Annotated in this window: 105 protein-coding genes, 1 tRNA gene and 2 pseudogenes (2 of these 108 cut by a window edge); 62 read left to right on the top strand and 46 right to left on the bottom strand. The window is 70.5% G+C overall.

What is annotated here, in order from left to right:
• The 3 genes from OG329_RS27045 to OG329_RS27035 all read right to left on the bottom strand — a co-directional run.
• Positions 1-506: the 5' end (the start) of a phosphomannomutase/phosphoglucomutase gene (locus OG329_RS27045; protein ID WP_405798809.1), read on the bottom strand. Its footprint begins 853 nt before the window's first position; the window shows 506 of its 1,359 coding nt (coding positions 1-506); it begins with the start codon at positions 504-506; its stop codon lies off the left edge, out of view.
• A 75-nt stretch (positions 507-581) separates the two neighbouring features.
• Complete coding sequence (locus OG329_RS27040) at positions 582-2,198, bottom strand: L-lactate permease (RefSeq protein WP_405798807.1); 1,617 nt, start codon at positions 2,196-2,198, stop codon at positions 582-584.
• Between the two features lie 204 nt (positions 2,199-2,402).
• The gene (locus OG329_RS27035) at positions 2,403-2,831 is read right to left on the bottom strand and encodes a DUF3499 domain-containing protein (RefSeq protein WP_405798806.1); all 429 of its coding nucleotides are present in this window, start codon (positions 2,829-2,831) and stop codon (positions 2,403-2,405) included.
• A 270-nt stretch (positions 2,832-3,101) separates the two neighbouring features.
• On the opposite strand from OG329_RS27035, the gene OG329_RS27030 reads away from it, so the two are divergent.
• Positions 3,102-3,530 (top strand): metallopeptidase family protein, encoded by a 429-nt coding sequence (locus OG329_RS27030; protein ID WP_405798804.1) that lies wholly within the window; start codon positions 3,102-3,104, stop codon positions 3,528-3,530.
• A 28-nt stretch (positions 3,531-3,558) separates the two neighbouring features.
• Here the strand turns inward: OG329_RS27030 and OG329_RS27025 are convergent, their stop codons facing one another.
• The 3 genes from OG329_RS27025 to OG329_RS27015 form a co-directional block, all read right to left on the bottom strand.
• Complete coding sequence (locus OG329_RS27025; RefSeq protein ID WP_405798802.1) at positions 3,559-5,148, bottom strand: DUF5719 family protein; 1,590 nt, start codon at positions 5,146-5,148, stop codon at positions 3,559-3,561.
• Positions 5,145-8,948, bottom strand: a complete 3,804-nt coding sequence (locus OG329_RS27020) for a glycosyltransferase (protein ID WP_405798801.1) — start codon at positions 8,946-8,948, stop codon at positions 5,145-5,147. Before OG329_RS27020 ends, OG329_RS27025 begins: the two co-directional genes overlap by 4 nt.
• 278 nt (positions 8,949-9,226) lie before the next feature.
• Positions 9,227-9,490: a WhiB family transcriptional regulator gene (locus OG329_RS27015; RefSeq protein WP_023541320.1), complete on the bottom strand. Its 264-nt coding sequence runs from the start codon at positions 9,488-9,490 to the stop codon at positions 9,227-9,229.
• Between the two features lie 657 nt (positions 9,491-10,147).
• On the opposite strand from OG329_RS27015, the gene OG329_RS27010 reads away from it, so the two are divergent.
• The 3 genes from OG329_RS27010 to OG329_RS27000 are packed head-to-tail and all read left to right on the top strand — an operon-like array spanning position 10,148 to position 12,961.
• Positions 10,148-10,648, top strand: a complete 501-nt coding sequence (locus OG329_RS27010; protein ID WP_405798800.1) for a cysteine dioxygenase — start codon at positions 10,148-10,150, stop codon at positions 10,646-10,648.
• A 13-nt stretch (positions 10,649-10,661) separates the two neighbouring features.
• Complete coding sequence (cofD, locus tag OG329_RS27005) at positions 10,662-11,630, top strand: 2-phospho-L-lactate transferase (RefSeq protein ID WP_405798799.1); 969 nt, start codon at positions 10,662-10,664, stop codon at positions 11,628-11,630.
• A complete protein-coding gene (locus OG329_RS27000; RefSeq protein WP_405798798.1) occupies positions 11,627-12,961 on the top strand; it encodes a coenzyme F420-0:L-glutamate ligase in 1,335 nt (444 codons plus the stop codon). Before cofD ends, OG329_RS27000 begins: the two co-directional genes overlap by 4 nt.
• 94 nt (positions 12,962-13,055) lie before the next feature.
• Here OG329_RS27000 and OG329_RS26995 read toward each other — a convergent pair whose 3' ends face one another.
• The 3 genes from OG329_RS26995 to OG329_RS26985 form a co-directional block, all read right to left on the bottom strand.
• Positions 13,056-14,066 carry a DNA-3-methyladenine glycosylase family protein gene (locus tag OG329_RS26995; protein WP_405798797.1) on the bottom strand — a complete coding sequence of 337 codons (1,011 nt, stop codon included), beginning with the start codon at positions 14,064-14,066 and terminating at the stop codon, positions 13,056-13,058.
• A 313-nt stretch (positions 14,067-14,379) separates the two neighbouring features.
• Positions 14,380-15,462, bottom strand: coding sequence for a sugar phosphate nucleotidyltransferase (locus OG329_RS26990; protein ID WP_405798795.1), 1,083 nt, complete (start codon positions 15,460-15,462; stop codon positions 14,380-14,382).
• Positions 15,463-15,587: 125 nt separating this feature from the next.
• A complete protein-coding gene (locus OG329_RS26985) occupies positions 15,588-16,862 on the bottom strand; it encodes a peptidoglycan recognition protein (RefSeq protein WP_405798794.1) in 1,275 nt (424 codons plus the stop codon).
• Positions 16,863-16,999: 137 nt separating this feature from the next.
• On the opposite strand from OG329_RS26985, the gene OG329_RS26980 reads away from it, so the two are divergent.
• From OG329_RS26980 to OG329_RS26965, 4 genes are all read left to right on the top strand, one after another.
• Positions 17,000-17,794, top strand: a complete 795-nt coding sequence (locus tag OG329_RS26980; RefSeq protein ID WP_405798792.1) for a TIGR03089 family protein — start codon at positions 17,000-17,002, stop codon at positions 17,792-17,794.
• A 139-nt stretch (positions 17,795-17,933) separates the two neighbouring features.
• On the top strand, positions 17,934-19,307 hold the full coding sequence (locus OG329_RS26975; protein WP_405798790.1) for an LCP family protein: 1,374 nt from the start codon (positions 17,934-17,936) through the stop codon (positions 19,305-19,307).
• A gap of 226 nt (positions 19,308-19,533) precedes the next feature.
• Positions 19,534-21,426 (top strand): LCP family protein, encoded by a 1,893-nt coding sequence (locus tag OG329_RS26970; protein ID WP_405798788.1) that lies wholly within the window; start codon positions 19,534-19,536, stop codon positions 21,424-21,426.
• A gap of 83 nt (positions 21,427-21,509) precedes the next feature.
• Positions 21,510-23,270, top strand: a complete 1,761-nt coding sequence (locus OG329_RS26965) for an LCP family protein (protein WP_405798786.1) — start codon at positions 21,510-21,512, stop codon at positions 23,268-23,270.
• 97 nt (positions 23,271-23,367) lie between these two features.
• Here the strand turns inward: OG329_RS26965 and OG329_RS26960 are convergent, their stop codons facing one another.
• The gene (locus OG329_RS26960; protein ID WP_405798785.1) at positions 23,368-24,399 is read right to left on the bottom strand and encodes a glycosyltransferase family 2 protein; all 1,032 of its coding nucleotides are present in this window, start codon (positions 24,397-24,399) and stop codon (positions 23,368-23,370) included.
• Positions 24,400-24,754: 355 nt separating this feature from the next.
• On the opposite strand from OG329_RS26960, the gene OG329_RS26955 reads away from it, so the two are divergent.
• Positions 24,755-26,155 (top strand): LCP family protein, encoded by a 1,401-nt coding sequence (locus OG329_RS26955; protein WP_405802037.1) that lies wholly within the window; start codon positions 24,755-24,757, stop codon positions 26,153-26,155.
• A gap of 88 nt (positions 26,156-26,243) precedes the next feature.
• Here OG329_RS26955 and OG329_RS26950 read toward each other — a convergent pair whose 3' ends face one another.
• The gene (locus OG329_RS26950) at positions 26,244-26,792 is read right to left on the bottom strand and encodes an acyl-CoA thioesterase (RefSeq protein ID WP_405798783.1); all 549 of its coding nucleotides are present in this window, start codon (positions 26,790-26,792) and stop codon (positions 26,244-26,246) included.
• A gap of 119 nt (positions 26,793-26,911) precedes the next feature.
• Here OG329_RS26950 and OG329_RS26945 point away from each other — a divergent pair, with 119 nt between their 5' ends.
• Entirely contained in the window at positions 26,912-28,192 is a 1,281-nt protein-coding gene (locus OG329_RS26945) for an LCP family protein (protein WP_405798781.1), read from the top strand.
• Positions 28,193-28,232: 40 nt separating this feature from the next.
• Here OG329_RS26945 and OG329_RS26940 read toward each other — a convergent pair whose 3' ends face one another.
• The gene (locus tag OG329_RS26940) at positions 28,233-28,736 is read right to left on the bottom strand and encodes a DinB family protein (RefSeq protein ID WP_405798779.1); all 504 of its coding nucleotides are present in this window, start codon (positions 28,734-28,736) and stop codon (positions 28,233-28,235) included.
• Positions 28,737-29,172: 436 nt separating this feature from the next.
• Between OG329_RS26940 and OG329_RS26935 the strand changes: the two are divergent.
• The 8 genes and pseudogenes from OG329_RS26935 to OG329_RS26900 all read left to right on the top strand — a co-directional run.
• A pseudogene (locus tag OG329_RS26935) lies at positions 29,173-29,538 on the top strand (DUF6879 family protein); the annotation flags it as partial.
• A 62-nt stretch (positions 29,539-29,600) separates the two neighbouring features.
• A complete protein-coding gene (locus tag OG329_RS26930; RefSeq protein ID WP_405798778.1) occupies positions 29,601-30,026 on the top strand; it encodes a Scr1 family TA system antitoxin-like transcriptional regulator in 426 nt (141 codons plus the stop codon).
• Positions 30,027-30,414: 388 nt separating this feature from the next.
• Positions 30,415-30,606, top strand: a complete 192-nt coding sequence (locus OG329_RS26925) for a hypothetical protein (protein ID WP_352150189.1) — start codon at positions 30,415-30,417, stop codon at positions 30,604-30,606.
• Positions 30,590-31,114, top strand: a complete 525-nt coding sequence (locus OG329_RS26920) for a DUF6879 family protein (RefSeq protein ID WP_405798777.1) — start codon at positions 30,590-30,592, stop codon at positions 31,112-31,114. Before OG329_RS26925 ends, OG329_RS26920 begins: the two co-directional genes overlap by 17 nt.
• Positions 31,111-31,941, top strand: a complete 831-nt coding sequence (locus OG329_RS26915) for a helix-turn-helix domain-containing protein (protein WP_405798775.1) — start codon at positions 31,111-31,113, stop codon at positions 31,939-31,941. The genes OG329_RS26920 and OG329_RS26915 overlap by 4 nt, the downstream gene beginning before the upstream one ends.
• Before the next feature lie 244 nt (positions 31,942-32,185).
• Positions 32,186-32,440, top strand: coding sequence for a hypothetical protein (locus OG329_RS26910; protein ID WP_405798774.1), 255 nt, complete (start codon positions 32,186-32,188; stop codon positions 32,438-32,440).
• A 101-nt stretch (positions 32,441-32,541) separates the two neighbouring features.
• Positions 32,542-32,766, top strand: coding sequence for a DUF397 domain-containing protein (locus OG329_RS26905; RefSeq protein ID WP_405798773.1), 225 nt, complete (start codon positions 32,542-32,544; stop codon positions 32,764-32,766).
• 90 nt (positions 32,767-32,856) lie between these two features.
• The gene (locus tag OG329_RS26900) at positions 32,857-33,324 is read left to right on the top strand and encodes a hypothetical protein (protein ID WP_405798771.1); all 468 of its coding nucleotides are present in this window, start codon (positions 32,857-32,859) and stop codon (positions 33,322-33,324) included.
• 457 nt (positions 33,325-33,781) lie between these two features.
• Here OG329_RS26900 and OG329_RS26895 read toward each other — a convergent pair whose 3' ends face one another.
• Positions 33,782-34,954, bottom strand: coding sequence for an acyl-CoA dehydrogenase family protein (locus OG329_RS26895; RefSeq protein ID WP_405798769.1), 1,173 nt, complete (start codon positions 34,952-34,954; stop codon positions 33,782-33,784).
• A 218-nt stretch (positions 34,955-35,172) separates the two neighbouring features.
• Here OG329_RS26895 and OG329_RS26890 point away from each other — a divergent pair, with 218 nt between their 5' ends.
• On the top strand, positions 35,173-36,519 hold the full coding sequence (locus OG329_RS26890; RefSeq protein WP_405798768.1) for a UDP-glucose dehydrogenase family protein: 1,347 nt from the start codon (positions 35,173-35,175) through the stop codon (positions 36,517-36,519).
• A 201-nt stretch (positions 36,520-36,720) separates the two neighbouring features.
• Here OG329_RS26890 and OG329_RS26885 read toward each other — a convergent pair whose 3' ends face one another.
• The 4 genes from OG329_RS26885 to OG329_RS26870 form a co-directional block, all read right to left on the bottom strand.
• A complete protein-coding gene (locus OG329_RS26885; RefSeq protein ID WP_405798767.1) occupies positions 36,721-37,827 on the bottom strand; it encodes a membrane dipeptidase in 1,107 nt (368 codons plus the stop codon).
• Positions 37,828-37,959: 132 nt separating this feature from the next.
• Complete coding sequence (locus OG329_RS26880; protein WP_405798765.1) at positions 37,960-39,153, bottom strand: dipeptidase; 1,194 nt, start codon at positions 39,151-39,153, stop codon at positions 37,960-37,962.
• Between the two features lie 8 nt (positions 39,154-39,161).
• Complete coding sequence (gene purE / locus OG329_RS26875) at positions 39,162-39,686, bottom strand: 5-(carboxyamino)imidazole ribonucleotide mutase (protein ID WP_405798763.1); 525 nt, start codon at positions 39,684-39,686, stop codon at positions 39,162-39,164.
• Positions 39,683-40,801 (bottom strand): 5-(carboxyamino)imidazole ribonucleotide synthase, encoded by a 1,119-nt coding sequence (locus OG329_RS26870; RefSeq protein WP_405802035.1) that lies wholly within the window; start codon positions 40,799-40,801, stop codon positions 39,683-39,685. Before OG329_RS26870 ends, purE begins: the two co-directional genes overlap by 4 nt.
• A 256-nt stretch (positions 40,802-41,057) precedes the next feature.
• On the opposite strand from OG329_RS26870, the gene OG329_RS26865 reads away from it, so the two are divergent.
• Positions 41,058-41,555 (top strand): GtrA family protein, encoded by a 498-nt coding sequence (locus OG329_RS26865; protein ID WP_405798761.1) that lies wholly within the window; start codon positions 41,058-41,060, stop codon positions 41,553-41,555.
• A 5-nt stretch (positions 41,556-41,560) separates the two neighbouring features.
• Here OG329_RS26865 and OG329_RS26860 read toward each other — a convergent pair whose 3' ends face one another.
• Positions 41,561-42,826 carry an ATP-binding protein gene (locus OG329_RS26860; RefSeq protein WP_405798759.1) on the bottom strand — a complete coding sequence of 422 codons (1,266 nt, stop codon included), beginning with the start codon at positions 42,824-42,826 and terminating at the stop codon, positions 41,561-41,563.
• 91 nt (positions 42,827-42,917) lie between these two features.
• Complete coding sequence (locus OG329_RS26855; protein WP_405798757.1) at positions 42,918-43,595, bottom strand: response regulator transcription factor; 678 nt, start codon at positions 43,593-43,595, stop codon at positions 42,918-42,920.
• Positions 43,596-43,916: 321 nt separating this feature from the next.
• On the opposite strand from OG329_RS26855, the gene OG329_RS26850 reads away from it, so the two are divergent.
• A complete protein-coding gene (locus OG329_RS26850) occupies positions 43,917-45,473 on the top strand; it encodes a peptide MFS transporter (protein ID WP_405798756.1) in 1,557 nt (518 codons plus the stop codon).
• Positions 45,474-45,664: 191 nt separating this feature from the next.
• On the opposite strand, the gene OG329_RS26845 is transcribed toward OG329_RS26850, so the two are convergent.
• Positions 45,665-46,153, bottom strand: a complete 489-nt coding sequence (locus OG329_RS26845; RefSeq protein ID WP_405798754.1) for an ATP-binding protein — start codon at positions 46,151-46,153, stop codon at positions 45,665-45,667.
• 243 nt (positions 46,154-46,396) lie between these two features.
• Positions 46,397-46,765, bottom strand: coding sequence for an STAS domain-containing protein (locus OG329_RS26840; RefSeq protein ID WP_405798752.1), 369 nt, complete (start codon positions 46,763-46,765; stop codon positions 46,397-46,399).
• 353 nt (positions 46,766-47,118) lie between these two features.
• Here OG329_RS26840 and OG329_RS26835 point away from each other — a divergent pair, with 353 nt between their 5' ends.
• Complete coding sequence (locus OG329_RS26835; protein ID WP_405798751.1) at positions 47,119-48,024, top strand: RNA polymerase sigma factor SigF; 906 nt, start codon at positions 47,119-47,121, stop codon at positions 48,022-48,024.
• Here the strand turns inward: OG329_RS26835 and OG329_RS26830 are convergent.
• A complete protein-coding gene (locus OG329_RS26830) occupies positions 47,977-48,336 on the bottom strand; it encodes an ATP-binding protein (RefSeq protein ID WP_405798750.1) in 360 nt (119 codons plus the stop codon). The genes OG329_RS26835 and OG329_RS26830 overlap by 48 nt on opposite strands.
• 3 nt (positions 48,337-48,339) lie before the next feature.
• Between OG329_RS26830 and OG329_RS26825 the strand changes: the two genes are divergently transcribed.
• Entirely contained in the window at positions 48,340-48,552 is a 213-nt protein-coding gene (locus tag OG329_RS26825) for a Scr1 family TA system antitoxin-like transcriptional regulator (RefSeq protein WP_405798749.1), read from the top strand.
• 92 nt (positions 48,553-48,644) lie between these two features.
• Positions 48,645-48,755: pseudogene (locus OG329_RS26820) on the top strand (DUF397 domain-containing protein); the annotation flags it as partial.
• Between the two features lie 18 nt (positions 48,756-48,773).
• On the opposite strand, the gene OG329_RS26815 reads toward OG329_RS26820, so the two are convergent.
• Positions 48,774-50,090 carry an XRE family transcriptional regulator gene (locus OG329_RS26815; protein ID WP_405798748.1) on the bottom strand — a complete coding sequence of 439 codons (1,317 nt, stop codon included), beginning with the start codon at positions 50,088-50,090 and terminating at the stop codon, positions 48,774-48,776.
• A 164-nt stretch (positions 50,091-50,254) separates the two neighbouring features.
• On the opposite strand from OG329_RS26815, the gene OG329_RS26810 reads away from it, so the two are divergent.
• From OG329_RS26810 to OG329_RS26780, 7 genes are all read left to right on the top strand, one after another.
• Entirely contained in the window at positions 50,255-52,153 is a 1,899-nt protein-coding gene (locus OG329_RS26810) for a nucleotidyltransferase domain-containing protein (protein ID WP_405798747.1), read from the top strand.
• On the top strand, positions 52,150-53,265 hold the full coding sequence (locus OG329_RS26805) for a hypothetical protein (RefSeq protein WP_405798745.1): 1,116 nt from the start codon (positions 52,150-52,152) through the stop codon (positions 53,263-53,265). Before OG329_RS26810 ends, OG329_RS26805 begins: the two co-directional genes overlap by 4 nt.
• A complete protein-coding gene (locus tag OG329_RS26800; protein ID WP_405798743.1) occupies positions 53,262-54,053 on the top strand; it encodes an SDR family NAD(P)-dependent oxidoreductase in 792 nt (263 codons plus the stop codon). Before OG329_RS26805 ends, OG329_RS26800 begins: the two co-directional genes overlap by 4 nt.
• A 39-nt stretch (positions 54,054-54,092) precedes the next feature.
• Positions 54,093-54,536 carry an NUDIX domain-containing protein gene (locus OG329_RS26795; protein WP_405798742.1) on the top strand — a complete coding sequence of 148 codons (444 nt, stop codon included), beginning with the start codon at positions 54,093-54,095 and terminating at the stop codon, positions 54,534-54,536.
• 139 nt (positions 54,537-54,675) lie between these two features.
• Entirely contained in the window at positions 54,676-55,587 is a 912-nt protein-coding gene (locus tag OG329_RS26790; protein ID WP_405798741.1) for a MerR family transcriptional regulator, read from the top strand.
• A gap of 75 nt (positions 55,588-55,662) precedes the next feature.
• Entirely contained in the window at positions 55,663-56,637 is a 975-nt protein-coding gene (locus tag OG329_RS26785) for a phosphotransferase family protein (RefSeq protein ID WP_405802034.1), read from the top strand.
• 83 nt (positions 56,638-56,720) lie between these two features.
• The gene (locus tag OG329_RS26780; RefSeq protein ID WP_405798739.1) at positions 56,721-57,431 is read left to right on the top strand and encodes a hypothetical protein; all 711 of its coding nucleotides are present in this window, start codon (positions 56,721-56,723) and stop codon (positions 57,429-57,431) included.
• Between the two features lie 261 nt (positions 57,432-57,692).
• On the opposite strand, the gene OG329_RS26775 is transcribed toward OG329_RS26780, so the two are convergent.
• Positions 57,693-58,445 carry a DUF4097 family beta strand repeat-containing protein gene (locus tag OG329_RS26775; protein ID WP_405798737.1) on the bottom strand — a complete coding sequence of 251 codons (753 nt, stop codon included), beginning with the start codon at positions 58,443-58,445 and terminating at the stop codon, positions 57,693-57,695.
• A 156-nt stretch (positions 58,446-58,601) separates the two neighbouring features.
• Between OG329_RS26775 and OG329_RS26770 the strand changes: the two genes are divergently transcribed.
• Positions 58,602-59,336, top strand: coding sequence for a helix-turn-helix domain-containing protein (locus OG329_RS26770; RefSeq protein WP_405802033.1), 735 nt, complete (start codon positions 58,602-58,604; stop codon positions 59,334-59,336).
• Positions 59,337-59,357: 21 nt separating this feature from the next.
• Positions 59,358-60,305, top strand: coding sequence for a tetratricopeptide repeat protein (locus OG329_RS26765; RefSeq protein ID WP_405798736.1), 948 nt, complete (start codon positions 59,358-59,360; stop codon positions 60,303-60,305).
• A gap of 16 nt (positions 60,306-60,321) precedes the next feature.
• Here the strand turns inward: OG329_RS26765 and OG329_RS26760 are convergent, their stop codons facing one another.
• On the bottom strand, positions 60,322-61,239 hold the full coding sequence (locus tag OG329_RS26760) for an NAD(P)-dependent oxidoreductase (RefSeq protein ID WP_405798734.1): 918 nt from the start codon (positions 61,237-61,239) through the stop codon (positions 60,322-60,324).
• Positions 61,240-61,496: 257 nt separating this feature from the next.
• Here OG329_RS26760 and OG329_RS26755 point away from each other — a divergent pair, with 257 nt between their 5' ends.
• The 4 genes from OG329_RS26755 to OG329_RS26740 all read left to right on the top strand — a co-directional run bounded on the left by OG329_RS26755 (position 61,497) and on the right by OG329_RS26740 (position 64,877).
• Complete coding sequence (locus tag OG329_RS26755) at positions 61,497-62,015, top strand: hypothetical protein (RefSeq protein WP_405798732.1); 519 nt, start codon at positions 61,497-61,499, stop codon at positions 62,013-62,015.
• Between the two features lie 110 nt (positions 62,016-62,125).
• Positions 62,126-62,974 carry a DUF4097 family beta strand repeat-containing protein gene (locus tag OG329_RS26750; protein ID WP_405798731.1) on the top strand — a complete coding sequence of 283 codons (849 nt, stop codon included), beginning with the start codon at positions 62,126-62,128 and terminating at the stop codon, positions 62,972-62,974.
• Between the two features lie 113 nt (positions 62,975-63,087).
• A complete protein-coding gene (locus OG329_RS26745) occupies positions 63,088-64,089 on the top strand; it encodes an ATP-binding cassette domain-containing protein (RefSeq protein WP_405798730.1) in 1,002 nt (333 codons plus the stop codon).
• A complete protein-coding gene (locus OG329_RS26740; protein WP_405798728.1) occupies positions 64,086-64,877 on the top strand; it encodes an ABC transporter permease in 792 nt (263 codons plus the stop codon). The genes OG329_RS26745 and OG329_RS26740 overlap by 4 nt, the downstream gene beginning before the upstream one ends.
• An 83-nt stretch (positions 64,878-64,960) precedes the next feature.
• On the opposite strand, the gene OG329_RS26735 is transcribed toward OG329_RS26740, so the two are convergent.
• Together OG329_RS26735 and OG329_RS26730 are read right to left on the bottom strand one after the other, a co-directional pair.
• Entirely contained in the window at positions 64,961-65,818 is an 858-nt protein-coding gene (locus OG329_RS26735) for an ABC transporter permease (protein WP_405798726.1), read from the bottom strand.
• Positions 65,815-66,717 carry an ABC transporter ATP-binding protein gene (locus OG329_RS26730; protein ID WP_405798724.1) on the bottom strand — a complete coding sequence of 301 codons (903 nt, stop codon included), beginning with the start codon at positions 66,715-66,717 and terminating at the stop codon, positions 65,815-65,817. The genes OG329_RS26735 and OG329_RS26730 overlap by 4 nt, the downstream gene beginning before the upstream one ends.
• A 132-nt stretch (positions 66,718-66,849) precedes the next feature.
• On the opposite strand from OG329_RS26730, the gene OG329_RS26725 reads away from it, so the two are divergent.
• The 8 genes from OG329_RS26725 (at position 66,850) to OG329_RS26690 (ending at position 75,291) form a co-directional block, all read left to right on the top strand.
• The gene (locus OG329_RS26725; RefSeq protein ID WP_405798723.1) at positions 66,850-67,686 is read left to right on the top strand and encodes a helix-turn-helix domain-containing protein; all 837 of its coding nucleotides are present in this window, start codon (positions 66,850-66,852) and stop codon (positions 67,684-67,686) included.
• 229 nt (positions 67,687-67,915) lie between these two features.
• Positions 67,916-69,061, top strand: coding sequence for a DegT/DnrJ/EryC1/StrS family aminotransferase (locus OG329_RS26720; RefSeq protein ID WP_405802032.1), 1,146 nt, complete (start codon positions 67,916-67,918; stop codon positions 69,059-69,061).
• 85 nt (positions 69,062-69,146) lie between these two features.
• A complete protein-coding gene (locus tag OG329_RS26715; protein ID WP_405802030.1) occupies positions 69,147-71,228 on the top strand; it encodes a lipopolysaccharide biosynthesis protein in 2,082 nt (693 codons plus the stop codon).
• 87 nt (positions 71,229-71,315) lie between these two features.
• Complete coding sequence (locus OG329_RS26710; RefSeq protein WP_405798721.1) at positions 71,316-71,504, top strand: hypothetical protein; 189 nt, start codon at positions 71,316-71,318, stop codon at positions 71,502-71,504.
• A 10-nt stretch (positions 71,505-71,514) separates the two neighbouring features.
• Positions 71,515-72,240, top strand: a complete 726-nt coding sequence (locus OG329_RS26705) for a hypothetical protein (protein WP_405798720.1) — start codon at positions 71,515-71,517, stop codon at positions 72,238-72,240.
• Positions 72,237-73,199: a DUF6895 family protein gene (locus OG329_RS26700; protein WP_405798718.1), complete on the top strand. Its 963-nt coding sequence runs from the start codon at positions 72,237-72,239 to the stop codon at positions 73,197-73,199. Before OG329_RS26705 ends, OG329_RS26700 begins: the two co-directional genes overlap by 4 nt.
• Positions 73,196-74,161 (top strand): DUF6895 family protein, encoded by a 966-nt coding sequence (locus OG329_RS26695; protein ID WP_405798717.1) that lies wholly within the window; start codon positions 73,196-73,198, stop codon positions 74,159-74,161. The genes OG329_RS26700 and OG329_RS26695 overlap by 4 nt, the downstream gene beginning before the upstream one ends.
• Positions 74,158-75,291 (top strand): serine hydrolase domain-containing protein, encoded by a 1,134-nt coding sequence (locus OG329_RS26690; RefSeq protein ID WP_405798715.1) that lies wholly within the window; start codon positions 74,158-74,160, stop codon positions 75,289-75,291. Before OG329_RS26695 ends, OG329_RS26690 begins: the two co-directional genes overlap by 4 nt.
• Before the next feature lie 12 nt (positions 75,292-75,303).
• Here OG329_RS26690 and OG329_RS26685 read toward each other — a convergent pair whose 3' ends face one another.
• The 6 genes from OG329_RS26685 to OG329_RS26660 all read right to left on the bottom strand — a co-directional run bounded on the left by OG329_RS26685 (position 75,304) and on the right by OG329_RS26660 (position 82,027).
• Positions 75,304-76,389, bottom strand: a complete 1,086-nt coding sequence (locus tag OG329_RS26685) for a glycoside hydrolase family 26 protein (RefSeq protein WP_405798714.1) — start codon at positions 76,387-76,389, stop codon at positions 75,304-75,306.
• On the bottom strand, positions 76,389-76,766 hold the full coding sequence (locus OG329_RS26680; RefSeq protein ID WP_405798713.1) for a hypothetical protein: 378 nt from the start codon (positions 76,764-76,766) through the stop codon (positions 76,389-76,391). The genes OG329_RS26685 and OG329_RS26680 overlap by 1 nt, the downstream gene beginning before the upstream one ends.
• Positions 76,763-78,667, bottom strand: a complete 1,905-nt coding sequence (locus tag OG329_RS26675) for a hypothetical protein (protein WP_405798711.1) — start codon at positions 78,665-78,667, stop codon at positions 76,763-76,765. Before OG329_RS26675 ends, OG329_RS26680 begins: the two co-directional genes overlap by 4 nt.
• 169 nt (positions 78,668-78,836) lie before the next feature.
• Positions 78,837-79,628 (bottom strand): polysaccharide deacetylase family protein, encoded by a 792-nt coding sequence (locus tag OG329_RS26670; RefSeq protein WP_405798709.1) that lies wholly within the window; start codon positions 79,626-79,628, stop codon positions 78,837-78,839.
• Entirely contained in the window at positions 79,625-80,914 is a 1,290-nt protein-coding gene (locus OG329_RS26665) for a glycosyltransferase (protein ID WP_405798705.1), read from the bottom strand. The genes OG329_RS26670 and OG329_RS26665 overlap by 4 nt, the downstream gene beginning before the upstream one ends.
• A 27-nt stretch (positions 80,915-80,941) precedes the next feature.
• Positions 80,942-82,027, bottom strand: coding sequence for a GNAT family N-acetyltransferase (locus OG329_RS26660; RefSeq protein WP_405802029.1), 1,086 nt, complete (start codon positions 82,025-82,027; stop codon positions 80,942-80,944).
• A 263-nt stretch (positions 82,028-82,290) separates the two neighbouring features.
• Here OG329_RS26660 and OG329_RS26655 point away from each other — a divergent pair, with 263 nt between their 5' ends.
• Together OG329_RS26655 and OG329_RS26650 are read left to right on the top strand one after the other, a co-directional pair.
• The gene (locus tag OG329_RS26655) at positions 82,291-83,583 is read left to right on the top strand and encodes a cytochrome P450 (RefSeq protein ID WP_405798694.1); all 1,293 of its coding nucleotides are present in this window, start codon (positions 82,291-82,293) and stop codon (positions 83,581-83,583) included.
• Between the two features lie 89 nt (positions 83,584-83,672).
• Positions 83,673-84,941 carry a family 16 glycosylhydrolase gene (locus tag OG329_RS26650; RefSeq protein ID WP_405798692.1) on the top strand — a complete coding sequence of 423 codons (1,269 nt, stop codon included), beginning with the start codon at positions 83,673-83,675 and terminating at the stop codon, positions 84,939-84,941.
• Positions 84,942-84,993: 52 nt separating this feature from the next.
• Here OG329_RS26650 and hutI read toward each other — a convergent pair whose 3' ends face one another.
• The 4 genes from hutI to hutU form a co-directional block, all read right to left on the bottom strand.
• Positions 84,994-86,226 (bottom strand): imidazolonepropionase, encoded by a 1,233-nt coding sequence (gene hutI / locus OG329_RS26645; RefSeq protein ID WP_405798691.1) that lies wholly within the window; start codon positions 86,224-86,226, stop codon positions 84,994-84,996.
• A 17-nt stretch (positions 86,227-86,243) separates the two neighbouring features.
• On the bottom strand, positions 86,244-87,611 hold the full coding sequence (locus OG329_RS26640) for a formimidoylglutamate deiminase (RefSeq protein ID WP_405798690.1): 1,368 nt from the start codon (positions 87,609-87,611) through the stop codon (positions 86,244-86,246).
• Positions 87,602-88,792 carry an allantoate amidohydrolase gene (locus tag OG329_RS26635; protein ID WP_405802027.1) on the bottom strand — a complete coding sequence of 397 codons (1,191 nt, stop codon included), beginning with the start codon at positions 88,790-88,792 and terminating at the stop codon, positions 87,602-87,604. Before OG329_RS26635 ends, OG329_RS26640 begins: the two co-directional genes overlap by 10 nt.
• 509 nt (positions 88,793-89,301) lie before the next feature.
• Positions 89,302-90,975, bottom strand: coding sequence for a urocanate hydratase (gene hutU / locus OG329_RS26630; protein WP_405798688.1), 1,674 nt, complete (start codon positions 90,973-90,975; stop codon positions 89,302-89,304).
• Positions 90,976-91,091: 116 nt separating this feature from the next.
• Between hutU and OG329_RS26625 the strand changes: the two genes are divergently transcribed.
• The 5 genes from OG329_RS26625 (at position 91,092) to OG329_RS26605 (ending at position 95,797) form a co-directional block, all read left to right on the top strand.
• On the top strand, positions 91,092-92,459 hold the full coding sequence (locus OG329_RS26625) for a diaminopimelate decarboxylase (protein WP_405798687.1): 1,368 nt from the start codon (positions 91,092-91,094) through the stop codon (positions 92,457-92,459).
• A gap of 103 nt (positions 92,460-92,562) precedes the next feature.
• A complete protein-coding gene (locus tag OG329_RS26620; protein ID WP_405798685.1) occupies positions 92,563-93,915 on the top strand; it encodes an APC family permease in 1,353 nt (450 codons plus the stop codon).
• 178 nt (positions 93,916-94,093) lie between these two features.
• Positions 94,094-94,480 (top strand): hypothetical protein, encoded by a 387-nt coding sequence (locus OG329_RS26615; RefSeq protein WP_405798684.1) that lies wholly within the window; start codon positions 94,094-94,096, stop codon positions 94,478-94,480.
• A 50-nt stretch (positions 94,481-94,530) separates the two neighbouring features.
• Positions 94,531-95,319 (top strand): transcriptional regulator, encoded by a 789-nt coding sequence (locus tag OG329_RS26610; protein WP_405802026.1) that lies wholly within the window; start codon positions 94,531-94,533, stop codon positions 95,317-95,319.
• Between the two features lie 103 nt (positions 95,320-95,422).
• Positions 95,423-95,797, top strand: a complete 375-nt coding sequence (locus OG329_RS26605; RefSeq protein WP_405798682.1) for a hypothetical protein — start codon at positions 95,423-95,425, stop codon at positions 95,795-95,797.
• Here OG329_RS26605 and OG329_RS26600 read toward each other — a convergent pair.
• From OG329_RS26600 to OG329_RS26590, 3 genes are all read right to left on the bottom strand, one after another.
• A complete protein-coding gene (locus tag OG329_RS26600; protein WP_405798680.1) occupies positions 95,766-96,398 on the bottom strand; it encodes a hypothetical protein in 633 nt (210 codons plus the stop codon). The two genes, OG329_RS26605 and OG329_RS26600, sit on opposite strands and share 32 nt — an antisense overlap.
• A gap of 123 nt (positions 96,399-96,521) precedes the next feature.
• Positions 96,522-97,358, bottom strand: a complete 837-nt coding sequence (locus tag OG329_RS26595; RefSeq protein ID WP_405798679.1) for a MurR/RpiR family transcriptional regulator — start codon at positions 97,356-97,358, stop codon at positions 96,522-96,524.
• Positions 97,355-98,959, bottom strand: coding sequence for an aromatic amino acid ammonia-lyase (locus OG329_RS26590; RefSeq protein ID WP_405798677.1), 1,605 nt, complete (start codon positions 98,957-98,959; stop codon positions 97,355-97,357). The genes OG329_RS26595 and OG329_RS26590 overlap by 4 nt, the downstream gene beginning before the upstream one ends.
• 216 nt (positions 98,960-99,175) lie before the next feature.
• Here OG329_RS26590 and OG329_RS26585 point away from each other — a divergent pair, with 216 nt between their 5' ends.
• The 4 genes from OG329_RS26585 (at position 99,176) to OG329_RS26570 (ending at position 101,508) form a co-directional block, all read left to right on the top strand.
• The gene (locus OG329_RS26585; protein WP_405798675.1) at positions 99,176-99,808 is read left to right on the top strand and encodes a hypothetical protein; all 633 of its coding nucleotides are present in this window, start codon (positions 99,176-99,178) and stop codon (positions 99,806-99,808) included.
• A 125-nt stretch (positions 99,809-99,933) separates the two neighbouring features.
• On the top strand, positions 99,934-100,353 hold the full coding sequence (locus tag OG329_RS26580) for a hypothetical protein (protein ID WP_405798673.1): 420 nt from the start codon (positions 99,934-99,936) through the stop codon (positions 100,351-100,353).
• Position 100,354: 1 nt separating this feature from the next.
• Positions 100,355-100,930 (top strand): hypothetical protein, encoded by a 576-nt coding sequence (locus tag OG329_RS26575; RefSeq protein ID WP_405798672.1) that lies wholly within the window; start codon positions 100,355-100,357, stop codon positions 100,928-100,930.
• A gap of 152 nt (positions 100,931-101,082) precedes the next feature.
• The gene (locus tag OG329_RS26570; protein WP_405798670.1) at positions 101,083-101,508 is read left to right on the top strand and encodes a hypothetical protein; all 426 of its coding nucleotides are present in this window, start codon (positions 101,083-101,085) and stop codon (positions 101,506-101,508) included.
• 320 nt (positions 101,509-101,828) lie between these two features.
• On the opposite strand, the gene OG329_RS26565 is transcribed toward OG329_RS26570, so the two are convergent.
• Positions 101,829-103,241, bottom strand: a complete 1,413-nt coding sequence (locus tag OG329_RS26565; RefSeq protein ID WP_405802025.1) for a cystathionine beta-synthase — start codon at positions 103,239-103,241, stop codon at positions 101,829-101,831.
• A gap of 171 nt (positions 103,242-103,412) precedes the next feature.
• Here OG329_RS26565 and OG329_RS26560 point away from each other — a divergent pair, with 171 nt between their 5' ends.
• From OG329_RS26560 to OG329_RS26550, 3 genes are all read left to right on the top strand, one after another.
• Complete coding sequence (locus OG329_RS26560) at positions 103,413-104,426, top strand: SGNH/GDSL hydrolase family protein (RefSeq protein ID WP_405802023.1); 1,014 nt, start codon at positions 103,413-103,415, stop codon at positions 104,424-104,426.
• Positions 104,427-104,680: 254 nt separating this feature from the next.
• The gene (locus OG329_RS26555) at positions 104,681-105,901 is read left to right on the top strand and encodes an acetyl-CoA C-acetyltransferase (protein WP_405798668.1); all 1,221 of its coding nucleotides are present in this window, start codon (positions 104,681-104,683) and stop codon (positions 105,899-105,901) included.
• 431 nt (positions 105,902-106,332) lie between these two features.
• Positions 106,333-107,472 (top strand): hypothetical protein, encoded by a 1,140-nt coding sequence (locus tag OG329_RS26550; RefSeq protein WP_405802022.1) that lies wholly within the window; start codon positions 106,333-106,335, stop codon positions 107,470-107,472.
• On the opposite strand, the gene OG329_RS26545 is transcribed toward OG329_RS26550, so the two are convergent.
• Positions 107,456-107,788, bottom strand: a complete 333-nt coding sequence (locus OG329_RS26545; RefSeq protein WP_405798666.1) for a hypothetical protein — start codon at positions 107,786-107,788, stop codon at positions 107,456-107,458. The genes OG329_RS26550 and OG329_RS26545 overlap by 17 nt on opposite strands.
• A gap of 121 nt (positions 107,789-107,909) precedes the next feature.
• On the opposite strand from OG329_RS26545, the gene OG329_RS26540 reads away from it, so the two are divergent.
• Positions 107,910-108,140 carry a DUF4287 domain-containing protein gene (locus OG329_RS26540; RefSeq protein WP_405802021.1) on the top strand — a complete coding sequence of 77 codons (231 nt, stop codon included), beginning with the start codon at positions 107,910-107,912 and terminating at the stop codon, positions 108,138-108,140.
• Between the two features lie 117 nt (positions 108,141-108,257).
• Here OG329_RS26540 and OG329_RS26535 read toward each other — a convergent pair whose 3' ends face one another.
• From OG329_RS26535 to OG329_RS26520, 4 genes are all read right to left on the bottom strand, one after another.
• Complete coding sequence (locus OG329_RS26535; protein WP_405798664.1) at positions 108,258-109,163, bottom strand: Bax inhibitor-1/YccA family protein; 906 nt, start codon at positions 109,161-109,163, stop codon at positions 108,258-108,260.
• A gap of 177 nt (positions 109,164-109,340) precedes the next feature.
• The gene (locus tag OG329_RS26530) at positions 109,341-110,336 is read right to left on the bottom strand and encodes a CU044_5270 family protein (protein WP_405798663.1); all 996 of its coding nucleotides are present in this window, start codon (positions 110,334-110,336) and stop codon (positions 109,341-109,343) included.
• The gene (locus OG329_RS26525; protein ID WP_405798661.1) at positions 110,333-110,899 is read right to left on the bottom strand and encodes an RNA polymerase sigma factor; all 567 of its coding nucleotides are present in this window, start codon (positions 110,897-110,899) and stop codon (positions 110,333-110,335) included. Before OG329_RS26525 ends, OG329_RS26530 begins: the two co-directional genes overlap by 4 nt.
• Before the next feature lie 442 nt (positions 110,900-111,341).
• Positions 111,342-111,425 (bottom strand) — tRNA-Leu (locus tag OG329_RS26520).
• 521 nt (positions 111,426-111,946) lie between these two features.
• Between OG329_RS26520 and OG329_RS26515 the strand changes: the two genes are divergently transcribed.
• Together OG329_RS26515 and OG329_RS26510 are read left to right on the top strand one after the other, a co-directional pair.
• The gene (locus OG329_RS26515; RefSeq protein WP_405802020.1) at positions 111,947-112,705 is read left to right on the top strand and encodes an ABC transporter ATP-binding protein; all 759 of its coding nucleotides are present in this window, start codon (positions 111,947-111,949) and stop codon (positions 112,703-112,705) included.
• A 194-nt stretch (positions 112,706-112,899) separates the two neighbouring features.
• On the top strand, positions 112,900-114,744 hold the 5' portion of the coding sequence (locus tag OG329_RS26510; protein ID WP_405798660.1) for an ABC transporter permease. Its footprint extends 696 nt past the window's final position; the window shows 1,845 of its 2,541 coding nt (coding positions 1-1,845); its start codon is at positions 112,900-112,902; the stop codon falls past the right edge of the window.

The following is a 114,744-nucleotide window of genomic DNA, read 5'->3' as shown; positions in this document are numbered from 1 at the left end:
GCCGACAGCTCGACGAGGGACAGCAGATGTGCCGCGTAATCACTCAACGTGTCACGCTGTGTGATCGTTCCCGGCTTCGCGGCCGGCTCCGGGGGCCCCTCGGCCAGCCAGCTCTCGACCAGCGCGCGGATCTGGGCCAGACCGGTGTCCTGCCCCACCGGTGACGCCCCCGCGCGGCACATCTTGATGCCGTTGTACTGCGCGGGGTTGTGCGACGCGGTGAACATGGCGCCCGGCAGATCGAGCGCCCCGCTCGCGTAGTACAACTGGTCGGTCGAGCAGAGCCCGATCAGCGTGGCGTTCGCCCCGCGCCGGACCGCGCCCTTGGCGAAGCTCGCCGACAGGTGGGGCGAAGAAGGCCGCATGTCGTGACCGACGACGATCGCCGTGGCACCCGTGACTTCCACGAAGGCCGCTCCGAAGAGTTCGACGAGCCGGTCGTCGAGCTGGTCCGGATATACGCCACGTACGTCGTACGCCTTCACGATCTGGCCCAAGTCGGCCACGGCACCCCTCCTGAGGTTTCTGCGGACAGTCAGCACAAACTACCCGCGAGCCCGCCAAGACCCGAAGGGCAGGGCCTACGGCAGCATCCACCCGAGTACGAACGTGCTCTGCCCCACCACAATCAGGCACATCACCAGCAACAGCCCGAGGCTCCACGGCAGGACCTTCCTCAGGAGGTCCCCTTCCTTGCCCGCGAGACCGACCGCCGCGCACGCGATCGTCAGATTCTGCGGGGAGATCATCTTGCCGAGCACACCTCCGGAGCTGTTCGCCGCCGCCAACAGCTCGGGCGACAGCCCGGATTCACGTGCCGCCGTCACCTGGAGCGCCCCGAAGAGGGCGTTGGCCGAGGTGTCGGAGCCCGTGACGGCGACTCCGAACCAGCCCAGCACGGGCGACAGGAACGCCAGCCCCGCGCCCGCCGCGGCGACGAAGTGGCCGATGGTGGCCGCCTGTCCGGAGAGGTTCATGACGTACGCGAGGGCCAGCACGGACACGACGGTGAGGATCGCGTAGCGCAGCTCGTGCACCGTGGCCACCCATTCCTTCAGCGCGTCCTTCGCCTTGAGCCCGATCACCACGGCCGTAAGGAAGCCCGCGACCAGGACGAGCGTGCCGCCGGTCGAGATGAGCGGCAGCGAGAAGACGTTGGCCCCGACCGGCTTCCCCTCGGAGTCGGCGACGTCGAGGAACGGCCAGTCGAAGGACCGGGTCGCCTTGACCAACAGGTCCTTGACCGGCGGGATCTGAGCGAGGGAGAAGATCACCACGATCAGGCCGTACGGGGCGTAGGCGCGGACGATTTCGGGGCGGTCGTCCGCGACGTCCAGGTCCTGACTGCGCACGCCTGTCAGTACGGAGGTGCGCACGGCCTCGGCGGCCGGCTTGCGCGCCCCCGGCACGGCGAGCAGCGCCGCGGCGCCCACCAGCGCGGCCCCGATGTCGGCGAGTTGGGCGGAAACGAAGTTGGACGCGACGAACTGCGCGACACCGAAGGCGAATCCGCACGCCAGGGCGGGCGCCCACGTCTCGCGCAGGCCCCGCTTGCCGTCGACGAGCCCGACGAGCACCAGGGGTACGACAACGGCCAGCAGCGGCGTCTGACGGCCTACTACGGAGGCCACGGTGTCCAGCGGCAGTCCGGTCACCTGCGCCAGCGTGACCACCGGCGTACCCATCGCGCCGAAGGCCACGGGCGCGGTGTTGGCCACGAGGGCGACGACCGCCGCCTTGACCGGGTCGAAGCCGAGCGCCACGAGCATCACCGCGGAGATGGCGACCGGTGCGCCGAAGCCCGCGAGCGCTTCGAGGAGCGCGCCGAAACAGAAGGCGACGACGAGCGCCTGGATGCGCGGGTCGTCGGAGAATCGCCCGAACGAGCGGCGCAGGATGTCGAAATGCTGGGTACGGACCGTCATCCGGTACACCCAGAGGGCGTTGACGACGATCCACATGATCGGGAAGAGACCGAAGACGACGCCCTGCGCTCCGGCGGAGACGGTCTGGCCGATCGGCATCCCGAAGGCGAGCCAGCCGACCAGTACGGCGACGGCCAGACCGATCAGTCCGGCGCGATGAGCCTTCATACGGACGCCGCCGAGCAGTACCAGCACGGTGACCAGGGGAAGCGCGGCGACCAGGGCGGACACGCCGAGTGAATCGGCGACGGGTTCCAGTTGCTGTTCGAACACGACGGGGCCTCCGAATTCCGCGATGCGGAAAGTGATCTCTCACGACTGGGAGGCATGATCGTGTCCACGACAAACAAGGTCAATGGCCCGAGCGAGATCCGTCACGGAAAAGCCCGAGGGGAAGGAAAACCCCGAGAAGCCCGACCACGGAGGCCGGACGAAGAGAAGTCGAACGAACAGAAGCCGGACGAACAACAGCCGGGCTCAGGAATCGGGGGAACGCAGCACCCGCAGATGCCCGCGGCGCCCGACCTCCGTCGGATCCGCGTCGCGCGGCCCGTTCCCGCCGGGTCCGCCCCTGCGCTCCGGAGGGCGCGCCGCCTCACGCACGGCGTTCGCCAGAGCCTCGAGATCGTCGCCACTGGGCCGGGCCGGCGCCGAGCCGTCGGTGAGACGGACGACCTCCCACCCGCGCGGCGCGGTCAGCCTCTCGCTGTGTTCGGCGCACAGGTCATAGCAGTGGGGCTCGGCATACGTGGCGAGCGGGCCGAGGACCGCGGTCGAATCGGCATAGACGTACGTCAGTGTCGCGACAGCGGAACGGCCGCACGCGGTGCGCGAACAGCGACGTACAGGGCTCACGATGTTGGACGGTACCGCACTCTTGAGCGGGCCGCGACGACACTCCCGCACGTCACTCCACCGTGTCGTGAGACGCGATTCAGCTCGCCCCGCGCCCGCACAACTGCCCTGACCTGCACGGGAGGAGGGGTAACCGGACGATGACCGTCAGTGATTCGATCATCACTTGGGGCAAATACCGCCAATGAAGGCGAGCTCGACGATCCGGCCGACATAGCGAAACGAGCCCAAGCTTGGCCGGAATGCTCAATTTGCGACATGCCGTCCGGTGGCCTCGGCGGGCCGTCGCGGCACCCCCCGGAGAGCTACCCTGCGTGAGTGATGGACAGTCCCGTACCGCCGCACCCGACCGAGCCGAAACCGCGCCGCCGTGACCGCCACGGACGCGGGATGCGCGGGCCCGTCGCCCCTCCACAGGTCCCGCTGTCGGCGAGCCGATCGGATTCGTTCCGTGATCTTGTACGGGACTCCGTGGAGCGGTTGGAGCGGCGCTGGCCCCAGTTGGCGGAGATCGACTTCCTGGTGCTCGACGTGCCCGGCGCGGAGGACGATTCTGTACCGCTCGGCCGGTCGGTCCCCGAGGGCAAGGACCGGCCCGCGCGGATCGTCGTCTACCGGCGGCCCGTCGAGATCCGTACGAAGAACCGCGAGGAGCGCGCCATGCTCGTCCACGAGGTCGTGGTCGAGCAGGTCGCCGAACTGCTGGGGCTCGCGCCGGAATCCGTCGATCCGCGGTACGGCCAGGACTGACCGCGCGGGCGGCACTATTGGCCCGGCCTCACTTCAGTACGGAGAGGTCTTCCTTGGTCGCGGGTACGGACACCATGCCCCGGTCGTCCGGCAGCGTCTGCACCGTGAACATCGGTACACCGTCCTGTGTCACCGCCAGCGTGCGCGCCGCGTAGACCGGACCGCCCGACTCCGGCTCGACCGTCAGCGCGTACGAACCCTTGAGGCCGGCCGGCACCGGCGGCGTGACGGCCTGCGTCGTACCGGCCTTGACCGTGTACGTCTTGACGGCCTGCTCACCGCCCCCGCTGCCCGCCGAGGCCGTGACCTTCACCTTCCCGGTCCCGCCCGGCGCGGCCAGTGACAGGGTCGAGCCCTTGGCGCGGTTGTCGGCGGCCGTCGAGCGCTCCGTCACGGGGCCGGCCGCCGGGATGAAGGCGACCTCCTGGTCGGCTCCCTTGCCCCGTACGACGCGCAGCGCGGCGACCACCGGGGTCGCCCCGGCGCCCTCCGCCGGGTCCAGGAGCACCGAGCCGGCCTCGCCCTTGGTGACGTCCCCCAGGTCGAGCGAGGCGGTCATGCCGGACTTCACGTTGAGTGGTTCGGAGGCGGTGGCCGGGACGATCGTGCCGCTCTCGCCCGCCAGCCGCACCTTCAGCTCGGCGTCGTCCTCGCCGGGCGCGAAGACCACCAGTCGTACGGAGGTGGCGTCGGCCGGGATTCCGGGGAGCACCAGGCTGGGCGCGGGATCGGTGGAGGCGGTCAGCCAGTCGCCGCCGGCCTTCTCGTCGGCGGCGTTCACGACGGCGCCCACGCGGCCCGTGCGGGTGCTGACATGGACGGTGACGTCCGGCGCGGCCTCCGTGGTGAGGGTCGACAGCAGGACGGGGACGCTGGAACGCGCCGGGACCGGAATGCCTTCTCCCGTATCGGACTTGAGCGTGCCGTCCTTGCCGTACAGCGCCACGTCGGCGACGGCCGCCGTGTCGTCCGGGTTGGTGAGGTGGACGTAGTCCTGGCGGGCCTTGTCCGTGGACGCGCCGGGGAACCAGAAGTCGGTGTCGGGCGCGGTGCAGGTCATACCGAACAGAGCGCGTGCGTCTCCGGCCGTGACCGTGGTGGTCTGCTGAGTGGTCCAGCCGGGCGCGAGACGGCCTGTGGCGGTGCCGACGAGCGCGGGGGCGTCCGCGGCGTTCTTCGTCCCGGAGACGGGCTTGCCGGGCTCCTTGAGGGCCAGGAACGGCTTGGCCTTCGCGTCCGCTCCGTCCGTCGCGGGATCCTTCGCCCCGTCGTCCTCGGCCTTGTCGCCCGTCTTCTCCTCGTCCTTCTTGTCGTCCTTCTTCTCGTCGTCGGTGGTGGTCGCGTCGTCCAAAGGCGCGACGGACGGCGCCAGTTCGGCCGCGCCGCCCGTACCCGCGCCCTGCGTGCCGGCCGGGGTGAAGGACGTGTACACCGTCTCGGCCAGCTCCGACGTGCTGGGCGCGGGACACAGCAGGCTGGTGCGCTCCACGGGCAGCCGCGCGGGCGTCTTCGTCGTCGCCGTCGTGTCACCGGTGCCGGGCGCGCTGACCGCGGCGAACCCGGTGACCGCGGCGAGTGCGGTGGCCGCCGCGAGGAGGGAGAGGGTCGAGCGGTTCACTGGTTGCTGCTCCCGTCGGGACGCTGCTCGTTCTCGTTGCCGTCGGTGTACGGCTGTTGGGGATCGGTGTAGGGCTGCTGCCCCTCGACGTACGGCTGTTGGACGACGTATCCGTACTGGTCGTACTGGACCGGCACTTGCTGCTGGTACTGGTCCGCCGGGTACTGCGGGTACTGCTGATATCCGTCGGCGTCGTACTGGGGAGCGCCTTCGTACTGCGGTGCACCGTCGTACTGCTGCGCGCCCTGATAGGGGGCGCCTTCGTACTGCTGCTGTTCGTTCTGCCCGCCTTGGTACTGCTGTTCATTCGTGTACGAGCCGTAGTCCGCGCCCTGGTAGGACGTCTGACCGTCCCACTCTCCGTACGACTGCTGCTGCGGAATGGCCGCGGCGGCGGCGTACGGGGCCTCCGCCGGAGCCGGCGGCACGGCAGCCTCGGCACTGTCCGTGCCCCCCGCCGCCGTCTCGGTGTCCGTGTCCGTCTCCGTCTGCCCCTCGGCCTCCGCCTGTGCCGCGGCCCGCAGCCTGCGCGCCCGGCGGCCCTCGCCCGACACGGGCTGCGCGGGCACCTCGGCCCGCTCCTCGGGCAGGTCGTCGTCGATCTCCTTGCGCCGCCCCGGCAGCGCGAGCACGAGCAGTACGACGCCGAGCGCGCCCTGCGCCCAGACCCACGCGGTGTGGGTGAACGAGTCCTCGTACGTGAGGTCGAGCCTGCCGCCCTCGGCGGGGAGTTCGAATCCCTGTGCCCAGCCGTCGACGGTCTTCTTCTCGAGGAGGCGGCCGTCGAGCGTGGCCTGCCAGCCCTCGGCGGCCCGGTCGGCGATCCGCAGCACGCGCCCGGCCTTGCCCGCCGGGATGTCGGTGTGGGCCTCGACCGTGGACGATCCGACGGGCAGCGGTTCCGCGTCGCTCCCGCCCTCAGTCCCGCTCTCGCCGTCACTCCCGCCGTCGATGATCGTGACCCGCGAGATCTGCCGGTCGACGCGCCACAGCGCGCTGCCGTCGAGCTGGCTGAGCCGGCTGAGGCCGGGGGTGGCGTCGAGCACGCGCGACGTCTGCGCCGGGACGCCGTCCCGGACGAGGACGTAGCGGATCGCGAAGCCGCTGAGCTGGTCGGTCTGGTCGGCGCCGGAGCCCGCGACCAGGCGTCCGACGACCTTGTCGAGCCCGGGGTCGCTGCCGCCGGACTCGGTCAGCTCGGCGTCGCCGAGCCGGCCGCCGGAGCCGCGTACGAGCGAGTACGAGACCTCCGCCGCCGACGTTCCACCGAGGATGAGCGTGCGCGGCTGGTCACGGGTGATGCTCTCCTCGGCGACGAACGCCGGTACCTGCACCGGATCGCGCCGCTCCAGCGGACCCGCGGCGCCGCTGAGCATCCAGCCGCCCGCCGCGAGCAGCGGGGCCGCCCCGGCGGCGACCGCGATGAGCGCGGCTACGGGCTGGCGCCAGCCGAAGCTCTGGCTCGCGACGCGTTCCTTGGCGCCGTCGGCGCCGAGCACGGCCGCCGCGATGAGCGCGAGACCGTAGACGAGTGTGGCGGGGCCGGCCCAGCCGGAGTTGTTCGTGAGGACGGCGAAGACCAGCGCCACGAGCGCGGTCACCCAGGCCGCCCGTACGGCGAACTGCCGCTCGCCGCGCAGCAGCGCGGCCAGGGCCGCCAGGACGACGCCGATCAGCAGCAGCCCGCCCACGGCCTTGGGGCCGCCGGGGCTCATGCCGAGCAGATCGAGGGCGGTGGCCTCTCCCGTACCGAACTCCAGTCCCGCCTCTTCGAAGAGGTCGGACGGCGACGTCAGCAGCGACAGCGACCAGGGGGCGAGGACGAGCAGCGGGGTGCCTGTCACGGCCAGCAGGCGCAGCCCGTACGCCACGATGTCGTCACGGCGCAGGGCCAGGACGGCGAGGCCGAGGACGACCGCCATCGGCCACACGACGGGCGTGAACGCCATCGCGAAGGTGAGCAGGAAGGTGTACGCCCAGGTGGCGCGCCAACTCCCCCGCGCGGAGCTGTCGCTGCCCTCCGCGCGGAACCCGTACGCCGCGACGGCCGCCCGCGCGATCAGCGGCAGCAGGATCGCCAGTACGGCCGTGCCGAGCCGGCCGGTGGCCAGGGCGCCGGTGGCGGCGGGCAGGAAGGCGTACGCGACGCTCGCCCAGGCCCGCAGCAGCTTCGACTCGATGAGCGGCCGGGAGGCGAAGTACGCGGCGACTCCGGCCAGCGGTACGGAGCAGACGAGCAGCAGGGTCAGCGCGAAGCCGGTCGACCCGAGGAACAGCGCCGACAGGGCCGCGAGGACCGCGAGGTAGGGCGGCGCGGTCTGGGTGCCGCCCGTGCCGATGGGGTGCCAGCCGTCGGCGTAGCGGGACCACAGGCCCGCGACGTCCGGCGGCGCGGGCAGCAGTGCGCCGCCCGCGAGCGCGCCGCCGCCGAGCAGCGCGCGGCAGGCGACGAGTGAGACGACGAGCAGGATGGCGAACAGGACGGGGCCGGGCTTGTGCGCGAGGCGCTTGAGCCGGGCGAACTGCTCGATCTCCAGGAAGTCCGCGTCGTCCCCGCCGGGGCCCGACTCCACCGCGCCGTGGCGTGAGCCACCGGCCTCGGTCTCAGAGCCGCCACCGAGGCTTCCAGCTACTTGCTCGACCGTTGCCCGGACGGTGGCGCCGGGTGGCGGGAAAAGCGCGCGCAGTTCACTTGCCTCGACGGCGCCTTTGCCGCGCCGTTTTCGCCCGCCGATGATGCGGCCGGGCCGCAGGAGCGTGCCAAACAGGCCCATGACCTCGTCGACGGCCTGTCCGGGGGCTTTGCCTACCAAGTAGGCGACGGTGCGCAGGAGTGTGCCGACGACGAGCCGCAGTAGTACGTAGGGCAGCACGGCGCCGCGCGAGTTGACGAGCATCGTGTAGACGGCGCCGGCCTTGTCGACCCGGTGCGGGTTGACGACGGAGCGGCCCGCGCAGTCGACGGTGCGGCGCTCGCGCGCGGCGGCCTCGGCGTGCCTGAGGACGGCGTCGGGGGCGACGAGCACCCGGTGTCCCGCGGAGTGCGCGCGCCAGCACAGGTCCACGTCGTCGCGCATCAGGGGCAGTCGGCGGTCGAAGCCGCCGAGTTCTTCCCACACGTCCCGGCGGATGAGCATGCCCGCGCTGGAGACGGACAGGACGGTGCGGACCTGGTCGTGCTGCCCCTGGTCCTGTTCGCGCCGGTCGAGCCCGGTCCAGCGGCGTCCGCTGTTGGCGATGGAGACGCCGACCTCCAGGAGCTGCTTGCGGTCGTACCAGCCGCGCAGCTTGGGGCCGACGATCGCGGCGTGCGAGTCGCTGTCCACGACGCGCAGCAGTTCGGCGAGGGCGTCGGGGTCGGGCGCGCAGTCGTCGTGCAGCAGCCACAGCCACTGGACGGGCTCGCCGTGGGGCAGGTCGGGCATGTCGTACGCCTCGTCGCGCCAGGTCCGCGTGACGGGGTCCCAGCCGCTCGGCCGTCTCAGATACGGCAGGTCGTCGGGCGTGAGCACGCCGGCGGTGCGCACCGCCTCCTCGACGGCCGTGCCGAAGCTGGTGCGGCGGGCGAGATGCACGACGCGGTCGGGGCCGAGCGATTCGGTGAGCAGCGTGGCCGATTCGTCGGCGCTGCCGGTGTCGGCGGCGATGACGTTCTGTACGGGGCGTTCCTGGCCGATCAGCCCGGTGAGGGCGTCGGGGAGCCAGCGGGCACCGTCGTGGGAGACGAGTACGGCGGTCACGACGTGGCGCGGGTACTGCGGTGCGGTGGCTGAGTCGAACGCGGCTGTGGTGGCGGACATCGAGGTAGGGGCCCTCCGGCCGGGGGGTCGCCCCGACGGGGCGTTGGGGCGTCTCGGACGGGGCCCCACACTAACGGTACGAACAAGCGCCGGATCGCCGAGCGCGTGGACAAAGCGGACGACCGGGGAGACAGTGCCGGGCCGGGCCGCCCCCACCGGTCACGACAACGGCCCGCCGCCTGCGCGGAGGACGCAGATGACGGACCGTTCGGATAACGCGTTGCGAGGTGTCACGCGGGCTATCGCGCAGGGTGCGCGCCGAGATTGGCCGGAAGTGTTCAAACCGCGGCCTTCTTGAGACGGCGGCGTTCACGCTCGGACAGACCGCCCCAGATACCGAATCTCTCGTCGTTCGCGAGGGCATACTCCAGGCATTCGGAGCGGACCTCACAGGCGAGACAGACCTTCTTCGCCTCTCGGGTGGAGCCGCCCTTCTCGGGGAAGAAGGACTCGGGATCGGTCTGGGCGCACAACGCGCGCTCCTGCCAGCCGAGTTCCTCGTCCGCGTCCTCGACCAGCAGTTGTTCGAACAGCTCGGTCATGTGCGCCCCTCGTCTGTCTTTACGTCCCCGTGCTTGCGGCCGCTACCGTTTTCGGCCGAACGACACGAGTGAAATTACAAGTGTGCGGATACGAGCCAGTCAAGCCGAGATCTGCTATTGGTCCCGGTATTCACTCTGCGGAACCAAGGCTATGCGGAAAGTGTTCAAATCACCAAAAACCTGACACATGCCACTGGCCTGCCCACATCCACTCCTCCCTGAGGGAGACGCCAGGAGCCTCGGGGAGGATGCGATCCAGCCAAGGAAGCGATCCGAATCACAGCCCGATCACGAGACCTCGACGGTGTTTGCGAGCCCGACTGCTGCGCCATGTCTCCACGTCAGCGACTGAACAAACCTTTCTCCGGACGCAGTAACCGGATGAGGTGAAACATTGCCGCCAAATCGGTCATTGAGTTGACAAGCGGGAACCGTTCCCGCCACCTTTGAACGCATGCCGGTCACCTCAGCGTCGTACGCGACCCACACCCGTGGATTCCGCAGCGCTGCCCGGACGACCCGCTGTCGCATTTCCTGTTGTCCGTGCTGTTGAGCCACTGAAGCTCCAGCCGTACACGTAGCTACGAAATTCACCCGGATTCACCCCGCGTTACCCACGTTCACCCAGCAGCCTTCTGCCGAGGAACCCCCACCCCCATGAACAGCGACAGCGACCTTCAGATCGCGGGCGACCTCCTCGAGGTCCCGCACCTTCTCCAGCCCGCCCGCGAGCACCCGGCCACCGTGGCCGAATTCGCCGGTCTGGCCCGTGCCATCGCAGCCGACCGCGCGCGGTGGGCCACGCTCGTCCAGTACGACGCCGCCAGCCGCTGGTACCACCGGCTGAGCACCGGCCCCGGCTACGAGGTGTGGCTGTTGTCCTGGGTGCCCGGCCAGCGCAGCGGACTGCACGACCACGGCCGCTCGTCCGGCGTCCTGACCGTCCTGGACGGCGAACTGACGGAGCGTACGCAGACGGCGAGCCGCACACTCGGCGGCGGCGCGCAGCGCGTCTTCGCGCCCGGATACGTCCACGAGGTGGTCAACGACTCGCTCGAACCGGCCGTGAGTCTGCACATCTACTACCCGGGTCTGACCGAGATGCCGATGCACTCCGCCCGCTGCGCCCCGGCGGCCCAGGATGTCGTACCCGCCTGACAAACTGCACAGCATGCGCATTGTGGTTCTGGCCGGCGGTATCGGTGGTGCCCGTTTCCTGCGTGGCCTCAAGCAGGCCGCGCCGGACGCGGACATCACGGTGATCGGCAACACCGGTGACGACATCCATCTGTTCGGGCTGAAGGTCTGTCCGGACCTCGACACGGTGATGTACACCCTCGGGGGTGGCATCAATGAGGAGCAGGGCTGGGGGCGGGCGGACGAGACGTTCCAGGTCAAGGCGGAGCTGGCGGCGTACGGGGTGGGGCCCGAGTGGTTCGGCCTCGGCGACCGCGACTTCGCCACCCACATCGTCCGCACACAGATGCTGAGCGCCGGTTATCCGCTGAGCGCGGTCACCGAGGCGCTGTGCGCGCGCTGGAAGCCCGGGGTGCGGCTGCTGCCGATGTCCGACGACCGCGTCGAGACACATGTCGCCGTCGATGTGCCGGACAGCCCCACCGGCGAGCGCAAGGCCGTGCATTTCCAGGAGTACTGGGTGAGGATGCGGGCCTCCGTGGAGGCCCACGCGGTCGTGCCCGTCGGCGCCGACCAGGCCAAGCCCGCGCCCGGGGTGCTGGAGGCCATCGCCCAGGCCGACGTCGTCCTCTTCCCGCCGTCCAACCCCGTCGTCAGCATCGGCACGATCCTGGCCGTGCCGGGGATCCGTGAGGCGATCGCCGACGCCGGGGTGCCCGTCGTCGGGCTCTCGCCCATCGTCGGGGACGCGCCGGTGCGCGGCATGGCCGACAAGGTCCTCGCGGCGATCGGCGTCGAGTCGACGGCCACCGCCGTCGCCCAGCACTACGGCTCGGGGCTGCTGGACGGCTGGCTGGTCGACACGGTGGACGCGGCGGCCGTGGGGGAGATCGAGGGCGCGGGGATCCGCAGCAGGGCCGTACCACTGATGATGACCGATCTGGACACGACGACCGCGATGGCGCGTGAGGCGCTGGCGCTGGCCGAGGAGGTGCGGGCGTGACGACGTCCTACGTAGAGGGGCCCGAGGCGCTCTCGTACAGCGTGCGGGCGCTCACCGGGCTGCCCGAGGTCCGCGCGGGCGACGATCTCGCGAAGCTGATCGCCACGGCGGGGCCCGGTCTGGTCGACGGGGACATCCTCCTCGTCACGTCGAAGATCGTGTCCAAGGCCGAGGGCAGGATCGTCGAGGCGGCGGACCGTGAGGCGGCGATCGACGCGGAGACCGTCCGCGTCGTCGCGCGGCGCGGCCCGCTGCGGATCGTGGAGAACCGGCAGGGTCTGGTGCTGGCCGCGGCCGGTGTCGACGCGTCCAACACCCCTTCGGGGACAGTGCTGTTGCTGCCCGAGGACTCCGACGCCTCGGCCCGCGCGATCCGCGACGGGCTGCGGGACGCGCTGGGTGTGGACGTCGGCGTGATCGTCACGGACACCTTCGGCCGGCCCTGGCGCAACGGGCTGACGGACGTCGCGATCGGCGCGGCGGGCGTGCGGGTCCTGGACGATCTGCGCGGCGGTACGGACGCGCACGGCAATCCGATGAGCGCGACGATCGTCGCTCTCGCCGACGAACTGGCCGCCGCCGGGGACCTGGTGAAGGGCAAGACCGCCGGGCTGCCGGTGGCCGTGGTGAGCGGCCTGGCGCGGCTGGTGGGCGAATCGGCGGACGCGTCTGCGGACGGCGCGCGGGCGATGGTGCGGGTCGCGGCCGACGACATGTTCCGGCTCGGGACGTCCGAGGCGGTACGGGAAGCGGTCACCCAGCGCCGTACGGTCCGGGAGTTCACCGACGAGCCGGTCGACCCGGGCGCGGTGCGCCGCGCGGTCGCGGCGGCCGTGACGGCTCCGGCGCCGCATCACACGACGCCGTGGCGGTTCGTCCTGCTGGAGTCGCCGGAGTCGCGCGCGCGGCTCCTCGACGCGATGCGGGACGCGTGGATCGCGGACCTGCGCCGCGACGGCAAGTCGGAGGAGTCCGTGGCCAAACGGGTGCGGCGCGGGGACGTGCTGCGGGCCGCGCCGTATCTGGTGGTGCCGTGCCTGGTGGCGGACGGCGCGCATACGTACGGAGACGCGCGCCGCGACACGGCGGAGCGCGAGATGTTCGTGGTCGCGACGGGCGCCGGGGTGCAGAACTTCCTCGTCGCGCTGGCGGGTGAGCGGCTGGGCTCCGCGTGGGTGTCCTCGACGATGTTCTGCCGCGACGTCGTACGGGACGTGCTCGAACTGCCCGCGAACTGGGACCCGATGGGCGCGGTGGCGGTCGGACACGCGGCGGCGGAGCCGAAGCGGCGGCCGGGACGGGCGGCGGAGGACTTCATCTCGGTGCGCTGAGCCGGGCGTTGAGCTGTGTGTTGAGCTGTGTGTAGAGCTGTGCGCTGACTTGGGTTTTGCTGGTCTGCGCGGGTCTGCCGCGTCTAGCGCGGGGCTAGAGGTGGGCGATTCTGCCGACAGGCATGCGCGGGGCGCGGCGTGGTGGCGTACGGCCGGTCAGGAGGATGAGCCGTACGGCGCGGTGGCGCTGCCCGGCGTACGGCTCCAGCAGTTCGAGCATCCCGGCGTCGTCGGTGTCGGGGCGGCCGGCGAGCGCGTAGCCGACGATGCCCGGCAGATGGAGATCGCCGACGGTGACGGCGTCCGGGGCGCCGTTCGACCGCTGAAGGACCTCGGCGGCGGTCCATGGCCCGATGCCGGGGATCAACTCCAGTCGGGCGGCGGCGAGTTCGGGCTCCATGCCGACGGCCTCCTCCAGCCGGCGGGCGACGCGGGCCGCGCGTACGACGGTGTCGGAGCGTTTGGCGTCGACACCGGCCTTGTGCCACTCCCAGGACGGGATCATGGCCCAGGTGCGGGGGGCGGGCATGACGTACATCCGGCTGTCGCGACGGCCGTCGGGCGAGTCGCCGTACGGGCCGGGGGCGGGCTCGCCGTACTTGCGCACGAGGTGCCGCCAGGAGCGGTACGCCTCGATCGTCGTGACCTTCTGCTCGAGGATCGACGGGATCAGCGACTCCAGGACGAGGCCGGTGCGGCACAGGCGCAGGCCGGGGCGGCGGCGCTGGGACGCGGCGAGGAGTCTGTGGCGCGGGACGAACGCGGCGGGGTCGTCCGACGCGCCGAGCATCTCGGGCAGCCGCTCCAGCAGCCAGTCGGCCCCGGGGCCCCACGCCTCGGCGTGCACGGCGCCGTCGCCGGCCCTGACCCGCAGGGTGCCGGGCCCGGCGGGGGTCCGGGTGGCCCGGATGGCGGAGCCGTCGGGCGGGGTACGGAACGTGGGGTCGGCGGGGCCGCGGCGGAGGGGGCCGAGGGTGAGGCCCAGGTCGACGGTGTGGCCCGGCGGGGCGGGCCAGAGCCGGGTTTTGGCGGCGGTGGCGCTGCCGCTTGCTCGTGGGGTGGGGAGGGTGGGGGTGCGGGGGTGCGGGGCGAAGCGGCCTGCCACGGGGAGGGTCCTTGGGGGTCGGGGTCTGTGAAGAGGGTAGGCGGTGCGGGGTGGGCGGTGGCGGGGCGGGCGGTGCCGGAGCGGGAGCTGTCCCCCCACCCCGCCCCTTCCCGAAACCGGGGGCAGGCCCCCGGACCCCCGTGCCGGGGAGGCGATGCCGGCCGGCCCCGGCGCCACGGCTGCGCCGGGCGGGGCGCAGCCGACGCACCAGCCGCCCTGGCCCGGAGAGTACGCGGCGGGCCGCATCGAGCAGGCGTCCGTCCTCAAGCGCCGGACAGGCTTAACCGGCCCGCCCGGCGATCGAGGACACTCGCTACTCGTCCGACGAGAAGCGGATCGAGCGCGGCGGCAGCGTCGTGGCGCACCAGACGCGGGCTCCGGGGTGGAGTTCGTTGTCGGCGCCCACTGTCGCGCCGTCGCCGATCACCGCTCCCGACAGGGCCGTACGGGCGCCCACCCGCGCTCCCGCGCCCACCAGGGAGTCCGTGATGACCGCGCCGGGGCCGATCACCGCGTTGTCCAGGATCGCGCTGCCCGAGATCCGGGCGCCCTCCGCGATCACCGCTCCCGCGCCGATCACCGTGCCCGCCGTGAGCTTCGCGTCCGGGGCGACCGTCGCCGTCGGCAGGACGAGGCGGTCGCCGCAGCGGCCGGGGACCGCCGGGGACGGGGCCACGCCCAGGACCAGGTCCGCCGAGCCGCGGATGAACGCCTGCGGGGTGCCCAGGTCCAGCCAGTACGTGGAGTCGACCATGCCGTGCAGATGCGCCCCCGACTCCAACAGGCCCGGGAATGTCTCGCGTTCGACCGACACCGGCCGCCCCGCCGGGATGGAGTCGATCACCGAGCGGCGGAAGACGTACGCCCCCGCGTTGATCTGGTCGGTGACGATCTCCTCGGGTGTCTGCGGCTTCTCCAGGAACGCCGTGACCCGGCCGCCGCCGTCCGTCGGCACCAGCCCGAACGCCCTCGGGTCCTCGACCCGTGTCAGATGCAGCGAGACGTCCGCCCCGGACGACGTGTGGGTGTCGACCAGCGCGCCGATGTCCAGGCCCGTCAGGATGTCGCCGTTGAAGACGAGCACCGGGTCGTCCGGCCCGGAGTCCAACCGGGAGGCGACGTTGCGGATCGCGCCGCCGGTGCCGAGTGGCTCGCGTTCGGTGACGTACTCCAGTCGCAGCCCCAGCGACGAGCCGTCCCCGAAGTACGGCTCGAAGACCTCGGCCAGATAGGACGTCGCCAGGACGATGTGCTCGACCCCGGCGGCCCGCGCCCGTCCCAACTGGTGTGCGATGAAGGGGACACCGGCCGCCGGGACCATCGGCTTGGGCGTGTGCACCGTGAGCGGCCGGAGCCGGGTGCCCTTGCCGCCGACCAGGAGGATCGCTTCAGTCACCTGAGACCTTCGAGAATGCCCCGGCCCGCAGGCCGGGGAGGAATCGGATTCGTACGTCGCGAGGACCACGCGCGTGCTCCGTCCGGTCCCGGCGGTCCCCCCTCGATGGGGGGGGACCAGCCAGTCTAGGAGCGACCCTGGTACTTCGCGGCGGACACACGGACCGTGCCGAGCTTGCTGTACAGCTTGTTGCCCGGACAGTCCGTCACGAACCCGTCCCGGTGCCCGGACACCGCGTTCATGCTTACCTTCTTGCCCTTCTTGTACTTGTTGCCGCCGGCCGACGTCAGCGTCACCTTGCCCCGCGGGTTGATCCCGTGCAGGCCGAGCTTCCAGGCGCTGAGCTTGGCGATCGCGGTCGTGACGGCCGCGGGCGGGTTGGTGGTCGAGTACGACCCGAGGACCGCGATGCCCGTGCTGTTCGTGTTGAAGCCGAGGGTGTGCGCGCCCATGACCGGCTTCGTCACGCCTCCGGCTCGCCCTTCGTAGATGTTTCCGCACTTGTCGATGGCGAAGTTGTAGCCGATGTCGCGCCAGCCGCTGCTCGTCACGTGGTAGCGGTAGATGCCGCGAATGACGGAGGGCGCCTGCTTGCAGGTGTAGTTGTTGCCGGTCGCGCTGTGATGGACGAAGGCGGCCTTCACCGTCTTCGTGTAGCCGAGCTGCTTCTCACGCAGCTTCTCGTTGGCGCCCCACCCCTTGCGGGAGATGATCTTCGGGCGCGGTGCGGTGTACGGCTTCGCGGCGGCGCCCTTCTTGGCGCCGGTCTTGGTCCCGCCCGCGGTACCTGAGGCAGGCGCGACCGTCTGGCCGCGCGAGGCGTCGGTCTCCGTCACCGGCAGTTGTTCCGGCGCCTCCCCCGGGTCGACCAGTTCCAGGCTCAGTCCGCGAGGCAGCGGCGCCTCGGCGGGTTCGGCGTACGGGCCTTCGTTCGGGGCGGCTTCCGCCTCGACCCGTACCTCGACACCGTCCGACGCCCCGACCCACAGGGGAGCCGTCGAGCCCCGCACAGTGCCGGAGTCGCGTTCCGAGGTACCGAGATCGGCGCCGTGCTCGGCGTTGTGCGTCTGAAGGTCCTGCCAGTGGGACCATGTGCCCGTTTCGGCGGAGCGGTTCCTGACCTGGACCGATCCGTTGAGTTCGGCGTCGGCGTCGTCCCAGACGACACCGACGAGCGAGAAGGGTTGGACGTCCTGCTGGGGCAGCCCCTGCTCGGTGGGGACACCGAAGGAGCGTTCCGACCCGAGCGGGACGAGTGGCAGCGACTCGGTGGAGCCCGGAACGGTTGTGCCCGTCCGGGCGTCCTGGGGAGCCGCCACAGCCCCGGAGGGCACAGAGAGCGGGAGTACGAGAGCCGCGGCACACGCGACGCCGATCGAGGATGACAGGAATGCACGCATGTTCCGATCGTGCGGCCGGCCGGCCGTGCCCGCCTTCCGGGAGCACCCACGGAAACTGACGGGGCATCGGACCAACCGGTGGACGGCGTCACCGGTACGGCGGTGCGCGCCCGGCCCCCCGGCGTACCCTTGCCCGCGTGAACTCCAGCGACCGCACCCCCGCCGACCTGCTGCGATCCGCTCTCGCCACGGATCCGGTCCGCCCCTTGGTCACGTTCTACGACGATGCCACCGGTGAACGCGTGGAATTGTCCGTGGCCACCTTCGCCAATTGGGTGTCAAAGACCGCCAACCTCCTCCAGGGCGACCTCGCCGCCGAGCCCGGCGACCGGCTCGCGCTGCTGCTGCCCGCGCACTGGCAGACCGCCGTCTGGCTGCTCGCCTGTTCCTCGGTCGGGGTGTGCGTGGAGGTCGGCGGCGACCCTGCCGACGCCGACCTCGTCGTCAGCGGTCCGGCTCCGCAAGACCTCGCCGCCGCCCGCGCCTGCCGCGGCGAGCGGCTGGCGCTCGCGCTGCGTCCGCTCGGGGGCCGCTTCCCGCAGGCGCCGGACGGTTTCGCCGACTACGCGGTCGAGGTGCCCGGTCAGGGCGACCGCTTCGCGCCCTTCGCGCCGGTGGACCCGAACGCGCCCGCGCTCGTCGTCGCCGGTACGGAGCTGACGGCGGCCCAGGTGGTCGAGCGGGCCCGCGCGGACGCCACGGACCTCGGGCTGACGGCGCCCGGCGCGCGGCTGCTGTCCGGCAGGCCGTACGACTCCTGGGAAGGGCTCTCGGCCGGGCTGTACGCCCCGCTCGCGGCCGGCTCGTCGGTGGTGCTGTGCCGCAACCTGGACCAGTTGTCGGCGGAGGAGCTGGCCAAGCGGATCGAGAGCGAGCGCGTCACCGCCACGGCGGACAGGGACAGGAACAGGAACAGCGACACGGTGAACTGATGGTCCGACAGGTTCCGGCGTGGAACGCCGCGTCCGGTAGATGATCGTCGGTAGATCTAGTTCAGTGCACAACCAAGCGCGCGGTTCAGCCGTCTACCCCTGAAACCGGCGGGGCCGTGCGCCGCCGACGCCATGAAGGATGGACTCGCCCGTGACCGACAGTGCTGGCACGCCGCCCGAACCGGACCCCCGGGCCGACGACGAGCCGCCGACCGCGTCGCCCGGGTCGCCCGCCGCCGACGACAACAAGAGCGACAGCAAGAGCGACAACGAGAGCAAGAACGACATCGACGGCGACGTCCCCGTCGCCCCTCCCGTCGCCAGCAGCCCCGCCGACCCCGATGTCGCCGCCCCGCGCAAACGCCACTGGCTCCGCTGGACCGCCCTCGGCACCTCCGTCGTCGTCCTCGCCGCCGCCGGTGTCGGCTGGTGGTTCTACCAGAAGCTCGACAGCAACATCACCACCGACACCACCGCCGAGGCCGAGCTGCGGACGTACGAGAGGGAACGCCCCCGACCCATCGCCGTCGACGCGAAGAACATCCTGCTCATCGGCTCCGACACCCGCGCGGGCGACGGGAACGGCAAGTACGGCCGTGACGACGGCGGTTCGCAGCGCTCCGACACCACGATCCTGCTGCACCTGGCCGCCGACCGGCAGAGCGCGACCGCCGTGTCCATCCCGCGCGATCTGATGGTCGAGATCCCGAGCTGCCGCACCTCGGACGGCAAGCGCTCGAAGGAGCAGTCCGCGCAGTTCAACTGGGCGTTCCAGTTCGGCGGTACGGCGTGCTCCGTCCGTACGGTCGAGAAGCTCACCGGCATCCGCGTCGACCATCACATGGTGATCGACTTCAGCGGTTTCAAGGACATGGTGGACGCCGTCGACGGCGTCGAGGTCTGCCTGAAGAAGCCCGTGGACGACAGCGACGCGCACTTGAAGCTGCCGGCGGGCAAGCAGAACCTCACCGGCGAGGAAGCCCTCGGATTCGTACGGGCCCGCAAGACCATCGGCGACGGCAGCGACACCGAACGCATGGAGCGCCAGCAGCAGTTCCTCGGTTCGCTCGTCAAGAAAGTACAGAGCAACGGAGTTCTGCTCAATCCGACCCGGCTGTATCCGGTACTGGACGCGGCGACGAAGTCCGTGACGACGGACCCCGGTCTGAACTCCCTCAAGGACCTTTACGACTTGGCGCGCGGTCTGCGGAACGTACCTACGGAAAAGGTGCAGTTCCTGACCGTACCGCGACAGCCATACGCCAATGACCCGAACCGCGACGAACTCGTACAGCCGGACGCGGGGCGGCTGTTCACGCAACTGCGTAAGGACGAGCCCGTATCGGTTGTCCCCGCCGGGCAGGGACAGAACGGCGGAAACGATGAAGAGAACACACAGCGTGACGGCGGAAGCGCGAAGACGGACGGAAAACCGGACGACACGGGGCCGTCGAGCGCCACTCCGAGTCCCGCTTTCCCGGGCACAAATGCCGCCGCCGGCCTCTGTGAGTAAAGGCAATACAAAGTAGGGGTCGACAGTCTATGACGATTGGGCAGATTGCCCCCTTGTAAGAGGAGCCGAATTTGTCACTGCCGTCCCTGGACGCTGAACTGGGCGGATAGTGTGACGCGATCCGGTGCATCGGACCCAAGAGGTCGCACAGACCGCCGGATCGAAAGACCGAGCGCTTTTGGGGAAGAGGCGCTTCGCGTGGCACCGACGGAGGACTCAAGCAACCGTGGATGCGCAAGGCCGTGGACAAGGCGACGGGATCGATCCCGCCGACCAGTGGGTACTCAACCCGCAGACCGGCAATTACGAATTGCGACTGAACCACTCCGAAGGGCAGTCGTCCGCCCCTTCCCATGACGCGGGAAACGGGTACGACGCTCCTCGCCGGTCGAGAAACGCGCCGTCCACGGACGGTTCGCCGCGCGGCCGTTCGGCCAGAGACCGCAGAGCGCCCGGCGCCGCGGGAGCGGGTGCGGGTGCCGCCGGCGCCGGCGCGACAGCAGGTGCCGCCGGCACGGTCGACGGCGCGGGCATCCCCCGCGCCCGCAACTCCTCGGACTCCAGCGGCACTTCGGGTACGTCCCGCCGCGACGTACCCGCCCAGCGCGGGCGCCGCGCCGCGAACAACGCCGACGCCGCGGGTGCCACGGGCGCGGGCCGCCGCAAACGCAAGGCGCCCCCCAAGTCCCGTAAGAAGAAGATCCTCGGCTGGACCGGCGGCATCACCGCGTTCATCCTCATCGGCGGTGCGGGCGCGGCCTATTACGCGTACCAGGAGCTCAACGGCAACATCAAGACGATCGATGTCGAGGGCGCGGGCAGCGGAGGGTTCAAGAAGGACCAGGCCGTCAACATCCTGGTGATCGGCACCGACAAGCGCACGGGCGACGGCAACGAGGGTTACGGCGACAAGGACAGCGTCGGCCACGCCGACACCACGATCCTCTTCCATGTCTCCAAGGACCGGACGAACGCGACCGCGCTCTCCATCCCCCGCGACCTGATCACCGACATCCCGGACTGCGAGACGAAGACCGACGCCGGCACGAAGGTCGTCCCGGGCGAGCAGGGCGTGCGCTTCAACACCAGCCTCGGCCAGTCCGAGCGCGACCCCGGCTGCACCATGCGTACGGTCAAGGAACTCACCGGGCTGACGGTCGATCACTTCATGATGGCCGACTTCAACGCGGTGAAGACGCTGACGACCGCGGTCGGCGGTGTCGAGGTGTGTGTCGCCAAGGACGTCGACGACCCCGACTCGCATCTGAAGCTGAGCAAGGGCAAGCACGTCATCGAGGGCGAGCAGGCACTCGCCTTCGTACGTACGCGGCACAGCTTCGGCAACGAGAGCGACCTGGACCGGATCCAGACCCAGCAGCAGTTCCTGAGCGCCCTCATCCGCAAGATGAAGTCCAGCGAGACGCTGACCAGCCCCACGAAGCTGTGGGACCTGGCGTCGGCGGCGACCAAGGCGCTCACGGTCGACACGGGTATCGGCAGCATCGAGAAGCTGCGCGACCTCGGTACGGAGCTGTCCAAGGTCAACCCCAAGAACATCAGCTTCACCACGCTCCCCGTGCTGGACAACCCGGCGGAGGTCGTGAAGGCGACGGTCGTCGTGGACGAGGCGAAGGCGAAGCCGCTGTTCTCGATGATGCAGAACGACACCTCTCTCACCGAGGTGAAGGAGCAGGAGGAAGAGGCCAAGAGCCAGCAGGCGGCGCTCCTGAAGGGAACCAAGGCCGATGCCGCCGATGTCAGGGTCGATGTGCTCAACGGCGGCGGGCCGCAGGGTTCCGCGCAGGAGACGCTCGCCTGGCTCCAGAACGAGGAAGGCGTACTGAAGTCCAGCAACAAGGGCAACGCGCCTGAGGAGTTGAAGAAGACGTCGCTGGAGTACGCACCGAACCAGGCGGACCAGGCCCGCCGTCTAGCGGATCTGATGGGCCTGCCCGCCGCGGGGATGAAGCCGGGCAAGGAGGACGCAGAGGGGCTGGAGGCGATGACGCTGACCCTCGGGGCGGACTTCAAGGGCGCGGGGGTGCCCATCACCGGTCCGGCGAAGGCGCCGGAGGGCGTACAGAAGGTGGAAGCGGACAAGCAAGTGTGCGCCGAGTGAGACAGGCTTCGGTACGCCCGGAGCCCCGGCTCGCACGGAGCACTTGAGCGACAGGGGTAAGGGGTACTGGGGTGGGGCAGGGCATGCGCAGACATGGGACACGGCAACGCGTCCCGCACGCACGGGAGTTGGGCTGGGACGACAGCCTGTACGACGGCGGGGCGGGTGGCGCGGGCGGCGTCGCGGGCGGACCTGACGGCACGTCAGGCGGCGTCGGCAGCGGTGGCACCGGTGCCGGTGGCGAGGGCGGCGCGAACGGCGGCACTGCCGCTGACGCCGCTCGCGGCGGTGCCGGCGGCTCCCGCAGGGCCAGAAAAGGCGGCTCCCGCCGTAACGGCGCGCGCCCGCGCAACCGGCGCGGGAAACGCCGAATACTGCTCTGGGTCTCCTCCGTCCTCGCCCTGCTGATACTCGGCACGGCCGGCGCCGGATACCTCTACTACCGCCATCTCGACAGCAAGCTCAAGAAGGAAGACCTGACCCTCGGCGACAAGCCGATGGCGGACCACAAGGCCAACTCGGCGGGCCAGACCCCGCTCAACATCCTGCTCATCGGCTCCGACGCCCGCGACTCCGAGGCGAACCAGAAACTCGGCGGCGCCAAGGAGACCTTCGGCGCCCCGCCTCTCGCCGACGTACAGATGCTGCTCCACGTGTCGGCCGACCGCAGCAATATGTCGGTCGTCAGCATGCCGCGCGACACGATGCTGAAGATGCCCAAGTGCACGGACCCGGAGACCGGCAAGGTCTACCCGGCGAGCACGGTCAACGAACAGACCAACGAGAGCCTGGGGCGCGGCGGTCCTGGCTGCACGGTGGCCACCTGGTACGAGCTGACCGGCATCACCATCGACCACTTCATGATGATCGACTTCGCGGGTGTGGTGTCGATGGCCGACGCCATCGGCGGCGTGCCGGTCTGCGTGCAGGACAACGTCTACTCCCGCAACTCCCAGGGCAAGGGCTCCGGGCTGAAGCTGGAGAAGGGCGAGAACGTCATCCAGGGCGAGCAGGCGCTCCAGTGGCTGCGTACGCGTTACGGCTTCGAGGACGGCACCGACCTCGCCCGCACCCACGCCCAGCACATGTACATGAACTCGATGGTCCGGGAGCTGCGCAAGGGCGCCAAGCTGACCGACCCCGGAAAGCTGATGAGCCTCGCCGAGGCGGCCACCGAGGCGCTGACCGTCGACAAGGGCCTGGGCGGCAAGAAGCTCTACGACCTGGCGGACGAGCTCAAGCAGGTACCCACGAACCGCATCACGATGGCGACGATGCCGAACGTGTACGGCACGGGGAGCGAGTCCGGGCGGGTGTACCCGAAGCCGGGCGACGCCGAGCAGTTGTTCGAGATGGTCCGCGACGATGTGCCGCTGGACGGCAAGGCGTCCAAGCGCAAGCCTCCGGCCGAGTCCAAGGACCCGGCGGCGGAGCCGGCCGAGATCGGTGTGCTCGTACGCAACGGCACGGGCAGCGACACGCAGGCGCCGACGTCGCAGCGCGCGACGACGGTCGCGGGGCTGCTCACCGCCGAGGGCTACACGAAGGCCGTGGCGGACACGACGCCCGATCAGAGCGCGCGTACCGAAGTCCTGTTCCCCAGCGCCGACTTGGAGGGTGACGCGCAGGCGGTCGCCAAGTCCCTGGGCATTCCGGTGAGTTCGGCGAAGAAGTCGACGGACGTGTCGGGTGTGACGCTGGTCGTTGGCGCGGACTGGCGTGAGGGTGACACGTACCCGAAGTCGGCGGCGGAGGGCGAGGAGAAGACGCCGGACACGGCGCGGGCGCTCAACGGGGCCGATGACAGCGAGTGCATGGAGATCCAGCCCGGCTTCACCTGGTAGCCGCCGTACGGCCGCGCAGGCGGTTACGTACTACGTACGAGGAGGAGCCCCGGGCGCGTTGCCCGGGGCTCCTCCTCGTACTACGTAACGGCCTTGCTCAGACGGTCTGTTGGACCGCCGGGCGGCGGCTCGCGATGACCTTCCTGGCGAGCGAGCGCGGGCTGGTCAGGAAGCCGACCCCCCATGACATGTGCATCGTGGCGAGCGCGAGCGGGATCTGGAGGCGCGCCTTGAGGGGCAGGCCCCTGCCCGCCGGTATCGAGCCCGCGACGATCGCGGCGAGATAGCCGCCGGGGACGATCAGCGCCCAGGGTGTGAAGGCCAGTCCGACGACGACGCCCACGGCGTTGGCGCAGACCGCGACCGGCGGGGCGAGATAGCGCAGATTGATCGAGCCCGAGTGGAAACGGGCGACGACATGGCGCCAACGGCCGTAGTCCTTGTACTGCTTGGCGAGCGCCCGGACGGACGGCCGCGGCCGGTACTGGACGCGCAGCTCGGGCGAGAACCAGATCTGGCCGCCGGCCTCACGGATCCGGAAGTTCAGCTCCCAGTCCTGGGCGCGGATGAACTCCTCGTTGTAGCCGCCCTGTTGCTCCAGCGCGGCCCGGCGGAAGACCCCGAGGTAGACGGTCTCGGCGGGGCCGGCCGTGCCGCCGGTGTGGAAGGCCGCGTTGCCGACGCCGATCTTGGAGGTCATCGCCGCGGCGACGGCCTGCTCCCAGTCGTTCTCGCCCTCGGCGTGCATGATGCCGCCGACGTTCTGCGCGCCCGTCTCCTCCAGGAGCCGTACGGCGGTGGAGATGTAGTTCGGCGAGAGCATGCCGTGGCCGTCGACGCGCACGACGACGGGGTGCTTGGACGCCTTGATGGCCGCGTTGAGCGCCGCCGGCGTGCGGCCGGTCGGATTGGGGACGGTCTGCACGCGGGCGCGGGCGCTGTCCGCCGTCTCGCGCACGAGTTCGGCCGCGATCTCGTCGGTGCGGTCCGTGGACGGGCCTAGCGCGATGACCACTTCCATCTCGCCGTCGTACTCCTGCTCCAGGATGTGCTGGACGGAGTTCCTCAGATGCCGTTCCTCGTCGAGGACCGGCATGATCACGGAGACGGCGGGGGGCTGGGCAGGCATGTGATCCTTCGGGCGTCAGGGAGAGGGGTTCATCGAACGCCACGTTACCGCGAATGGGGGACAGCGACGCGCGTCGGGCGGGCTCAGCGCAAGGCTGCTGATCGTATGGGCCTACGTTGCGTCCCCTGGCGCCCCCTTCGCCCGTTACTCAGTAGTCCAGCCGTCCCCGTCGCCCGCGGAGGTGTCCCCCGTGCCCACACCACCCCGCTCCCCCCGGCCCCGGCCGGCCGGTCGCCCGAGACCGCCGCAGACCGGCGTCCGCGGCGACCGGAACGTACGAGGTGACCGGAGCGACCGGACTGTGCGCGCCGCGCGGGCCGCGCGCGGCGGACGCAAGGGGCGGCCCCGCTGGGGGATGCGGATGGCGACCACCCTGTCCGTGCTGGTCCTCGGCGCCGGCGGCATCGGCCACGCCCTGGTGACCGGTCTCGATACGGGAATCGACCGGGTCGACCCGTTCAAGGACATGAAGAACCGCCCGGACGCGGGCCATGGCATGAACATCCTCCTCGTCGGCACCGACGGCCGCGACAAGATCACCAAGGAGGAGCGGGAGAAGTACCGGCTCGGCGGCGCCCCTTGCCGCTGCACCGACACGATCATGCTCGTGCACATCTCGGAGGACCGGGAGCGCGCGAGCGTCGTGAGCCTGCCGCGCGACACCTACGCGGAGCTGCCGGCGCACACCGACACGAACACCGGCGACAAGCACGGGCCCCACCCCGTGAAGCTCAACGCGGCCTATTCGGAGGGCGGTCCGCATCTGACGGTCCGGACCGTCGAGAGCTTGACGGGTGTGAAGATCAACCACTATCTGGAGATCGACTTCACCAGCTTCATGAAGACGGTCGACGCGCTCGGCGGGGTGGAGATCTGCACCGCCAAGCCGCTGAAGGACTCGCACACGGGTCTCGATCTCACCGCCGGGACACATGAACTCAACGGTGGCCAGGCGCTCCAGTACGTACGGTCCCGCTACCTCGACGGCTCCTCCGACCTCGGCAGGATGCAGCGCCAGCAGCGCTTCATGGCCGCGCTGGTCAAGCAGGCCACCAGCAGCGGTGTGCTGCTCAACCCGGTGAAGCTGCGCGGTGTGACCTCGACCATGCTCGAATCGGTCCGGGCGGACAAGGGTTTCGGTACGCAGGAGATGCTGGCGCTCGCCAAGGCGATGCGCGACTTCACGCCCGCGTCGTCCGAGTTCACGTCGGTGCCGGTCACCCCCGGGGGGTTCCCGGTGAAGGGCATCGGATCGACGCTGAAGTGGGACCCGGTGAAGTCGAAGAAACTCTTCCGGGCGCTGCGCGAGGACAAGCCGCTCACACCGCCGGCACCCGAGGCCCCCGGGGGGCGGCCCGCGCCACAGGCGCCGAAGCAGCCGCCCGCCTCGATGGTGGAGGTGTCACCGCAGCAGATCAGGGTGCAGGTCTACAACGCGACGCGGCAGGACGGTCTGGGCCAGCGCGTGGACGGCGCCCTGCGCGCGAGCGGCTTCAACACGACGCGCGCCCCGCTGAACCACACGGGGCCCGAGGTGGCGCGTACGCAGGTGCTGTTCGACCCGCGCTGGGACCGCTCGGCGAAGTCCCTGGCGGCGGCGCTGCCGGGCTGTGAGCTGCGGCCGGTGGCCCGGCAGGGCGCGACGCTGAAGGTGATGGCGGGCAAGGACTACAAGACGGTGCGGCCGGTACGGGCGGAGGACGCGCACCAGGGTGAGTTCGGGGCGGTGACGGGCGACCAGGTGGTGTGCCCGTGAAGTGACCGGCCCGCGTGGCCGGTGGCGGCAGCCGTACCCGTAGCCCCGTAGCCGTAGTCAGCCAGTCAGCCACCAGCCAGCCAGCCAGTCAGTCGCCGATGCCGTCCGCCGCGCGCTTCTCGCGCAGTTCCTTGATCGCCCGGCGCCGGGCCAGCCGGTGCGTACGCCGGATCTGCGCCTCCTGGTAACGCCGCTTGTCGCGCTCCGTCTCCGGGACCACCGGCGGTACGGGGCGGGGCCTGCCGTCCGCGTCGACGGCCGCGAAGACGAGATAGGCGCTGCCGACCTGCTGGGCGGGGGTCGACTCGTTCCAGCGCTCGGCCAGGACGCGTACGCCGACCTCCATGGAGGACCGGCCCGTCCAGTTGACCTGGGCCTTCACATGGACCAGATCGCCGACCCGTACCGGCTCCAGGAAGACCATCTCGTCCATGGACGCGGTGACCGCGGGCCCTCCCGAGTGCCGGCCCGCGACCGCGCCCGCTGCGTCGTCGACGAGTTTCATGATCACGCCGCCGTGCACCGTGCCGAGGAGGTTGGTGTCACTGCCGCTCATGATGTGGCTGAGCGTCGTGCGCGACGCCGAGGTGGGCTTACCCGGAATATCTGTCTCGGGGCGGACGGCCTGGTCTGTCATGCCCTCCACCCTATGCGGGGGTCCGTCACGGCTCGCATTGCATCAGCTTGGCAACAGGGATGCTGTGATTTTCCTCCACCCCTGTATGTGAGGTACGTCGGAGCCGCACACTGGTCGGCATGAACGATTGGCCTGATGGATGGAACGGCGACCGCGCCGACCGCGGCGAGCGTTACGGACGCGGCAGCGCGGGTGCGCAGCCCGATGGCGTGCGCGCGATGCCGCACGTACAGCGGCGCGCCGTCCCCCAGCAGCAGTCGCAAGGTTACGACGAGGGGTACGCCCAGCCTCCGGGCGGCGGCGACGGCTACAACACCGGCCAGGTCTACGGCACCCCGGCCGACCGGGGCCGGGGCGGACAGCCGCCGACCGTGCCCCCGCAGGGGTCGTACAACGGCGGCGGACGCTCACCCGACCACGCACCGGACTGGCGGCGCCGTATCAAGATCACCGCGATTTCCCTGGTCACCGTCGTGCTCGTGGTCTCCATAGGCACATACTTCTGGGCCGACTCCAAGCTCAAGCGCGAGGTCGACCTCGCGAAGGTCATCGAGCGGCCGAAGGCGGGGGACGGCACGAACTATCTGATCGTGGGTTCCGACAGCCGTGAGGGCATGACGGACGAGGAGAAGAAGGACCTCCACACGGGCAGCGCGGAAGGCAAGCGCACGGACTCGATGATGATCCTGCACGACGGCTCGAACGGCCCGACGCTGGTCTCGCTGCCGCGCGACTCGAACGTGGTGATCCCGTCGTTCCGTGGCTCGGAGTCCGGGAAGATGTTCCCGAACCAGGGCCGGGAGACCAAGCTCAACGCGGCGTACGCGGAGGACGGGCCCGAACTGCTCGTCCGCACGGTCGAGTTCAACACCGGTCTGCGCATCGACCACTACGTCGAGATCGGCTTCGCGGGCTTCGCCAACATCGTGGACGCGATCGGCGGTGTCGAGCTGGACATCCCGAAGGCGTTCAAGGACGAGAAGTCGGGCGCCGACTTCAAGGCGGGCAAGCAGACGCTGGACGGCGAGCAGTCCCTGGCGTACGTCCGCACCCGCTACGCGTTCGCGGGCAGCGACCTGGACCGTACGAAGAACCAGCAGAAGTTCCTGGCGGCCCTGGCCTCCCAGACGGCCACACCGGGCACGATCCTCAACCCGTTCAAGCTCTACCCGACGATGGGCGCGGGCCTGGACACCCTGATCGTCGACAAGGACATGTCCCTCTGGTCGCTGAGCCAGATGTTCTTCGCGATGAAGGGCGTCACGGGCGGCGACGGCACGTCGATGAACATCCCGATCTCGGGCAGCAAGGGCGGAAACCTGGTCTGGGACAAGACCAAGGTCGATCAGCTCGTGAAGCAGCTCAACAACGACGAGAAGGTCACGGTCTCCTCCAACTGAGCCCGCGCCCGCCGGAGTGGGCCGGGCGGTCACCCCTCTGTCACCCCTCGGTTATCCGCGGGTGATCGCCCGTCGCCCCGTCGATCAGCTCGCGCACGATGTCCATGTGTCCGGCGTGCCGCGCCGTCTCCTCGACCATGTGGATCAGGACCCAGCGCATCGTGACGGTGTTGCCGCTCCAGGACGTACCGGTGTCCTCCAGTCCGACCTCCCGGATCGCCCGGTCGGCGGCGGCGCGGGCGCGCGCGTAGAAAGCCAGGATGTCGGCCGTGGACTCGTCCGGCCCGACGGTCATGTCCTCGGTATCGGTGTTGAACCAGTACGGCTCGCTCTCCCGCCCGAAGGTCGTGCAGAACCAGCCGTACTCGACGGTCGCCAGGTGCTTGACGAGCGACAGCAGGTTCGTGCCCGAGGGGGTCACGACCCGCCGCAGGGCCTCGTCGTCAAGCCCTTCGAGCTTCCACAGCACCACATCCCGATGCCGGTCGAGGGCGACGTACAGGCTGTCCTTCTCGCTGCCGGTCAACGGCACAGTTCTGATCATGCGGCGAACGTAGCAGCGGGCACCGACAACGGCTCCGGCTTCTCCACAGCCCCCGGCCCGAGGCAGGTTCGCATCATGCTGCTCCTCCCCGGCTCGCCACGAGTCGGGACGCGACGCCTACCAAGCGGGGCAGCTACGGAGCGCTCACCGCGCTTCCGTCCGCCGTCCAAGTGCCCTTGGCCACAGTCGCGCCACAGGGTGAGAGTCGTGCAACCAGGCGCAACGGGCCCGGCAGCGGAGGTCGTCATGGCACTACGGTTCGTCGGTAAAGATCCCGAGTCAGGAGATCACGGGTCACCGGCTGTGCGGGTCGACGAGGAGACGAAGGATCTTCTCGTACAGGGGTGGGCGGCGGACGCGCAGACCACGGCGGAGAGTTCGAAGGATGTGGCGATCCCCGACCATGAGTCGGTGGTCCGGGTACCGAAGCGGATGCTGGTGGCGGCCCTGGCTCGACCTCGTACAGGAGGTCACGGCGAATGGCGTGGCCATCCGGCGCGCCCGTGTGGTCTCGGAGCCGGCCAGTGACTACATCGCTTTCGAGCACTCCGGCACCTTCACCAACGTGGCAGCGGGTGAGGAGATCCGTTGGCTTCCGCGTCGGAATGCCTCAGATCTGGCACTGCCAGGTAATGACTACTGGCTCTTCGACAGTCGTCTCGTGCAGTTCAATATCTTTGATGGCAATGGCAGGTGGGTGCACACCTACCAGACCGAAGATCCGGAAGTGGCGGCCTTCTGTACGTCCGCGTTCGAAGCAGTGTGGGAGCGCGCCGTCCCCCACGAGAAGTACATCGTCTAACCCTGGCCGGTCAGTTCATGCCCTCTTCCCCACTTTCCAGCGCCCAATCAGCACGGGCCGCCGTGGCAGTGCGCCTGCACGGTCTCATGAAGGACGCGGGGCTTTCCGGTCATGAACTGGCCGTGCGGTGTGGCTGGCACAAGGCCAAGTCATCCAGGATCGCCAGGGGCGTTACCCCACCGTCGGACACGGACATCCGGGCGTGGTGCTCGGCCTGCGGGGCCGAGGAGCAAACGGCGGATCTGATCGCGGCATCGCGGAACGCGGAGTCGATGTACGTCGAGTGGAAACAGATCAGGGCCGCCATGAGCGAGCAACTGGAGCACCTGCTCGGTGTCATGACGCGACCGAACGTCTCTGTCGGCATCATCCCGGCCACAGCGGACCGAACCGTCTGGCCTCTCGAAGCGTTCTACGCGTTCGATGACAGTCAGGTAGCTGTCGAGACTCGCCTGGCTGGACGACCCGTCCAACACCCTCGGCAATGAGAGATGAGACGAACCGCCCCCGCACTTCCACCGGGGACCGCCCGTTCGAGCATCGCTACGGCAGGTTGCGGGCCATCACTATGCGCTGGATCTGGTTCGTGCCCTCGTAGATCTGGGTGCTTTACCGGCCATATGGCTCTGACCTGCACAGATATCCCTCCTGGAGGGGGTCTCCCCAGCATTTCCCCATGATCGTCAATGGTTTGCCCAGGTAGAGGCCGCGCTGGAGGCGCCAACACCGGCCGCGCAACAGCCGAGCAGGCCCGGGGCAGGTTACGCGGTTTCCTGTTCCGTCAACCGTGATCGCTTGACCCACGCACCTCACCCTCGGGAGCATCGAGCCACACGCGGGGTACTGGCAGCAGCACGCGAGAAGGGAACCAGGACCATGAAGGTCACCAAGCTGGTCAGCACGTGCGACATCAAGGACTGCCCGACGATCTACGCGACGGATCGCGGCACCCTCCTGGTGCAGGGTGAGGCACCGACCGATCACGGGCTTCAGATTCCCGCTCACGAAACCCTGGTCGAGATCCCGATGGAACTGATCCAGAAGGCCATCCGTGACAACCTCATCTAGGACTCTCGGGGACCTCTTCGACACGTTCGCGCGTGAGGCGTTTCGCCTGGAAACCCTCGACGACTACAGCAAGTCCGGGAACGTCGACGCCTATCACGCGTTCCTCGCCGGGGGGCCGCAGCCGGACGACTACAACGCGGGCTGGGTCCAAGAGCTCCGCTCCCACACCGAGAAGGGAAAGCGGGTCTTTCGGGTGCACATTCTGTCCCGCCCGCTCACGGACTACCTTCGGTTCGAACTCGGGTGGGGCTACCGGAAGAACATGACCGGGGGTGAGGAGTTCTTCGTCCTCGACGTCACCGACAAACCCAACCCCCTGGAGACCGTTCCGGACTTCTGGTTCTTCGACTCCGAGTCCGTGGCTGTGATGAACTACGACGGAACCGGGAAGTACGTGGGATCGGAAGTGCTGCCACCGGAACGAACGGCGGAATTCACGCGGTACCGTGACGCGGCACTCGCGCACGCTGAACCGTTCACCGAATGGTGGGCCAAGTACGGGGCGTGAACAGAGCACAGCTTGGGGCCGCGCTGCGGGCGCTGCGAGTGACATCCGGCAAGGAAGCCAAAGCAGTAGCCCGCAGCGCCCTCATGTCTCCTTCCAAGCTGTCCAAGATCGAGAATGCGAAGCTCGCGGCCAGCGCGACGGACGTAGAGCGCGTCCTGACAGCCATCGGCGTCTCGGATGAGGTCAAGGCGGAGTACACGGAGGCCGCCCGAGCGTCGGCGACGGAAGCGACGGCATGGCGACTTCTGAAGCGCATCGGGGTCCACAAAGGGCAGCAGGCCGCCAAGGCGCTGGAAGCCCAGATGTCGATGCTGCGACTGTTCCAACCGGCGCTGGTTCCCGGCCTGCTCCAGACGCCGGAGTACATCCGGGCCGTTCTGCAACGTCACAACCTGAGTGAAGACGCTCTCACACGGACGATCAGCGGGAGACTCGAACGCCAAGCGGTTCTCTACGACAACGCGAAGGCGCTGCGGTTCGTCATCACGGAACCTGTCCTTCGGTGGCGAATCGTCCCGCCACAGATGATGGCTGCACAGCTCGACCGCATCGTTTCCATTTCACGACTCCCCCATGTGGACATCCTCGTAGTTCCCCTACAGATTCAGCAACACGACATTGCAAATCATGCGTTCGTCATCCGCGACGACCAAATGGTCACGATAGAAACGGTCCACGCAGAGGTGGTCGTCACAGACCCCAGGGATGTAGGGCTCTACGTCGATAAGTTTGATGGATTCGAGCAAGTGGCGCTGTCTGGCAACGAAATGCGGAGTCTGGTCGAGGACATCCGCGACGACTTTTTGCGGGAACAGGAAACAGGCTAGATCCGCACCCGTGGGCCACCGAGGATGGCGCCATGGAGAGTGAAGAGAGAACTTCCAATCCTTGGCCTCAGACCACGGCAGGAACGCGCCTGAACGAACTCCCACGTGAGCCTTCGGCGGTGCCTGGCTGCTCTGACTGCCTGTCCATGTCGGTTGCCCGCGAGAACGCGCGGTCCACAGGAGATTACAGCGCCGTGTCCGACTGCAACGTCAAGCTGCGCCAGCACCAAGCGGAGGCGCACTGATGGACATGCAGACGTGGCGGAACAGCCGCAGTCGGGCGGACAACGCCACCAACGCACTCCGCGAAGCGCTGGCCGCTCTCGGCCTTCCTGAGCGCGTGCAGCAGCATCTGCGACCGATGGTCACCCATTCCGGAACACCGCTTGTGCACGTAGGAATGCTCAATGCCGAGTACATCGAGCAGATAGCCGAGGCGCTTCGCGTCGCGGCCGAGTTGCGGACCGCGACGACCACATCCCAGGAAACAGGGTCATAGCTCCGGGCATCACGTACCTGCCTCTCCTTCCATGAACTCCCGTCCGGTACGGGCGGCGACGGCCAGTCATGGCCGTGACAGTCGAGCAGGAAGGTGCAGCGATGCAGAACGGAACTGACCTGTACGCGCTCAACATCGACGGGGCCCCGTTCGTGAAGGCGTGCGGTGGTCCCTGCACTGAGGGGTGCGTGACCCTGGCCCGGATCGGTGACGACTCCTGGGCCCTCGGTGACAGCAAGCGGCCGAACGCGCAGCCGCTGCGGTTCACCACGGAGGAGCTGGACGCAGCCGGTATCGACCCGGCGCGGTTCGGCCTGTCGGTCTGACCCTCCCTCTCGCCAGTTGGTCCCGGCCCGCCCCTCCATCGGGTCGGGACCGGCTGGTCCTTCGACCCTCAACACGAATGGGATCGACTGGTGCACCATCACGGCTATCTGTGGACCGGCCCCAAACAGCGCTTCGACCACGAAGCGCTACGGCGGCCCCCGCATCCGGAGCCGCCCCCAGCCGGAAGCAAGCCGGAACTGATCCAGCGGTACCGCGAGGTGGCGGCGGAGTTTCCCACGTCCGATCTACCGCCCCTGGAAACGGCGTTCTGGCTCATCAAGCCGCGTTCATTGGTTCGTGGCACGTGGGATGAGGCCAAGGAAGCAGCGTCATGGCTCGGGGAGCGGTTGGCCGAGCACGCGCCCCGGTTCGGCTCCGAGGCGCAACGGGACACCACGCACCTGGCGCTACTCGTCAACTCCGCCGCTGAGCGGCTGGATTCGGGGGCTGATGTATCACTCGGCTTCTACCTCGAACGTCCCTCGTATCTATCCCTGGCAGTGGTGACGTGTTCCCCGAATCGCGCGATTCCTGAACTGGCCTGCCCAGTCGCGTAGTCGAAGCAACAAAGAAGCCCCGGCCGGTACTTGAGTTCTAGTGGTTGTCGCAACACCCCAGTTCAGGGGATGCGATGGACTTCGAAATCCGGAAGAACCGGGGGCCCGGGGGGGCGGGCGGAACATGGCCCGGGAGCGGGCCGCATACTTCCTGCTCATGGAGCAGGGCTACAGCACCCGGGAAGCGGCCGGGCCGCCATCGCGACGATGTTGACGCCCGGCGCAGACGACCCCACGGAGGCGACAGAGGTCGCCTGATCCGTGTACGACAACAGCCCCCGGCATCACGCCGGGGGCTGCGTTGTTTGTGCAGGTCAGTGGCCGTTCTCAACCCGGCGCCCACCCAGGATTTCCCCAGCATGACGCTCAGGAACGGGCCTGATCGGGCCGCAACGGGCAGAAGGCCAAAGATGTCCCCTCGGACCCTCGAAACATCCTCTGACCTGCAAAAACCCTGCTACGGCAGGTTGCGGGCCATCACTATGCGCTGGATCTGGTTCGTGCCCTCGTAGATCTGGGTGATCTTGGCGTCGCGCATCATCCGTTCCACCGGGTAGTCGCGTGTGTAGCCGTAACCGCCGAGGAGTTGGACCGCGTCCGTCGTGATCTCCATCGCCGTGTCCGAGGCGAAGCACTTGGCCGCCGCGCCGAAGAAGGTCAGGTGTTCCTTGCCGCCGCCGTCGGAGATGCGCTGGGAGCGGGCCGCCGCCGAGTAGGTGAGCTGGCGGGCCGCCTCCAGCTTCATCGCCATGTCGGCGAGCATGAACTGGACGCCCTGGAAGTCGCCGACCGGCTTGCCGAACTGCTTGCGTTCCCGGACGTAGCCCGTCGCGTAGTCGAGGGCGCCCTGGGCGATGCCGAGCGCCTGGGCCGCGATCGTGATGCGGGTGTGGTCCAGGGTCTTCATGGCCGTCGCGAAGCCGGTGCCCTCCGCGCCGATGAGGCGGTCGGCGGGGATACGGACGTTGTCGAGGTAGACCTCGCGGGTCGGGGAGCCCTTGATGCCGAGCTTCTTCTCCGGGGCGCCGAAGGAGACGCCCTCGTCGCCCTTCTCCACGACGAACGCCGAGATGCCCTTCGTACGGAGGTCGGGTTCGGTGACGGCCATCACCGTGTAGTAGTCGGAGACGCCGGCGTTGGTGATCCAGCGCTTCACACCGTTGAGTACGTAGCTGTCGCCGTCCCGTACGGCCTTGGTCTTCATACCGCCGGCGTCCGAGCCCGCCTCCGGCTCGGAGAGGCAGTACGAGAACATCCCGTCGCCCTTGGCCAGCGGCCCGAGGTACTTCTTCTTCAGGTCCTCGCCGCCGGAGAGGATGACGGGCAGCGAGCCGAGCTTGTTCACGGCCGGGATCAGGGAGGACGACGCGCAGACGCGGGCGACCTCCTCGATGACGATCACGGTGGCCAGGGCGTCGGCGCCGGCGCCGCCGTACTCCTCGGGGACGTGGACCGCGTGCAGATCGGCGGCGACCAGCGCTTCCAGCGCCTCCTGCGGGAACCGGGCCTCCTCGTCCACAGCGGCGGCGAACGGCGCGATCTTCGCCTCGGAGAGCGCGCGTACGGCCTCACGGAGCATGTCGTGCTCCTCGGACGGGCGGTACAGGTCGAAATCAGCCGATCCGGCCACGGTCTTTCACTCCCCTGAATGCTAACTACCGTTAAGTAACACCGATTTTAGAGGGCTGGAGCGCCGGTGGCCCACGTGAGTTTGCCGACAGTTCCCACGCGCTGTCGTACGGGCGCCCGAAAGGGGGTCCGGGCCGCGTGGATATGCTCGGGCACCGCACTCGCGGTGCGATCGCAGCCGCGATCGCACCGCAGCCGTCCGCACTCCCTGGAGCATCCATGGCCCTCAAGATCACTGTGATCGGCACCGGCTATCTCGGCGCCACCCACGCCGCGGCCATGGCGGAGCTGGGCTTCGAGGTGCTGGGGCTCGACGTCGTCCCCGAGAAGATCGAGATGCTGTCGGCGGGCAAGGTGCCGATGTACGAGCCCGGCCTCGAGGAGCTGCTGCGCAAGCACGTCTCCGGCTTCGAGGGATCGAGCGGCCGGCTGCGCTTCACCTCCTCCTGGGAGGAGATCGGCGCCTTCGGCGACGTCCACTTCGTCTGTGTGAACACCCCGCAGAAGCACGGCGAGTACGCGTGCGACATGAGCTATGTGGACAGCGCGTTCGAGTCGCTGGCCCCCCAACTGGGCCGCGCGGCGCTGGTGGTCGGCAAGTCGACCGTGCCGGTCGGCAGCGCCGAGCGCCTGGCGAGCCGGCTCACCGAGCTGGCACCGGCGGGCGCGGATGTCGAGCTGGCGTGGAATCCGGAGTTCCTGCGGGAGGGCTTCGCCGTACAGGACACGCTCCACCCGGACCGGATCGTGGTCGGTACGCGGAGCGAGCGCGCCGAGAAGGTGCTGCGCGAGGTGTACGCGACACCGGTCGGGGAAGGGTCGCCGTTCATCGTGACGGACTTCCCGACCGCCGAGCTGGTGAAGACCGCCGCCAACTCCTTCCTCGCCACCAAGATCTCCTTCATCAACGCGATGGCCGAGGTCTGTGAGGCGGCCGGCGGCGACGTGGTGAAGCTGGCGGAGGCCATCGGCTACGACGAGCGCATCGGAAGGAAGTTCCTGCGCGCCGGGATCGGCTTCGGCGGCGGCTGTCTGCCCAAGGACATCCGGGCGTTCATGGCGCGGGCGGGCGAGCTGGGCGCGGACCAGGCGCTGACGTTCCTGCGCGAGGTCGACTCCATCAACATGCGGCGCCGGGGCCACATGGTGGAGCTGGCGCGCGAGGCGGTCGGCGGCGACTCGTCGTTCCTCGGCAAGCGCGTCGCGGTGCTGGGCGCGACGTTCAAGCCGGACTCGGACGACGTACGGGACTCCCCCGCGCTGAACGTCGCGGGCCAGATCCATCTCCAGGGCGGTCAGGTGACCGTGTACGACCCGAAGGGCATGGACAACGCGCGCAGGCTCTTTCCGACGCTCGGATACGCCGGGTCCGCGCTGGAGGCGGTGCGCGGCGCCGATGTCGTCCTGCATCTGACCGAGTGGCGCGAGTTCCGCGAGCTGGACCCGGCGCGGCTCGGCGAGGCCGTCACGCGGCGGCTGATCCTGGACGGGCGCAACGCGCTGGACCCGGCGGTGTGGCGCGGGGCGGGCTGGACGTACCGGGCGATGGGGCGGCCGAGGGCCTAGGGGTGTCTTGTCGATCAGGCCGGATCAGGGAGCGCCCGCCGCGGCAGCGGCCGATGTCACGTTGGTGCGTGCGATCGCAAGGCGGAGGAAGGAGCCCACGCGGAGCGTCGGCGACTGACGACAACGCGGCGAGCGGGCGTGCCAGGGACCGCGAGCCCGGCAAGATCGGCAAGACGCCCCCTGACCCCGGCGACTGCCCAACTACCGGCGCGCGGCGTCCAGTTCATCGATCGTCGCCGTCGACGGGGAGCGCCGCCCCTGGGCTGCGCGGGCCAGGAACTCGGTGTCGCGCAGCACACGCGCCGCGTTGCCCCAGGTGAGATCGGTGATCGCGGTGTCGTCCCAGCCGCGTTCGAGCAGTTCGGTGATCAAGTGCGGGTAGCACGAGGCGTCTTCGAGGCCGGCGGTACGGGGCGTCCGCGCCTCGTGGCCGTACGTCCCGGAGAGGCCGACGCACTGCGGGCCCGCCACGTCCCGTACCCGCTCGACACGGTCCGCGACGGCGCAGAGGGACGCGGCGCGCGCGAAACTCACCATGCAGACACCGCTGTTGGCGCGCAGCAGCTCAAGGATGCCGTCGGGGACGTCGCCGCCTCCGTGGGAGAACATCGCCGGTGCCTTGGTGACGGCGAACGTGGCGCGCGCCGTCTCCTCGGACGCGCCGGTCAGATCGACGATGACGCCGAGGCGGTTCATCTCGCGTACGGCCTCCTGGCCGAAGCGGGTCAGCCCGTCGTCGGCCCAGCGCGCGCCCGCGAGGGCGAGGACACGCACCCCGAGGAAGTGCAGCGCGCGGAGCGTGGCGAGCGAGTCGCCCATGGCCCGGCCCGACACGGGGCCCAGCAGCGAGGCGACGCGTCCGCAGTTGCGGGCGTCGGCCAGATCCCCGGCGCCCAGCGCGAGGCGCAGGCTCTCCGGGCAGGACGCGATCAACTCCCGTACGAGGTCGATCAGTTCCAGCGTGGTACTGATGGCCCGGCCCTCGCCGGCCGCGTCACCGTCCGCCTGGAGGGACCAGTACTGCGCGCCGAGGGCGCCCGCCCGGATCCGTGGCATGTCGGTGTCCAGGGCGCTCTCGCCCTGGTCGAGGTCGTGGCTGTGTCCGGCGCCTCGGCGGCGCAGCAGGGTGGGGGCGAGGCTGTTGTGGCCGTCGATGACGGGGTGCGCGGCCAGCAGCACGCGGGCGCGCTCGGCGGACGACACGGGGGCGGTGTCCGTGGCCGGGTCCGTGAGCGTATGCGCGTCGATGTCGCCGGCCGCGCCGGCGGCGGTGTCCGAGTCGTAGGGATCGTCCCGTAGATCTGCCATGACGAGGCTCCGTGGGGTGCGAAGGCAGTACGGCCACCGTGCCACGGGGTGACGGACGGGTCGCGGCGGACGGGGCGTTCGGGGGTACGAGCCTCGCCCCGCGCCCGCCGCGGGTCCCGCACCGCCGGTTCGTCAGCCGTCCAGTTCCTCGATCGTCGCCGTCGACGGCCCGCGCTCCGCGCGCAGCCCCCGCGCCACGTCCTGCGCCGCGCGCAGCACCCGTACCGCGTTGTGCCAGGTCAGCTTCGACAGGTCCTCGGGCGACCAGCGGCGCGCGAACAGTTCCGCGACGAGGTTCGGGTAGCCCGCCACGTCCGCGAGGCCGTCCGGCGTGAACGCCGTGCCGTCGAAGTCGCCGCCGATGCCGATGTGGTCGATGCCCGCGACCTCGCGCATGTGGTCCAGGTGGTCGGCGACCGTCGCGACCGTGGCCACCGGGCGCGGGTGGGCCTCCTCGTACGCGCGGTGGATCCGCATCCCGGCCTCGGTCGTGTCCAGCGGGTGCGCGCCGTGCGCGCGCATGTTGTCGTCGGCGGCCTTCGTCCAGGCGATCGCGTCGGGAAGGATGAACTTCGGTACGAAGGTGGCCATGGCGATCCCGCCGTTGGCCCGCAGCAGCGCCAGCACGTCGTCGGGGACGTTGCGCGGATGGTCGCAGACCGCCCGCGCGGAGGAGTGCGAGAAGATCACCGGCGCGGCGCTCGTCACGAGCGCGTCGCGCATCGTCGTGGCGGCCACGTGCGAGAGGTCGACCAGCATGCCGGTGCGGTTCATCTCGCGTACGACCTCGTGGCCGAAGGGCGACAGACCGCCCACGCCCGGCTCGTCGGTCGCCGAGTCCGCCCACGGAAGGTTGTCGTTGTGCGTGAGCGTCATGTAGCGCACGCCGAGGGTGTGCAGGGCGCGCAGCGTGGCCAGGGAGTTGTTGATGGAGTGGCCGCCCTCGGCGCCCATCAGGGAGGCGATCTTGCCCGCGCGGCGGGCGTTCTCCATGTCGTCGGCGGTGCGCGCGGCGACGAGGTCGTCGGGGTAGCGGGCGATCATGCGCCCGACGACGTCGATCTGTTCCAGGGTCGCGCTGACCGCCGTGTCGCCGGCCATGTCGGAACGTACGTACACCGACCAGAACTGCGCCCCCACGCCGCCCGCCCGCAGCCGGGGGATGTCGGTGTGCAGATGCGCCGACTGGTCCTCGGCGATGTCGCGGCGGTCGAGGTCGTAGCGGACCTGCTCGCGCAGCGCCCACGGCAGGTCGTTGTGCCCGTCGACCACGGGGAAGTCCTCGAGCAGTTCGAGAGCCCGCTCCAGATAGTCCTCGGTGCCCATGGTGACCCTCACTTCCCGAAGCCGAAGGCGTCGTGGCCCGCGACCTTCGTACGGAGGCGGTTGCCCTTGTCCGTGGCCTGTTCGTTGAGCCGCTGCTGGAAGTCCCGCATACGCGACAGCAGCGTGGGGTCGTGCGCCGCGAGGATCCGCGCGGCCAGCAGCCCGGCGTTACGGGCTCCTCCTACGGAGACGGTGGCGACCGGCACCCCGGCGGGCATCTGGACGATCGACAGCAGCGAGTCCATGCCGTCCAGATACTTCAGCGGTACGGGGACCCCGATGACCGGCAGCGGCGTGACCGAGGCCAGCATGCCCGGCAGATGGGCCGCGCCCCCGGCGCCCGCGATGATCGCCTTCAGTCCCCGTCCGGCGGCCTCCTCGCCGTACGCGATCATCTCGCGCGGCATGCGGTGCGCGGAGACGACGTCGACCTCGTACGGGATCTCGAACTCGTCGAGCGCCTGCGCGGCGGCCTCCATGACGGGCCAGTCGGAGTCCGACCCCATGACGACGCCGATGAGGGGAGAGCTCATGTGGTGATCGTTCCTCGGAGGTATCCGGCGGCGTGGCGGGCGCGCTCCAGCACGTCGGCCAGGTCGTCACCGTAGGTGTTGACGTGGCCCACCTTGCGGCCGGGCTTCACGTCCTTGCCGTACATGTGGATCTTGAGCTGCGGGTCGTGGGCCATGCAATGCAGATACGCCGCGTACATGTCGGGGTAGTCGCCGCCCAGCACGTTGCACATGACCGTCCACGGCGCGCGCGGGCGCGGGTCGCCGAGCGGCAGGTCCAGTACGGCCCGTACGTGGTTGGCGAACTGCGAGGTGATCGCGCCGTCCTGCGTCCAGTGGCCGGAGTTGTGCGGGCGCATGGCCAGCTCGTTGACGAGGATCCGGCCGTCGGCCGTCTCGAACAGCTCGACGGCGAGATGCCCGACGACACCCAGCTCGTCGGCGATCCGCAGCGCGAGCTGCTGCGCCTGGCCGGACAGCTCCTCGGAGAGTCCGGGCGCGGGCGCGATGACCGTGTCGCACACGCCGTCGACCTGCCGCGACTCCACGACGGGGTACGCGACGGCCTGGCCGTGCGGCGAGCGCACGATGTTCGCGGCCAGCTCCCGGACGAAGTCGACCTTCTCCTCGGCCAGGACGGGGACGCCGGCCCGGAAGGGCTGCTCGGCGTCGTACTCCGTTCGGGCGAACCACACGCCCTTGCCGTCGTAGCCGCCGCGCACCGTCTTGAGAATGACGGGGAAGCCGCCGACCTCGGCGGCGAAGGCCGCGACGTCGGCGGGGTCGCTGACGATGCGGTGGCGGGGGGACGGCGCGCCCAGCTCGGTGAGCCGGGCGCGCATCACACCCTTGTCCTGCGCGTGGATGAGTGCGTCCGCGCCGGGGCGTACGGGGATACCGTCCGCCTCCAGGGCACGCAGATGCTCGATGGGGACGTGCTCGTGGTCGAAGGTGATCACGTCGCAGCCGCGCGCGAAGGCGCGCAGCGTGTCCAGGTCGCGGTGGTCGCCGACGACCACATCGTTGACCACCTGCGCCGCGGAGTCCTGAGGGGTCTCGCTGAGGAGCTTGAATCTGAGGCCGAGGGGGATGCCCGCCTCGTGGGTCATACGGGCGAGCTGACCGCCGCCGACCATGCCGACTACCGGGAACGTCACACACCCAGGGTATCCGTCGCCCGGCGTGGGCCGGTCCGGTGGTTAAGGTGGGTCGGTCGGTTGCGTCGTGGCGCCGGGGGAGATTCGACCGACGAGACTGCGTCGTCGACGTCCGTCCGCCATGGACGTCATCGACCTTCATGGACTTCATGGACTTCATCGGCGTCGGCGATGTCATCGGATGTCACGGACGTCGTCGACCGAACACACCGACCCGACGGGGCTGAGCGACCACATGACTCCCGCGCCTTCGCAGCGACAACCCCTGTGGGAGCGGCTGTCCCTGCTCACCCGCGAGATCGCCAAGTTCGGCGCGGTCGGCGGGGTGGGCCTGCTGGTCAATCTGGCCGTCTTCAACCTCGTACGGCACATCACCGAGATCCCGGTGGTCCGGGCCAGCATCCTGGCGACCGTCGTCGCGATCGCCTGCAATTACGTGGGCTTCCGCCACTTCGCCTACCGGGATCGCGACAAGAGCGGCCGTACGAAGGAGCTGACGCTCTTCCTGCTGTTCAGCGCGGTCGGGCTGGTCATCGAGAACGGTGTGCTCTACACGGCGACGTACGGGTTCGGCTGGGACACCCCTCTCCAGAGCAATGTGTTCAAGTTCCTCGGGATCGGCGTGGCGACGCTGTTCCGCTTCTGGTCGTACCGCACCTGGGTGTTCCGCCGGCTCCAGCCGCCCCCGGCGGCGCAGCAGCAGCCCGAGCCGCAGCCCGGCCGGGTCACCTGACGGTCCTACCTGACGGTCTTCTTCGGCTCCTTGCGCACCCGTACCTCACGGCTCAGGAACAGCGCGAAGACCGGCGGCTGCTGCTGGAGCAGTTCGAGCCGTCCGCCGTCCGCCTCCGCCAGGTCGCGGGCGACCGCGAGCCCGATGCCCGTCGAGTTGTGCCCGCTGATCGCGCGCTCGAAGATCCGCGCCCCGAGGTCCGCCGGTACGCCGGGTCCCTCGTCCGTCACCTCGATCACGGCCTGGTTGCCGGTGATACGGCTGCGCAGGGCGACCGTGCCGCCGCCGTGCATCAGGGAGTTCTCGATCAGCGCCGCGAGGACCTGCGCGACGGCGCCGGGGGTGCCGACCGCCCGCATGTGCTGGGTGCCGGAGCAGACGATCGCGCGGCCGGCGCTGCGGTAGGCCGGGCGCCACTCCTCGATCTGCTGCTGCACGACGTCGTCCAGGTCGAAGACGATGGCCGAACCGGTGCGCGCGTCACGGGAGTTGGTGAGCAGCCGCTCCACCACGTCGGTCAGCCGCTCCACCTGCGTGAGCGCGATCGTGGCCTCCTCCTTGACGATGTCCGGGTCGTCGGTGGTGGAGATCTCCTCCAGGCGCATGGACAGCGCGGTGAGCGGCGTACGGAGCTGATGGGACGCGTCGGCGGCCAGCCGGCGCTCGGCGGTGAGCATCCGCGCGATCCGTTCGGCGCTGGCGTCGAGCACATCGGCGACCCGGTCCAGCTCGGGCACGGCGTACCGCTTGTGGCGGGGGCGCGGGTCGCCGGAGCCGAGGCGTTCGGCGGTCTCGGCGAGGTCGGTGAGCGGTGACGCGAGCTTGTTGGCCTGGCGTACGGCGAGCAGGACGGCGGCGATGACGGCGAGCAGCGCCACCCCGCCGATGATCATCAGGGTGCGGCCGAGTTCCCGGGTGACGGACGCGCGGGACTCCTCGACCGTGACGGTCTCGCCCTGCTCGCCCTCGGCGCTGCCCCGGATGACGCCGCCGTCGGGCGCCTTGCCGATCTCGACGGTCGGGCGGCCGGGGATCTCGACCTTGGCGTACCGGTCGCCGTTGATCTGCTCCCGCAGGATCGCCTCGGTGACGCGCTCGCCGCCGATCAGCCGGCTGTCCACGATGCTGACCAGCCGCACCGCCTCCAGGTCCACGCTCTCCTGGGCGCTGCTGCTGATGGTGCGGGTCTCGACGATGACCAGCGAGACCCCGAAGACGGCGATGACGACGAGCACCACGGCGAGCGTGGAGTTGATCAGACGACGGCGCACTGTGCCCTACTCCGCTCTGCGCTCTGCTCTCTGCGCACTGCGCTCTGCTCTGCTCTGCTCTGCTCTGCCGGACAGCGCCCGCTCGCCCGGCTCAGCTCTTCTCGAAGCGGAAACCGACGCCTCGGACCGTCGCGATGTAGCGCGGGTTCGCCGCGTCGTCGCCCAGCTTCTTGCGCAGCCAGGAGATATGCATGTCGAGGGTCTTCGTGGACGACCACCAGGTGGTGTCCCAGACCTCGCGCATCAACTGATCGCGGGTGACGACCCGGCCCGCGTCCCTGACCAGGACCCGCAGCAGGTCGAACTCCTTCGCGGTGAGCTGAAGCTCCTCCTCGCCCATCCAGGCCCGGTGCGACTCGACGTCGATGCGCACGCCGTGCGTGGTGGGCGAGGCGGCCGGTTCGCTCGCGCCGCGCCGCAGCAGGGCCCGTACCCGGGCGAGCAGTTCGGCGAGCCGGAACGGCTTGGTCACGTAGTCGTCGGCGCCCGCGTCGAGGCCGACGACCGTGTCCACCTCGTCGGCGCGGGCGGTCAGCACCAGCAGCGGTACCAAATGGCCTTCGGAGCGCAGCCTCCGGGCGACTTCGAGGCCGTCCATACCGGGCAGTCCGAGGTCGAGTACGACCAGGTCCACGCCGCCCTGGAGGCCGGCTTCGAGCGCGGTGGGACCGTCTTCGCGTACCTCCACCTCGTAGCCCTCCCGGCGCAGGGCGCGGGCCAGGGGCTCCGAGATGGACGCGTCGTCCTCGGCGAGCAGTACACGGGTCATGAGGTGATGGTAGTCCGCGCGGAGGAGCGGCCGGGCGGTGATCGCCGATGGCTGTGGCTCCGGTACGCGATTGGGCCACCTGCCTTCGAAAGTGGTCCGTCGTTCCGGACGAACCTGTGATCCATCACTCAAGTCCGCCCATGTACCCCTCTGTCATGCGATATGCCTCTATGTCATGCCGTAGGGTGGCCTGGCTCTTGGCCTGGCTCTTCGCGGGACCGGTCGGGGACCTTCGGCAGCTTTGAGGGCCGAAGGTCCCCTTTTTCATGCACCTCACGCACCTCACGCACCTCATCAACCCGAGCGAACAAGGATCCCCCCATGGCGTCCAGTCTCACCAAGGACACCCCCGAACCACCCGGCGGCCCCCACAGCCCCGGCACGGGCCTCGGCCCCGCCCCGGAGAAGACGTTCTTCGGCCACCCGCGCGGACTGGCCACACTCTTCATGACGGAGATGTGGGAACGCTTCAGCTTCTACGGCATGAGGGCGCTGCTCACGATCTATCTGCTGTCCGGCGGCCCCGACGCCTCGAAGGGGCTCCAGGAGGGCGGTCTGGGGCTGACCCTGGCCACCACGACGGCGATCTACTCGATCTATCTGTCGATGGTCTATCTGCTGGCCATGCCCGGCGGCTGGCTCGGCGACCGCGTCTGGGGCCCGCGCAAGACGGTGACGATCGCGGCCTGCACGATCATGGCGGGCCATCTGACGCTCGCCCTGCCGGGCTCGGGCACCTTCTTCGCCGGTCTGTCGCTGGTGGCGCTCGGCTCGGGGCTGCTGAAGGCCAACATCTCCACGATGGTCGGCCATCTCTACGACGGGCCGAACGACCCGCGCCGCGACGGCGGATTCACCATCTTCTACATGGGCATCAACATCGGCGCCTTCTTCGCGCCGCTGCTCATCGGGACCGTCGGCGAGAAGTACAACTGGCACCTGGGCTTCGCGCTCGCGGCCGTCGGCATGGGCATCGGTCTGATCGTTTTCCTGCTCGGTACGAAGCATCTGGCGCCGCGCAGCAGTGTCGTCCCGACGCCGCTGTCGCGCGAGGAGCGCGCGGCCTGGCTGACCAAGGGGCTGACCTGGCTGCTGATCGGCGCGGTCTTCTACGGAGTCGTCGTCTTCACCGGCAACTTCACCATGAACTGGGCGATGGTGCCGCTGACGCTCGCGGGCATCGTCATCCCGGCCGGGGTGCTGATCCGGATAAAGCGCGACAAGGAGCTGTCGGCGGCCGAGCAGACGAAGATGTCCGGATACATCTGGTTCTTCGTCGCGGCGGCGGTCTTCTGGATGATCTACGACCAGGGCGGGTCGACGATCCAGGCGTTCGGTACGACGAAGGCGGCCGACGACGTCTTCGGCATCGGCTTCCCGACGTCCTGGTACCAGTCGCTGAACCCCGTGTTCATCATGGCGCTGGCCCCGGTGGTCGCCTGGCTCTGGCTGTGGCTCAACCGGCGGGGCAAGGAGCCCAGCACGGTGGTGAAGTTCGCGGCCGGCCTGATCTTCGTCGGCGTCTCGTTCTTCTTCTTCCTGATCCCGCTGGTCCTGGCGGCGGACGGCACGCTGGTCAGCCCGGTGTGGCTGGTGGGCATCTACTTCATCCAGACCGTGGGTGAGTTGTGCGTGTCGCCGGTCGGCCTGTCGGTGACGACGAAGATGGCGCCCGCGAAGTACGCCGGTCAGATGATGGGCGTCTGGTTCCTCGCGGTGACGGCGGGCGACTCGGTGACCGGGATGCTGTCCATCGCCGGTGTCGATCTGAGCCGTACGGGAGTGGTCGCCGTGGAGGCGCTGCTGGCCACGCTGGCGGGCTTCGCGGTGTTCATGTACCGCAGGAAGGTGCGGGCGCTGATGGGCGACGTGCGGTGACGGTGCGCGGCGCGGCGGGGCTGCTGAGGATGGGGCCGGGTGCTGTGCCGCATTGGATTCACCGGGTCCGCCCGGCGGCCGGTTCGCCCTCAATCGCCGGGCGGGGCTCAAAATGAGCCCGCCCGGCGATTGAGGGCAGGCATCAGCGCCCAGGAGAGCCGCGCCACTCGATCGCCCTCGCGGCCGACGCCCTACGCCGGGGCCGCCAGGATCGCCCAGACCGTCTTGCCGGGGACTCCCGGCGTACGGGACACACCCCAGTCCAGACACAGCCGCTGCACGATGAACATCCCGTGCCCGCCCGGCCGTCCGGCGCGGTGCGGGGTGCGGGGCGCGGGCTGGCCCGTACCCCGGTCGGTGACCTCGAGGCGCAGCATTTTGGTGTCGGAGGAGACCCGCAGCTCCTCGGGCCCTTCGGCGTGCAGGCACGCGTTGGTGACCAGTTCGGAGACGACGAGCAGGACGTCCTCCGCGGCGGCGCGGCGGTCCGCGGTGGCGGCCGGCAGCCAGCCCCAGTCGTAGAGCGCCTGGCGGGTGAAGTCGCGTGCCATCGGGACGATGCCGCTGGCGCTGCCCAACGCCAGGGCGCGTACCCGGCTTTCGGGCCCGGCGGAGGTGATACCCGCGCCGTCCGGCTCGGAGCCGAAATCGCCCGGCGGAAACTGCCGGGTGGTGCTCATCAGCGCTTCACCTCACCGATTCACCGGTTCGCCAATTGGTCGTTACGTCGTTACGTCGTTACGTCGCTCATTCGTCACGCCGCATAGTCGTTGCGTCACTACAGCGAGTGCCTTGCCTGTCCCGACCGGCCGCCCGGGGACTCTTCTGCCCGGCGTAATCGTGACAACACCCACAAGACCTACGCGGGTGGCGTGACACTCGCAACATCAGATTCCCGGAGAGAACCTTGTACGGCTCCGGGGTCAGTCGGCAAGAGCCGCTTCCAGCGACTCGTGCACGGTGAAGACCGCCTCGGCGCCGGTGATTTCGAAGACCCGGGCGACCACCGGCAGCATCGCGGCCAGATGGACGGCTCCGCCGGCGGCCTCGGCCTTGAGGCGGGCCCCGAGGAGCACGTTCAGCCCGGTCGAATCGCAGAACTCCAACTGCGAGCAGTCGACCACCAGGCGTACCCGCCCTTGGTCGATCGCTTCTTCCAGTGGCGTACGCAACAGTTCGGCGGTGTGGTGATCCAACTCACCCGCCGCTGTCACGACCTCGCTTCGGCCCTCGGTCCGGACTTCGACCCGAAGCCGGCCCCGGTTCCCGCTGCCGACCGTCTGGCGGTCCATGCCCGTCCGTCCCTCTTCTGCCGTGTCGTGCGCCGTCGTCAGATGCTCTGGAAGTTGTTCCGGAAGACCCTGTGGAAGCTTCTGGAAGCTCCCACCGGTGACGCCCTTCGTCGCGTCACGCGCCCGTGGCGTTCGCCGAAACATTACGCCTTTCATGCGGTCTCCGACAGTCAATCCCCCACACAATATGGACATATGTGCGAAATGACACTTGCACAGATCCGCACCCAACCGATAGGGCTAGTAAAGACACAACCAAACCTGACTCACACGACCGGCTATGGAGGCGCCGCAAACCGCAGCAGCGCGTATTGGCATCGGCAGCCATATGCCGAGAACGTATGGAGGAGACCATGTCACCCCGGCTCGACGAACCGCGTACCCCCCACGCGCCGTCGACAATCCCGTCCGAACCTGACGAGACCGGCGCCACACCCGCGTCCGGTTTCCCGGGCCTCGATGACATGCCAGAGATTCCACCCTTCGACGAGGTGGGCGCGCTCGACGCGCGGTCTCTGTCGAAGACCCTCTTCGGGCGCCTCGAGCATCTGGAAGAGGGCACCCATGAGCACGCGTACGTACGAAACACCCTGGTCGAACTGAATCTCGCCCTGGTCAAGTTCGCCGCCTCCCGGTTCCGCTCCCGCAGCGAGCCCATGGAGGACATCATCCAGGTCGGCACGATCGGTCTGATCAAGGCCATCGACCGCTTCGAGCTGAGCCGGGGCGTCGAGTTCCCCACCTTCGCGATGCCGACGATCGTCGGCGAGATCAAGCGCTTCTTCCGCGACACGTCGTGGTCGGTGCGGGTGCCGCGAAGGCTCCAGGAGCTCCGCCTCGAACTGGCCAAGGCGGGCGACGAGCTGTCCCAACTGCTGGACCGGGCACCGACGGTCGCCGAACTCGCCGACCGGCTCGGCATCACCAACGACGAGGTTGTCGAGGGGATGGCGGCGAGCAACGCGTACACGGCGAGTTCGCTGGACGCCCAGCCGGAGGACGACGATACCGAGGGCGCGCTCTCGGATCGCATCGGCTACGAGGACCACGGGCTCGAAGGCATCGAGTACGTCGAATCGCTGAAGCCCCTGATCGCCGGCCTCCCGGCCCGCGACCGGACGATCCTGTCCCTGCGCTTCGTCGCCAACATGACCCAGTCGGAGATAGGCGAGGAGCTCGGCATCTCGCAGATGCATGTGTCCCGGCTGCTGTCACGCACGCTCGTCAGACTGCGGAAGGGCCTGACGCTGGAGGAGTGACGGGCGCCCTGGCAGTTCCGGCAGTTCCGGCAGTTCTGACAGTTCCCCGTGTGGCCCGGCGGTCGTCCCTCCCGACTGCCGGGCCACAGGTGCGAGGAACGGGGCCGCCGAGAGTACGGCGGGATCGGTCACGCCAAGTCCCGGCGGGCTGACGGGGAGATGCACCCACACCGTCTTGCCGACGTCACGCGGCCTGACGCCCCACTTGTCACTGAGCGCGTCCACGAGTAACAGCCCGCGCCCGTCGGTGTCGGTCTCCTGCGACTCCCTCAGCACCGGCATCTGCCACTGGAACGAGTCGGAGGCACTCATTTCGTGCTGTTCAACTTCGGCCCGGAACCGGCACCCGAGGCCGTCGCGTACGACACCACGACCAGCACCGTCCTCCTGGAGGACCTGGCCGAAATGGCCAATCACGCCCAGATCTTCGAGTCTCTGCGGTCCGCCGCACTGACCCCGGATCAGAGCATTGCTTTCATGCGCAGAACGATGAAGGAACTCTCGGAGAGCGAGAAGGACGCACAGTGAAGCACCACGAAATCGTGACCGCGTTCAAGTAGTCCAGCGCTTCAGCCGGCGGCACCCAGGACTGCGTCGAGGTCGCCCGCACCGCAGACGGCGGACGTGCCGTACGCGACACCAAGGACCGTGCCGCCGGGACGCAGTTCTACACACCCGCCCAGTGGTCCGCGTTCCTGACCGGTGTCAAGAACGGCGAACTCGCCCCGTAGGCCACGGAATCGCCCTGCTCAGACTGCTCGTACGGCGCTGAGAAACTGCTGGACGCCCTGGACTTTCCGGTGAGGTTCGAGCGCGGGCGCAAAGTCGCCGATCTGGCGGAGGCAGCGCGAGGCGCCGATCCGCTGGGCGAGAGCGAGTGCCTGATGGGCGGTCGCGGCGCTGTGGTCGATCTCGCCCTGGCGTAAGAGGCTTTCGGCTTCGTAGGCGAGGAAGACCGCTCGGGTCTTGTCCCGGGATGTGGGCAACAGGGCTACGCCCTGGGTGATCTGGTGAAGAGCTGGGCCGGTTTCGCCGAGGTCGATGAGGCAACGGCCGGCGTCGACGGCGAGGTCGGCCCGGCTCATCCAGGAACACCACGCCGGAGGTCTGGCCGTGGCGGTGTCGAGGGCGTGCTCGGCCGCGTCGAGGGCCCGGCGGCAGGCGTGGGCTTCTCCGTTCATGGCCAGCGCACGGGCTTTACGGAGGTGGAGCAGAGAGCGGGCGGTGGGGTCCTGGGTGCGGTGCAGTGCGTGGTCAAGGACGTTGATCGCGGGGGCGGCCTGGCCGAGCCAGATGCTCTGGTAGGCGAGGTCGGCCAGCAGACCCGCTCCGCGGTCGGTGTCGCCCGCCTGGTGGGCTGCGTGGAGGGCGGCGGTCCAGAAGTGGCCGGCGGCGGTGTGGTGTTCGTGGTCGAACCGGTGCCAGCCGATCGTCTGGGCGAGGGAAGATGCCAGCGTGTGCAGGCGGGTGCCGGTCGCCTCGTTGTAGTTGGCGTTCTCCAGGAGGCCGACGACGGTGTCGTAGTAGCTGTCGAGGAGCTGGGCTGTGTGCTGGCGCTCTGCGGTTGCCATGCCGGTGAGGTGCCGGACGCTGGTTTCCAGCCAGGTAACGAATTCTGGAGCGACAGCCTGGCCGTCGGCGGCCGAAGCGGCCAGGGCGGGGTCAAGTGTGGCCCACTGCTGTGCCAGTGCCGCGAGTGCGGCAGGAGCGAGCCCGAGGAGGGTACGTCGGTTGAGCATGGTGCGGCGTTGGGCCTCTCTGAGAGCGGCGGCCGTCGCCCCCGTGCCGAGGGGGACGGGCGCCTCGTTCCCGGGCAGCCAGTACGGCCAGCCCAGCACGGTCACATGGTCGGGATCGACACCGAAGACGTCAGCGATCAACTGCTGATACCAGGGGTCCGGCGCACGGGCTCGGGGACGTTCCCACACGGAGACTTGCTGCTTGGTTGTGCCGGCTCTCCGGTCGCGGCGGCGCGCCGCCTGTCTGATCGCCTCGGCCAGGTCGTTCTGGGACAGGCCGTCGAGACGGCGGGCGATGGCGAGCGGGTGCTGGGGGAGCGCGTCCACCCGTCCAGTTCACCATCCGAAGGACCGGACGGGGCCGGAACTCACCAGCCGCATGACCTCGGCATGACCCTCGAACGCTGGTTCCCGCGCAGGCCGTTGGGTGTACTCGGTTTACCGGGCCGGTCGGCACCGGGCAGGCAGCACAGCCGGATCGGAGGCCCGAAGTGGGCGACGACGTATTGACGATCGCGCTGAGCGGTGCGGACAACACCGGCAAGACCAGACAACTCGGCATCCTGGCACGACGGATCGGCCCCGCCGCCGTGGCGACCGGACCGCTGGACACCCACGATGCCCGGTGGGCGGCGATCAAGAAGCACGGCATGGGCAGTTGGTGGTTCCGGATCGGCCCCGTCGAGGAAGTCGCCGACGTCCTGGCTACTTCCTACCTGCGGCGCTCCCGCCACCGGCATGAGGGGGCGGGTCTACGGCTCGCTGACCGGGGCGTACCGATGCTGGAGGCGTCCCTGGCCGCGACCGTCGCGGTGCGCGAGAGTCTGTCCCCCGAGCACGCGGCCGACCGTGCCCGCGCGCTGTTGGAGCCGTACAGCCACGACCTGAAGGCCGCCAACGGCCACGAGCGCGGAGTCGTACTCCTGCACCACGAGGACCCGGAGGTCGCCACCGCCCGCGCTCTCTCCCACGAGAAGAACGTCACCTCCACATACGCCGACTACCAGCGCCACCTCCACCACCAGATACACCGTCTGGTCCGCGAGGGCCGCTTCGACGAGGTCATCACCGTCGACGGGCGCCCCGTCGTCGCGGTCCAGAACGACCTGCGCCGCCGCCTGCACCCCTACACCGCCCTCGTGCCCGCCGGATGCCTGCCCGGCGTCCGTGTCATCGCGCTCGGCGGGATGTCCGAGAGCGGCAAGAGCACCGCCGGGGAGTACCTGCGCACCCGTCACGGCCACGCCCGCCTGAAGATCGGTTACATGCTGGACGAGGCCGCCCGCCGCACGGGAGTCGACAGCCCGTACGCCATCGAGCCCGTGGTGCGCGCCGAACTTCTCCTGGACAGCTTGGACCGGTACGCGGCGGCGCACCACTTTCTCCGCCGCATCACCCTGGAGTCCCTGCACGAGTTCGATGTCACCGTGGAACTGCGTCGCATGCTCGGCGATCAACTGGCCGTCGCCTACATCGAGACCGCAGCCGAACTGCGGTCCCGGCGCGGGTTGACCGACCCCGATGACATGCTCATCAGGGACACGGTGAAAGCGTCCCGGGGCGCACCGAAGATCTCTGCCATCGCCGACACCGTGATCGACAACAACCGCTCCCGTCTGGCCTTGGAGCGCCGGCTCGACCGGCTCGTGCTGGATGCCGCCTGGCCCACCGTCACCCCGCCCTCCACACCGGTGAACGCGCTCGGCCTGCCCGTCCCGCTCGAGGCGTTCCTGACCGCGCTGCTGGAACGCGTCACGCGTCGGCCCGATCCGCTGATCGACCTGCTGGCCGTTACCGGCAGCGGCGCCTGCGGTAAGTACCAGCACGGCTGGTCCGATCTGGACGTGTTCGTCATCGCCGAGCCCGGACGCACCATCGAACTGCACCAAGCCCTTACACAGGTCCAGAGCGAACTCGGCGCCGTCAAGCTCGGCCTGACAGTCCTGAGCCAGGCCGAGTGCCGCGCCGGCGCGGTCACCTCGCGCCTGCTGCACGTCCTGACTCTCCTGGGCGCCGGCTCTCTGCTCCCGCAGTGGGTCCGCCCAGGGCTGACGATTCCCGCACCGCCGCTCGCCGACGACGTCACCGCGAGTGTGGAAGCCGGCGTGCGGTCCGCCGTCGAGATCCGCCGCCAGCTCCTGAAGGGCGCCCCGGACCTGCGCGCCCTGTTCAAGGTGACCGCACTGCTGGCCAAAGTCCTCCTCCGCTTCGACCGCACCGAGCAGTCCGGGGACAACGAGGCCCTTCACCTCCTGGTCACCGGCCAGGACGAGCGGTACGGGGGTCTCGTGCGCAGGGCCCGTACCGACCGCACCGCCGCCACCGCTCTCGCGCAGCTCGTCCTCGACCGCTGGATGGTCACGATGCCGACGACCGAGGAGGCCGCATGACCACCGCCGCCACACCAGGGACCTTTCGTAAGACGCTCTCCCCTGCGAGGGCGGACGCGGAGGAGACCGGCTGGCTGCAGGTCGCCGGACGCCTCCAAGTCCCCGCCCTCCTGGGACGCGTCCGGTACGACACCTGCACCGACGTGATCACATACGAAGACGTCTTCGCCTCCGGTCGCTGCCGGTTCTTGCTGGGCGATCTCATCGCCCTGGCCGACCGTGGCCGCGCACCCACGGGCGATGTCGCCGACCTCGTTGACGCCGTCTGCGACGACCTGGTCGCGGCGACCGCCGCGACCGGCCTGACCACCGCTCTGTCAGCGTGTGTGCCCGCGCTGTACGCCGACCGCATCCGCCCCGGCGGTCGCGTCGACGGCTGGTACCTGAACCAGAGCCTCACTGTCCCCGACACGCACACCGGCGAACGGATTCCCCTCCACGCGCTCGCCGACTACACCGCCACCGTCAACGGCACCCGGCTTGATCTGGACGTGCCTGCCGCGATAGAGGCCGCTCGCACAGCGCTGCGCCCCGACAGCCGGTGGGTCTCCGCCATCACCCAGGGCGATCCGACCGAGCCCAACATCGCCGTCAGCGCCGAAGGTGCGTGCTGGCTCGACTTCGAGCACGCGGGCCGGAACACCCTGGCCGGCGAGATCGCCAATCTCCTGTGGTATTTGCTCGCCCTGGGAGGCTGGCTCGTTCCCACCTACCAACGCGACGTCCACACCCGCACACTGCCCCTCCACTTGCCCCCGACCCACACTCCCATCATCGAGTACGCGGAACTGTCCGCCCGGCACCGGCAACTTCACCTGCACTACACCTGGCTCACCGGCCCGGGGCGCCTCACCGCCTTCACCCGGCTCCTCTCACGCGTCACCACGGATCTCGGCGACGCCGCCGGCCTGCCCGTCGGCCGTGAACTCCACGCCCTGGGTCCCTTCCTTACCCTCCGGATCCTCGGCGTTGTCCCGCCCCACTTGCTCACCCCCACCGACATGTTGCTCCTGCTGGCCAAACTCGCCCAGGTCCAGCATTTGAAGGACGACAACTTCCCGTTCACGCACACCGACCCGCTGACCGCTCTTACTTGTGTGGAGGCCCCGTGACGGCACGACTCCTTGACCCGCCCCTCACGGTGCGCCCTCTCCAGGGACGTGTCGCCCTCGTCACCGGCGCCGCGACGGGGATCGGTGCGGCCACCGTCCGAGCACTCGCAGGCGCCGGCGCCACTGTCGCCATCAGCCACTACGCCCAGATCGACCAGGCCCGCATCGTTCTCGACGAGGCACGGCGGCTGGGCGCCGACGGCATCGAGGTGAGCGCCGACCTCACCGACCCGGCCGCTGTCAGCCTGATGGTCAGCCAGGTCGCAAGCGAGATCGGCCCGGTGGACATCCTCGTCAACAACGCCGGTGCCTACCCGCGTATCACCTGGGAAGGGACTGACGAGACCGCTTGGAATCGCACGCTCGACGTCAACCTGACCACTCACTACCGGACTTGCCACGCCGTCACCCCCGCGATGATCCGGGGCCAGTGGGGCCGCATCATCAACGTCTCCAGCGTCAACGCCCGCGCCGGGCGCGCCGGGCTGACCGCCTACAGCACTGCCAAAGCCGGCCTGATCGGTCTCACCAGATCCCTGGCGAGGGAACTTGGCTCCCATGGCATCTGCGTAAACACTGTCCTTCCGGGAGCCATCCAGGTCGACGCCGAGAACACCCTGCCGGCCCACCATCGCGCACGGCCCGGAGACCAGATCGCGCGCCAGTGCGTTCCCCGCCGAGGCCGGCCCGACGATGTCGCAGCCGCCATCGCCTTCCTCGCCGGACCGTCCGCCTCGTTCATCACCGGCCAGTCATTGCACATCGACGGTGGTCGGCTCCTGCACTGACCATCCCGTCTCAACCGATCCACCAGGGAGACCGATCCGATGAAGCAGCGTGTTCGTGCCGTCCTGATCACCCCCGACGACACCATGCTCCTGATGAAGCGCGTCAGACCCGGCGCCGTCCCCTACTGGGTGGTCGTCGGAGGCGGGGTCGAGGACAGCGATGCCACCCTCGAGGACGGACTCCTGCGCGAGGTCCGGGAGGAGATCGCCGGCGAGGCCGAGATCGTGCGCCTGCTTCACCAGCTCGACAACGCGAAGGGCGAGACCGAGTACTTCTACGTCGCCAGGATCACGACGTGGAACTTCGCCGACCGCAGCGGCCCCGAGTTCCAGCGGGACGACCGTGGCGAGTACATCCTCGAAGAGCTCCCCCTCACCGCGAATGCCGTCGCCGCAGTGAACTTGTTGCCCGTGCGGATCTCCACTGTGCTGCGCGAGTCTCTGAACCGAGGTGACCTGCTCACACCGGCGGCCAGGAGTTGAAATTGGGGACCTCGGGCCCGGCACGCGGGGGCGCATTTCCTCGCATCGGCGCGGGGCGGTGTGTACGGGTTGCACCTTCCGTAGCGGCATGTGGTCCGGTGGACCTACGTCCCGACCCCTTGAGGAAAGGTCCCCGCTCGTGCATTCGTCTTTCATGCCACCCCGCCAGGTCAAGATCGGTGACGCGGCGGCCTTCGTCGGCAGCACGCCACGGGCGATCCGTCACTACCACGAGATCGGGCTGCTGCCCGAGCCTGAGCGGGGCGGCGATGACCGCCGGCGCTACGAGTACGAGGACATGATCCGCCTGCTGTGGATTCGCAAGATGGCCGATGCCGGGATCGCCCTGGATGACATCCGTGACGCCTTCACCACCGGCACGGCTTCCGCCGGTGCGGACAGCGGAGAAGGTATCGCGGGCATCCTGGAGCGGTTGGCGGAAACCCTCGCCGAGCAGGAGGCGCGATTGCGGCGGCAACGGGCCGCCGTGCAGCGGATGCGCACCGAAGGCAGCCGGATGGGCCTGCTCTCCGACTTCGTCACCGAACGCCTCAAGAGCCTGCCCGAGGGCTCCCTGCGGCAGGCGGACCTGGACACTCTGCTGGTCACTGAGCGGATCTTCGGGCCGCTCGGCGCGGCCGTCCAGGCCACCCGCTTCGTCGTCCTGGCCACGCATCCCACTCTGCGGGAGGACTCCGACCGCATCGACGGCGCCGAGGAGGCACTTGATGACAGCGTCGCCGTCGATGATCCGCGGGTGGCTCAGGTGGCCGTCGAGCGGCACGCCTTCGAAAGCGCCCTCCATGCCGTCATCGAGGAGTCCGGCCTGGACAAGGACGACGATGCCCTCTTCGACGCCTGGGACACTTTGCACCCCGCTACCGCCGATGACGGCGAGGACGAGGCCGGCCTCAGCTCCGGCAGGCGGGAGGCCGGCTCCATGAGCGCGCTCGGAGCCATCGGCAAGATGCCCTACGACTTCTCCCCGGCCCGCCTGCGCTGTATGGAACTGGCCGAAGAACTCTCCGCCCAAGACTCACCCGCCACCTGAAGCACGGCGGATCATGTGACCAGTTGTCGCAGGTTGCCGTGACGGAGAGGCGGTACGGACGTGGCCCCCAGGGCAGTGACGCGGGAGCAGTTGGCGGGCGCCGCGCGGACCGCGCTCGGCGGTGGGAGGCGGCTGGAGGCGGTTGAGCGCGTCGCGGGCGGCACCAAGAAGGGCGTGTACCGCCTGGTGATGGACGACGCGACGACGGCGATCGCGTACGTGTGGCACGACGCCGAGAACTACTGGCCGGCGGCCGAGGGCGACGACGATCTCACCGACCCGTTCTCGCCCGGTCTGGGGCTGGACCTGTTCGAGGCGGCGCACGCGCGGCTGGACGCGCTCGGTGTCCGCGTTCCGGCGATCCGTCTCGCCGACCGTGCCGGCACCCACTGTCCGGCCGACCTCGCCATCGTCGAGGAACTTCCGGGCGAGAGCCTGGAGAAGCTGCTCGCGCGCGACCCGGGCGCGGCTGCCCCGGTCATGGCCCGGCTCGGCGAGGCGCTGGAGGAGATGCGGCGTCATCGTGCGCCGGGATACGGCAAGGTGGCCGTGGTCGACGGGGGAGGTACGTCGCGCGGCACGTCGTGCGAGGGGGTCGTCCTCGATCGCGCGCTGCGCGACCTCGCCGAGGCGGCGGCGCGCGATCCGCGGATCGCGGCGGCACGCGACCGGCTGGAAGTGCGGCTGCTGGATCTGACTGCGGCGGTCCGGCCGCGCGCTCAGTACGCGGTCGTGCACGGCGAACTGGGGCCCGATCACGTACTGGTGGACCCGGACGGGACCCCCGTGGTGATCGACATCGAGGGCTTGATGTACTTCGACGTCGAGTGGGAGCACGTCTTTCTGCGGATCCGCCTGCATGACGCGTATCAGTCCTTGAAGGCGGACGGACTGGACGAGGACCGGCTCGCGCTCTACACGCTCGCGCAGCGGCTCTCGCTGACGGCGGGTCCGCTGCGGCTGCTCGACGGGGACTTCCCCGACCGGGCGTTCATGGCGGGCATCGCCGAGCACAACCTGAACGAGGCACTGGCGCTGCTCCGTAACTGAACGCCCCCGCTTGAACGCCGAACAGACCGCGAAAGAACCGCCGGGCTCGCATGACGCCCCGTCAGGGTGGAAAGGCTGAGGCCATGTCGGAGGCGGTCTACGGGCTACTGGGCGCATTGGGCGGAGCCCTGGTCACGGGTGGTGCGACTTTCTGGGGGCCGCTCCAGGCGCAGCGGAGCGCGTTGCGCGCGCAGCGCCGCCAGGCGGAGGCGACCATGCGGGAGACCGAGGCCGCCAACGCGGAGGTGCAGGGCCGGGCCAACCGCGAGGCCGAGACCACGCGCGTCATCCTCATGCGTACGACCACACGTACGTGGCACGACCTGCTGGCTCGTACGATCCAGGATCTCAAGCTCGGCCGGCTGGTCGACATCGAGTCGTTCGACGAAGCGGTGGCCATCGCCCGCAACAGCGCGCAGTCCGCCCTGGACCACGCGCTCCACGACGGCATCTGGATCCATCAGTCCGGCTACGGGTATCCGTACCCCTCCGAATCGGGATCGCCCGAACAGTCCCGCGTGCTGCACGCGTTGCGTCGTGTCACGGAGCTGACGCGGGTGGCGGTGATCAAGCAGGAGCCGTTGGACACGGTGCGCACAGAGGAGTTGGAGCGGGCCCTGGTGAAGGCCGACGAGGCGCGTGGGGCGCTCTCGGCGGCGTTGCTGAACCGGCTGGAGCAGCTCATGGGAGTCACCGTCATCGGGGGAAGAGCATCGACGCCCACCCTGCCGGGGGCGTTCGGGCCGGTCACCCCCGAAGGCTCGCCCGAACCGGCCGGCGGCGCCGGCGGCTGATCACGCTTGCGGATGGCGTCGGCCGGGGTGAGCGCGCAGGCCCGGCCCTGTCTACTGCGCCGCCCCCGCCCGCCCGCCGCCGAACATTTCCTTGGCCGGCCTCCTCGTACCGGTGGTAGGCGTGGGTGTACGGCTCGGGGATCTCCGGGCTGGTCTCCGGCACCACGGTGTCCGACAGCCCGAGCGGCCGAAGGATCAGCCGCCGCGTCTCCTCGGCGAACGAGCGGCCGGTGACCGTATTCCTACAGGCCGCGGGCGCTCTTACAGGCTGTGGGCGGTGATGTCGCCGTGGGCGGTGGTCGCGTGGATGGTCAGGGCGGCGGTGGCGGTGGCGGCGCCGTCGGTGTTCTTGAGCGCGTTGTGGATCCGGCCGTAGGACGTACCGGCGTCCAGGGAGGCGGAGACTCCTCGGGCGGCGCCGACCGTGATGTCGCCGGACTCGGTGCGCAAGGTGACCGTGCCGCGCGCGGCCTCGGTGATGCGCAGGTCGCCCTTCTGCGTGCTGATCTGCGCGGGGCCGCCCAGGCGGCCGACCGAGATGTCACCGGACTGGAGGGTCAGTCGGGCGCTCTCGGCCTCGTCCAGCTTGACCGTGCCCTGCGCGCCCTCGACGGTGACGTCGCCGAGCCGTCCCACGCCGCGGAACTCGGCGAGGGCCGCCTTCGCCTCTACGTGGGAGCCGGCGGGCAGTTGGACGGTGACCTCGATGGACCCGGAAGCGCCGAGTATCTGGTTCTTCGCCTCCGGGGACTTGATCCGCAGGACGCCGCCCGCGTCGTCGTAGGTGACCTCGGTCTGCTCCGCGGCCGTCACGTCGCGGCTCTTGGCGGCGTTCGCGGGCAGGACCTCGACCGTGGTGTCGGCCCGGTCGGCGGCGATGAACTGGATACGGCCGGCGGGGATGTCGAGGACGGCGGTCACGGGGGCGGTGGTGTCGAACTTCTGCATCGTGCTTTCCTTCGGTTCGTCGTTTCTGATGATGGAAAAGCTACGTTGCCTTTCCTGATTCAGCAATCCATCTGTTGCGTCAGATTGCCATCATTGCAGGTAGAAGCAGTGTATTCGTTGCATTGGTTTTGAGATTTAACGCAACGACCGTGCGCTGATCGTTGCAATGAATCAAGAGTGAACGCTATGCTGGGGACACCACCGACCATGAAGGAGACCGCGATGCCGGGAGGCAGACTCACTCAGCAGGAACGCCGGCAGATCGCGCTGGGGCTGGCCGACAGCCTCCCCTACGCGGAGATCGCCAGACGTCTCGACCGGCCGACCTCGACGGTCACCCGCGAGGTGATGCGCAACGGCGGCCCCGCCGCCTACCGCGCCGACCTGGCCCACCGCGCCACCGAGCACCGCACCCACCGCCGCAGAAAGGCCGCGCCCCGGGACCCCCAAACGCCCCCGCAGGACCACGGACGCGACGCCGAAGCCGTACGCGAGTACGAGGAGACGTTCACCACCGTCTTCATGCAGTCGGGCCTGCCCAAGATGACGGCCCGGGTGCTGGCCAACCTCTACACCACCGACGCCGGCAGCCTCACCGCCTCCGAGCTGGCCGGGCGCCTGCGGATCAGCCCGGCATCCGTCTCCAAAGCGATCACGTTCCTCGAAAGCCAGGGCCTCATCCGCCGGGAGCGCGACGAACGGCGCCGCGAGCGCTACGTCGTCGACGACGACGTCATGTACCAGTCCACGATGGCCGGCGCCCGCGCCACCGCCCACCTCGGCGAGATCGCCCGACAGGGCGTGGGCGTCCTCGGCCCCGACTCTCCGGCCGGCGCCCGGCTGGAGAACATCGCCCGCTTCGTCGACTTCGTCTCCGAGAGCATCGGCCGCGCCGCGGACCAGGCCCGCGAGATCCTCCACACGAATCCCGGACCGACCTCGGACAGCACCAACTGAGCCGGGGACCAACATCCCTCCATGCAAGGGGAGTTGGCAGACATCAGGTCGGCGGCGCTGCGCAAGGCGGGCGGTCTCCTGCGGGAGTACGCGCTGGGCGCGGCGGTGGACGCTCCGGCGGACCTTGCGGATGAGGCGGCCGAGATACGCGAGCTGTACGCGCTCGTGCAGCGGTCCGATCCGCGGAACGTCACGGCCGCTGTCGGGCTCACCGTCCTGGCGCTCGGGACGCTTCAGGCGTACGTGGAGAACGAGCTCGACGAGCTGTTCGAGACGGTGGTCGAGGAACGGTCGCCGTTCGCCGGGCTGGCGGACGACGACGAGGCCGGCCGTGAACTGGCCGACGACGCCGTTCACTTGGCGCGAAGGGCGCTGGAGCTGGACCCGGCGAACAATCTCGCGGCTTTCGGTCTTGGCCAGGCGCTGGAATGGCTCAACGACCATGAGAGCGCTGCCGCCGCCTACCGCGAGGCGCTGCGTCTCGACCCGGCCGACTACGCCGCCGAGGTCCGGGTCGAGACCCTGGAGGACATCGAGCTGTCCCGGCCGTGGCGGGAAGAAGAGGCCACGAGCCACCACACCAGGGGCTTCCATCTGCTTCGGATGACCGAACTCGTCAGCAACAGCGGGACCGAGGTCGGCTGGACCTGGCTGGTGACGGACCCGGCCGAGGTGCGCGGTGCGGCGGAGGACCATCTCCGTAAGAGAGTCCCTGGCGACGACGGCAGCGAGGGTAGAGACGGCAGAGACGGCAGAGACACGTTCCGGTTGGACACCTACCTGCCGGGCCGGCCCGTCGTGATCGCGGATCTGCGTGAGTCACTTCGCCGCACGCCGGACGGGCAGGTGGCAATCGACTGGTCGGCCGTGGCCATGCCCGTCCTGGCCGGGGAACCGCTGCCGGCCGGCCAACCGGTGCGCGAATGCGGCGAGATGTTCTTCTTCGGCGCCAACGAGCACGTCGACTGACGTCGACTGACGTGATCTACGCGCCGGGTCGGCCGGTCGGCGGGCGCTTTCGCAGATAGTCGACGGCCGCGAGGTCGTCGCGGTCGTGCCCGGCGGCCATGGTCGCGTCCAGCCGGTCGCGGACCGCGCGGAGCAGCGGGCTGGGGGCGGTGGCCGTCGCGGCCAGATCGAGGTCCTTGAGGGCGAGTTGGACGGCGAAGCCGGGTGCGTACGACCCCTGGTCCATGGCGTCGATCTTCTGCAACTCGTACGGCATCGCGAGCGGGCCCGCCTGAAGGACCCGGACGAATGTCGCGTGGTCGATACCGAGCGCGTCGCACAGCGCGAGGACGTCGCTCATGGCGACCGTCGACGCGGCCATCCACGCGTTGACCGCGAGCTTGACGGCGCTGCCCTCGGCCTCCGTCCCCACGTGCAGTACGGACGAGCCGAGGTCGTCGAGGACGGGGCGCGCCCGCGTGAGGACGTCCTCCCGACCCGCGACGAGCCAGACGAGTCTGCCCTGCCGGGCGGGGACGGTGCTGCCGGAGACCGGTGCGTCGAGGTAGTCGGCACCGTGAGCGCGGGCCAGCTCGGCGAGGGCGGTGGCGCTTCGCGGGCCCACCGTGCTCGCCTGCACCCAGACGGCGCCGTCGTCCAGTCGGGTGACGGCGTCCGACATGACCGCCGACACCGCGTCGCCGTCGCGGAGCACGGTGAGGACGACGGACGCGCCGGAGACCGCGTCGGCCGCGCTTTCCACCGCCGTGACACCGGTGGCGTGCTCGGCCGCCGTACGGGCCCTGGCCCGCGTACGGTTCCACAGCCGCACCTCATGGCCACTTTCGCCGAGTCGCGTCGCCATCGCGGCACCGAGGGCGCCCGCTCCGAGAACAGCGACCGTGCTGGTGTCCGGCGTGGCGTCGGGCATGGCGTCCGGCATGGCATCCGGCATCGAAGTGCTCCCTTTCTCCGCTTTTTCCTTTCTCCCGCTCATGGCACCACATGACATCGAGTGGCGCCGCTTGGTGCCAAGTGGTGCCATCCGGCGCCATCCCACGCCCCCAGGAGCGCGTGGACGCGCGTGGCGCCACAATGACTCAGCCGGGCACCAGTGCATCTTCGCAGGTCAGAGTGGTCACATTGATCGGCGACTCAGAGATGCCACCTAGCGGGTTGCGCTTGGCGCCATTGTGGTGCCATGATGACGCCATGGACCTCACCCCGTACGTCGACTCCCTCCGCCGCGAACTCGCGGTGGCCGCCGAAGCCGGCGGCGACGAAGCACGCGAGCTGGCCGAAAGGCTCACCGCTCCCCTGGAGTCGGCGACCCGGCTGACCATGCTCAACGTGCTCTCCGCCGCCATGGACGAGATCACCCGCGAACTCGCCCCCGGCTCGGTCGACGTACGACTGCGCGGGCTCGACCCCGACTTCGTCGTGACACTGCCGCCCACCGACGGCGGCGCCCACGCGGAGCCGGCCGCGCCCGTCGAACCGCTCAAGGCGCACGCACCCGTCGACGGCGACGAGGGCGGCACCGCCCGCGTCAACCTGCGACTGCCGGCCCATCTCAAGACCCGCGCCGAGGAGGCCGCGGCCCGCGAGGGCCTGTCGGTCAACGCGTGGCTGGTGCGGGCCGTGTCGGGCGCGGTCGACGGCGGCACCCGGCCGCGTACGACGGAGAAGACCCGCACCGTCGGACAGAGCTTCACGGGCTGGGTGCGCTAGCCGCAGCCCCGCGACCCGCGACCCGTGCCCGTGCCCGTGCCCGTACGACTTCACCCACACCACGTCCCACCAGCGGGGACGAACCCAAGACCCAAGAGGACGGGACAGCCATGCCTACTTACGACACTCCCGAACCGATCTCGGCCACCACCCGTGTGGACGCCGGTTCCATCCAGTTCACCGCTGGCGACCGCGTCGACACCGTGGTCGAGGTACGGCCCCGCGACCCCAAGAGCAACAAGGACGTGCGGGCCGCCGAGCAGACCGAGGTCAGCTTCGCCGGCGGCGAACTGACCATCAGGACAAAGAGCCGCTACCTCGTAGGGCCCAGTGGCGCCGTCGACGTGACGGTCGAACTGCCCACCGGCTCGCGCGTCGAGCTGACCGGCTCCTGGACCCAGGTGATCGGCGAGGGGCGGCTCGGCGAGGTCCATGTGAAGACCACGTCCGGTGACGTACGCCTCGACACGACCGGCCCGCTCCAACTGACCGCGTCGCACGGCATGATCGCCGTGGACCGGGTCGAGGGCATGGCCGAGATCACCACCAGCACCGGCAACATGCGGGTCGGGATTGTCGACGGCCCCGCCGTCCTCAAGAACTCGCACGGCACCACGACCGTCGGCGCCGTGATCGGCGAGCTGCGGGTGAGCGGCGCCAACGGCCCCGTAGACATCGCACGCGCCGAGTCCTCGGTCACCGGCACCACCACCAACGGCGGCCTTCGCGTCGCCGAAGTCGCCCGTGGCACCGTCCAGTTGGAGACCGCCAACGGCCCGATCGAGGTCGGTGTGCGTGAGGGCACCGCCGCCTGGCTGGACGTCAACTCCAACCGCGGGCAGGTACGCAACACGCTCGCCGCCTCCCAGACCCCGGACGAGACCGAGGACACCGTCAAGGTCCGCGCCCGTACCAACTGGGGCAACATCGACATCCGCCGCGCCCCCGCCCGCGCCTGAGAGTCCGGCCTGGCGCCACCTTTCGCTTCACCCCCTTCACCCCCTTCACCCCCTTCGCCCCCTTCGCCCCCTTCGCCTCTTCACCTCACTCCAACCTTCGAACGGGAGGGCCCATGCCTTCATCTGTCATGCCCACGTCCAGGCGCGGAAACGGCCAGCAGCCGCCCACCGCCGTCTCCGCCACCGGCCTGCGCAAGTCCTACGGCGACAAGCTCGTCCTCGACGGGATCGATCTGAGCATCCCGGCCGGGACCGTGTTCGCGCTGCTCGGGCCGAACGGCGCCGGCAAGACCACCGCCGTGAAGATCCTCTCCACCCTCATCACCGCCGACGCCGGCGAGCTGCACGTCGACGGCCACGACCTGGCCGCCGAACCGCAGGCCGTACGCGCCGCGATCGGCGTCACCGGGCAGTTCTCCGCCGTCGACAGCCTGATCACCGGCGAGGAGAACATGCTCCTCATGGCGGACCTGCACCATCTCTCCCGCCGCGAGGGACGCCGGGTCGCCGCCGAACTCCTGGAACGCTTCGACCTGGTGGAGGCCGCGAAGAAGCCCGCCTCGACCTACTCCGGCGGCATGAAACGCCGCCTCGACATCGCCATGACGCTGGTCGGCAACCCGCGCATCATCTTCCTCGACGAACCGACCACCGGCCTCGACCCGCGCAGCCGCCACAACATGTGGGGCATCATCCGCGGCCTGGTCGCCGGCGGCGTCACCGTCCTTCTCACCACCCAGTACCTGGACGAGGCCGACGAACTCGCCGACCGCATCGCCGTGTTGAACGACGGCAAGATCGCCGCCGAGGGCACCGCGGACGAGCTGAAGCGGCTCATCCCCGGCGGGCACATCCGGCTCCGCTTCACCGACCCGTCCGCGTACCGGTCCGCCGCCGACACCCTGACCGAGGCCACCCGCGACGACGAGGCACTGTCGCTGTCCATCCCCAGCGACGGCAGCCAGCGCGAGCTGCGCTCCATCCTCGACTGGCTCGACTCCGCCGGCATCGAGGCCGACGAACTGACCGTCCACACCCCCGACCTCGATGACGTGTTCTTCGCCCTGACCGGCGACGCCAAGGTCCCCAACCAGTCCAAGGAGAACGTCCGATGAGCTCCCTCTCCCTCGCCGTACGCGACTCGAGCACCATGCTGCGGCGGAATCTCCTGCACGCCCGGCGCTATCCGTCCATGACGCTGAATCTGCTGCTCACGCCGGTCATGCTCCTGCTGCTTTTCGTCTACCTCTTCGGCGACGTGATGAGCGCGGGCATCGGCGGCGGCGGCGCGGACCGCTCCGACTACATCGCCTACATCGTCCCGGGCATCCTGCTGATGACCATCGGCGGCACCACGATCGGCACCGCGGTGTCCGTCTCCATGGACATGACCGAGGGCATCATCGCCCGTTTCCGTACGATGGCGATCCACCGCGGCTCGGTGCTTGTCGGGCACGTCGTGGGCAGCGTGCTCCAGTGCGTGCTGAGCGTCGTCCTCGTGGGCGCGGTCGGTGTGGCCATCGGCTTCCGGTCCACCGACGCCACGGTCCTGGAGTGGGTCGCGGCGTTCGGACTGCTCGTGCTGTTCTCCCTGGCGCTCACCTGGATCGCGGTCGGGATGGGCCTGATCAGCCCGAACGCGGAGGCGGCCAGCAACAACGCGATGCCGCTGATCTTCCTGCCGCTCATCTCCAGCGCCTTCGTCCCGGTCGACGCGATGCCGGGCTGGTTCCAGCCGATCGCCGAGTACCAGCCCTTCACCCCGGCCATCGAGACCCTGCGCGGCCTGCTGCTCGGCACCGAGATCGGCCACAACGGCTGGCTGGCGGTCGTCTGGTGCGTCGGCCTCGCGGTGCTCGGCTACTTCTGGTCGACCTCGAAGTTCAACCAGGACCCGAGGTAACGGTCAGGACCTACAGCGCATAAGCAGGGCGGCGTACACCGACACCACGTCGGCGTACGCCGCCCCTTTCGTGCACGGTCCGTTCAGGCCACCCGGCGCAGCGCCTTCTCGCGGCGTTCCGACACCGCCGAGCCCGACTCGCGCCGGGCCATGCGGCGCAGAACGATCGGGGCGAGCACCAGGCCCAGTACCGCCCAGAGCGTGAGCACACCGGCCGTCTCCCACTGGCGCCAGGACTCGGCGATCTCGACGGTGACCGCCGAGTCCGGGAGCAGCGCCGCGCGCATGCCCAGGCCGAGCCAGTAGATCGGGGTCAACTGGCCGATCCACTGCACCCACTCCGGCAGCGCGGTGAGCGGGTAGAAGATGCCGGAGATCGCGATCAGGCCCAACACCGGGAGCTGGATGAGTCCTTGGGCGCGGGCGCCGGCGAAGACCGAGCCCAGGATGGCGCCGATGGGGAGCGTCGCCGCCATGCCGAGGAGCAGCACCCAGGCGACGGTGAGCCAGGATCCGGCGCTGCCGGCCGCGAGGCCGTCGATGATGAGCAGGCCGGGGATCAGCAGGATCGCGAGGTCGGCGACGAGGCTGCCGCCGACCGTGACGACCTTGCCGATCAGGTAGGCGGGCATGCCGTCGGGTGTCGCCTTGGCGCGCAGGAGGGTTCCGTCCTCGCGTTCGGCGGTGAGGATCTGGCTCATGGCGACCATGCCCATCGCGGCGTTCATGCCGAGGATGCTCGGGAGGGCGAGGGTGCCGAGCATGAGCCCGCCGGAGCCGAAGGCCGAGTCCCGCAGGAAGTACATCACCGCCAGCATGAGGGCCGGCCAGAGCAGATGGGACAGCAGTTCACCGGGGTTGGTGAAGGACTGCCGCAGTTCGATCAGGCCGCGGGACCAGCCGGCCCGTAGCGTGTTCGTCCTCGCGCTCACCTCGTTCACCGGGCCGCCGCCTCTTCCTCGCGTACGAGGGTCATGTACGTGTCCTCCAACGAGGCCCGGCGGACCTCCAGTTCGGCTATCGCCGTGCCGTGACGGCCGAACAGATCGCGGACGAAGCCGGTCGAGTCGGTGGTCGTGCGGGTGAAGCGCTCGCCGTCGCATGTCCAGCGCACCTCGTCCTCCCCCGCCACCTGCCGCGCCAGCTCGTCCGCCGATCCGTCGGCGATGATCCGGCCGCCGACCAGGATCACGATGCGGTCGGCGAGCTTTCCGGCCTCGTCCAGGTCGTGGGTGGTGAGCAGGATGGTGGTCCGGTGGTCGGCGGCGAGGCGATGGACGAGGTCGTGGAACTCGTGGCGCGCCGCCGGATCGAAGCCCGCCGTCGGCTCGTCCAGGAAGAGCAGTTCGGGGCGGCCGACGATGCCGATCGCCACGTCCAGCCTGCGCCGCTGGCCGCCGGAGAGTGTCTTGATCTTCTTTCCCGCGTGCGCCGTCAGGCCGACCGCCTCGACCAACTCGTCGGTGTCCCAGGGTCGTTGGACCCGGTCGGTGGAGTAGGGGGTGTAGTACGTGCCGAGGTGGGCGAGCAGTTCGCGTACCCGCCAGTTGCCGTGGTCGCGCCAGGACTGGAGGACGACGCCGAGCCTGGCGCGCCAGCGTTCGTCGCCGTGCGCCGGGTCGGCGCCGAGCACGTCGACGCGGCCGGCCGAGCGCATCCGGAAGCCCTCCAGGATCTCGATGGTCGTGGTCTTGCCCGCCCCGTTCGGCCCCAGCAGGGCCAGGACCTCGCCGTGGTGGGCCTGGAAGCGCACATCGCGCAGGACGTCGTTCGCGCCGTACCGCATCCGCAGGCCCTCGACATCGAGCACGGCTCTCTGACTCGTCGCCACATTCAGCATGGGTGAAAGCTACGTTGCGTTTCATGGGTCGTCAATAAATTTCCCTGCTGTGACAGCGTGCGTTGCAATGAGATGACGGTGAACGCATACTGGACCGAGCATGCACCGACGACCATCAGGAGGGGAGCGCGGATGCCGGGAGGCAGGCTGACGCACGAGGACCGCCGGAACATCGGGGCGGGACTGGCCGAGGGGCTGGGCTACGCCGAGATCGCCAGACGCCTCGGCCGGCCGACCTCGACCATCAGCCGGGAAGTGGCGCGCAACGGCGGTGCGGACGGCTACCGGGTGGACCGCGCGCTGCTCGCCACCGAGCGGCGGGCGCGCCGGAGCGGGCCCACGCCGTACGACGACGAGCGGGACGAGCGGGATGAACTCCGGCGCTTCGAAGGGCAGTTCGTGGCGATGCTGGTCGAGACCGGGCTGCCGAGCATGGCCTCACGCGTCCTCGCCCGGCTGTTCCTCGCCGACTCGGGCGCCCTGACCGCCGCCGACCTGGTGCGGCGGTTGCGGGTCAGCCCCGCGTCGGTCTCCAAGGCCGTCGGCTACCTCGAGAACCTGGAGATGGTCCGGCGCGAGCGCGGTCCCCGGCGGCGCGAGCGGTACGTCGTGGACGACGACGTCTGGGTGCGCGCCTGGACGCGCGACACCCGCTCGACCGCGAATTGGGCGGAAACCGCCCGGCAGGGGGCGGGACTCGTCGGCGAGAGCACACCGGCCGGGGTCCGGCTCGACCGGATGAGCCAGTTCTTCGCGACCCTGCACGACGAGATGGCGCCCGGCCCCGGCGGGGTCGACGACGCGCTGACGGTGCTCGCGGCGGTGGCGCATGTGGGGGTGCCGGTCGACGCGCGTCTCCTGGCCACGGGGCTCGGCTGGGCCGCCGAGCGCGTCACGGAGGCGCTGCGGCACGCCGGGCCGGAACGGCTCACGCCGGAGCAGCGAGCCGCGTTGGCGGGTGACCGGTAGGAGATGACCGGGTCCGGCCGGTGGGCCGGTTCGTCCTCAAACGCCGGACGGGCTACGTGTTCTGTCCTCAAACGCCGGACAGGCTGATTTGGTCCGCCGGACTGGTCGGCGCACGACGCGACCGTATTGACGGGAGCGTCCCCAAAGGCCACATTGATCCGGGGCAGGGGGGAACCGTATGGCTCTTGGGGTGGGCCGCCCGGCGCCGTACGCCGCGCTGGAATCTCTCATGCGGCGGCGGCTCGGCAGAGAGTGCCTGTACATGCCGTCGTGCCGGCTCGGGCTCTACGTCGCGCTGCGCCACTGGTGCCCGCCCGGCGGCCGGGTGTTGATGTCGCCGGTCAACGACGACGTGATCATGTTCGTCGTGCTCGCCGCCGGACTGCGCCCCGTCCAGGCGCCGTTGAACGCGCGGGACGGTTCGATCGACCCGGCCGCCGTCCCGGAGTCCGGCTGGCGCGGGCTGTCCGCCGTACTGACGACCAATCTGTACGGGAATCCCGACCCCGCACCCGAACTGCGCGCCCGTTGCGACGCGTTGGGAATCCCCTTGATCGAGGACGCCGCTCACGCCATCGGCGGCGAGGTGGCGGGCCGGGCCGTCGGGACCTTCGGGGACGCGGCCGTGTTCAGCCTCTCCAAGCATGTGGGCGCCAAGACCGGCGGGTTCCTCGCCATGGCCGATCCGGCGCTCCGTACGGAGTTGGCGGCGGCCCGCGACGCACTGCTCGAACCGTCCGCTCTCACCGCCGAACTCGCCTACGCCCTGCGGCCGTACGCCGAGGCCGGGGTGCGCGGGCTGCGGCTGGTCCGGGCCGCGCGCCGACTGCTGCGGGCGGTCGGCGCCGAGGAACGCCGGGACATCCGGATGGAGTTACGGCCGGGCGAGCTGAAAGAGGCGCTGGCCGCAGGTCCTGGGCTGCGCGGATTCGACTCGTGGGTACGGGTGGACATGCGCCGCTACCGCATCACGCCGGGCCGACTGCGCCTGCGACGTACCGAACGGCTGCTGTCCGGGCTCGATCCGCTGCTCGCCGCCCATCGGGCGGGCACGGAACGGCTGTTGGCGACCCGGTGGGCGGCGCCCGGGGACGGAGTCCAACCGCTGTTCCGGGTGCCGTTGCTGATCGCCGACCGGGACGCCGCCGTCGCCGCGCTCGCCCGGCGCCGGATCGCCACCGGCTATCTGTACGACCCGCCGCTCGACGTGTACGCCGGTGACGTCTTCACCGACGCGTCACCGCACCCCGCGCCCGCCGCCTGGTTCGCCCGCCACGCGCTGCCCGCCGACCCGTTACGGGCCGGTCAAGTCATCGCCGCACTCGACGAGTTGGGGGCGCGGCCCGTATTGCCTCCGGGGCACGACGGTGACTGATACGGCACGCGAGGACATGGCGGTCACCGAACACGACAGCGCCAACGACGCCAACGACGCCGCCCACGCCGACAACAGCGACTCGATGTTCCGCAACGCCTACGCGCTGATGCTCTCCACCGGCGTCTCCGCCGCCCTCGGTCTCGGCTTCTGGCTGGTCGCCGCCCGCTACTACACCGAGGAGGCCGTGGGCCAGGGCTCCGCCGCCATCGCCGCCATGCGGCTGCTGGCGTCCCTCACCGCGACCACCATGATCGGCGCGGTGGTGCGCTATGTGCCACGCGCCGGGCGTGCGACCGGCGCACTCGTGTGGCGGGCGTATGCGCTCAGTTCGGTCGTCGTGTGCGTCGCCTGTCTGGTGTTCCTGCTGACGCTCGACCTGTGGGGCGCCTCGTACGCGCCGCTCGGCGGCGTCACCGCCGGGCTCGTCTTCACCGGCTCGTGCGTCGCCTGGGCGCTGCTCACCCTCCAGGACGGGGTACTGACCGGGCTGCGTAAAGCCTTCTGGGTGCCCGTGGGCAACGCCGTCTTCTCCCTCGGCAAGCTGCTGCTGCTCGTCGCGTTCGCCACCGCGCTGCCGGTCCTCGGCGTCTTCGTGTCCTGGGCGGCGGCCATCGCGCTGTCCGTACTGCCGCTCGGCTGGCTGGTGTTCCGCCGGCTCATCCCCCGCCAGGCCGCCGCCGACCGGGACCGCGAGCCACCACGGCCGGCCGACATCGGGCGGTTCCTGGCCGGTGACTCGGTCGGCGCGCTGTTCAGCCTGGCGATGATCAATCTGCTGCCGGTGATGGTCGCCGTCCGCTTCGACGCGGCGCACAACGCGTTCTTCTACACCGCCTACACCGTCGGCGGGACGATGGAGTTCATGGCCATCAACATGGCCTCGTCCCTGACCGCGCACGCCTCGCACTCCCCCGAGCGACTGGCCGAGGGCGTACGGGGGGCGCTGCGCCGGATGACGGCGCTGCTGGTGCCCGTGGTGCTGGTGCTGGTGGTCTTCGCCCCGCAGGTCCTCGCGCCCTTCGGCGCCGACTACGCCGAGCACGGCTCGACGGTGCTGCGCCTGCTGGCCGCCGCCGCGCTGCCGCGCGTCGTCGTGGAGCTGTACATCGGCGTGCTGCGCGTCCAGGGGCGTACGGGGATGCTCGCCGCGCTCCAGGGCGCCATGTGCGTGTCCGTCCTGGGCAGCGCGGTGCTGCTGCTCGGGCCGGCCGGGATCTCGGGCGCCGGGCTGGCGATGCTGCTGTCCATGACGCTGGTCGCGCTGGTGGCGGCGCCGGGGCTGCGATCGGCGCTGAGCGGGCGGTGGCGGAGCCGTGCTCCGGCGCAGGGGTACGGGACGACATGGGCGCGCGCGGCGGCCGAGCGCAGGCGGCGTACGGGCGGGGGGACGGCCGACGCGGCGGAGGAGGCCGAGTACCGGGCGGCCTGGGCGCGGGGGACCTCGTATCTGCACGCGGTGCATGACACGGCGACTCCGGCGTTCGGGATCCCCGTCCACGTAGCGAGGCCCACGCCCCGGCCCCGTACGGCACCGGTCGTGACAGCCACCGCCCGGCGCCGCCGGACGGGGCGTGCGTCGGCCGCCGTGCTGTGGCTGCTCCTGGCTCTGTCCGTCGCCCTGTTCTGGATCCCGCTGCGGGACGCGGACGACATCGCCGCCGACCGGGTGTCGGGCTCCCAACTCCTCGCCGCGCTACCGCCGTTGACCGTGGGCGCCGGTGTCCTGCTGATCGCCGTCCAGTGCGCGGCCCTCACGCTCGTACGGTCGCGTCCGCTCCTGCTGACGGCCTCGCTGCCGGCCCTGTTCGGTGCGCTGCACGGCGCGCCGCCGCTTCTCGGCGTCCGGCCCGAGGCGGCGTCCGGCCCCTGGCACCGGCCGGCCGCCGACGTACTCGCCCAACTCACCCATCGGGAAATGGCGCTGGAGATCCTGCCCGTCCTCCTGCAACTCCTCTGCCTGGGGCTGGCCGCCCTCGCGCTCCGGGCGGCGGGCGCGGACGGGCGGGCGGTCGCGGCGGTGGTCTGGGTGCTCGCGATGGCGGGCTGGAGCGCCCAGAGCACCTTCGCGGCCCTCGCCGTCCCGGTGTCCCTGGGGCTGCTGGCGGTAGCGATCGGCACCATACTGGTACGTATCGCCGCCAAAAGGGCCCGGTACCGAGGCTGAGCGTGCCTCAGCGTTTGCGGGTGTCCGTTATGTGCGCTTTATTAGGTATGTACGTGAAACCCACTTCCTCCTGAGGGGATGAATGGCATGTCCACTGAGACCAACGCCCGAGACATCACGAAGGACTTGGACGTCGACATCGACGCGGTCCTGAGCCCGAGCGAGGCCGAAGGAACATACCGAGACAGCCGAGAGTGCGCCGCACTGCTGCTCATCGGTGGTGCCGGGGGGCTGCTGCTCTCGCCGCCCACTCCGCGCCCGACGAAGAAGGGCTGACGGAAGAAGCATGGAGCAATCAGGTACCTCTCCACGCCTCGCGGGTGTGGTACATGACCTGGCTTCAGAGGTGGTCTCCGCCCTACGGGGCGGAGGCCATTCCTCTGTGGTCGGCGGCACCGTCGGCACCCTCGCGGACGACCAGCTCGGTCTGGCGGCGGTGCGCGTACTGGGCGCCGACGTCCTGCTGCCGAGCGTACTGACCCGCCGCCCGCCGCTCCCGGACGACCTGGCGGCCTTCCAGCGCGCCGTCGTCACCTTCGCACCCAAGGCCACGTCCTCCGCGACGACGGTCTGGAGCCACTGGGCGATGACCCAGACGCTGCACCGGCTGGACGCCTCCGGATCGAACGGACCGAACGGACCGAACGGAGCCACCGGGGCGGCGCACACCGGGCCCGACGCGTCGTGGCTGGACGCCCTGGACTGGCCGCAGCTCACCCATCAACTGTCGCTGCTGGCGTCGCTCGCCGTACCCGGCGCCGATTCGGGGATCGCTCAGGCCGCCGCCCGCAGGCCCGTGGACGTGGCGCGGGGCTTCGTACGCGCCGTACGCCGCCGTGACTGGCTCCAGGCGGCCGGTGCCGGACGCTGGCTGAGCGTCATCGACGGTGTCCCCGACACGCTCGGTCTGGACACCGGACTCGAGTTCGTCGAGCAGATGGCCGGGACCGACGCGCGCGTCGGGCTCCATGTGCACGCCGCACGCCACATCCGCGCCGGGGGCCGCGCATGAGTACGCCCCTGACCGCCGAGGTGCCGGCGACATCGCGGGCGGCCGAGGTCTCCCGGACCGCCCTGACATGGGTGTGCGACCACCGTGACTCCTTCAGCCTGCCGGACGACGTGCTGGACCCCCGCTCCGACGCCAACCTCACGCTGAAGCCGCTCGGCGAGCTGGCCCAGCTCAGCCACTCGATCCTGACGCACAGCGCACCCGGCTCCGACCGGCACCGGCGCGCCTCGGAGCTGCTGGACTTCGCGTGGGAGCAGACCCGGCGGGGCGGTCTCTTCCTCGACCTGCTGCGCGACGAGCCCTTCACCACGTATCCGCTGGAGATCTACGCCGCCTTCGCCTCCGCCGGAATGCGGCACCCCGGCTTCGAGGAGCTGACGGCCACGGTGCGCCGTACGCGTGGCTGGGAACGCATCGAGCAGGAGCCGAGCCGGCGCCTGGGCATGCTCAACTCCGAGCGGCGCGTGGGGTTCACACCGTACGGAGAGACCTCGGCCGCCTTCGCGCGCACCTGGCTGGGCGGACTGCCGGAACCATGGACGTTCGAGCGCACGGCGGGCTACGGACTGACACATGTCGTCTTCCACCTCACCGACTGGGGCAACGCGCCGCACTGGATGCCCGCCGAACTGGGCGACTATCTGGCGATGTGGCTGCCCGCGTGGCTGGACACCTGTCTGGAGGCCGAGCAGTGGGATCTGAGCTGTGAGCTGATCGCCGTGGCGGGAAGCCTTCCCGACGCCTCGTTCGGGGGCGACCTGCCCCGCAGCATCGAGAGCGCCTGGGCGCGGATCGCCGACATGCAGGACGCGGCCGGTGGCATCCCCGAGACCGGCGCGGGGCGCGCGGGCGAGCCGCCCAGGGACTTCTGGCACTGCTACCACTCCACGCTGATGATCGCGTTCGCCGGCACCCTGACCGACGGTCGACTGGCGGCCCTAGAGGGAGGCACCCGATGACTGGCCCGGAGAGCCGGGAAAGCGGCGACAGCGCGAGCGCCGGTCATATGAAGCTCGTCCACCATGTCGGCGCACAGGCGATGGAGTGGCTGCACACCCACCGCGCCGGCTTCCGGCTCGAACTCGACGCCGACCCCGAAGTGGGCTTCCTGGACCGCTTCAAGCCCATCGGCGAAGCCGCCATGATCTGCAAGATCCTGTTCCGGGAAGGCGTGGCGGGTTCTCGCCAGGCGTCCCTCGCCCGTGGGCTGATGGACCATCTGTGGCGCGAAGCCCTCGACGGCGGGCGGATGCTGGAGCGCGGCCAGCGGCAGGAGCCGCTCTCGCCCATCCCCTTCGAGGTCTATCTGCCGTTCAAGGAGATGGGTTACGAGGCACCCGAGACCGAGCGCGCCGCCCGCCTCAACCACCGGCTCGGCAGTTGGGCCGCCCTGGAGGTGCTGCCCGTGCGGCGACTGGGCCTGTCCACGTTCGAGGAGCGCTTCGGGCTGGCGCCGAGTATGCCGATCGAGGAAGCGGCCCGGCGCACCTGGCTCGCCCGCACACCCGAGCCGTGGACCGTGGAGGGCCATATCGGGTACGACATCACCCACACGGTCTTCCATTTCACCGGCTGGGGCCAGAATCCGGCCGGGCTGCCGCCGTACATCGCCGACTACCTCGCCATGTGGCTGCCGGTCTGGCTGGACGACTGGCTCGACCTCAAGCGCTGGGACCTGCTCGGCGAACTGCTCGTCGTGGACGCCTGTCTGCCCGAACCGACCCTGGACGAGCGGGCGTGGCGCGGTTTCGCCGCCGCGCAGCAGCCCGACGGGGCGATGCCGGCGGTGCACGAGATGCCGCAGGGGAGCGCGGACGACGTGTTCGACGTCGTCTACCACTCGACGCTGGCCGCCGCGTTCGCCTCCGTACTGGCCACGTCGCGCGCCATGGCGCGGCTGACGGCGCCCGTCGCGTCATGAGCGCAGGCGCCGACCGGAACAGTGACCGGCGGGGCGACCCAGGTCTCGGCGCCGATCTCTCGGACCTCGCCGGTCTCACCGATCTCGCGAGCAGCGGCCGGGCCACCCTCACCGAAGTCGCCCGCGCGGCGCTCGCCGGTACGCCGCACGACCGGCTCGACGCGGCGGTCCGCGCGGTCGACGCGCCGGACGTGGTCTTCGCCGTCTCCGTGCACGGGCAGCGCACGGTCCGTGCCTCGCCCGGCGGCGCGGAAGGGCTGCGTTACGAGATCGGCTCGGCGTCCAAGCCGTACGCGGGTCTGCTGCTGGCCCGGCTCGCGGAGGCCGGTCATCTCGCGTACGAGGACTCGGCGGCGGGCTGCCTCGGCCCCCGGCCGCCGCGTCCGGTCGAGCCGATCACGCTGCGCCATCTGATCACCCACACGTCCGGACTGCCCGCGCTGCCGCGCGACTTCTACCGGCAGGCGCTGCCGCGCTGGAGGACCAACCCGTTCGAGGGATATCCCGCGCACCGCGTGGTCGACGCGTTCCTGCACGCCCGCCCGCGCCACCGGCCCGGCACCCGCTGGCACTACTCGAACTTCGCCGTCTCGGTGCTCGGTCACGCCCTGTCCGCCGCGACCCGGACGGGCTGGGACGCGCTGCTGGCGGAGCAGGTACTGGCGCCGCTGGGGCTGTCGGGTACGTCGACGCGGGCGGGTGGCGGCGCCGCCGACGCCGTCGGTCACGCCAGGGACGGTGTGAGCGAGGTGCCGCCGCTGCGCATCGGCGGCTTCGCCGCGGCGGGCGCGGTCCGGGCCACCCCGCACGACCTGCTCACCTTCCTGGAGGCCCACCTCCGGCCGGAGCGCACACCGTCACTGGCCGACGCGCTGCACGCGGTGCGCCGACCCGTACTGCGCCGCGGTTTCGGCAAGGCGCACACCCACACCCTGACGTGGTTCCAGCACCTCACGGACGACGGTCCGGCGTACTTCCACTGCGGGGCGACGAGTGGACAGCAGGCGTTTCTCGGGTTCTGCCCGGCGACGGGGACGGCGGTGGCGGCGGTGGCCTCGCGGCGGTTCCGGCGCGCGGACGCGTTCGTGCCCACGGCGTACGGGGTGCTGTTCGACCCGTCCGGCGGCTGAGGACTCCACGGTCTAAGGCAGCGGCTGGTCGAAGTAGCCGTCCGCACCCGCCTCTCGGTAACCCTCAAGCCCCGGGCCCTCGTTGACCGTCAGATCGCAGTCGTCGCCCGGGACCGGTCTGTTCCACTGAACCAGCGCCCGCACCCCCGGCATGGTCCGCACCGTGTCCGGGATCCGCGCGTACCAGTCACGCTGTCTGTCACGGTCCGCCGGATCGGGCACCGTGCCGAACTCCGCCAGCATCAGCGGCTTCTCGGCCGAGATGTTCGCCCGCAGCCAGTCGTAGGTGGGGCGCTGGCTGCGGTCGAAGTCCTTCCAGTCCGTGGTGTCGTGGCACAGGAAGTAGTTGTACTGGTCCATGCCGATCCAGTCGACGTAGTCGTCCCCCGGATACAGCGCCTTCATCTCTTGCGCGCTGCCCAGATAGCCGGAGACCGTCCACACCCACACCACGTTGTCCACGCCCAACTCCTCGAAGCGGTCGTAGAGATGGCGGTACGCGGCGATGTACTCCTCCGGGGTGCCCGCGCCCTCCTTGATGCGGGCGTCGACCTCCTGGTCGAAGGAGAGAAAGATCCGCTTGCCCCGCTGCTCGCCGTACTCCTTGATGCGGCGCGCCTGGGGATCGATGATCTCCTCGTCGTACGTCCCCGAAGCGATGTCCGCCCAGCCCAGTTGGTCCTCGGTCCAGTTCTCGTGGTGCGGTTCGCGCCAGACGGTGGACTCCCACGCCAGCATCAGCATCCGGTCCTCGCCCAACTCCCGCTCGTCGGGGGTCAGAAGCTGTCCGTCGAGTTCGGTGTCCGACATGTCGTGGTAGTTGTAGACGAGGTCGAGCCTGCGGCCGATCTTCTTCTCGAAGGCGTACACCGCGCGGGTGAGCGACCCCTCGGCCGGACCGTCCTCGGCGTACGGGACATACGCGCCCCACCACGCGCCGCACGGCGGCTCCAGCAGGTCCGTCGCGGCGCAGCCGTCGTCCTGCGAACCACTCGACTCGGTCGCCCAGATGCCGATCCCGGCGACGAGCAGCGCGACGGCGGCCAGGACGACGGCGGTATACGCCCGCCGCTCGACCCGGCCGAGCCGGGCCGCCATCAGCCGCCCCTGCCGACCGCGCCCCGCGTCGCGGCGGGCAGCGGCAGCCCCGGCAGGGCGGCGGCGACGGTCGTGACGGCCGCGAGCGTCACCAGAAAGGCCGTCGCCGAGAAGCCGCGCACCAGAAAGAGCGTGGTGGCGACGGTGACCGCGAGGGAGAGGCTGAGCGGCGCGGCGAGGGCGACCGCCTCGATCCGCGCGGCCGGGCGCAGCGTGCCGCGCTGCGGGAGCAGGAGCGCGAAGCCGGGTCCGAAGCAGACGAACAGCAGGACCGGGGCCCAGCGCAGTGGAGAACCACCGGGCAGCGCGGTCACGGCCACCGCGCCCCAGCCGGCCAGGACCGGCGGTAGTCGGAGCCGTAAATGATCAAAAGTCATGGGCTGTCGCCTTCTGCCGGCGGCCGGTACTGAAGGACGATGCCGTACGGGTGCTCCTCCACGGTCCGGAACAGCGGTGAGGCGGCGAGCCGCGCGCGCAGTGTGCCGAAGCCGCCGGGCGGCAGGAGCCCTTCGCCGGCCGCGTAGATGTCCTGCGTGCGGGTGAGGATGACGTAGGCGCGGGTGCCGGGCGGGATGCCGTCGGACAGATAGCGGGCGGGGTCGGCCAACATCCGCTCGTTCTCGGGGAGTTCCTGCTCGGCGAAGAACCAGTGCTCGACGTGGTCGTAGCGGTGCAGTGCCTGCGGGAAGGAGCCGGTGGTGGCGAGGATGAGGGCGCCTTCGGGCGCCCGGTCGATGGCGCGGGTGACGAGCGCGGTCTCGGCGGGCGGGGTGTAGTACATCTTCTCCTTGCCGTAGTACGAGGGCAGGAAGCCGGCCAGCAGGACGAGCAGGGCGACGGGCAGCGCGCCGTGGAGGGTGAGCGCGGCGGCGCGTCTTCGGGTCTTACGGCGCGCGCGGCCCGCCGCCGGTACGAGCGTGGCCGCCGCGAAGAACGCGGCGCCCGGCAGCCCGAACAGATAGACCCGGAACAGCATTTCGCCGCCGTAGTCGTTCACGACGAACAGCGGGACCGGCGCGGCCGACACGAGCAGCAACGGCAGCGCGGAGCGGACCAGCCTGCGCCGCAGGAGCAGCGCCGCGCCCGCGAGCGCGGCGACGGCGAGGACCATCAACACGTTGGCGCGACCTGCCAGTTCGGGGCCGGGGCCGGTAAGTTCACCGGCGTATCCGGCGCGGGAGTTCTGGGTCAGTCGGCCGAGCGAGTCGCGCAGGGTGCCCAGCGTCTCGACGAACAGCGGCCGTCCCATCGTCAGATCCCAGGCCAGCATGATCAGCGCGGCGACGGCGAGCAGTCCGTAGTTGCGGTAGCGGCGGGTGAGGGTCAGGGCGAACAGTGAGACGCACAGCATCACCGGCGTGAGCTGGTGCGAGGCGTTGACGGCGAGGATCAGCGGGACGAGCACGGCCACCCCGACGGCGCGCTGCCGCAGGCCGGTGGGGGGAGGCACGGCGGCGGACGCCGGGTCCAGGAACGACCGGTCGCGCAGCCTGCCCGCCGACCCCGGCCGCACGAAGTGCCGTAGCACGACCGCGATCACGGACAGATGCAGCAGATACGCGAAGCCCTGCGGCGACAGGTAGTCCTGCCCCACCCAGTTGGCGAGCTGGAAGATCCACACCGCCGTCCACACGAGCCGCCAGTCCTCGGTGAAGGTGCGGTAGAGCAGCACGAGCACCGGCATCATCAGCAGACCGAGCACGATCGGCGCCCAGTTGAGGAACACGGCGGCGCTGTCCACACCGAAGGCGCGCACCAGTGCGCCGGTGAGGGTGAAGAAGCCGGGCCACTGGTCGTAGGCGGACATGTTGCCCGACAGGGCGCCGTTCGGGCGCAGTTCGCCGTTGAGGAGGAGTTGGTTCACGACCGCGTCGTGCTTGGACGCCCAGGGATAGCGCACGGAGTCGTAGAGCACGGCGGGCGGCGCCTTGAGCGCGACGAGGAGCGCGACGCAGTACGTGGCGGGCCACCACGGAGCGGTTCCGGCGCGGCGCAGAGCGGCCAGGAATCCGCCGGTGAGGAGGAGAAGCGCGGCGTAGAAGGGGGTGGGGAAGCGGTCGAGGAGCCCGTAGTCGCCCATGGAACGGAAGCCGACGCGCGGCAGGGAGTACGTCCAGAGGGCGGCCCCGGCGAGCAACGGCAGCCAGGTGAACAGCAGTTGGGGGCGCAGAAGGCTTGAGGGACGCGGGAACGGGAGGCGGGGTACGCGTGCGGGAGGCGGCGGGTGGGTCGGCGCCGGGGCCTCGGCATGCGCGGGCGCGGGCGTGGGTGCGGGCACGGGCGCAGGTGCGGGCGGGCGTGGCTGCACGGTGCGACTCCCCCCACCCCTGTGGTGTCCCCTTCAGCGAATTATAGGAACTCTCTGCGCTTTTGCGTGGCTCTCGTCCGTCTCTCGTGCATCTGTCGTCCGTCTGTCGTCCGTCTCTCGTGTATCTCGCACATCTCTGTCAGCCCGCGAACCGTGGCCCCTTCGCCACCGCGCGGGCCCTGCGGTACAGCCGCCAGCCCACCGTCGCCGCCGAGTCGGGGAACGGCGCCGCCCTGGCCCCCTCCCCCGCCAGCCACGCCGCCACGTCCGCGACCGTGTGACCACGGCGCACGATGAGGCGGGCGATGCGGTACGGCTCGTCCGTCGCGGAGCTGAGCGCATGGCGTACGGCGACGGCCGAGGCATATCCGGCCCGGCGCGCGGCGGCGCGTACGGCACGGCTGTTGTAGCCGTGCGGGTAGGCGAGATGCGTGACCTCGTGGCCGAGTACGTCTTCGAGCACCGCCTTCGACTCCCCCAGCTCGCGGTCGAGTTCGGACGCGCGCAGGGTGTCCAACTGCGGATGCGTGACCGTGTGCGCGCCGACCTCCAGACCGTGCCACTCCAGGGCCGGCGCCTGCGCGAGCGTCATCATCGGCGCGGGCGGCAGCAGACTGCCGTGGCCGGGGGCGAGGGCACCGGTGGTGAGATAGGCGGTGGCGGGCAGACCGCGTTCGGCGAGCGCTTCGGCGGTCGGTCCGGGCAGATCGGCGAAACCGTCGTCGAAGGTGAGGACGACGGGGCGCGGTGGCAGCGGGGCGCCGCCCGTCAGCCGGTCGGCGAGCGCGCCGAGGGGGACGGGGGTACGGCCGCTGGCCACGACCGCGTCCAGGTGCGCGGTGAACTGCCTTGTGGTGACGGTGAATTCGGCGATCCACCTCGGCGGATCGTCCATCACCGCGTGGTAGAGCAGCACGGGGATACGGGTCATCGCCGGCACCGGCGCGCTTTCGCGTAGCCCAGCGGGCCGTACAGCATGCCCCTGCGCTCCAGTCGGGAGAGCGTGCGCGGCCAGGGGTGGTGGCTGTCGGTGCCGTGTGCGCCCGGCACTCCCGTCTCGCCCGGCCGGTGGGCGGTGATCGCGCGGGCGTGGGCGAGGCCGCGCGGGAGCTTCGCGAGCAGCGCGGGCAGCAGGGCGGGGTGGCGGCAGAGGACGGCGGTGAGATACGCGGTGAGGCCGGCGCCGTAGCCGTACGCCTGGTTCCGCAGGTCCTGCCAGGTCTCGCGGTGGTGGTGCCAGACGAGCGCGTCCGGTGTGTAGCGCAGCCGGTGACCGGCGGTCAGGATCCGGACGAACGCGTAGAGGTCGTCGCCGCCCCTGGCGGGTGTGCCGGTGCCGGTGGCCGGGTCGAAGCCGCCGACGGCGCGCAGCGCGGACGCGCGGAACGCCATGTTGGCGCCGGAGCCGAAGTTGCCCGCCGTGAAGGGGAAGAGAGGTTCGTCGGCGGGCGGCGCGGCCGGATCGTAGAGGCGTGGGGTGAAGCCTTTCGTGAAGCCTCCGTGGCTTTCGAGCAGGACCTGGGCGGGGGTGGTCAGCCGGGCGGGGAGGATCAGGCCCGTGACGCAGCCGGTGCGGGGATCGGCGGCGAACGGCGCGGTGAGCGCGGAGAGCCAGCGCGGGTCGGCGACGACGTCGTCGTCCGTGAAGGCGACGACGGGGCTGTCGGTGGCGGCGACGCCCCGGTTGTGCGCGACGGCCAGTCCGGGCACCGGCTCGAGGACGTACGTGAGGCGGCCCGCGTAGTCCCGGTCGACCAGTTCGCGCGTGGCGGACGTGACGGGCGCGTTGTCGACCACGACGACGCGGAAGTCCGGATGGTCCTGCGCGAGGAGCGAGTCGAGCGCCCGGCCGAGCCGGTCCGCGCGCTCGCGGGTGGCGACGACGACTGTCGTACGGGGTGGGACGGCACCGTTCAACAGGGTTGCGTGGACGGGGGGTTGGGCGTAGGGCCCGTCGTACCGGGCGCGGAATGCCGTGGTGAGTACGTCGGCCGGGTCGGCGCCGGCCGGGACCGTGGTGAGGAGGGTGGCGACGGGGCGGCCCCGGAGCCGTACGAGAGCGTAGACGGCGCCCGCGCGGACGGGCGGGCCGCCGGGGGCGGGGGTCAGCGACAGCACCACGCCGTCCTCGCGGTCCAGATCGAGATCGGCGACAGAGACGTCGCGCAGCAGGGATCGCGAGGTCGGCCGTGCGGACGTACTGGCAGTGCGCGGCATGATGCCTCCGCTCGTATGGTGCCGGGGTCACCGGTCCCGGAGCCGGCCCACCTGGTTCAGGGCGCGTTGCGCGTATCCGGCGAGCTTCGGCCGGTTCCGTACGAAGCTGTGCGCGCGGCGCGACGGCTCGCGGCCGAGCCGGTACAGGGCCGCCCGGGGCCCTGGCCGTACGGAGGCCCCCTCGTACACCCGCAGGTTCCCGGTCTTGAGCGCGTCCTTGTACTCGGCGGCCCCGCGCCCCAGGTCGAGCAGGACGATCCCGGCGCCGGCCGCCGCCTCCGCCATCCGCAGATGGAGGATCAGGCCGGGCGAGTACTTGGCGAAGCCGGTGTCGTACGCGGGGAACCAGCAGGACAGGACGGTGCGCGAGCGGAGCCCGAAGTGCGCGGCGACCGGGCGGTCCGCGACGTACAGGACGGAGAGGACACCCGAGCAGCCGGGGGCGTGGTCGGGGGTGCGGCCGGGGGTGCGGCCGGCGGCCAACTCCCGCACCAGCGTGCTGATCCACTCCTTCGCGAACCGGTCGCGGCGGCCGGTTCTGCGGTACTGCGCCGACTTCCACTCCATGAGCGTGCGCAACGCCGCCGGATCGCGCTCGTCGAAGACGAACCGGACCTCGCCGACCTGCCGGGCAAGTCTGCGTTCCTTGGCGGTGGTCGTACGGAAGAACTTGGGCGATCCGGCGCGCAGGGCCGTCTCGTACGCCTCGTAACCCTGCCCGATGTCGATGACCGGCGAGTCGAACTCCTGCGTGGCGTACGGGGTGAACAGTGTCTGTCCCGCTTCGAGGTTGTCGAACTCCCAGCTCGCGAGCGAGCAGGCGCGCAGCAACTCACCTGCTGTGAGGGTGTGTTCGGGGTTGAGCACCGGGCCTTGACTGTCCGACACCCCGAATCCGATGGCGCGCCCCTGCCCCAACGGACCTCTCTCGTACGGAAAGAAGCCGACGGTCCCGCCCCGTCCCTCGACAACCGCGACCCGGGCGCCCGGCCGGACGCGGCCCACGGCACGGGTGAACTCGGGCTCCATGAAGGGATTGGCGGGCGCTCCGGACAACGCCCGTAACTCCCGCCAGCGTTCGACATGGCCCGCGTCCAACTCCCCCGGCCGCATCACACGGATGCAGGCGGCGGCACCTCGTACGCGTACCTCGCTCAACTCGGCCCCCCGGTCGCTCGGTCGCTCGGTCGCTCGGTCGCTCGGACAGGACGGTACCGGGTCAAATCAGTCCGGTACAGGGCCAGTCGGCCATGTCGACGCGCACACGGGACGGGTGGGGACGGGGATGGGGATGTGCGGGATGGGTAGAAGCCGAATACTGCCGAGTACTGCCGAGTACTGACGACAGGGAGCACGTCATCGACCACCCGCACCGGATGGACCCCTCCGGCGGCTGCCCGCACGCCGCCAACGCGCGCCTGCTCGCGCACGGCGCGGTGGCCTCCGTCATCCTGCCCGGCGAGGTCGAGGCCATGGCCGTCATCGGGCACGACGCGCTCAAGGAGTTCCTGGCCCATCCCGATGTCGCGAAGGGCGCCGCGCACTTCACGGCGCTGCGGGAGGGGCGGATCCCCGACGGGTGGCCGCTGAAGACGTTCGCGACCGTGCGGGGCATGACGACGGCGGACGGCGACGACCACCGGCGGCTGCGCTCGCTGGTGAGCAAGGCGTTCACGGCGCGGCGGGTGGAGGCGCTGCGCGGGCGGGTGGAGGAGGTGACGGCGGAGCTGCTGGACAAACTCGCGGCGGGAGACAACAACGCGCCGAACACGGTCGATCTGCGCGAGCACTTCGCGCTGCCGCTCCCGATGAGCGTGATCTGTGAACTGCTCGGTGTGGACGCGGAGTTCCGGGACCGACTGCACCATCTGTCGAACCAGGTCGTCGCCACCGACATCACCCCCGAGGACGCGATGGCCGCCAACCGGGACATCGTGGCCGTCCTGAGCACGGTGGCCGCCTCCCGTACCGCGCGCCCCGGCGAGGACCTGACCAGCGCGCTGATAGCGGCGCGCGACGAGGACGGCGGCCGACTGAGCGGGCATGAACTCATCGGCACCCTGCTGCTGATGATCATCGCGGGGCACGAGACGACGCTGAATCTGATCACCAACGCGGTACGGGCGCTGTGCCGCCACCGCGATCACCTCGAGCTGGTCCGCGGCGGCGGGGCGAGCTGGTCGGACGTGGTCGAGGAGACCCTGCGCTGGGACAGCCCGGTGAGCTTCTTCCCGTTCCGCTACCCGACCCGGGACCTGACGGTGGACGGGACGCTGATCCCGCGGGGCACGCCGGTGCTCGCGGGCTACTCGGCGGCGGGCCGCGACAAGGCGGCGCACGGCGCGGACGCCGACGTATTCGATCTGACGCGGTACGCGCGCCCGGGGCCGGGTCCGGGCTCGGGTCCGGGCTCGGGTCCGGCCACCCGCCATCTCTCGCTCGGGCACGGCGCGCACTTCTGTCTGGGGTCGTCGCTGGCCAGGCTGGAGGCGACGGTCGCGCTGGAGCGGCTGTTCGCCCGCTTCCCGGACCTGGATGTCGCGGTCGCCGACGAGGAACTGCCGCGCCACGCGAGCTTCGTGGGCAACAGCGTGCGGGAGTTGCCGGTTTCACTGTCGGGAAGTTTGGTCCATACCAACGCCTTGACGCCCCCTCCCACCCTCCCTTAAATCAAGTATTGAAATAACTGCGTTCGGCTCTGTGCTCCACCGTCCCATATGTCATGCGCATGCCCCCACGAGAAGTGAAGTGATGACCTGTGCGAACCCCCCTGCGGCGTCGTGTGACGCTGTACGCCCTGGCTCTTCTCTGCTGTACGAGCTTGGCCACCGCGGTGCCCGCCGGAGCGGCGACGCCCTCCCCCGAGCCCCGCGTGAACAGCACCAAGGCGGCCGCGGCCGTGACGTTCGACGAGAACTTCGACGGTCCCGCCGGATCGGCCGTCAACGGCGGCAGATGGCAGATCGAGACCGGCGACAACGTCAACAACCATGAGCGGCAGTACTACACGGCCGGCAGCAACAACGCGGCCCTCGACGGCCAGGGCAATCTCGTCATCACCGCCCGCAAGGACAACCCCGGCAACTACCAGTGCTGGTACGGCCGTTGCGAGTACACCTCCGCCCGGCTCAACACGGCCGGCAAGTTCACCGCGCAGTACGGCCGGGTCGAGGCCCGGATGAAGATCCCGCGCGGCCAGGGCATGTGGCCCGCGTTCTGGATGCTCGGCAACGACATGGGCCAGGTCGGCTGGCCCAACAGCGGCGAGATCGACATCATGGAGAACGTCGGCTTCGAGCCCGGCACCGTCCACGGCACGCTCCACGGCCCCGGCTACTCGGGCTCGGGCGGCATCGGCGCCGGCTACAGCCTTCCCGGCGGCCAGGCGTTCGCCGACGCGTTCCACACCTTCGCGATCGACTGGTCGCCCAACTCCATCCGCTGGTCGGTCGACGGCAACGTCTTCCAGACCCGTACGCCCGCCGATCTCGGTGGCCGCCAGTGGGTGTTCAACAAGCCGTTCTTCCTGATCCTCAATCTGGCCGTCGGCGGCTACTGGCCCGGCGACCCCAACAGCAGCACGCCCTTCCCGAGCACGCTGACCGTCGACTACGTACGGGTCACCACCGACACCGGCGGCGGCACGGGCGGATCGATCACCGGTCTGGGCGGCAAGTGCCTGGACGTGGCGGGGGCAAGTTCCGCCAACGGGACGCCTGTTCAGCTCTACGACTGCAACGGCTCCGGCGCGCAGCAGTGGAGCAGGGGCGCCAACGACTCGCTGCGGGCGCTGGGCAAGTGCCTGGACGTGGCGGGCAACAGCACCGCCGACGGCGCGCAGCTCCAGCTCTGGGACTGCTCCGGCGGAGGCAATCAACGCTGGGCCGTGTCGGGTGCGAACGACGTCGTGAACATCCAGGCGAACAAGTGCATGGACGCGACCGGCAACAGTTCGGCGAACGGGACGCGGGCACAGATCTGGACGTGCTCGGGCGCGGCCAACCAGAAGTGGTCGGTGAACGCGTAGAACGCGTAGTGCGGTGACCGGACGGGCTGCGTTCGCAGCCCGTCCGGCGGCCTCAACGCACGCGTTCGCCGGCGCGCCATACCGCCCAGGTCAGCGGGACCCCCGGCCGGTAGGCGAGATGGACATGGCTCGGGGCGTCGAGCAGGACGAGGTCGGCGCGGGCGCCGGGTGCGAGGCGTCCGACGTCCGTACGGCGCAGAGCGGCGGCGCCGCCCGCCGTGGCCGACCAGATCGCCTCGTCGGGTGTCATCCCCATGTCGCGTACGGCGAGGGCGACGCAGAACGCCATCGACGAGGTGAAGGACGAGCCGGGGTTGCAGTCGGTGGACAGCGCGACGGTGGCGCCCGCGTCCAACAGCCGCCGTGCGTCGGGCCATTGGGCGCGGGTGGAGAACTCGGCGCCGGGCAGCAGCGTCGCGACCGTGCGCGAGTGGGCGAGCGCGTCGACGTCCGCGTCGGTGAGGTGGGTGCAGTGGTCGGCGGACGCGGCGTCCAGCTCCACGGCGAGCTGGACGCCGGGGCCGTACGACAACTGGTTGGCGTGGACGCGTGGTTGGAGGCCCTTCGCCCGGCCGGCGGTGAGGATCGCGCGCGCCTGGTCGCCGTCGAAGGCGCCCTGTTCACAGAAGACGTCGACCCAACGGGCGTACGGGGCACAGGCGTTGAGCATGTCGCCGGTCACGAGGTCGACGTAGGCGGCGGGGTCGTCGGCGAGTTCGGGCGCGACGATGTGGGCGCCGAGGTAGGTGACCTCGTCGGTGTGCCGGGCCGCGACGCGCAGCGCGCGTGCCTCGTCGGCGACGGTGAGGCCGTAGCCGGACTTGGTCTCCTGGGTGGTGGTGCCCTGGCTCAGGGCTTCCGCGAGGTACTTCGCGACGTTGGCGCTCAGCTCGTCGTCGGTGGCGGCGCGGGTCGCGGCGACGGTGGTGCGGATGCCGCCGGCGGAGTAGGGGCGGCCCGACATGCGGGCGTTGAACTCCTGGGTGCGGTCGCCCGCGAAGAGGAGATGGGAGTGGGAGTCGACGAAGCCGGGGACGGCGGCCCGGCCGCCGGCGTCGACCGCGTTGTCAGTGGTGGGTGCTTTGCTTGATTCACCGACCCAGATGACGCGGTCGCCGTCGATGACGACGGCCGCGTCCTGGATCAGACCGATGGGGGAGCCGTCACCGAGGGAGGGGTCGTTGGTGACCAGAGCGGCGATGTTGGTGATGGTGGTGGTACTCGCGGTGGTATTCGCGGTGGTGGTACTCGCGGCGGCGGTGTGGGGCTTGTTCGTGGGCGTCATCCTGGGGTCGCTCTCCTTCAGCCGCGTACGGCCGCGATGGACCGGGCAAGTGCGTCCGGCACGTCGGGGATCAGGGTGTGCGCCCCGTCGCGTACGAGATGGCGGCCGGCCACGACCGTGTGGCGTACGTCCGCCGCTGTCGCGGCGAATACGGCGATCTCCGCGCCCAGTCGCGGCACTTGCCCCACTGTTCTGACGGAGTCCAGGGCGACGGTGAAGAGGTCGGCGAGCGCGCCGCGCTCGATCCGGCCCCCTTCGGGCCTGCCGAGCGCCGCGTGGCCGTCGGCCGTGGCGGCGGTGATGAGCGCGGCGGCCGTCCAGTGACCGCGCAGGCGGGAGCGCAGCCGCTCGTTGAGTTCCAGGGCGCGGGCCTCTTCGAGGATGTCGATGACGGCGTGGCTGTCGCTGCCCAGCGACAGCGGCGAGCCGGCGTGCTGGAGGCGGGCGGCGGGGCCGATGCCGTCGGCGAGGTCGCGTTCCGTGGTGGGGCACATGCAGGTGCCGGTGCGGGTGGAGCCCAGCAGGGCGATGTCCTCGTCGGTGAGGTGCGTGTTGTGGACGCCGGTGGTGCGGGGGCCGAGGACGCCGTGGTCGGCGAGGAGACGGGCGGGGGTGCGGCCGTGGGTGGCGAGGCAGGCGTCGTTCTCGGCGGTCTGTTCGGAGAGATGGACATGGAGCGGGGCCTGCCGGGCCTCGGCCCATTCGGCGACGGTGGACAACTGCTCGGCGGGTACGGCGCGTACGGAATGGATGGCGGCGCCGATCCGCACCTGGTCGTCGTCCTTGGTGTACCGGTCCGCGAGGTCGGACACGCGCTGCGCCCAGGCGTGCGCGGTGCCGTCGGAGAAGCGGACCTGGTGGCGGTCCGGGGGCTTGCCGCCCCGCCGCTTGGAGATTCCGGAGGAGACATAGGCGGTGTCGAGGAGGGTGATGCGGATTCCGGCGTCGCCGGCGGCGGCGATCAGGGCCTCGCCCATCGCGTTGGGATTGTCGTAGGGCGTTCCGCCAGGAGCGTGGTGCAGATAGTGGAATTCGCCGACGGAGGTGATACCGGCCAGCGCCATCTCGGCGTACACGGCGCGGGCGAGCGCGTGGTAGTTGTCCGGGGTGAGCCGGGCGGCGGCCCGGTACATCATCTCGCGCCAGGTCCAGAAGGTCCCGGAGCCGACCTGGACCTTGCCGCGCAGCGCGCGGTGGAAGGCGTGCGAGTGGGTGTTGGCCAGGCCGGGCAGTGTGAGCCCGCGCAGGGCCGTGGCGCCGGGCGGTGGGGTCTCGGCCCCGGTGTGGACGTCGGTGATCCGGCCGTCGGCGACCGTCACGCTCACGCCCGGTTCGACGTGGGTGCCGAGCCAGGCGTGCTCCAGCCAGTATGTGCTCACGTGCACGCCAGCCCTTCCAGTACGTCGGCGAGTGCGAGGACCCCGGCCACGCAGTCGTCCTCGGCCGCGAATTCGGCCGGGGAGTGCGAGACGCCGCTGGGGTTGCGTACGAACAGCATGGCGGTCGGAATGGATCCGGACAAAATACCCGCGTCATGACCGGCGCCCGTGCCGAGCACGGGGAGCCGGCCGCCGAGGATCCTGCCCAGCTCGTCGCGCAGGGCGTGCGCGAATTCCACGACGGGGGTGAAGGACTCCCGGACGACCCGCAGGTCGATGCCCGCGCGCTCGGCGTGCTCGTGGGCCGCCGCCTCGATCGCGGTGACGACGGTGTCCAGGGTGGCCTGGTCGGCGGCGCGGGAGTCGAGCCAGCCGCGTACGAGAGAGGGGATGGCGTTGACGCCGTTGGGTTCGACGGCGATCTTGCCGAAGGTGGCGAGAGCACCGGCGAGTTCCGCCTCGCGGCGGGCGGCGAGGACGGTCTCGGCGTAGCTGAGCATGGGGTCGCGGCGGTCGGCGAGGCGGGTGGTGCCCGCGTGGTTGGCCTCGCCGTGGAAGTCGAAGCGCCAGCGGCCGTGCGGCCAGATGGAGGAGGCGATACCGACCCGGTCACCGGTCAGGTCGAGCGCACGCCCCTGCTCGACGTGCAGCTCGACGAACGCGCCGATCCGGGCGAGGCGTTCGGGGTCGGGCCCGATGGCGTCCGGGTCGTATCCGGCCGCCTCCATGGCGCGCGGCAGCGGGACGCCGTCCCCGTCGCGCAGGGCGTGCGCCCGGTCGACGCCGAGCTGCCCGGCGGTGAGCCGGGAGCCGACACAGGCGAGCCCGAACCGGGCGCCCTCCTCGTCACCGAAGTTGGTGACGGCCACCGGCCGGGTGAACTCCGCTCCCCTGCGGCGCAGTTCGTCCAGCGCGGCGAAGGACGACACGACACCGAGGGGCCCGTCGAAGGCGCCACCGTCGGGCACGGAGTCCAGATGCGACCCGACGACGACGGCGTCCCCGCCGTACGGGTCACCGAGCCACCCCCACTGATTGCCGTTGCGATCGACCTCGTACCGCAGCCCGCGCGCCTCGGCCTGCGCCCGGAACCACCCCCGGCACTCCAGGTCGGCCCCACTCCACGCGTAACGCCGATACCCACGACTGCCGGGATCCCGCCCGATGGGAGCCAGCTCCCGCCACATCTCGTGGAAGGAGACAGCGCCGGGGCCCCCGGCGGGCGCGCCTGCCCCGGCGGGGGCCTCGCCCGAAGCGTCGAAGGGGGCCGGCCCGGAACCGCCACCGGCCGGCGGCGGGGCGCCGCCCGGCGTCCCGCCGCCCGCGCCGGGCCCGGCGGCCGGTCGTGGCGTGGCCGACCCGGCAGGCCCGCCCGACACGCCACCTGGTCTTGGTTCGTTGCCCGCCGGGGGCACGGCCGACCCGGCGGGCGCCCGCGCGCCGACGGGCTCGCCCGGTACTGCGGCGGGCGCTTCACCCGGCAGGTCGATCCGGTCCGGAGTGCCGTCCGGGCCGGAGCCCGCGAGTGGCACGGCCGACCCGGCCGTCTCCTGGGGCCGCACGGCCCGATCCGGCCCGGCGGCCCACTGCGCGCCGCCGTCCGCGGCAGGCCCGGCGGGTGCCGCGCCCGCAGGGCCGCCCCGGCCCGGGGGACGACCCGGGCGCCTGTCCGAACCGTCCGGGCCCGCGGTCGTCGTCATTCGCTCTCCCGCATCGGGATGCGGACATCGCGTCGCGTCGCGGCCGTCTCCGCCGCGTCGTAACCCGCGTCGACGTGGCGGATGACGCCCATCGCCGGGTCGTTCGTCAGGACGCGGCGGATCTTGGCGCCCGCCAGTTCCGTGCCGTCGGCGACCGTCACCTGGCCGGCGTGGATCGAGCGGCCCATGCCGACGCCGCCGCCGTGGTGGATGGAGACCCAGGTGGCGCCGGAGGCGACGTTCACCATGGCGTTCAGCAGCGGCCAGTCGGCGATCGCGTCCGAGCCGTCGAGCATCGCCTCGGTCTCGCGGTACGGGGACGCGACCGAGCCGGCGTCCAGGTGGTCGCGGCCGATGACGACCGGCGCGGCGAGTTCACCGCTCGCGACCATGTCGTTGAAGCGCTCACCGGCCTTGTCGCGCTCGCCGAGGCCCAGCCAGCAGATACGCGCGGGCAGGCCCTGGAACTGGACGCGTTCGCCGGCCATCTTGATCCAGCGGTGCAGGGACGCGTTGTGGGCGGACTCGTCCTCGGGGAACAGCTCCAGGATCGCCTTGTCCGTCTTGTGGATGTCCGACGCCTCACCGGACAGCGCCGCCCAGCGGAACGGCCCCCGGCCTTCGCAGAACAGCGGCCTGATATACGCGGGTACGAACCCGGGGAAGGCGAACGCCCGCTCGTAGCCCGCCAGTTGGGCCTCGCCGCGAATGGAGTTCCCGTAGTCGAAGACCTCGGCGCCCGCGTCCATGAAGCCGACCATCGCCGCCACATGCCGCGCCATGGACTCGCGGGCGCGCAGCGTGAAGTCGGCCGGCTTCTCGGCGGCGTACGACGCCATGTCGTCGAAGTCGACGCCGAGCGGCAGATACGCCAGCGGGTCGTGCGCCGACGTCTGGTCGGTGACGATGTCGATCGGCGCGCCTTCGGCGAGCATCCGGGGCAGCACCTGCGCCGCGTTGCCCAGCAGCCCGATCGACAGCGGCCGGCGCGCGTCACGCGCCTCGGTGGCGAGCTGGAGCGCGTGCTCCAGGGAGTCGGCCCGCACGTCCAGGAAGCGGTGCTCGATACGGCGCTCGATCGCGCGCGGGTCGCAGTCGACACAGATCGCGACGCCGTCGTTCATGGTCACGGCCAGCGGCTGCGCGCCGCCCATCCCGCCGAGCCCGGCGGTGAGCGTGATCGTCCCGGCGAGCGTGCCGCCGAACCGCTTCGCGGCGACGGCGGCGAATGTCTCGTACGTGCCCTGGAGGATGCCCTGCGTGCCGATGTAGATCCAGGAACCGGCGGTCATCTGGCCGTACATGGTCAGGCCGAGCTGTTCCAGCCTGCGGAACTCCTCCCAGTTGGCCCAGTCGCCGACCAGGTTGGAGTTGGCGATCAGTACGCGCGGCGCCCACTCGTGCGTCCGCATCACGCCCACCGGCCGGCCGGACTGGACCAGCATCGTCTCGTCCTGCCTGAGCGTGCGCAGCGTGCGCGTCATCGCGTCGAAGGAGCGCCAGTCCCGCGCCGCCTTGCCGGTGCCGCCGTAGACGACGAGCTGGTCGGGGTGTTCGGCGACCTCGGGGTCGAGGTTGTTCTGGAGCATGCGCAGGGCGGCTTCCTGCTGCCATCCCAGGGCGCTCAGTTCCGTACCGCGCGGTGCCCGTACGGGTCGGGGTCCTGACATGGCGGGTGCCTCCTCCGTCACTGCTCCACTGTTGGCCAAACTATTCACATCCTCTCCGTCTGAATAGAAGTAGTCAACAGTGGAGTAACCGGCGGCCGGATGATTGGCTGACACACATGATCGAGGACACCGGCAGGACCGAGGAAGCAGGACCGGACAGCACCGCCGCCGTCAGGCGCGATCTCGCCGTACGGGCCGCCGTCGAGCAGGGGCTGCTCACCGAGGCCGACCCCGTCGTCGCGCTCCTCGACATCGCGGGCATCCGCGCCTCCGCCGCCGCCCTGCACACCGCGTTCACCGCCGTCACCGCCCCCGGCACCCCGGTGCTGCACGCCTTCGCCGTGAAGGCCGCGCCCCTCGTACCCGTCCTGCGCCTGCTGCACACCGAAGGCGTCGGCGCCGAGGTCGCGAGCCCCGGCGAGCTGGGGATCGCGCGCGCCGCCGGGATCCGCCCCGACCGCACCGTCCTCGACTCCCCCGCCAAGACGCCCGCCGAACTGCGCGAGGCCCTGGCGCTCGGCATCGCCGTCAACGCCGACAACCCGCAGGAACTCACCCGGCTCGACGCGCTCACGCACTCGGCCCCCACCCGCTCCCCCCTCGGGCTACGGGTCAACCCGCAGACCGGCAGCGGCTCCATCGGCGCCCTGTCCACCGCCACGGCGACATCAAAATTCGGTGTCGCGCTGCGCGACGAGGGCGCTCGCGCGTGGGTCGTACGAGCGTTCCTGGACCGGCCCTGGCTGACCCGGCTGCACACCCACTCCGGCTCCCAGGGCGTGCCGCTCGCCCTGATGGCGGAGGGCGTGCGGACCGTGCACGAGCTGGCCGAGGAGATCAACGCGGCGGCCGGCCGGCAACAGATCGACACCATCGACATCGGCGGCGGACTGCCGGTCAACTTCTCCTCCGACGACGAGACCCCCACCCACGCCGAGTACGCCCGGCTGCTCAAGGCCACCGTCCCCGGCCTGTTCGACGGCCGCTACGGGCTCGTCACCGAGTTCGGCCGCTCGCTGCTCGCCAAGCACGGCACGGTGCTGGCCCGCGTCGAGTACGCGAAGTCGGCCGGTGGCCGTCCCATCGCCGTCAGCCACGCGGGCGTGCAGGTCGCCACCCGTACCGTCTACAACCCCGAGTCGTGGCCGCTGCGCATCGCCGCGTACGACGCCGAGGGCCGGCCCAAGAACGGCCCCGACGTCGCCCAGGACATCGCGGGCCCGGCGTGCTTCGCGGGCGACCTTCTGGCCACCGCTCGCCCTCTGCCGCTGCTGGAGCAGGGCGATGTCGTCGCGGCGCTGGACACCGGCGCCTACTACGTCGCCAACCACTACGCGTACAACAGCCTCGCCCGGCCGGGCATTCACGGTTTCCGCGCGGGAACGGACGCGGTGCGGTTCGCCACCGTACGGGCGCCGCAGACCGTCGCGGAGATCGTCGCCGAGTCGGGCGGCGCGCACCCGGACGCGCTCGTACGGGACTGACTGGACCGACTGGACCGACTGGACCGACTGGACCGACTGAACCGACTACCGCACCGAACCGCGGGCAGAACACTCCCCACCACCAATCGGGGGAGGTCATTCGATGCCCGCACCGGACACACCCGCGCTCAAGCGCGCGCTCGGCCCCAAACTGCTGATCCTCTTCGTCATCGGCGACATCCTGGGCACCGGCATCTACGCCACCACCGGCCAGGTCGCGGGCCGGGTCGGCGGCGCGCTGTGGCTGCCGTTCGCGATCGGCTTCGTCGTCGCGATCCTGACGGCCGCCTCGTACGTGGAACTCGTCGGCAAGTACCCGCAGGCCGCCGGCGCCGCGCTCTACACGCAGAAGGCGTTCAAGGTCCCGTTCCTGACCTTCATCATCGCCTTCATGGTGATGTGTTCGGGCCTGTCGTCGGCGAGCGCGGCGGCACGCGCGTTCAGCGGCGACTACCTGGCGGAGTTCACCGACGCCGTGCCGCCCACCCTGGTGGCGATCCTGTTCGTCGTCGCGCTCGCCGCGCTGAATCTGCGCGGCGTCTCGGAGTCGGTGAAGACCAACGTGGTGCTCACCCTGGTCGAGGTGAGCGGTCTGGCGATCGTCCTCGGCATCGGCGCGTACGCCGTCGTGACGGGGGACGGCGAGCCGTCGCGGCTCACCGACTTCGAGGCGAGCGGCACCGGCTTCGCGCTGATGACGGGGGTGCTCGGCGCGACGGCTCTCGCCTTCTTCGCCTTCGTGGGCTTCGAGGACTCGGTCAACATGGCCGAGGAGACCAAGGATCCGGCCCGGACCTTCCCGCGCGCGATCTTCATCGGCGTGGCGGTCACCGGCACCATCTATGTGCTGGTCGCGCTTGTGTCATCGCTCCTGGTGGACCACAAGACACTGGAGGGCTCCAGCGGCCCGCTGCTGGAGGTGGTGAAGGCGGGCGGCGTCGACTTCCCGCCCAGACTCTTCGCCCTGATCGCCCTCTTCGCGGTCACCAACTCCGCGCTGATCAACATCATGATGGCCTCGCGGCTCTGCTACGGGATGGCGAACGAACGCATCCTGCCCAAGGCCATGGGCCGGGTGCTGCCAGCGCGCCGTACGCCCGTCGTCGGCATCGTCTTCGTGTCCCTCCTCGCCATCGGGCTGGTGTCGACCGGCGAGATCCAGGGGCTCGGCGACACGACCGCGTTCCTGCTGCTGTGCGTGTTCTTCGTGGTCAACGTCGCCGCGCTCGTGCTGCGCCGCGACCCGGTCGGGCACCGGCACTTCCGCGCGCCGACGATCGTGCCCGTGCTGGGCGCGATCACCGCGCTGGTCCTGGCCAGTCCGCTCGCGGACCGCGCCGCCGACGTCTACATCCGGGCGGGGGTGCTGCTGGCGATCGGTATCGCGCTGTGGGCGGTCAACAAGCTGGTGCTCAAGGCGCGTTCGCAGGAGCACGCGCGCGACGACCGGCGGTGAGGTGACGCGGGGGGCCGTACCCCCGCGCGCCGCCGACCTTATCCGCGCGGGGCATGTTCCGCCGGAAATTGCCCGAAATCCCTTTCATCGTACGTACGTTGCGTAATCTCGCCGTCACTGTCGCACGACGGCCACGGCCGACGGTGCCTACGCATGAACGGCGGGGAGGGAAATCCGCATGCCCGGAATCGACGCGTGTCTGCACGAGATCATGGCGCTGCCCGGCGCCCGTGGAGCGGCGATCGTCGACTGGACCAGCGGCCTCGCGCTCGGTACGGCGGGCGAGTCACCCGACGGCGACCACGGGACGACCGCGACCGAGACCGCCGAACTGGCGCGGGCCGCCGCGGAGTATCCCGCGTTCGCCTCGGGCGCCGAGCAGTTGGGGCCCGAGGTCGAGGACCTGATCGTCACGACTCGTACCGGCTATCACATCCTGCGTTTCGTCGAGACGGCCTTCGACAGCAGCGTCTTCCTCCATCTGTGGCTCGACCGCGCCACGGGGAATCTCGCGCTCGCCCGGCTGCGGCTGCGACAGCTCGCCGAACGGCTGGTGCTCGCGTGAACGCCGACACGGCGGCTCCTCCCGGCCCCCGCCACTCCCCCGTCTCGCCCATGCTGGTCCGGCTGGCCGACGAACGCGCCACCGGCGCCCTGCTGCGCGACCACGGCACGCTCTATCTCGCCGAAGGCCGCGTCGTACACGCCGAGAGCCCCGCCGCGCCCGGCATCGACATCCTGCTGACCGCGAGCGGCCGGCTGCCGTACGAGGGCTGGCAGCGGGCGGTGGACGAGGCGGGGGCCCGCCGCGAGGTCGGGCGATTCCTCGTGGACAGCGGCCGGATCGGCGGCGGTGAGCTGGAGATCTGCCATCTCGGCGCGCTGTACGACGCCGCGTTCTTCGCGCTGGCGCCGGGCAGCGGCCCCACCCGGTTCCGTTACGGCGTCGCCCACTGGATCGGCCCGGTACGGCCCGTATCGGCGGCGGCCGTCGAACGCGAGACGCTGCGCCGCCGTGAACTCCTCGACCGGGTCTGGCCGTATCCGGCCCTCGACACCGCGCCGGTGGTGCCCCGCACACCCGCGCCGGGCCGGCCGGTCACCCGCCGCCGGCGCGCGCTGCTGGAACTGGCCGACGGTGTACGGACGCCGGCGGCCATCGCCTGGGCCCTGGGCCGCCCCGCGTTCCACACCCTCCTCGAGGTACGGCGACTGGCGGCGGCCGGACTGATCGACACACCTCCCGACCCACCGCCGGGGACCGACCCGACACAGGGGACCCTCTCGACCCACCCGATCCGCCCGGCCCGCCCCACCCTGCCCGCCTGGATCGCCGAGGTCTCGGCCGACCCGGACATCACCCTGCTCCGCCGGCTCCGTGACGCGCTGAAGGCACACCTGTGACACGCGCCCTGTGACCGCGCGGTGAGAGGAGAACACCTGCCCCATGACCACCGGCAGAACACCCGCCCGAACACCCCAGAGACGAAAAGGAAGTGCGACGTTCATGGCCAACACCGAAGCGGCCCTCAAAGAAGCCACCACCTCCATAGAAGGCGCCATCGGTGCCGCCCTCGTGGACTACACGAGCGGCATGGCCCTCGGCACCGTCGGCGGCGGCAAGGAACTCGACCTGACGGTCGCCGCCGCCGGGAACACCGATGTGGTGCGGGCCAAGGTGCGCACCATGGAGATGCTGGGCCTCAAGGACGAGATCGAGGACATCCTGATCACCCTCGGCGGCCAGTACCACCTGATCCGGCTGCTCAAGGGGCGGGGCAACAACGGCCTGTTCCTCTATGTGGCGCTGGACAAGCAGCGGGCGAATCTGGCGATGGCCAGACACCAGCTCAAGAAGATCGAGAACGAACTGGAGGTGTGACGGGAGTCGTCCGCTCCCGCGTGACCACCTTCGCGCGGGGCCGCCGTGCCCCACCGGGCGCGGCGTCCCCGGCCGCCAGGCCGGTCGTACGGAAGCCCTTGACCTTCTTGCCGACGGGGCTGCCGCGCCCGGCCCAGTCGGTCCGGACCCACAGCAGCTCCTCACCCGCGCGTTCGGCACGGCCCAGCAGCAGGGCTTTGAGCCACAGCCCGGCACCGGCGCCCGCGAGGACCGCGCCGCCCGCGACCGGTACGGCGAACGAGACGCCGACCGCCGCGAGGAACCCGCCCACCAGCCACCACGCACGCGACCGCCGCCAGACCCGCACGGTCACCGCGCGGTCCTGGAGATAGTCGAACTTCCCGGCGCGTGAAGCGGCTTTCGCCCAGCCGTCGTACCGCCTGCGCCGTACGAGCGCGACGACCACCACGCTCAGCACGAACAGCACCGCCCCGACGTACAGCCCGACCCAGCGGCCGGTCAGTCCCTCGATCAGCACCCCGGTCGCGGCGGCCAGGACCCCGAGCCACCACATCGGGGCCGCACCGGCCCTTACGATCACCGTCACCCGCGCCAGTGACTGCTGCCCTCCGCGCCCCACGGCCGCCTCCTCTTCACAGAAGTTGTGGCGGGCAGACTAATGCGGTCCCCTGAGCATTTCCTGAGAACGGCGGAGCCGGACGGCTCCGCCGTACGAACTACTCGCCGGAACTCGTCACCGGAACTATTCGACGAACAGGCCCCGGGCGGCGGCCCGTACGTCGAAGTCCTCCAGGCGCGCCTGCGCGTCCGGCAGGTCGTCGCACATCGCCTCCAGCAGCACCCGCCCCAGAAGCATCGGCGCGCACGCCGTGTCGAAGGCGAGCCCCGTGCCGACCGCCGCCGGGATCAGCAGGTCGCTGTGGGCGGCGACGGGCGCGAACGCGGAATCGGCGACCGTGACCACGAAGAGTCCCACCTCGCGCGCGTGGTCCAGCGCCGCCACGACCTCCTTGGGATGGCGCGGCAGCGCGAAGCAGAGCAGCGCGCTCGCGCCGGCGCGCCGCGCGGCGTCGACCCGGTCGGTGAGCATCGTGCCGCCCTCGTCCAGGAGCCGGATGTCGGGGTGGACCTTGGCGGCGAAGTAGGCGAAGCCGGCGGCCTGGGCGGACGCGGCGCGCAGACCGAGGACGGGCAGCGGGGTGGACGCGGCGAGTACGCGGCCGGCCCGCTCGACCGGGCCCGGATCGGCGAGCAGATCGGCGAGTTGGCGCAGATTCTCCAGCTCGGCGTGGACGGCCTGCTGGTACTCGTTGTACTCGGACGCGCCCGCGTCCTGGTCGGCGGGCGCGACGTCCCGCAGATGCCTGCGCAGGGCCGGATAGCCGTCGAAGCCGAGCGCGACGGCGAAGCGCGTCACCGAGGGCTGGCTGACACCGGCGAGTTCCGCCAGCTCGACGCTGGACAGGAACGGCGCGTCCACGGCCCGGCGCACCATGCTGTGCGCGATGCGCCGCTGGGTGGGGGTGAGCCGGTGGCCCTCGAAGAGCTGCTGGAGCCGAGCGGCCGGACTGTCGCTCACGCGATCCCTCTCGTGGTGCCTGTCATGCCGGTGGTGCCTGTGCTACCGGTGACTTTGATCATGCCTGCTCGGCCTGCCGTTCCCGTAACCCTCATGTCGTCCGCCGTGACGGCGAGTTGGTCCAGCAGCCGGGCCGCCGCCGTCACGTCGTCGGTCAGCGGCCGGTCGGCGAACTCCGCCGCCAGCACCGACTCCGCCAGGACGAAGGCTCTGCCGACCGGCAGTTCGGCCTCGGGACGCAGCCCCCGCTGGCGCAACGCCCTTACGGCGGCGACGAGTTCGCACCCGACGACGAGACGGTACGCCTCGCACGCCCGCAGCGTCTGCCGCGCGGCCAGCGAGGCGAAGCTGGCCTGCTCCTCCACGCCACGGGACAGTACCGCGTGGCCGAGCGAGGCCGGCGCCGAGTACGCGCGCAGGTCGCCGAGGGCGGCCCCGGCCGCGTACTCCAGGATCATCACCCCGGAGCTGGCGGGCTCGGCGTCGGCGAGGAAGGGCCGCAGCCGGGTGAAGCCGGGCTCGTTCAGCGCGGAGAGCCGGGAGGTGGACAGCCGCGCGGTCTGGACGACGGCGAGCCGGAAGTGGTCGAGCGCGAGGGCGAGTTGGGCGAGGTAGAAACCGCCGTGGTGGTACGCGGCGGGCGCCAGGTCGTCGTCCGTGCCCGGACAGATCAGCGGGTTCTCGGCGGCTGCGTTGATCTCGACGGCGAGTGCGCTCTCCAGCGCGCCGGCGGCGTCCCGCGCCGGTCCGTGGATCTGCGGGACACAGCGGAAGCCGTACGGGTCCTGGATCCGGCCCAGCGGTGGGGTGGGGCGTTCGGGGGCGCCGAGGATGTGTCGCATCCGGGCGGCGACGGCGTACGAGCCGGGGTGCGGGCGGGCGGCGTGGACCGGTTCGGCGTACGCCTCGTAACTGCCGTCGACGGCGAGCAGCGAGAGCGCGGCGACGAGTTCGGTGGCGGCGATGAGCCGGCCCAACTCGTCCAGCGCGAGGGCGGCCTGACCGAGCGTCAGGGCGTTGCTGCTGATGAGGGCGAGCGCGTCGTTGTTGTCGAGGGGCTGCGCCTCGGGTGGCCGGCCGCCCTGCCAGGGGTGTTCGCCGACGAGGGCGAGGCCCAGTTGGGAGAGGGCGGCGATGTCGCCGGTGCCGACCGAGCCGAACTCGTTGACGACCGGGTGCGCGCCGGCGGTCAGGGCGTCGCAGAGCGCGGTGACGACGGTGGGGCGCAGTCCGGCGCCGCCGGCCAGGAGTTGGTTGGCGCGCACGGCGAGCATGGCGCGGACCTCGCGGGCGGGCAGCGGACGGCCGACGGCGCCCGCGTGGCTGCGCAGCAGGCGCAGTCCGTGGTCGGCGGCGGCGTCGGAGGGAACGGTCTCGGTGCGGTTGGCGCCGACGCCGGTGGAGCGGCCGTAGACCCGGCCGGAGGCGGCGAGTTCGCGCGCGGTGTGCCAGGACTGCTCGACGCGCTTCATGGCGTCGGTGCCGGGCACGGGGCGGGCGGTCCCTTCGGCCAGCCGGACGATGTCGGCGACCGGGAGGCTCTGGCCGTCGAGGATCACGAGGGCGGGGCGTACGGCTACGGCGGTACGGCCGTCAGGCAATGTGTGTCACCTCCTCGGGGCTGCGGGTATCGACAAACTATTCAGTCACCGAGAACTCTGCATGACAATATGCAGTCCGGCAAGAGCTGCCCCTGGCAGGGAGCGCGCGGTGAGGGGCGTGCGGGCGGCTGCCTCCACGGCTGGGGGCGTGGCGGTGGCGGTGGCGGTGGCAACTACGGCGTAGGGGGAGGCGGCTACGGTCCTCCGAGCTGCGGTATGCCTCCTCTCTCGGCGTGCGGCGGTCCGGTCCACGGCCCGCCGTCCCAGCCCCCGCTCCTGATGGGCCCCGACCCCGTCCCGCTGGTGTCCTTCTCGGCCAACTGCGGGATCGAGTCCGACTGGAACTACCTCTGCAACGCGGGCAACGGGCTCATGACCTCGGGCGCCTACCTTCAGGAAGGCTTCGGCAAGGCGGGCGCGGTGACCTCGAAGGCCAAGGCGGACATGCGCTCCAACCGCCAGTCGGCCCAGGTCCTGAAGTCCATGAGGAGCCAGCCTGGTGTCGCCCGGGTGGGCGCGATCGGAAGCAGCAAGGGGATGCAGTTCGCCGGCCGGGGACTGCTCGTCGGAGGTATCGCCTTCACCGGTTACTCCAACTACCAGTCCACCGGGGGCGATATCCCGCTGACGGTCGCTGAGACGGCGGTCAACACCGCCGTGGTGCTCGGCGCCACCAAGGTGGGCGCCACTCTCGGGGCGTCCATCGGGGGATTCGCCGGACCCGCCGGATTCGTCGTCGGTGGAGCGATAGGCGCGGCGGGCGGAGCCGTCGCGGGAATCTTGTCGACGGGCACCGTCAACAACGCGATGTCGAAGGGCTGGAAGGAAATGAAGGGCTGGTTCGGCTGACAGCCGGACAGCCGAAGGGTGCCGGGTGGGCTCCCGGGGCGATGTAATAGCCTCGAAGCCCGCCCGGCAGCTTCCTCCCCCCGGAAGGCAGGAGGGAGGCTTGAGCACGCTGGAAGGAACACGTGGTGGCGTACTTCATCGGATTCTTCTTCTTGACCGGGTCCGGCTTCATGACCTGGCGGGTGACACAGCTCTGGCGCGATCCGGGGCTGGTCGGCCACTTCGTGGACACGTTCGCGTTCCTGCCGTTCGGCGCGGAGGCCAAGCGGGGCGAAGTCCGCTCCCTCGCGCTCACCACCGCCTCGCTCTGGGGCATCACCGTCCTGTTCCTGATGGGCGCCACCGACATGGAGCTGGGCGGCCCGGCGGTTGTGGTCTTCGCCGTCGCGGTGCTCGTGGTGCTGCTCTGTCTGCTGGCGGAGTTGAGTGTCGTCCTGTTCAACGCGCCGAAGTTCGTCGTGCCGCCCCACATGCGTGCGGACCCGGGTCTGCTGGCCGCGCGCCGGGCGCGCCGGACAGCCGGTCCGAATCGGCTCGAGCCGTGAGGTGACGACCTCCCCGGCGGTGGCACGCACCCGCGCACGAGTGGCTGGTGCGCTGGTCGCCTTCCTGATCCTGTCGCCGTTCCTCGTGTGGCCGCCGGCGGCGGCGGGCCTGATACCACGCGGCGCGATCATGGTCTGCGGCTTCGCCGGGGGGATCATCGGCGTCTTCCTGCTCCAGGAGCTGTGCCGGGAGTGGCGGCTGATCCGCTGCACGATGTCCGCGGTGACCGCCCGCACGCTCACCGGCGAGCGGACCGTGGACCTCCAGCGGCTCACGAGCGTGCGGCTGCACATCGGCTTCAGCTACGGGGGCGCCCATTACACCGTGGTCGTACGCGACGCGGAAGGTGTGCGCCTGGGGCTCACCACCGACAGGACCCTGGGGGCGCTTCGACGCGCGGTCCGGCGGATACCCGTCGGCAGCGACACGGCACCGCGCGTCAGCCCGGCAGCACGCGCCTTTCTGGACGGCGGGCGGAGCGGGCGCGTGACCACCCACACCGTGATCGGTTTCCTGCTCGTGGCCGTGGCCATCACGCTGTACGTGGCGGCGGTTCTGCGGCTCGCGGTCGGGTAAGCCCTGTCCGGCGGGCGGGTTACCGGCGAGCGGGCCTCCCTCAGCCGTTCCGCGTCTCTAAGGCGGGCGCACCGGCCCTGAGGAACCCCGCAGACAAAGAGGGGGGATAGCCCCACTGTTCCGTGGGCCCCCGGCTTCGTACCGTTATGGCTATGGAAGCCCGCGACCCGGAGCTCAAGAAAGAGCTCGACGCCACCCTTCAGGCCCGCAGAGAGCTGGGGCCCGAGTACGAGTCCGCGCTCATCGAGTCGTTCCTGGAGAAGCTCGATCAGCGCGTCGACAGCACGACGGACCGCCGTGTCCGGCGTCAGCTCGCCGAGCAGCAGATGGTGGTCGCCCGCGGCGCCCGCCTGCCCACCGCCGAGGAGACCTTCGGCGCGCGGTACGGCTTCGGGATCATCTCGCTGGTCCTGGCCATCCCGCTCTCCGCGATAGCCGTGGTGCAGGGGGAGCTGGCCGGTCTGTGCGTGGCCTGGCTCGGCATCGTCGCGGTGAATGTGGTGCAGGCGGCCGGCGGGGTGCCCTGGGCGCGCAAGCGCTCGCGCGAGTCGAAGCAGTCGTCCGACTGGGAAGACTGAGCCACAGAGCGCGTCGGCCGGTCCGCGGGCGGACCGGCCGATGGCGAAAAGAAGTGGTCGCGAGGACCGCCGCACCCCCGTTTCCGGAGGGCGGGACGACGGCGGTCCCCGCGAGGGACCCGGGCCGGGTCAGTACCGGCACCGTGTCCTGGCGTCCTGTGGGTCCGGGAGCCGCTCCGGAGATCACTGACGCCGACAACAACCACTGTGGCCGAGCCGTGTTAAGTGCGTGCTGCGCGTAGATGTCGCGCTGGTACCACTTTCACGAAGGGCTGCACGGCCCCACTGCGGCTCCCCGGCACCGTTGGCGTCGCACGCGTTTACGCGTCCTTGGCGTCCTTGGCGTCCTTGGCCAGGAACGCGAGCAGGTCCTGGCGGCTCACCACACCCGTCGGCTTGCCTTCCACCAGCACGATCGCCGCGGCGGCGGCGTTCGCACCGCTCAGCGCGGTCATCAGGTCGGCCACGGGCTCACCGGAGCCGACCTGCGGCAGCGGGCCCGACATGTGCTTGTCCAGCGGGTCGCCGAGCGAGGCGCGCTGCGCGAACAGCGCGTCGAGCAGATCGCGCTCCACCACGGAGCCGATGACCTCCGCCGCCATGACGTCCGGGTGGCCTGCGCCGGGCTTCACGATCGGCATCTGCGAGACGCCGTACTCACGCAGGACCTCGATCGCCTGACCGACCGTCTCCTCGGGGTGCATATGAACGAGCGAGGGAAGGGCGCCGCCCTCCTTGTACCGCAGGACATCACCGACCCGCGGGGCGTCCCCCGCCTGCTCCAGGAAGCCGTAGTCGTTCATCCACTCGTCGTTGAAGATCTTGCTGAGGTAGCCCCGGCCGCTGTCGGGGAGCAGCACGACCACCACGTCGTCGGGGCCCAGCCGCTCGGCGACCCGCAGCGCCGCCACGACCGCCATGCCGCAGGAGCCGCCGACCAGCAGGCCCTCCTCCTTGGCGAGGCGTCGCGTCATCTGGAAGGAGTCCTTGTCGGACACGGCGACGATCTCGTCGGTGACGGTCCGGTCGTACGCGCTCGGCCAGAAGTCCTCGCCGACACCCTCGACCAGATACGGCCGGCCGGAGCCGCCGGAGTAGACGGATCCCTCGGGGTCGGCGCCGACGACCGTGACGCGCCCCTCGCTGACCTCCTTGAGATACCGGCCGGTGCCGGTGATCGTGCCACCCGTGCCGATGCCGGTGACGAAGTGGGTGATCCGCCCGTCCGTCTGCTTCCACAGCTCGGGACCGGTGGACTCGTAGTGCGAGCGCGGGTTGTTCGGATTGCTGTACTGGTCGGGCTTCCAGGCGCCCGGCGTCTCACGCACCAGCCGGTCGGAGACGTTGTAGTACGAGTCGGGGTGGTCGGGGTCGACCGCCGTGGGGCAGACGACGACGTCCGCGCCGTACGCCCGCAGTACGTTGATCTTGTCCGTGGAGACCTTGTCGGGGCAGACGAAAATGCAGTGGTAGCCCTTCTGCTGGGCCACGATCGCCAGTCCGACGCCGGTGTTGCCGCTCGTCGGTTCGACGATCGTGCCTCCGGGCAGGAGTTCGCCGCTCTCCTCCGCCGCCTCGATCATGCGCAGGGCGATCCGGTCCTTCACCGAACCGCCCGGATTGAAGTATTCGACCTTGGCCAGGACCGTCGCCTGGATACCCGAGGTCACATTGCCCAGCTTCAGCAGCGGGGTATTGCCAACCAGACTGATCATCGAGTCGTGGAATTGCACCGTTGTCTCCGGGGTCTCCGTGATGGTCCGGCCAGCGTATGCGTACACGGAAGGGATTGGGTCACGCCCGTTACGGGGCAATTACCTCTTGCTGGTCTTATCGCAGTGCATGAACGGCTACAGCGTGTGTACGGCTAGAGGGAGGTGACCCGGACTGTGTCGAGAGCGCGGGTGGCACGGCGGATCGCGGCGGGTGCCGCCTACGGCGGGGGGAGCGTCGGCCTGCTGGGAGCGGCGGGGGTCGGCCTGGTCCTGGCCGAGGTCCAACTGGCGAAACGGTCCGTCGGCGGCGGTACGGCGCCGATCCCGCCCCGGGGCAACGGCTGGTACGGGCTGGCGTACGGGCACACGGACCCCGTCCGGATGGGCATCCTCGGTGACTCCACGGCGGCCGGCCAAGGGGTGCGGCGGGCGGGCCAGACACCGGGAGCACTCCTCGCCTCGGGCCTGGCGGCGGTGGCGGAGCGCCCGGTCGACCTGCGGAACGTGGCACAGCCGGGGGCCCAGTCGGACGATCTGGAACGCCAGGTGACGCTCCTGCTGTCGGACGCGTTCCGGACCCCGGACGTCTGCGTGATCATCGTCGGCGCGAACGATGTCACCCACCGGATGTCGGCCACCTCCTCGGTCCGCTATCTCGCGGCGGCGGTCCGGCGGCTGCGGACGACGGGCGCGGAGGTCGTCGTCGGCACCTGTCCCGACCTGGGGACGATCGAGCCGGTGTACCAGCCGCTGCGCTGGCTGGCCCGCCGGGTGAGCAGGCAGTTGGCGGCGGCCCAGACGATCGTGGCGGTCGAGCAGGGCAGCCGTACGGTCTCGCTCGGCGATCTGCTGGGGCCCGAGTTCGCGGCGAATCCCCGGGAGATGTTCGGCGCCGACAACTACCACCCGTCGGCGGAGGGGTACGCGACGGCGGCGATGGCCGTGCTGCCGACGCTGTGCGCGGTGCTGGGCCTGTGGCCGGAGACGGACCATCTGGACGCCGCGCGCGACGAGGACATGCTGACGGTCGCGAAGGCGGCTTCGGCGGCGGCGTCCGAGGCGGGCACGGAGGTCACGGGCGCGCGGGCGCCGTGGGCGCTGCTCAAGCACCGCAGGCGCAGGCGCCTGCCGGCACCCGAGCCGACCCAGACGGAGCCGTCGCCCGCGCCGCCGCCTCCCAAGGAGGGCGCCAACCGCCCATGACGCGGGGCGCGCCCGTCCTCAATCGCCGGACGGGCTGGATTCGCCGCGCCGTCCGGCGGGCACCTCAAGCCCGACCGGCGATTGAGGACAGAGCGCGTCACCCGCCCGGCAATCCACGACGAACCGGACCCCCGCAACCCGCCGGGAGCCGCACGTCACACGTCCGGCCCGGTGACCTCGGCCGTACGTGCGGGTAACTTCACCTGACGGCACTACCGCCGCACCGCCACCGCACCCGCCCCTCTGGAGCCGTGATGCCCGAAGCCGTGATCGTCTCTGCCGCCCGCTCCCCCATCGGCCGGGCCTTCAAGGGCTCCCTGAAGGAGCTGCGGCCCGACGACCTGACCGCCACCATCATCGAGGCCGCGCTCGCCAAGGTCCCCGGGCTCGACCCGCACGACATCGACGACCTGATGCTCGGCTGCGGCCTCCCCGGTGGCGAGCAGGGCCACAACCTGGGCCGGATCGTCGCCGTACAGATGGGGATGGACCACCTCCCCGGCTGCACGATCACCCGCTACTGCTCCTCCTCGCTCCAGACGTCCCGCATGGCGCTGCACGCCATCAAGGCCGGTGAGGGTGACGTCTTCATCTCCGCCGGTGTCGAGATGGTGTCGCGCTCCGTCAACGGCTCCAGCGACGGCATGCCCGGCACCCACAACCCACTGTTCGCCGACGCCGAGGCCCGTACGGCCACCGTCGCCGCCTCCGAGGGCGCCGGCTGGCACGACCCGCGCGAAGACGGCCTGCTCCCCGACGCGTACATCGCGATGGGCCAGACCGCCGAGAATCTGGCCCGGCTCAAGGGGATCACCCGCCAGGAGATGGACGAGTTCGGCGTACGGTCCCAGAATCTCGCCGAGGAAGCCATCAAGAACGGCTTCTGGGAGCGCGAGATCACCCCCGTCACCACGCCCGACGGCACGGTGGTCGCCACGGACGACGGCCCCCGCGCCGGCGTCACCCTGGAGGGCACGCAGGGCCTCAAGCCCGTCTTCCGCCCGGACGGAATGGTCACGGCCGGTAACTGCTGCCCGCTCAACGACGGCGCCGCCGCCCTCGTGATCATGTCGGACACCAAGGCGCGCGAGCTTGGCCTGACCCCGCTGGCCCGGATCGTCTCCACCGGCGTCTCCGCCCTCTCGCCGGAGATCATGGGGTACGGCCCGGTGGAGGCCAGCAAGCAGGCGCTGCGCCGCGCGGGACTGGGCATCGGCGACATCGACCTGGTGGAGATCAACGAGGCGTTCGCCGCGCAGGTCATCCCGTCGTACCGGGCGCTGGGCGTCGACCTCGACAAGCTGAACGTCAACGGCGGCGCGATCGCCGTCGGCCACCCCTTCGGCATGACGGGCGCGCGGATCACGGGCACGCTCATCAACGGGCTCCAGTTCCACGACAAGCAGTTCGGTCTGGAGACGATGTGCGTCGGCGGCGGCCAGGGCATGGCCATGGTCATCGAGCGGCTGAGCTGAGCCGGAGCGGAGGGTAGGGGCGGCCCGAGGGACGAGGGCGGCACCTGCCCGAAGCGGTGGCGAAGCGAACGCGACCAAACAGATCGAGCGGCTGAGCTGAACCGGAGCGGAGGGTAGGGGCGGCCCGAGGGACGAGGGCGGCACCTGCCCGCAGCGGTGGCGAAGCGAACGCGACCAGACAGATCGAGCGGCTGAGCTGAACCGCGCCGAACCCCGTCGATCCCCAGTCGTGACTCAATCTCCCCCAGGATGTGACCTACCTCCTGGGGGAGACCCATTTACGCTGGTCACGGCTGTAATGGGGCTCAGCCTAAGGCCGAAAGACCTGTCCAATTCATGACGTAATGCACTGCCGACGTGCGCGCCCCCACGACAAGCTGATGTAGGAAGTCGGGGGACCATTGAAGACCGGGAGTAAGTCAGTGAGCGCCATGTCTATTGCCCTGCTGCTCACCACGGCCACCGCCACGGCCGTGGGCGTCGCCGCCCTGCACGCCGCTCATGGCCTGCGGCGAGAGGTCACAGCCCTGCGCGGCGAACTGTCCCTGGCGAATCCGGGCGGCCACGCCGCCGTACCGCAGGCACGCTGCTCCGGCGAATCGGGCGCGGCCGTCGCCACGTCCACCGAGGACATACGGCTGGCGGTCGCCGAGGCCCTGGCCGAGGAGCGCGAGCGGGAGCTGGCCGAGGCGCGTGCCTTCTGGGCCGCGCAGGAGGCCCGCGACGCCACCGACGCACCGTCCCTGCTGGGCGGCCTCGCCGGACCCGGCACGGAGGACGGCCCGTTCTACGTGCCGCGCCAGGCCGATTTCGTGGGCCTGGAGTCGCTGGACCTCGACGCGCTCGACCGCGCCGACCGGGCCCGCCGGGTCACGGACGACGACTACGACGACCTCGCGGAGCTGGCGGAACTCGCCGAGCTGCGGGAGCACCCCGACCGCGCCGACCTCGACGGCCACGCCGAGAGCGCCGGCCTCGGGGACTACGAGGACCTGGATGACCTCGGGGACTACGACGGACTGCCCGAGCTGAGCGAGGTCAGTGAGGTCAGTGAGGTCACCGAGATCGGCGACTTCGCCGAGGACTCCGCGGAGCTGGCCGCCGCCCGCCGCCGGCACCCCTCGCACCCGGACTTCGTCCCGGTCCGTACCCCGGTCGTCACCGACCACGAGCGCACGGTCGCGCGGCTCGAGGAGCTGGCCGACGCCCGTACCGCGCTCGCCGACGTCCGCCCCGGCCCGCTGGGCACGCTGGACGTGTACGTCTTCACGGACGGTACGACGCTCTGCATGACCCCGGGCCACCGCGAGACGGCCGAACGCCTCGCGGGCGCGCTGCGCGCCGGTGGTACGCCGTTCCTGTTGGGCGGCTCCGGAATCTCGGGGGCGTACGCCCTCACGTTCTCGTGCGGCGCGAACGGCGTGACCGCCGGCGCGGACGACGAGACGACCGGCGAGACGACCGGCGACGCGGAAAACCCCGCAGGCGCCGGGAACGTGAGTGCGACGGGTGACGGCGCCGCCGACGACCACATCTACATCCTCGCCGACCGGGTCATAGCCTCGCTCTAGCGACCGCCCGCTCCACCGCCCTTACGGCCTCGTCCAGTTCTGCCACGGATGGGGCCGTTCTCAGTGCCTCGGCCAAGTCGCCCGCCGCGACGGTGAGTTGATCGGCGACGACGAAGACACCGGCATCCGGCATGATCCTCGGCGGCCGGCGCACACCGTCGTCCGGCGCGTCCAGGCGCTGGGCGCGTACGGACAATTCCCTGGCCAGAGCCAGCCCTTCGGCCGCGGCCCCGCGCTGCAACCTGCTCTGCGGGGCTGCCCGCAGCCGGTCGGCGAATCGGTCCACGGCGGCGGTGAGGCGCGTCGTATCAAGCACGCCGCGACCCTACGCGCCCCGGGGCCGGTCCTGTGGATCTTGCCGAACTGTTGCCAACGGGCGAACGCTCAGGCACGGTGACGTGAAGGACCAGTACGTGAAGCAGCGTCCGGAGGCGCCGATGTCCCTTGTTTTCTCCGAAGAGACCCATCGCAACCTGCTGTCCCGTATCCCGCACTGCACCGGTCGCGAGATCTCCGACTGGCTCCGCACGGTCGACGAAGGTCCCGCCCTCTTCCGCTTCGACGAGAAGGTCGCCTGGCTCCGCGGCGAGCACGACCTGGCGTACGGGCACGCGAAGGCGATCATCCACGAGCACGACCTGAGGCGCGCGGCACGCCGCCTCGGCTGACCCTGACCTGACTGACCTGACTGACCTGACTGACCTGACTCCGACCTGACCGGGCCGATACGCCGAAGGGGGGCCACGGGCTGCTGCCCGTGGCCCCCCTTCGCGGTCACCCCGCGGTTAGTCGTTACCGCTCAGGATCGAGAAGAGACGCAGCATCTCCAGGTAGATCCAGACCAACGTCATGGTGAGGCCGAAGGCCGCCATCCAGGACTCCTCGCGCGGCGCGCCGTACGTGACGCCGTCCTCGACCTGCTTGAAGTCGAGGGCCAGGAAGCACGCGCCGAGGATGATGCCGATGACACCGAAGAGGATGCCGAGGCCGCCGCTGCGGAAGCCGAGGCCGTCACCGCCGCCGAAGACGCTGAACAGCAGGTTGGCGACCATGAGGAGCACGAAGCCCATCGCGGCGGCCATCACGAAGCCGTAGAAACGGCGTGTGACGCGGATCCAGCGCATCTTGTAGGCGATCAGCACACCGGCGAAGACCGCCATCGTGCCCATCACCGCCTGGACGACCACGCCCGGCGAGAGGTAGGTGCTGACCGCGCTGCTGATCACGCCGAGGAAGACGCCCTCGAACGCGGCGTAGCCCAGGATCAGCGCCGGGACCGGCTTGCGCTTGAACGACTGGACGAGCGCCAGGACCAGGGCCACCACGGCCGCGCCGATGGCGATGCCGTACGACTTGCCGAGGTTGTCCTGGTCGACCGGGAGCAGGACCCAGGCGAGGACGGCGGTGAGGACGACTGTGCCGAGCGTCGACGCGGTGCGCGTCACGACGTCGTCGATCGTCATGACCCCGGCGCGGGCGGGCGCCTGCGGGCCGGCGCCGCCGTACTGACCGTCGGTCTGCGGAGCGTAGGGGTTCGTGGCGTACGGATTGGTCGCGTACGGGTTCTGCGCGTACGGGTTCTGCGCGGTTCCTACGGCGGGGCCCCCGGCCTGCGGCGCCGCGTTGAAACCCGCTTGGCCGTTGTCGCGACTGAAGCCCCGTCGCGAGAAGACCGGGTTGCTGCTCCTCATCTCACTCCTCCATGGCGGCCACCCTGCGCGGCCTTGGCACAAGAGTAATGCGGGAGCAAAGGGAACACCCTAGTGCCCCAGGAGGATCTTTCCTCGATTGTGACGAGACTCCCACCGGGCCCCGTGACCACCCGTGGGCGGGGCCCGGTGGGCAGGACGGCCGGCGCCGCCCAGTTGTCACCCGGATTCGCTGTCCTGCCAGCCGATTTCCGGCGTGGGGCCTGTCGACAGGAAGGTCGATGTCAGTGGCGCGCCCGCCAGGGTGTCCTTCTGCGTGTGCTCCAGCACGGTGCTGCTGGCCGGATCCACGACGAGGATGTGGTCCGCGGACGGGTGCCGCCACTTCACAGCGGTGCCCTGCCGTCCCTCGCTGTCCTTGACCGGTCCGATGAGTTCTACGCCCCGCATGCCCGCGAGGACCTCGAAGAGGGCCGCGCGCACGTCCGGGCCCGTCGGTGCGGTGGCGAGAAGGTTCACGATGCCGTTGTAGATCTCGCGGTCGCCGTCGGTGGAACCGCGCAGGAGCGTGGCTTTCAGTTTCCTTGGGTCGGTGGGCAGTTCAGCCAGTTGATCCCAGGTGATCCGCTGCGGCCCCACCTCCCAGAAGGTCTGCTTGCCCAACTGTTCGTCGACGACGCAGTGGTCGCCCTGGCAGGCTTCCCCGTCCTCAGTCTTGGACCGAGTGATGGAGTTGCGGCTGTACCAGGTCGTGCCCTCCCCAATCGCCCCCGAGCGATAGGTGTCGCGGCTGTGCACCTTCCAGTACCGGGCCTGGGGAGCGGGCTTCTCGCCCGCCACGACCGCGACGTCCCGCAGGAAGGTCGCCGCGTTCGCGCTGGAGGATGGCGGCGTGCCGCCCATCTCGGCCACCGGCAGGACGAGCATCCCGGCGACCACCGCGGCCACCGCGACCGCCGACACCATGAAGCGGCGCCTGCGCCGGCCACGCCGAACGGTCGTAACGGCCGTAACGGCCACGCCATGAGACCCGTCCCGGGACACGTCCCAGCCCATATCCTGAGCCACGGCCTTCCGTACGGCCCTGTGAGCGGCGTCGACAGCCGCCGCGCCCGCCGGCCCCACCTGTCCGGCCTCGCGCAGCGCCTCGGCACCGGCGAAGTCCAGGAAGTCAGGTTCGAGATCGGGTCCGTCGCCGTCAGTGGTCATGGTCATGCGAGGTCTCCTGTCCGGGAAAGCGCGGTGGCCGGTTCAAGCGCCTCGCGCAGACGTGCGCGGGCGCGGTGCAGTCGGGACCGGGCGGTGCCGGCGGGGATGCCGATCACGGCCGCCGCCTCGGTCGGGGTGAGCTGTTCCCAGGCGACGAGGAGCAGCAATTCGCGCTCCGCGTGCGGGAGTTCGTCCAGCGTGCGGCGTATCGCGGGTGCGACCGCGGCGGCATCCAGCCGTTCGTCCACCGCCTGCCACGGATCGGTGACGGCGTGGCCGTCGCCACCGGCCGTCGCCGGCCGTTCCGGCGGAACGCGCCGCCAGTGCGCGGCCAACACGTTCCTGGCCACTCCGAAGAGCCAGGTGCGAGCCGTGCCACGGGTGGCGTCGAAAGAGGTGCGGCTCGTGTACGCCTGGAGCCAGACCTCCGCCAACAGGTCGTCCGCGACGGCGGGCGCCCGGCGGGCCAAATAGCTGTGCAGGGCATGGGCATGGTGCTCGACCAGCGGCTCGAAGGCCACGGGGTCACGCGCCGAGCGCGACAGCAGTTCGTCGCCGTCCGGTTCCATAGAGTCCCCTCCTGTGGCAGCGCGGTCGCGGCCACACCCCGTACTTGTCGACGGGGACCCCGAGCGTTCGGCCCCCGTTGCCCGGAGGGGCGGCCGGCCACGCGTCAGCATGCCCGGCGATACGACGAGTTCCGGCCCCGGTCCCGCCGGGGCGTCGGCCGGTGGCGCTTCCGCGGGTCTCCGAGGGCCCTGGAAGGGGGCTCCGGCGGCGTCGGACCGGAGACCGGGAAATCGGCAGATTGACGCGCACTCGACAAGATGATCAAGGGGTTGAGCTGCGGGTTAGTCGCTTTCCGTAGCTGACTATTCGTCAAGAGCTTTACTCTTCAACCGAGTTGGCCCATCGAGCCGATCCGCAGGCACGTTTCGGCAGCACTGTGCCCCAGAGGCAAAAAACCGGGTAAAAAGCGATCTTCGCAGGTCAGCACACGTACAGAGAGTGTGCCCGGAACCGGACTTGAACCGGTACGCCCCAATTGGGGCAGCGAGGTTTAAGCTCGCCGTGTCTGCATTCCACCATCCGGGCGTACGCGGCTCCGCGTTGGCTCACGAGCCTATCCGGGAGGACCCCTCGGACGGCCGAGTACTCAGTCGATCCTGTCTGATTTTATTGGCACCTGAGGGAGTGTCAGCCCTGGTAACTGGCCATCGGCACATGCCGGAAGCAGGACGAAGGTCTTGATACGACCCTCGGGATATGACGGAAACTCGCCGCTCTCTGTCTACTATTCGCCACTCCCCGCACACGGATTGCGCACACCCGTCGTTCGTGTGACAAGACGGCGATCGGATGACGGCGGTGGCGACAGAAGGACGACGACGGTGACGACGGAAGGACGACGACGGAAGTACGACGGCGGTTGACGACAGGAGTGATGACGGGAGTAAGGGTCGACGTCATACCGGAGGAGGACGGGGCGGCCTGCCGGTCCGACCCGAGAGGGCCAAAGGAACGGGCATGCGGGGTGACGACTCCCCGCCGGACGGCGGAGAGGATGAAGTCAATCCACCACACGCCCCCTGACAGGAGCCCCACCCGTGACGACCATGCCTCTCCTCCGCGCCAGCGCCGTGGCGGCCCACGCCTCCGCCCTGTCCAAGGTCTACGGGCAGGGTGAGACGCAGGTCGTCGCCCTCGACCAGGTCACCGTCGACTTCCGGCAGGGGCAGTTCACCGCGATCATGGGTCCCTCGGGGTCCGGCAAGTCGACCCTGATGCACTGCGTGGCCGGCCTCGACAGCTTCAGCAGCGGCTCGGTACGCATCGGCGACACCGAGTTGGGCACGCTCAAGGACAAGCAGCTCACCCAGCTCCGCCGGGACAAGATCGGCTTCATCTTCCAGGCGTTCAACCTGCTGCCGACGCTGACGGCCCTGGAGAACATCACGCTCCCCATGGACATCGCGGGTCGTAAGCCCGACAAGCAGTGGCTGGACAACGTGATCACGATGATCGGTCTCAAGGACCGGCTCCACCACCGTCCCACCGCGCTCTCCGGCGGTCAGCAGCAGCGCGTGGCCGTCGCCCGCGCGCTGGCCTCCCGGCCCGAGATCATCTTCGGCGACGAGCCGACCGGCAATCTGGACTCACGGGCCGGAGCCGAAGTCCTGGGCTTCATGCGCAACTCCGTACGGGAGCTGGGCCAGACCGTCGTCATGGTCACGCACGACCCGGTGGCCGCCTCCTACGCGGACCGGGTGATCTTCCTCGCCGACGGCCGGATCGTGGACGAGATGCAGAACCCCAGCGCCGACGGTGTGCTCGACCGGATGAAAGCGTTCGACGCCAAGGGCCGTACGAGCTGACGCCGGACACCCGGCACCTCCGGCACCTCCCGTAATTCCGGCACCCCTGACACCTCCGGCCCCCTGACGCCTCCGGCCCCCTGACGCCCGACGCCCCACGCCCGACGCCTCACGCCCCACGCCCCGGCGATCCGCCCTGCCCTCCCGCGGCTCCGCCGTCCGTTCGCCCTGCCCACTTCACCTGGACTCCCACCATGTTCCGTACCGCCCTGCGTACTGTGCTCGCGCACAAGGCCCGGCTGTTGATGACCGTGCTCGCCGTGATGCTCGGCGTGGCCTTCGTCTCCGGCACGCTGGTCTTCACCGACACCCTCGGCAACGCCTTCAACAAACAGTCGGCCAAGAGCTACAAGGACGTCTCCGTCGCCGTCTCCACCTACGCCTCCGACGAGGCGGCGGCCGACGGGAAGAAGCCGGAGCCCGGACTCAGCCCGGCGACCCTCGACAAGATCGGCGCCGTCGACGGCGTGGACACGGTCACCGGCCGGGTCGAGGGCTTCGCCGGCGTGGCCGACCCGGACGGCAAGCTCATCGGCAACGGCTGGTCCAACTCCGGCACCAACTTCTCCCCCGGCGAGGACGGCAAGGACGCCGCCTACGACTTCACCCAGGGCGCCGGGCCCACGAAGGCCGGCGAGATCGCACTCGACAAGTCCACCGCGTCCCGAGGTAAGTACGAGGTCGGCGAGACCGTGCGCGTCTCCACCAACGGGCCGGTGAAGGAGTACACCCTCTCCGGTGTCTTCACCACCGAGGACGGCGCGGTCAACGCGGGCGGCAGTCTGGTGCTCTTCGAGACGGCGGTCGCCCAGAATCTCTATCTGGAGCCGGGCTTCTTCCAGAACGCCACCATCACGGCGGCCCCCGGCGCCTCCGACACGAAGATCCTCGACGCGGTCGTGCCGCTGCTGCCCAAGGACGCCGAGGCCCAGACCGGCGCGCAGCTCGCCGACGAACAGGCGCAGGACATCGAGAGGGAACTCAGCGGTATCAACCAGATGCTGCTCGCCTTCGCGGCCGTCGCGCTCTTCGTCGGCATCTTCCTGATCTCCAACACCTTCACCATGCTCGTCGCCCAGCGCACCAAGGAGCTGGCGCTGCTGCGCGCCGTCGGCGCCTCGCGCCGCCAGGTCAAGCGCTCGGTGATGGCCGAGGCGCTGGTCGTGGGCGTGTTCGCGTCCGCCATCGGCTTCGTGCTCGGCATCGGTCTGGCCACCGGACTGCGCGCCGCCATGGGCTCGTTCGGCGCGAAGGTGCCCGCCGGCCCGCTGGTGATCACACCGGTCGCCGTCGCCGCCGCCTTCGGCGTCGGTGTGGTGATCACCCTGATCGCCGCCTGGCTGCCCGCCCGCCGGGCCGCGAAGATCCCGCCGGTCGCCGCCATGAGCAGCGTGCACGCCGTGGCCACCACGAAGTCGCTCGTCGTACGCAACTCCATCGGCGCCGTGCTCACCCTCCTGGGCGCCGCGGCCATCATCGGAGGCGCCGCGGTCGGCAAGGACGGCAAGCTCTTGATCGGCGGCGGTGCCTTCCTGTCGCTCGTCGGCATCATCGTGCTGATCCCGCTGCTGTCGCGCCCGGTGATCGCGCTCGTACAGCCGCTGCTGAACACTGTGTACGGCGTCGCCGGCAAGCTGGCCGGGCAGAACGCGGTGCGCAACCCGCGCCGTACGGGTGCCACCGCGTCCGCGCTGGCGATCGGCCTCACGCTGGTCACCGGTCTGACCGTCATCGGTGTCACGCTCGGCCAGGCCATCGACAAGATGACCACGGACAACATCAAGGCCGACTACATGGTCACGATGGCCAGCGGCCACGGTCTCGACGAATCGGCGGTCACGGCGCTGGAGAAGGCGCCGGGCGTCAAGGCGGTCTCGCCGCAGCGGGCGTCGTATCTGGAGATCAAGGGCGAGGACACCTCCGCCTCGGGCGTGACCCCCGGAGACATCCAGCGGCTCCTCGCGCTGAAGACCGAGAGCGGTTCGCTGGACTCGCTGGAGGGTGACGCGATCGCGATGGCGTCGGACACCGCCAAGTCC

The organism is Streptomyces sp. NBC_01506, assembly GCF_045040295.1.
Classification (GTDB): Bacteria; Actinomycetota; Actinomycetes; order Streptomycetales; family Streptomycetaceae; genus Streptomyces.
Note: the sequence above shows the minus strand (reverse complement) of the source record. Positions and strands in the feature narration are given on the sequence as shown.

Coding starts and splice junctions, on each gene's coding strand:
- OG329_RS26960 (WP_405798785.1), bottom strand. CDS start 24,399: ATGCCTGCCCAGCCCCCCGCCGTCTCCGTGATCATGCCGGTCCTCGAC.
- OG329_RS26880 (WP_405798765.1), bottom strand. CDS start 39,153: ATGGGCACCGAGGACTATCTGGAGCGGGCTCTCGAACTGCTCGAGGAC.
- OG329_RS26750 (WP_405798731.1), top strand. CDS start 62,126: ATGCCTACTTACGACACTCCCGAACCGATCTCGGCCACCACCCGTGTG.
- OG329_RS26535 (WP_405798664.1), bottom strand. CDS start 109,163: ATGAGGAGCAGCAACCCGGTCTTCTCGCGACGGGGCTTCAGTCGCGAC.
- OG329_RS26730 (WP_405798724.1), bottom strand. CDS start 66,717: ATGCTGAATGTGGCGACGAGTCAGAGAGCCGTGCTCGATGTCGAGGGC.
- OG329_RS26965 (WP_405798786.1), top strand. CDS start 21,510: ATGCGCAGACATGGGACACGGCAACGCGTCCCGCACGCACGGGAGTTG.
- OG329_RS26830 (WP_405798750.1), bottom strand. CDS start 48,336: ATGAGTGCCTCCGACTCGTTCCAGTGGCAGATGCCGGTGCTGAGGGAG.
- OG329_RS26765 (WP_405798736.1), top strand. CDS start 59,358: ATGCAAGGGGAGTTGGCAGACATCAGGTCGGCGGCGCTGCGCAAGGCG.
- OG329_RS26850 (WP_405798756.1), top strand. CDS start 43,917: ATGGCGTCCAGTCTCACCAAGGACACCCCCGAACCACCCGGCGGCCCC.
- OG329_RS26680 (WP_405798713.1), bottom strand. CDS start 76,766: ATGACTTTTGATCATTTACGGCTCCGACTACCGCCGGTCCTGGCCGGC.
- OG329_RS26530 (WP_405798663.1), bottom strand. CDS start 110,336: ATGACCATGACCACTGACGGCGACGGACCCGATCTCGAACCTGACTTC.
- OG329_RS26740 (WP_405798728.1), top strand. CDS start 64,086: ATGAGCTCCCTCTCCCTCGCCGTACGCGACTCGAGCACCATGCTGCGG.
- OG329_RS26690 (WP_405798715.1), top strand. CDS start 74,158: ATGAGCGCAGGCGCCGACCGGAACAGTGACCGGCGGGGCGACCCAGGT.
- OG329_RS26660 (WP_405802029.1), bottom strand. CDS start 82,027: ATGCGGCCGGGGGAGTTGGACGCGGGCCATGTCGAACGCTGGCGGGAG.
- OG329_RS26540 (WP_405802021.1), top strand. CDS start 107,910: ATGTCCCTTGTTTTCTCCGAAGAGACCCATCGCAACCTGCTGTCCCGT.
- OG329_RS27015 (WP_023541320.1), bottom strand. CDS start 9,490: ATGACCGAGCTGTTCGAACAACTGCTGGTCGAGGACGCGGACGAGGAA.
- OG329_RS26725 (WP_405798723.1), top strand. CDS start 66,850: ATGCCGGGAGGCAGGCTGACGCACGAGGACCGCCGGAACATCGGGGCG.
- OG329_RS26870 (WP_405802035.1), bottom strand. CDS start 40,801: ATGGTCGGCGGCGGTCAGCTCGCCCGTATGACCCACGAGGCGGGCATC.
- OG329_RS26670 (WP_405798709.1), bottom strand. CDS start 79,628: ATGACCCGTATCCCCGTGCTGCTCTACCACGCGGTGATGGACGATCCG.
- OG329_RS26885 (WP_405798767.1), bottom strand. CDS start 37,827: ATGGCAGATCTACGGGACGATCCCTACGACTCGGACACCGCCGCCGGC.
- OG329_RS26985 (WP_405798794.1), bottom strand. CDS start 16,862: ATGCGTGCATTCCTGTCATCCTCGATCGGCGTCGCGTGTGCCGCGGCT.
- OG329_RS26840 (WP_405798752.1), bottom strand. CDS start 46,765: ATGGACCGCCAGACGGTCGGCAGCGGGAACCGGGGCCGGCTTCGGGTC.
- OG329_RS26685 (WP_405798714.1), bottom strand. CDS start 76,389: ATGGCGGCCCGGCTCGGCCGGGTCGAGCGGCGGGCGTATACCGCCGTC.
- OG329_RS27020 (WP_405798801.1), bottom strand. CDS start 8,948: ATGTCCGCCACCACAGCCGCGTTCGACTCAGCCACCGCACCGCAGTAC.
- OG329_RS26795 (WP_405798742.1), top strand. CDS start 54,093: ATGAAGCAGCGTGTTCGTGCCGTCCTGATCACCCCCGACGACACCATG.
- OG329_RS26615 (WP_405798684.1), top strand. CDS start 94,094: ATGCCCGGAATCGACGCGTGTCTGCACGAGATCATGGCGCTGCCCGGC.
- OG329_RS26950 (WP_405798783.1), bottom strand. CDS start 26,792: ATGACAGACCAGGCCGTCCGCCCCGAGACAGATATTCCGGGTAAGCCC.
- OG329_RS26770 (WP_405802033.1), top strand. CDS start 58,602: ATGCCGGGAGGCAGACTCACTCAGCAGGAACGCCGGCAGATCGCGCTG.
- OG329_RS26945 (WP_405798781.1), top strand. CDS start 26,912: ATGAACGATTGGCCTGATGGATGGAACGGCGACCGCGCCGACCGCGGC.
- purE (WP_405798763.1), bottom strand. CDS start 39,686: ATGAGCTCTCCCCTCATCGGCGTCGTCATGGGGTCGGACTCCGACTGG.
- OG329_RS26780 (WP_405798739.1), top strand. CDS start 56,721: ATGTCGGAGGCGGTCTACGGGCTACTGGGCGCATTGGGCGGAGCCCTG.
- OG329_RS26855 (WP_405798757.1), bottom strand. CDS start 43,595: ATGACCCGTGTACTGCTCGCCGAGGACGACGCGTCCATCTCGGAGCCC.
- OG329_RS26525 (WP_405798661.1), bottom strand. CDS start 110,899: ATGGAACCGGACGGCGACGAACTGCTGTCGCGCTCGGCGCGTGACCCC.
- OG329_RS26515 (WP_405802020.1), top strand. CDS start 111,947: ATGCCTCTCCTCCGCGCCAGCGCCGTGGCGGCCCACGCCTCCGCCCTG.
- OG329_RS26555 (WP_405798668.1), top strand. CDS start 104,681: ATGCCCGAAGCCGTGATCGTCTCTGCCGCCCGCTCCCCCATCGGCCGG.
- OG329_RS26925 (WP_352150189.1), top strand. CDS start 30,415: ATGAAGGTCACCAAGCTGGTCAGCACGTGCGACATCAAGGACTGCCCG.
- OG329_RS27030 (WP_405798804.1), top strand. CDS start 3,102: ATGGACAGTCCCGTACCGCCGCACCCGACCGAGCCGAAACCGCGCCGC.
- OG329_RS26625 (WP_405798687.1), top strand. CDS start 91,092: ATGATCGAGGACACCGGCAGGACCGAGGAAGCAGGACCGGACAGCACC.
- OG329_RS26700 (WP_405798718.1), top strand. CDS start 72,237: ATGAGTACGCCCCTGACCGCCGAGGTGCCGGCGACATCGCGGGCGGCC.
- OG329_RS26720 (WP_405802032.1), top strand. CDS start 67,916: ATGCGGCGGCGGCTCGGCAGAGAGTGCCTGTACATGCCGTCGTGCCGG.
- OG329_RS26955 (WP_405802037.1), top strand. CDS start 24,755: ATGCGGATGGCGACCACCCTGTCCGTGCTGGTCCTCGGCGCCGGCGGC.
- OG329_RS26940 (WP_405798779.1), bottom strand. CDS start 28,736: ATGATCAGAACTGTGCCGTTGACCGGCAGCGAGAAGGACAGCCTGTAC.
- OG329_RS26865 (WP_405798761.1), top strand. CDS start 41,058: ATGACTCCCGCGCCTTCGCAGCGACAACCCCTGTGGGAGCGGCTGTCC.
- OG329_RS26805 (WP_405798745.1), top strand. CDS start 52,150: ATGACCACCGCCGCCACACCAGGGACCTTTCGTAAGACGCTCTCCCCT.
- OG329_RS26705 (WP_405798720.1), top strand. CDS start 71,515: ATGGAGCAATCAGGTACCTCTCCACGCCTCGCGGGTGTGGTACATGAC.
- OG329_RS26715 (WP_405802030.1), top strand. CDS start 69,147: ATGTTCCGCAACGCCTACGCGCTGATGCTCTCCACCGGCGTCTCCGCC.
- OG329_RS26695 (WP_405798717.1), top strand. CDS start 73,196: ATGACTGGCCCGGAGAGCCGGGAAAGCGGCGACAGCGCGAGCGCCGGT.
- OG329_RS26605 (WP_405798682.1), top strand. CDS start 95,423: ATGGCCAACACCGAAGCGGCCCTCAAAGAAGCCACCACCTCCATAGAA.
- cofD (WP_405798799.1), top strand. CDS start 10,662: ATGCGCATTGTGGTTCTGGCCGGCGGTATCGGTGGTGCCCGTTTCCTG.
- OG329_RS26570 (WP_405798670.1), top strand. CDS start 101,083: ATGGAAGCCCGCGACCCGGAGCTCAAGAAAGAGCTCGACGCCACCCTT.
- OG329_RS26910 (WP_405798774.1), top strand. CDS start 32,186: ATGGACATGCAGACGTGGCGGAACAGCCGCAGTCGGGCGGACAACGCC.
- OG329_RS26890 (WP_405798768.1), top strand. CDS start 35,173: ATGGCCCTCAAGATCACTGTGATCGGCACCGGCTATCTCGGCGCCACC.
- OG329_RS26835 (WP_405798751.1), top strand. CDS start 47,119: ATGTCACCCCGGCTCGACGAACCGCGTACCCCCCACGCGCCGTCGACA.
- OG329_RS26635 (WP_405802027.1), bottom strand. CDS start 88,792: ATGTGGCGGGAGCTGGCTCCCATCGGGCGGGATCCCGGCAGTCGTGGG.
- OG329_RS26655 (WP_405798694.1), top strand. CDS start 82,291: ATGGACCCCTCCGGCGGCTGCCCGCACGCCGCCAACGCGCGCCTGCTC.
- OG329_RS27010 (WP_405798800.1), top strand. CDS start 10,148: ATGAACAGCGACAGCGACCTTCAGATCGCGGGCGACCTCCTCGAGGTC.
- hutU (WP_405798688.1), bottom strand. CDS start 90,975: ATGTCAGGACCCCGACCCGTACGGGCACCGCGCGGTACGGAACTGAGC.
- OG329_RS26550 (WP_405802022.1), top strand. CDS start 106,333: ATGTCTATTGCCCTGCTGCTCACCACGGCCACCGCCACGGCCGTGGGC.
- hutI (WP_405798691.1), bottom strand. CDS start 86,226: ATGACGCCCACGAACAAGCCCCACACCGCCGCCGCGAGTACCACCACC.
- OG329_RS26905 (WP_405798773.1), top strand. CDS start 32,542: ATGCAGAACGGAACTGACCTGTACGCGCTCAACATCGACGGGGCCCCG.
- OG329_RS26710 (WP_405798721.1), top strand. CDS start 71,316: ATGTCCACTGAGACCAACGCCCGAGACATCACGAAGGACTTGGACGTC.
- OG329_RS26610 (WP_405802026.1), top strand. CDS start 94,531: ATGCTGGTCCGGCTGGCCGACGAACGCGCCACCGGCGCCCTGCTGCGC.
- OG329_RS26585 (WP_405798675.1), top strand. CDS start 99,176: ATGCCTCCTCTCTCGGCGTGCGGCGGTCCGGTCCACGGCCCGCCGTCC.
- OG329_RS26845 (WP_405798754.1), bottom strand. CDS start 46,153: ATGAGCACCACCCGGCAGTTTCCGCCGGGCGATTTCGGCTCCGAGCCG.
- OG329_RS26665 (WP_405798705.1), bottom strand. CDS start 80,914: ATGCCGCGCACTGCCAGTACGTCCGCACGGCCGACCTCGCGATCCCTG.
- OG329_RS26620 (WP_405798685.1), top strand. CDS start 92,563: ATGCCCGCACCGGACACACCCGCGCTCAAGCGCGCGCTCGGCCCCAAA.
- OG329_RS26755 (WP_405798732.1), top strand. CDS start 61,497: ATGGACCTCACCCCGTACGTCGACTCCCTCCGCCGCGAACTCGCGGTG.
- OG329_RS26975 (WP_405798790.1), top strand. CDS start 17,934: ATGGACTCGCCCGTGACCGACAGTGCTGGCACGCCGCCCGAACCGGAC.
- OG329_RS26760 (WP_405798734.1), bottom strand. CDS start 61,239: ATGCCGGATGCCATGCCGGACGCCATGCCCGACGCCACGCCGGACACC.
- OG329_RS26745 (WP_405798730.1), top strand. CDS start 63,088: ATGCCTTCATCTGTCATGCCCACGTCCAGGCGCGGAAACGGCCAGCAG.